Genomic DNA, 115,343 nt, shown 5'->3' with positions numbered 1-115,343 from the left:
GCCTCTTGCACCACATTGACGGCGGGCAGCACTTTAGCGCAGGCGGCCCGCAGGAGGATGCCATTGCCGGGCTGACCGCATTTGAAGGTGGTGCTCCAACCGTTGACGGTCGTTGTCATGGTTTTCACCACTGCGTTCATAATGATCTGTGCCGTGAGAAACGCCAACACGGCGCCGAGGATAATTCCTTGTATGACGTGTGAGCCTGCGAGCATTGTGAGAATAGTTGTCATACCTCGAGTATACCTGTTTGCTTCGCAAATAGCGAGGCTTTTTCGCGTAACTTTTTTGTTGAGTGAAAACAAGGTCAAAAGTTGATGGAAAGTCAAGAGGAAAGGCGGGAGGAAAAGTTACGCGAGAAAATAAGTCTGTTTTGCTTGTCTTCATCGTAAAATACTATACATGTGTATAGAGTAGAGAATCCTGTGCCTGTGTTCCCAATGCCTCAGCGAGATCTTGTTGGCGCCAGTTGCGTCGAACACGTGCTTGTCGTAACGCATTGTTGTGCTTCATAGCAGAGAGATGCATTCATAATTATACTCCTTGTTATATTTCGTGAGAATAAGGTATAAATGGCTTTAATAATATATTTTAAGTATATTCTAAAGAACAGGTGAGATGCCCCCTTTGGTACGGAAACGCCCCCTGAACGATCCCTGACGACCTCCCGCAAGAGAAGGAAAATCGGGTAGTATCGGGGTAGGGAGGAAGAGGCATACTGATACCTTTATGAGAATCTACACTTTTCTCCAATATGCACCGCAAAACAACGCATATTAAACTCTATACTGTGCAATGAGGTATGCAAACGAAAATTTATATGCGTCAGAAAAACAAATTTAATTTATTCGGGCGACAAAGCAGGCGCTCCTTGCCCGAAAACTGCCTTTGACTTTTGGTACTACCATGGACGAAGTAAAAAAGGTCACGAGAGATGAATAAGGAAGAGGAGAATTTAAATGCATGAAATAAAAAAGCATATCTGATTGAATCGTCTGCAAAGTTCATTGTTTCTTTCTCTCGAGGCAAAAAGGAGATGCAGATGCAGGAAAATAAAACGAAGACTCTTCTAATTCAGGCGTTTATTTTGGGCGTGATTCTTTATATTATTTATAAGGCGATTGAAAATATTAATCCTGGTTCAATCGCTTTTACCCCTCTGATTGAGGTAACCATAGGAAATCTCTCTCTGCTGTATGCGATCCAGTTAGCAATAATCGGCTTGTTTGCCTTTACCGCTGGATTGATAGCACCTGTACAGCAAAAAAGATACGTGTCGATCCTATCTCCGTTTTTGGTAGTTATGTGTAAATTTTGGAAATCCGTGGGTGAAAATGTGGTAATTCCGTGGGCGATTGGGTATACTCAGGAGGGAAGTGAAGCACAGGTTTCCAACCCATAGGAGATGGCTTGGCGTGACAAAACTCCCAGTTCCACCCTTGACAGCTCTTTCTGAGGAGCAACGAGCACAGGCACAAGGTCGCTTTGCCATCATCCGCCCGGCACTGGAAGATGGAGTGACACAGGCTTTTATTGCCCGAACCCACGAGATCCCTCCTAGTACTATTCAGCGCTGGGTCAAGCTGTACCGTGAGGGAGGACTGGCTGGCCTAGCCGATCAAGCCGTGCGAAGAGACAAAGGGAAGTCGCGCCGCCTCCCCGTAGAGGCTATCACCCTCATCGAAGGTTTAGCCCTCCAAACTCCTCCCCGCTCCATCGCTTCCATCCACCGACAAATCTGTATCATTGCGAAGGAACGCGGTTGGCCTGAACCTGGCTATGATAAGGTACGCCAGGTGATCAAAAACCTCGATCCCGCACTGACGACCCTTGCCCATCAGGGAGCTGCTGCCTATCGAGAAGAGTTTGATCTCCTCTACCGACGAGAGGCGACCCATGCGAATGCCATGTGGCAGGCTGATCATACCCCGTTGGATGTGATGCTTCTCGATGAAGAAGGCAAACCGGCCAAGCCGTATCTCACGGCGATTGAAGATGATTACAGTCGTTTGATTGTGGGATATCGACTCAGTTTCCAGGCTGCGACCGCGATGACCACGGCTCTCACTCTCCGCCAGGCCATCTGGAGCAAAGACGATCCCCGTTGGTCTGCGTGTGGCATCCCCACCGTTTTCTACACCGATCATGGCTCTGACTTCACGAGCAAGCATCTGGAGCAGGTGGCGGGAGATATTGGTATGGAATTAGTGTTTTCCAAAATTGGCGTTCCACGTGGACGAGGCAAGGTGGAACGCTTCTTCCGCAGCGTCGATCAACTCTTTTTGCAAGACGTGCCTGGCTATTCCCCAAAAGGCTATCCTGAAGCTAAAGCGGTGTTCACCTTACCAGCCTTTGAACAACGCTTCCGCAAGTGGCTACTGGAGGACTTTCATCACCGAGTCCATAGCGAAACAGGGTTCATCCCCAAGGATCGATGGGAAGCTGGCGGGTATGTCCCTCGGATGCCCACATCCCTAGAGCAACTGGACCTGCTCCTGCTCACTGTGGCCAAAACACGCCGTGTCCAGCAAGACGGGATTCATTTCCAGAACCACCGCTACATGGATATCACCCTGGCAGCCTTTGTCAAAGAGGAGGTTCTGATCAGGTATGACCCTGCTGATATGGGAGAGATCCATGTGTTCTATCAGGATCGGTTTCTTTGCCGGGCGATTTGTGCCGAACTCAGCGATCGAAAAGTCACCTTGAAAGAGATTGAGCAGGTCCGCACGGCCCGCCGCAAGCAGATTCGAGCAGAACTGAACCCGCGAGAAGCCATGGTCAATCGGTATGTGGAGATGCATCATGCTCCACCGCCTGTACCCAAAACGGTCGTGACAGAGCCCGCGCCAGTCGAAGCGCGGACAAAACTCAAGAGGTACATCAATGACTGAGCAGGATGGGGGGACTCCTCAACACTTTGTCGCGACGAAAAACTCCCGTCGTTTTGGAGAGATGTGCGATGCCTGTCGGCAGGCTCGTGTCGTCGGCATCGGCTATGGTCCTCCAGGTACGGGCAAAACAGAGTCAGCCAAACAGTACGCACAATGGAACCTGTTTAAGCCGTATTTACCAGAATCCTTGATCGCCTTTACTGGACGGAGTGCGATGGACGGGATGTACCCCTACAGGCCATTTACTTTTGCCTTTGTGCCACTGGAAGGTGCCCTTCAGGAGTGTCGAACGGTGTTCTACACTCCGCCGGTCTCAGCCTCGGTGTCACGCATCGAAAAGGAGGTGCTGACCTTGTTCGCCGCCTTTTCGTATCTGGTTGAAGCCGCCAATCAGCGCCATCAAGGCACGGAAGACTTTCTCGTGACGCGCCGCTTCTCCCATCTGATAGAGTTGTTGATTGTTGATGAAGCCAACCGGCTTCGGGATGCTGGGCTTGAGCTCATCCGCGATCTGGCAGATCGGGGAGAGTTTGGTCTGGTGCTCCTCGGCATGCCTGGCCTGGAAAAACGTCTCATGCGCGCCCCGCAACTCTATTCACGAGTTGGTTTCGCACATGAGATGGAGCCGTTATCCGAGGAGGAAATGCACGATTTCTTGGGCAAGCGCTGGGGCCATCGGGTCAAGCCGCATTCTGACGATTTTACCGACAAAGAGGCGGTTGCTACGATTGTGCGGATAACCCGTGGGAACCTCCGTTTGATTGATCGCCTTATGCTCCAGGTAGAGCATGTGTTGCTGGCGAACAAACTCCAGGTGGTCACGAAAGAAGTAGTCGAGACAGCTCGCCAGAACCTCATCATTGGGCCGGATTGAACCAGAGCGTAATGATGAGCTGTCTCACAACCGTTCGTTTCTTGAGATAGCTACCCCTTGCCAGGCGGACCAATCATACCAAAGCAAGCGTGAAATAGACCTGAACCCCTGAGCAGGAAATAAAAGGAATAGAGATCTTGATGGAGCTTCCAACCCAAACTACCCTGGTACTTGCCGCCCAAGAGGGCGACCAGAAGGCGTTCGAGACCCTAGTGGGATTGTATCAACGTGAATTACTCGTCCATTGCTATCGCATGCTGGGATCACTTCAGGACGCCGAAGACCTGGTACAAGAGACTCTGCTGCGCGCATGGGAGAAACGCACAACTCTCACCAGTCCAGGATCGTATCGAGCTTGGTTGTATCGCATCGCCACCAATCTCTGTCTCAATACACTTACTCGTATCCCTCGCCGATCCTTGCCACCAAGCATGCAGCCACAGAGCGATCCCGAGAGCTCCTTGCCTAAACGAGTGCGGGAGCCAATCTGGCTGGAGCCATTTCCAGATGATCTGCTCCCCGATCAAACAACTGATCCTGAAGACTATGCGCTCAGCCGCGAACATATCTCCCTGGCTTTTCTGGTGGCACTTCAGGAAATAACGCCAGAGCAGCGAGCCATCCTGCTCTTACGCGAGGTGTTGGATTGGCCTGCTCGCGAAGTGGCCGAATGGCTCAATCTCTCTGTTGCCGCCGTCAATTCTGGTTTGCAGCGCGCCAAACGCGCGTTGCACCAGTGCCAGGCACTCCCAGCAACCTCGACCGCTCTGCTCGATGGCCAATTACAATCCTTGCTTGACCGTTACGTGACTCTCTGGGAGCAAGCGGACATTCCTGGATTCGTGGCGCTCCTACGCGAGGATGCCTGGTTCACCATGCCGCCGTTCCCCATCTGGTTCCAGGGACGTGCGGCCATCACCACAGTACTCTCGACGAGGATCTTCACTCCTGGAAGGCAAAGACACCTGCTTCCGACTCGCGCCAATGGCAGTCCAGCTTTTGGACTCTATCAGCGGGAGCCGGAGGCAGACACTTATCAGCTTCTTGGCCTGATGGTTCTGGGGCTCGAGGACGAGCAGATTGCAAGTCTTGTCGCATTCCTGGAGCCATCTCTCCTCTCGTTCTTTGCTCTGCCACCTACCCTTACTTGACGTTGGGAGGGGTTCCAGGAGTCCCCTTCCCTGTCTCCAGGTAGGACTTCAGGCTGTCCAGGAAGTAACGCCAATTTTCCCGAATCCGTTCGTAATCCTCATCGACCTGGAGAAACCCATCATGCGTGAAGACGACATTTGTCCCGCTTTGAACAGGCTCAAGCTGCCAGGTAACGCTGGTCCCGGCCCAATACGGGGGGACTTTCCTGCTCATCCAGCGCATGCGCCTTCCCGGCTCCAGTTCGACCACCTCAAATTGAAGAGTCCCAGCAGGCGGCCTGAAACGGAATTCCGCCAGCGTGCCCATCTCTGGTGTGAAGTGAGCTTCGTTTGACCACCAGCGGGTTATTTCCCCATCGTTCGTCAGGGCAGCCCAGACGCGCCCTGGTTCTACAGCAATAGTGCGCCCTTCTATCAGAGCTGACGTTGTCCCGTCTCGACTAAAAGCGAAGGCTCCAGGCGTCCCTTTCCCTGTCTCTAGGTACGACTTCAAGCTGCTCAGAAAGTATTCCCACCATGCGCGGGTGAATTCATATCGGCCATCAGCCAGGGAAAACTTGTCATGGTTGAAAACAATCTTGGTTCCGTTGCCAGCAGGCTCAAGGCTCCAGGTGACGCTGGTCCCCGCCCAATGCCCAGTCGAAGGACCTTTCCTGCTGATCCAATACACATGCTTGTTCTGCTCCAGTTCGGCCACCTCAAACTGAATGATAAACGTTTTCTGACTGAAGCGAAATTCTGCCAGTGTGCCCACCTCTGGTGTGACATGTAGATCGTCGGTCCACCAGCAAGCGATTTCGTCGGGTTGTGTCAGGGCGGCCCAAACGCGTTGCGGACTAGCCTCTACAGTGAATTTTTTGACAATAGCTACCATTGTTGTTCCTTTCTCCTTCTAGATCGCTCTGTGACTCTCTACTCTCGTAGATTACCTGCAAGCCGTTGATGAGTTATATACAACCTCACATCTCCTCATGGCTGCGGTTCATAGGTGAGCTTTACAACACCTTTCAAGAAGCTCTTAACCGCAACAAGCCGAAAGTGGGCACTCTCATCTTGCCGGAAAAGGAGCCTCCCTTGACCGAGAACAAGTGGATGGATCGAAAGATCAAGCACATCGAGCAAGCGGTGTTTGAGTAATGTCTGTCCAAGAAGGCCATGTCCGTAGATGAGCAGATCCCCGCCCTCTTGCTGCTTGAGCCTCGTCACTTCCTCTACTACATCGCCTCGAATAATGGTCGAGTTGTTCCATTCGGCTCGCTCCAACATCGATGAGAAGACATACTTTGGCATGGTATTGATCCTCTCAGCCCACATATGATTCCTTCCGGGCCATATTCTGGCAAAGTTCTCGTAAGTTGTCCGGCCCATCAACATTGCATCGCAGGCTAATAATTGGCCCAATCCATCCCGCAGATATGCCTCGTCACGATACGAAAAAAAGCCCGAAGTGTCTGTTCCTGCGAAGACCCCGTCTATTGAGATGAGGGTATATTCGATAACATTCCGCATAAGATAGTGTCCTTTCTCGTTTCAGGAGAAACGCTCACATGAACCATCATCCACTAATGGTTCACCTTCACCAATAGGACACCAATATGGTCTAAAACTCATCGCACACAGAAGACAGCGTCGGCTGTTATGTGAGGCTGATGAATGAGTTGCAAAAACGGTGGTTAAATATATCTCGAAAACATCTGTTTCCTGCGACATATGGCTCTGCTTTTCTAGGAATGTGTCGCATCAGCTCCGCACGTACAAAACGTCCCCTTGACGAATCTCAAAATTCATCTCATAATCAAAATCTCAAAACATCAGGCCGTTGACGGAAACCTGAGACATATGGAGGAGCTTATGAAAATCGGCTATGTGCGCGTCTCCAAACAGGAGCAAAACGAGGCGCTCCAGATTGATGCGCTGAAAGCAGCAGGATGTGAGAAATGGTTTGTGGACAAGATGACCGGGTCGAAGGCGGAGCGCAAAGGTCTCGACGAGGCGCTGGCCTATGTGCGCCCTGGAGACACGTTTGTTGTCTGGAAGCTGGATCGAGCAGGGCGTTCTTTGACCCATCTGATCGAGTTGCTCAAGGGCCTCCAGGGGAGAAACATCGAGTTTGTAAGCATTACTGAGCAAATCGACACCACTACTCCAGGAGGCAAGCTCATCTTTCCCCTCATGGGGGCGTTAGCGGAATTTGAGCGTGATCTCATTCGCGAGCGGGCAAAGGCAGGACTCGCCGCCGCCAGAGCGAGAGGACGTGTTGGCGGACGGCCCCGAAAGCTCAAGACCAATGGCAAAGTAGCACTAGCTCGCCAGATGTTCGCCGATCAGAGTCATTCTATCCCAGAAATTTGCGCAGCATTGGGCATCTCTCGTGCTACGCTGTACCGCTATGTCAAAGAGGTTGAATCACCCACTTAATTACCGAATTTTCGCCCACAGAATCCCAAAATTTACAAGTTATGGGTGTTTTCTTTGTGGATGAAATGCTAAACTTTATTGCGAATGTATCCTATGACTCTGTGATTTACCACGACACATCGACAGAAATAGGAGACTTTATGGTAATAGCGGGAAATCTCTTTTTAAAATACTTGATTATTGCGCTTGTACTTGGAGCGTTGGGAATAGTGGTCAGGTGGCTTAGTGGCAGGCGACCGACCTGACCACTACAGGCAGTAGAGGAAATCCCAAGCCCAAAGGCCACGACAGGAGGTATGTGAAAAGCGTATCAAGGTGTAGAAGTACATAAGAGATTGAGCAAACTATAAAGGCCACGTCGCGGTGAATGGCATACGGGAGATACTCTGCGCATTTATTTAGGAATCGATCATAGCAATGAGGAGCTCCACGAAAAACTTCGGGCCTGACTCTATGAACTTGCGCTTGCGCTTCTCAGGCAAGGATACGCCTGGGAAAGATACGAAGCAGTGTTGGACTGAGGGCGAGATCAAGGCCTAACCGCCCCGGGCTAAGCCTGGCCACGGAAAAAGAACAGCAGAGAGAGCAGCACCACTCCTATTTGGACGATGAGTATAAACCGCAGCCGTGTGATGAAGGGGCGTTTGATCGTCTTATGTCTGAAGTATGCCCGTGCAGCATAGGCGGCAGGGGTCCCACCAGCAAACGCAAGGAACAATAAGACGTTCTCTGGAACTCTGCGTCCTCCCATTTTAGCTGAATGCTTATCCAGGCCATAGACGACAAAAGTCAGGATGTTTAATACAAGCAAGTACCCAAGAAAGAAATACACGTATGCCCTCGTCTCTGTTTGTAACAGACAAACACAGTTGTACTTGTCTACCAGGTAGTATATAACATCCTGCGCGTTTATGCGCGAAGCCCACATTTGGTCCAGGGCTGTTTCATGTTTCTCTTTGGTGCCTGACCAGACGCCAATTCTGCGAACAAAGCCCATAGGTGCCTTAGCGAGAAAATTGGCATGAAAAATGTTATCACTCTTCGTTGGTAAGCCCGTACCGCCCTTGTTCTCACATCACCTGGCCGACCTGTTCGCTCCGCTGGTGGATGACCCTTTGGTATCAGACCGGGTATCTGTTCTAAAACTTTACTTTGGGTCATGTATGGTAAATCTGGCTCCTGTTCAGGGGAACGCTGATGATAATGAGAAGCAACGCTTCAGCAACGGCGCATATTTTACACTCTTCTCATGATCAATTATATAAGCGTGCGGATACACGAACGCGCTGCTCTGCACGAGAAGCAGGGAGGATAAGCATGAGTGAGGAGAGGTCAGAACGTCTGTCGCGCTCCCATTTGTTCACCGTACGTGTTTGGGAAGAGGAAATAGGCTTGAATCAGCACGCTTGCAAGCGGCAGGTGTGCCTGTGACGCTGATTCTGATTCAGCATGACGGTCACGGTCTGGACCAGCCCACCACTAGACAGGCTGTGCAGCCCGATCCCACGACACTCGTTCACATGATCACAGCTTTCTTTGCCCGCACGCTTGCTCCACACGAAAAACAGCCTCCATCCCTTTCTCCCCACAAAGTCGAGAATGCGCTCTTTGGGAGCTAATTTCTTACGCACATGCATCATGTTTCCGCGCGACCCATTGTAGGCACAAACTTGGTGAAGGATGAGTTTATCTGACGGTTGCTCCCCTTTCGTCTTTATATGGTAAAGAAGAGCAAAATAGCTGCTCTTCCTGAACTTTCACTAAGAGTGGACCGGTTCCGCAGAATCACGCGGATTGACGAAAGGAGTGGTTATGTACCAGCGACGACGTCCTTGAGTTGGTCGAGGGACTCTCGGATAAGTCGCGACAGATCTTGCTCATCAGGTCCGCTGACCCAGCGGTTATACGCTGTTTTGAACGCGATGACTCCGACTTCTGCGGCAAGGCTCGCGGCAGGGTCAGTCACGCCGCGTCTTCGCAACGCCTCGGTCATAGCCGAGGTGAGTAATGCACCCTTCAGCAGTTCGCGTTCCTGGAGCCCTGGGTTTGCGGTAATCACCGCCTGACGCTGCCGGACGAGTTTATGACGCTCCTGGAACACAGGTACGACTGCCTGCAGGGCTGCGGCGACTGCATCGAGCGGCGTGGTGGAAGCAGGCGCAGCTTCGATGGCACTCACGTAAATATTGCGCAGCATGTCCTGGCCCCCGAACAGCACCTCGCGCTTATCGGCGAAGTAGCGGAAGAATGTCCGCTCGGTGAGGCCAGCCCGTTCAGCGATCTCCGTCACCATCGTCTGCTCAAACCCGCGTTCCTGGTACAGGTCCAGAGCGGCCTGCTCCAGTCGGCCTCTGGCATTGGGTTCCCATCGGCTCATACTTTCAACACCCCCTTCATGACAGCTATTGACATCACTTCCATTATACTGTAACATAGTCATGTCAGCAACTGACATTGTTGTTTCGCCTTACCTAGAGGGATCTGTGGCGTAGCGGAACAGAAAAGGGGAGAAGGCCGATTCTCGCGTGAGAGAGATCTGGAGAAGCTGCAATATATGCGAGAGCAAAGCACCGATGGAACGCACATCAGTGATCCCACTCTTTTTTGTGCTTTTTGTTCACCTGCGACGACGGAGCTAGTCCAGTGCTTCAACCCTTTTGCTGTTCCATGGTATCACAGACCCCATCCTCAATGAAGGAGTACCTTATGAGTCGAGCGATTATGTATACATCATTTGGCGAACCCGACGTTTTAGAGCTGCAAGACATTCCAGAACCACATGCTGGTGCAGATGAAGTACGAGTACGAGTGGCTGCCGCCGGCTTGAACCCGATGGATTGGATGGTAGCTTCAATGCCCGATGTGGCTGCAATGTTTAACATTACGCTGCCATCAGGATTCGGTACTGATTTCGCAGGTATCATTGATGAGGTTGGCCTAAATGTCAAAGATTTTCATATTGGAGACCGTGTATTTGGCGGAGCGCTTGGTCGCGCCGTCGCTGACTATATTGTATTGAAAGTTCCATCAATAGAACCATTGCACCATACTCCCAGTGGCATTACAGATGTAATCGCAAGCGCTCTTCCGATTGCTGGTCTTACCGCCGACGCGGCACTGAGCGTTATTGGTGTAACGTCAGGTGATACCGTGCTCATAGGCGGTGCTGCGGGTGGCGTCGGCACATTCGCCGTACAGCTCGCAAAGCTGACTGGCGCAACCGTTATCGGTACTGGGTCAGAGGATTCATTCGACTACCTGCATAAGCTTGGTGCTATTCCAGTAACCTACGGAAAAGGATTGGCAGACCGAGTTCGTAAGCTCGCCCCAAATGGCGTCGACGCGGCTACAGTGCTCGTGGGGACAGAGACAATCGCCGTAGTCCTTGCGCTTGGTATTTCGCCTGCTCGAATTTCTGCGATCGCTGCAGGACCGAATCCGCCGGGTGGTGTACACCCAACAGGCGGGGCACAAGCTAGTCCTGGTGCACTCGATAGAATTACCAATGCCATAAGCAGTGGTAAATTCATCGTCCCCATCGCCGCAACTTTTCCAATAGAACGTACCCGCGAGGCTGTAACGCTTCAGCGCGGGGGGCATGTTCACGGCAAAGTTGTCATTTTAAATGAGATCCATTGACAAGCTTCCGGCAGGAACCTCACGATTTGTGTGGAATTGGGCGCTCGCTGAATGGAAGCGGCAATATGAAGCTGGTGAGAAGCCAACCGCATTGGCGTTAAAGAAATAATTTAATGCCATCCGGCGGCAACAGTTTCCCTGGACCTGGGACGTCACCAAAAACGCCTCTGATCAGCCCTTTCTTGATCTGGGAAAGGCCTTTGTCAACTGCCAGCCCCGACCGCTTACGACGGATGGGGGCTGGTGGTTGGCAGAGACGGATCACCTTCTTCACTGCGCAGTTGTACCGGTTGGAGGGGCGAGGGTTGTGCGCGCCGTTTGATCAAGAGGACCAGAACGGCGGCCATGCCTGCCAGCAGTCCACAGAGCGGCCAGAAGAGGGTGGGGTTCCAGGAATAGAGGATGGTGCCGAGCAGCGGAGCCAGAATCAGGCCAATACTCCAGGTCATTCCCGAGGCGCCTTGATAGCGTCCACGCAGGTGCGCGGGCGAGAGGTCCGCCACATAGGCGGCTGCGATAGGCCCCTGCACCATCTCTCCAAGCGTCCAGAGTATGACTGTGAACGCGAGGAGGGGAACAGTAGACGCAACTCCGGTCAGGCCGAAGCCCAGCGCAATCAGCAGAAAACCGACCGCGATCATCCGTTGCTTGGAGAAGCGCTGCGTGATGGAGCTAATCGGCAATTCAAGGAACACCACGGCAAGACCATTGAGGGAGATGAGCAGGCCATAGACTGCACTCGATAGGCCCAGTGCCTTGACCTGGATGGCAAGTGTCGAAAGTTGCTGCAGATAGACAAAGGCGAGAACAGTACCGGCCAGCAAAAAGAGCAGGAAGCCGTAGTCCGACCATATCGATCCGCCGGGTGCATGGTCTTTGTGCTGCTGGATCGTGTACTTTGAGGTGTGCGCAGGGAGCGCGAAGAGGGCCAGCAGGCCAAAGACGACCGATGTGGAGGCATCGCCCACGAAGAGCAGGAAGAACGACCGACTGGCAATGACGCCCGCGACGGCCGCGCCCGCGGTTACCCCCAGGTTGATGGACAGCCGATAGAACGCAAAAGCGCTTACCCGCTGCTGCGTCCCCACCAGGTCGGCGATCAGCGCGCTTGATGCTGGCCGATACAGCTCTGTCGTCAGGCCCGCCAGAGCAACCAGCGCCACAATTAGAGGCAGGGGCGTCACCTGCGAAAGCGCCAGCATCGTTGCTGCCGAAGAGAACATCGAAAGCACAATCGTGTTGCGTCGTCCCAGTCGATCGGCCAGATAGCCTCCTAGCGCGGCGGCCCCGATACTGCCAATACCATAGGCGCTAGCCGCCGCCCCGGTCTGAACGACTGTGTAGCCCCTGGCCAGCATATAAAATACCAGGAACTCAATCGCAAAGCCGCCAAAGCGATTGACGAAGGTACCGGCAAAGACGACCCAGAGCGACCGAGGAAAATGGAATGCTTTTAGCATTTGAGTAGAAGCCCTTATCTAAATAGTGTGCATAGAATTTAATCACGTAATATTGACGTTGCTCGCAGATAAAATTGTCAGAAATACCATAAATGCGTCACCTCCGACTCATAAATGCGCCAGTGTAATGTTGCTTTCTCCATGATATTCTCCTAACTGTTCTCGTTCAGCCCTCAAATGGACTTTCTCTCCAGACTATATTATGAAAATAGGACGGTTCGCGTCCGGTTCTGCCCAAAACGCGGGGTCAATCAACAAATAGCTCATGGGTACATACGGGCATTGGCGGGGCGCATCCAGTCCTCGTTGAGCCATGCGACCCGCCATGCGACGACAGAGGTGGCATTGCGTCGCAGCCAACTCATACCGCGCCGTTTCATACGCCGATTGATGCCCACGGCCCTCCTGCTGCCAGCGTTGCAAGAGCTCTTGTGCTGGCTCGATCGGTCCTTTCCACCGCCAGCTACGCAGTTGCTCGGGTTGGTCTGTGACCCACTTCGTGTCCTCCTCGCGTTGCAGCCCAACGGCTCGCACTGCTGTTGTAGAGAAAAGCTAGTCCGATCATACCCTTGCCTTTTGATGAGTTTGAGCTTATTCACATGCCCTTCAACCATCCCATTATTGATTGACCAGGTGAGACCAGCCCTCACCGCATCTTTGTCTTTTTCGATTCCCGAAGCAAATGATTGGAGTTCTGAAATGCCGCTTTTTGTTACCGTTTCTAGCCACTCGTCTAAACGTTCTCCTTCTCGTTTCTGGACCATATCCAGAAAGTCTTGAACAAGGCGATACGCTTGTTTCAGCGTGGCACTGACCTGACAAAAGGCGGCGAGATCTTCTTGTTCGACTTCGTCCAAAGATTTCGGATCGTGTACAAACAACCAAACGGCAGTCGTGGCAGAAAACTGCTTGAGCCGATGGAGGTTGGTAGAAATCGTTACCTCGGTCTGCTGGAGAACTTCAAGATAGCGGTAGAGAGTCCGTTCTGAGCCAGTATACCCCTGTTCTCTGAGATCACGCAGAAGTGCCACGCCTCGACGCTCTCCTTCTTGCCATTGTTTGAGCATGTAAGATGCAAACGCGTCAAAGCAACTCTGCCTCTTCCGGCGTTTTCTTGCCTCGGGGAAACTTCCATTGGCGAGCCATCGTTGGACCGTCCGATCCGAGAGATCAAGGAGCCTGGCAATCTCCTTTGGCTTCATCCCTTGCTCATGCAACGATACTCCTTGCTGATAGCGTGCATGACGCCCAGCTCGTCGAGCGAGCTGCGCTTTCTCCACATACGCAGGTTCGAGAGGCCGCCATTCTCGGGTGGGAAGCATGTGTTTCTCCTGATCAAAAGGAGACGTTTCTGCCATTCTGCTTGCTTCCATGATTTCTGCTTGACAACGGGCTAGGAGGAGTTGTGTGGCTTCGGTCAAATTTTTGACGATGTGAAAACGATCCGCACACTGCGTTGCTTGCAGCAAGCTTACAGGACACTCGTCTCACACATAAAGGCTATTTTCTCCTGCCCCACTTGATGAACCGTCAATGTGTAATTTCACGCTGCGTAAATTCGGCGGCATGCAGCTTTACAAAGTCGTGCACATTCGTTGGTCTCTCGCCAGTGAGCTTGAAAAAATCGTCCGTCATGCGGTCGTAACGTCCCTGTTCGTGCAGTTCTGCCATTACCCCAAGATGGTTGACGAGATATGGAGGCAACCCTGCCTCACGAAGTTGATCGGTCCATGTGGCGAGGGGTACATTGCGATAGCGAATCGTCCGACCGAGTGCCCTGGAGAAGAGGTACGTTACACCGTATGCGTTTTTCCTACCGGGAATTGCCGAATGGTCCAGCCAAGAAAATCAAATCCCACCTGTCCTTATCACAAGAAAAGCATGCCGTGCAACGCATCATTTTTCAAGCCTCCTTTTCTCTTTCACCGTTTAGTGTTGCTGTACCAGACGGGCCTATAGACCGAATATTATGGCAAACTGAAAAATAGGCGTTTCTGCCTACAGTGGCGTGCTCAAAGGTTGAGCCCTTTGATGTACTGAGGGCGCAGGATATCCACAATGGAGGAACCAACCGAGCGCATCCTGTGCGGTAATGCAGGGCAACGCATCAATGATCGCCTCCTGTAGGGCCTCGCGTGTCCGAGCTCCAACTCGTCGCAAGATGGTGTTCAACTTGGAAAAAGCACCTTCAATCGGCGAGAAATCGGGGGAATAGGCCGGCAGGAAGAGGAGTTGACAGCCTTTGGCTTCGATGGCCTCTTTCACGCGAGGACCCAGGTGGATCGAGAGATTGTCCAGGATCACGATTTGTCCAGGATGCAGGCTGGGAGCCAGGATTTGTTCGACATACGTCTCAAAGACAACCAGGGAAATCTCTACGACGAGGTGAAAGCCACCTTTGCTCTGGCCGAAAAAGACGGTTTTGCGAATCCGCCGTGGGAGTCAGATCGACAGGTAGAGAAAGGACACGGGCGGCTAGAAATTCACGAGTATTGGACACAGAGTGATCCTGACATCTTGGTGTATCTGGATCCCGAACAGAAGTGGAAAGGCTTGCAGGCAATTGGGGTCGTTCGGGCTGAGCGGCGCATGGAGCAAAAGATCACGAAAGAAACGCGCTACTTTTTGCTCAGTTTCTCGTCCGTTAAAAACTTTGCCACCGCAGTCCGAAGCCACTGGGGAATTGAGAACAGTCTGCATTGGGTCTTGGATATTGCTTTCCGTGAAGAGGAATCGCGCATGCGTCTTGGTCATGCTAACGAAAATTTGGCGGTGTTACGCCATATCAACTTCAACCTCTTGCGCCAGGAAACCTCGTCACGGGTTGGCGTCCATGCCAAGCGTCTCAAAGCAGGCTGGCATACCTCCTATCTCTTGCGCGTTCTTGATGGGGTTAATTAGAGGCGATTGCTCTGGGACAAAATGCACATTTGACGGCAGACTGATGCCTGGGTTATAATCACTAACGGGCTGTTCCGATTGCGAGAAAATACAGCCCAATAGAACAAGAAAGAGGTACCTCGTCATGAATATAGGCGTGAGATATGCCGGGTTACGCTCTTTTGATCAGTTTTTCACACCATACGATCTTCCTGACAATTCACCTCTCCTTATACTCTCCGGCAGTCCAGATTGAGTGAGATGCTCCCATTTTCACTTCTCCAGGGGCACTCATGGTACAGAGGCGCAAAGTAAGCCGCGTCTAACTCGCAAATGCTCTTCCTTTTGTCCATGAGCCAGACCCCCATTTCTCCGTAGAACTTTTTTCGTTGAAACAAGGGAGTTTTTGTCATGTTTTTGCGACATTCCGGACTGTGGCGGCACGCCGACTTTCTTAAACTTTGGGCTGGCGAGACTATTTCCCTTATGGGAAGCCAGGTGACCTTGCTAGCTTTGCCTCTTACCGCGATCCTGACGCTGCATGCGACCCCCATGCAGGTGGGCATCCTTGGGGCAACTGGATATATCCCGATGCTCCTGGTAAGCCTCTTTGTAGGGGTATGGGTTGATCGGTTTCCTCGACGCACGCTGCTGCTCATCAGCGACATTGGGCAGGCGCTCCTGCTCAGTGTTGTTCCGCTCATGGCACTACTTGGGATCTTGCAGATCGAGTACCTCTACGTGATCAATTTTCTGGTAGGCATCCTGACCGTCTTCTTTGGTGTGGCCTACCAATCTTACCTGCCAACGCTGATAGAAACAGAGGAGGTGGTGGAGGGGAATAGTAAGCTAGAAGCCAGCGGGGCCTTCGCGGAAGTGGCAGGTCCTGGGATCGCGGGTACGCTGGTTCAGGTAATGACTGCCCCTCTCGCGATCGTTGCCGACGTTGTTTCTTTCCTGGTTTCAGCCCTGTGTTTGGGGCTCATTCGGCGAGGCGAACCAGCGCAGTCCGCTGGAAAGGGGCAGGCGAGCATCTGGTCACAAATCGGGGAAGGGCTACAGGTTGTTGGGCGCAATCCAGTCCTGCGTGCCATCGCAAGCTGCAATGCAAGCCTGAACTTCTTCAATATTCTGTCATACACGGTCTTTACCCTCTATGCTATTAGCGAACTGCATATGAGTCCAGCACTCCTGGGACTGACAATAGCAGGGGGGAGCGTCGGAGCGCTGGTTGGCTCGTTCGCGGCCACTCCAGCAGCCAAATGGTTCGGCATCGGGCGCGCGATAGTGGGAGCCGTCTGCCTGGAAGGACTGGGCGCTCTGCTGATCCCGCTGGCTAATGGTTCGCTGTGGCTCGTCATCCCCATGTTCATCGCCGGACGCTTTCTGATGGGGGGAATGGATCTCATCTACCATATTAACCAGCTGAGTCTGCGTCAGATCAGGACTCCTAACCATTTACAAGGACGGGTCAATGCCACAATACGCTTTATTGCTGGCGGTGTCGTCGCCTTTTCCTCCCTGCTTGGTGGTTTTCTCGGCACAGTAATTGGTCTGCGCGCAACACTCTTTCTTGGAGCTGGGGGCGTTTGCCTCTCCTGTTTGTGGCTAATCTGTTCTCCCATCTGGAAAATAGCAGACCTTCAGCCAGCAAGTAAGAGCGAATAGCACGGTCGGAATCTGATCGTTAGTGTCTTTCCAGAGAAAATGAGAGGCCAGTGAGCGTAGTAGTTGCCTGGCCTCTTTTTAGATGCGATTGCCCTGTAAATACGCCACCGCCATCTACTTCTAAGCCTCCAACTGCTGCCAGTTCATCCACTACACAGGAAAAAATGTCAAACTTGGTTCCCACTCGCCAGCAATTTAAAGGAAATGGCCAGCAAACCTCTCCTCAATTTACTCTTTCAGGTGGACTAGCCATTTTTCGGCAGCGGATCCCTTGGTTCTGCAGTTCCACATACAACCGCGGGCTCCCATAGACTTCCCGATGCGCTACATAGGCTGTCTGGATCTGTTCAGCCAGAGAGTGATCTTCCTGCTGATGCCGCCTCATCGGACGTTTCTTCCAAGCATAATATCCACTCACCGAGACCTCCAGAGTTTCACAGAGCGCGCTGATGAGGTATACTGAGAGAAATAGTATAGTTCGTGCTTTCCATGAGTGAGGGAACGGATGTATGGCGCAAGCAGCGTTACCACTTACGGCTCTCTCAGAGGCCCAAAGAACACAAGCGCTTGAACGTTTGAAGATCATCCGTCCAGCTTTAGAGAAACATGTCTCTCAAGCACAAGTGGCTCGTACCCATCAGATTCCACCGAGTACCACCCAACTCTGGATCAAGCGTTATCGAGAGAAGGGGCTGGCTGGGCTCACGACTACCACGCGCTCAGATAAGGGCAAATCTCGGAAGCTCCCAGATCAAGCAATTGTCCTGGTCGAAGGATTGGCTTTGCAGACTCCTCCACGTTCAGCGGCTGCTATTCGTCGCCAGGTGAGAGAGATTGCCCAGACCCAGGGATGGAAACCACCGAGCTACGAGCGAGTTCGCCAGATTATCAAAAGTATTGATCCAGCCCTTCTGATCCTTGCCCATCAAGGCGCTGCTGCTTACCGAGAAGCGTTTGATTTGCTCTATCGACGAGAGGCCACACACGCCAATGCGATGTGGCAGGCAGACCATACTCCACTGGACGTGTGGCTTTTGAACGAAGCAGGCAACCCGGCCAAACCCTACCTGACGGATCGTGTCAAGGTACCTTCCGATGACTTTACTGATAAAGATGCTGTTGCGACCATTCTGCGTATTACGAGAGGAAATATTCGTTTGATTGAACGCCTGATGCTTCAGGTGGAACATATCCTGGTGGCGAACCAGACACAGGTGGTAACCAAAGATGTCGTCGAGACAGCACAACAGAATCTGATCATTGGACCAGGTTGAGGAGTGCTCTCCTGATGAGGTGTCTCAAAATCGTTCGGTTCTTACGACAAACTGATGAATAGCAAAATGTTCGTTGCCTGTGACAACGGTGAGAGAGAAAATGAGTGGGAGAACAGATATGTTTGACCTGCCCTGGGATAAGGCGAAACAAAGAGATTGGATAGCTTTGAATAAACGGCTTGAACAGGAGAGTTTTCTACAGAGCCTCCCATATCTCCTGCCATTCCCATTCGGCATTGTTCTTGGCCTTGCAATTATCTTTGAAGTTATCTTCCTCCCTTTCACACTTCAACCTTACATCCTTACAGCAACCTTCATCGTGTCGTTTATTGGTGTTCCGATATTTATTTATGTTATAAAGAGGCGCGATTTCACCGCTGTCCTGCAGCCTGGCTTTCATGCCTGGTTCACACAGTATGGAGTGGAGGCAACCGCAACAGTGATAGACTGTGAGGCCAGGATAGACAAAGATGGCGATTTGATGCACTGGCTTGAATTCGTATGGCATCATCCAGAGACCCAACAACGTTATACCAGGAGGGTATCTACGAGCAAGGCAAATTACGTTGCCTGTCCATTAAAGAGTACGCATCCAGTGCTTTTTGATCCCGTTCATCCCACTATCTGCCAATTCTATAGATCGCAGGTGAAAGTGACTGAGATCATAGCGGGATACTTGGAATAGGGCCAGGATTTCTGGACAATTCTTTGTGGGAGAAAATTTCGCGGAAATCCTGGTCCGCTTCTTGGTCTTTGCAATACTGTTGGGAAAGGATGGAACCACGCGATGCTACCGTTACAGGAGAGATGGGACAAAGTGATCTGCGAACAGGAGCGAATGCTCTTTCTGCTAGCCTCGTTTTACCCGGAAGGGACCACCATTCCGCTCTGGTTGCTAGGATTAGCTGTGGGAATGGGCGAGCCAGAGGGAACATCCGAGCTGCTCAAGCGAGCTTGCCATCAATTGCAAGCGCTAGAGTTGTTTGAAGAGATGACAGGCGAGAGGGTGCAGCTCAGTTCAACGTCTCGTCAGTTTGGTCAGCAGCTCGTCCAGGCGGCAGGCATTCAGAGCAAGGTCCTGGTAGCTGAGGCAGCACAACGCCTGTTCTCTGCTTGTTGGACACTGGATACGCTTTCGCAACGCACCTTGCGAATAGGTTACCACGAATGTCGAGAGCAGGTACAAAGCATTCGCCACTATCTGGGCTGGCTCGGTTTTCAAGAGTACAGCGAGTTGCTCGAGCAACTCGACCACTGGATGAGCCTGGAAAGTTCCCTGCTTACCACCCCCATCATAGGCACAGATATGAGCCAAAAGAAACCCTCTGCATGCTCTTCTCTTCGGTCCCTGCGGCTACAGCAGGAAAGAAAAAGGGTCTATGGAGACCGCGACACCCTTGCCAGAGGACTACCAGCATCTCAATCCCAGCGTACGCCTAAGGACGTCACCTGGTGGCCAGAGATCCTGCCAGACCTCTTTTATCAACAACTCTACAATCGCTCAGTCGAAGCTGGCTCTCTTCTGACCATCCAGGAGGAACCTACCAGGTGGCTACGGCTGACCTGCAAAGTGGGGGTCGAAGATCTCTTGGGTTTACGTCTCTATCTTCTCGGTCCAGAATGGGAGCATGAGTGGCAACCGCCAGTAGGTGAATCTTTGCTCGTGCATGTGGCATTTTCCCCCAATGGACAACTGATGCTCACAAGCTCCTACTCATCTGGGGTTCAGTTCTGGGACGTAGAGAGCGGGCGCGAGCTGCCGCGACTACAAGGCGATACAATAAGGGTTACGAGCGCAGCGTTTTCCCCTGATGGGCAACTGATGCTCACAGGCACAGATTCAGGAATAGTCAGACTCTGGGCCATGGAGAGCAGGTGCAAAGTGCGTCAATGGGACACGTCAGGTCGTGTTACCAGTGTAGCGTTTTCTCCCGATGGACGACTGGCCCTTATCGGCACACAGTACCAGGGAGCCCAACTATGGGAGGTTGAGAACGGAAGCGAACGGAGGCGGTGGCTTGCTTTAGGTTGCGTCATCAGTGTAGCGTTTTCTCCTGATGGACGGCTGGCCCTTATCGGCACACAGTATCAGGGAGCCCAACTATGGGAGGTCGAGAGCGGGCGAGAAGTAGGAAAACTGCAAAGCCACACGATAGGAGGGATCATCAGTGTGGCGTTTTCTCCCGATGGACGGTTGGCGCTCACTGGCTCCTACCTTGCCGTCCACCTCTGGGAAGTCGAGAGTGGGCGGCAACTGGTAGGTCTTAAATATACTGGAAAGAGTGTGGCGTTTTCTCCCGATGGGCGACTGGCGCTCACCGGCTCCTCTAAGGCTGCCCATCTCTGGGAGGTCGAGCGTGGAGAGGAGATCCGACGCTTCGGTCCCATGACGAGCGTGTCCAGTGTGGCCTTCTCTCCTGATGGGAAACAGGTGCTCACAGGTTCAGATGATAATGTGGCCCGGCTCTGGGAGGTGAGTAGAGGGGGCGAATGCTCGTGGGATGAGGAATATCCAAGCCTTATTACATCTGTGGCCTTTTCTCCTGATGGACAAATAGCCCTTACCGGTTCAGAGAATGGGTCCGTCCACCTCTGGGAAGTCAGCAGTGGGCGCAAACTTCGGAAGCTGCAAGGGAGCGGGTCGTCTAAGATAACAAGTGTGGCGTTTTCTCCTGATGGGCAACGGGTTCTCGCTGGTTCCTATAAGGTAGCCTACCTCTGGGAAGTCGAGCATGGACAGCCGGTCCTGCTGGACCGCAAAAAATCGTGGATCACGAATGTGGCGTTCTCTCCTGATGGACAATTGATCCTCACTGGAGACACAAGTGATGGGATCCGGCTGTGGAATGTGGAGAGCGGACAGATGATTTGGCAGCGACTATGGGAAGAGCAGGTTAGGAGCATAGCGTTTTCCCCCGATGGACGCCAGATCCTCATCGGTTCAAATTTTGGAGCTCGGCTCCGAAAGGTCAGCAATGGACGACTGCAGCGGACCCTGCGGCACAGATGGCCGGTCGGGAGTGTAGCCTTCTCTCCTGATGGGCGTTTGGCTCTCACGAGCGCAGAGGATTTCATGTACAATGAGGAGGGTGGAACAGTCCAACTGTGGGAGGTCAGGAGCGGGCGCAAACTTCGGCAACTGCTTTACGTCCAGGAAGCCACGAGCATGGCCTTCTCTCCTGATGGGCGTCTGGCAATCGTTGGAGATCGATACGGACGAGTTTACTTCTATCGAGGGCAAGGTTCAGACGTGGGTAACTTGCTCGGCATCTACGTCGCAACCTACGAAGTGGGAGCGATCTATTGGCAACAGTCAAATCAGGTCGTGTTAGCGGACAAAGGGGGACCAACCTGGGGGCCTCATTTCTCTCACGTGATGCTTGAGGGCAAGTGGGAATAAGTAAATAGGGCTCTCTCGGCCCAACAATTGCCAGGTGTCAAGGCCGGTGTCATGACGAGCCGATTTGGAATTGGTCGCCCCAATCAAACGAACGGTAAAAAACAAACGTTGAGAACGTCAGCGATGAAAACGCCGACCAAACCGCGCCGGAATCCAGGCGATCCCAACGCCGACATCGTGAACGCCGGTTGACTACACGCCGGTGGGCAAATCGCCGGCGGCATGTCGTGCTGTGTCTGACAAGGTTGAGGGGGTTCGGCTCTCTGTTCGGCGCTCCTTCATGCGGTAACTGCTCCCATTGATGGCGATGACCTCTGCATGATGCAGGAGCCGGTCAAGCAAAGCCGTCGCCAGTACCTCATCCCCCAGTAACGCTCCCCAGCCAGTAAAGCTGGTATTGGACGTCAGGATAATGGAGCCGTGCTCATAGCGGGCTGCCACCAACTCAAAGAAGTGATGAGCCTGTTCGGCGGTGAGCCTGGTGTAGCCCACCTCATCAATGATGAGCAAACTGGGCGCAATGTAGCGCCGCAGGCGCTGACGCATGAGACCAGGATGCGAGGCACTCTCCAGGGACTGAGCCAGTTCCGCCAGCGTCGTAAACAGGACGCTGTGTCCCTCTGCCAGTGCCCGATTGGCTAGAGCCAGGCTCAAATGCGTCTTGCCCGTTCCCGGAGGGCCGAGAAAGATCACATTGGTGCAGGTCCGCACAAAGGACAGATCGGCCAACTCCCGGATGCGCCGCTCGGAGAGCGAGGGTTGGAACGAAAAATCGAAACCCTCCACCGTTTTTTTGCTGGGAATGCGTGCAGCCTTGAGACGGCGAGCTGTGGCTTTTTGCTCGCGGCCATCCAGCTCTGCGCCCAAGGCTCGCTCCACCATGGTTTCATACGTCCATTGTTCTCGCCGGGCCGTTTCCAGTAACTGGGGTAACGCCGTTTGCAGGTGGGTCAAGTTCAGTTGCTTGTACGCGGTGATTGACTTCATGCTCCCACCTCCGCTCCGGCCGACACGCCACAATACTGGTCATACTCGGCCAGGGCCCGGCTTTGCACCTGTGGTGCCTGCTGTTGGTGGCCTAAGGGTGCTCCTGCTCGTCGGATCGCCGAGGCTGAGGGAATACCCGTCCATTGCTCTGGATGCGGCACACTCTCTTGTGAGCGAGGACGCTTCTCGATGGCGAACACCTCTTGGCCCTGCGACCAAACCGTGAGCACACCCTTGCGTTCACGAACCTGCACTGTGGTTCCGGCCAGATGCAGCGTGCCTGGCAACCCGTAGAGCACGCCATCGTAGGAGACATAGCCATCCCAGGTGACTTTGCGTTCTTCGGTGGCAAAGCGCTCCCAGGCAAAGGCTTGAGGCAAGGGCTGGAGCTTCTCCACCTCCAAACGATCGACCGGGCGAGCATGAGTCGTGCGGTGCACGCGGGAATTGATGCGCTCACACCAGCGATGGGCCTGGCGATTGAGATCATCGAGATCGGTGAAAGTCACCCCGGCCCAAAAGCTCTGCTTCACATAACTCACGGTGCGCTCGACCTTGCCTTTCGTCTGTGGGGTGTAAGGCTTGCAGACGCGGGCGGTGACCCCAATGGAGACCATGAAGTCAGCAAAGCGAGGATTCCAACGAGGTTTGTTCTCCTGCATTTCGAGCAACACGCTTTTCATGCGGTCAGTCAGCGCAGACCGGGTCAGGCCTCCGAAGTATTCAAACGCCTCCATCAAGCAGCGAATGAGCGTTGGAGTATCGCAGCGCTTCACAAAGGTCACAAAGCGCATGCGCGAATAGCCCAACACCGCGGTAAAGCCATAGAATTTATGGATGATGCCTTCCTGTTCATACGTGAACTCGCCCCAATCAAATTGGACCTGGTGGCCTGGCTCGGTTTCATAGCGTTGCACGGGCGCATGTCCTGCCACCACCGGGCGGAGGGGATGGACGAACTCCTTCAAGATGCTGATCCCGCCGGTGTACCCCATCGGCTGTAATCGTGCGTAGATCACTTCACAATTGATGCAATGATCTTCCATCACCCAACGCGTAATCTGTTCTTTGAATGGATCAAGCTTTGAAGGCCGAGGCGGGCGTGGTTTCGGGATCACCGCTTCTGGATGGGCAAGATATTTGCGCACAGTGGTCCGCGAAATCTCCAATTTCTGGGCAATTTCCTGAACCGTCTTCCCTTGTTGATGTAAATCGTGTATTGTATTCACGGTCTGACTCCTGAGCATGTCGGTCTCCTGAGGTTGTGTTTTTGATTTTCCTCAGAATACCGCCTTCTTGGGGGTCGGTCAATTCTATTCCGGCTCGAGTATACACCGTCTTTAATACCAGGGCGCAGAGAACGAAAGGATGGTTCAAAACCGTCCGTTTGATGAGACAATCCGGTGAGCCTTTTTACATGCTGTCGCACTCCTTCCGCATGCGTAGAATGTTTCTTGACAAATCTCAAAACCTCCCCCGTTTGACGGGAAATGTGAGACAAAAGGAAGAGTTTATGAAGATTGGATATGTACGTGTCTCGAAACAGGAACAGCATGAGATGTTGCAAATCGATGCTCTGAAAGAAGCTGGCTGCGAGAAATGGTTTCTGGACAAAATGACTGGCTCGAAAGCCGAGCGCCAAGGATTGGATGAAGCTCTGGCATATGTGCGGCCAGGAGATACGTTCGTGGTATGGAAACTGGATCGGGCGGGGCGTTCATTGACCCATTTGATTGAGTTGCTCAAAGGTCTCACCGAGCGCGGCATCGAGTTCATCAGCCTCACCGAGCAGATTGATACGACCACACCTGGCGGAAAACTTATCTTCCATCTGATGGGTGCTCTTGCTGAATTTGAGCGTGATCTCATTCGTGAGCGAACCAACGCAGGGTTAGCAGCGGCTAAGGCGAGAGGGCGTGTCGGTGGGAGGCCCAGAAAGCCCAAGACCAACGGGAAAATTGCACTGGCTCGACAGATGTTTACTGATCACAGCCATTCAATCCCCGAAATCTGTGCTGCGCTTGGGATCTCCCGTGCCACTCTGTATCGATACGTCAAAGAGGCTGAACCGCTCACCTAATTGCCAAAATTCCCGCTCACGGAATTCCAAAATTTACAGAACTCTCTCTGGCACGAGAGAGCCCAGAGGATGCGAGAGCGCAGGTTGATCCCTGGCGTGAAAACGGAAACGGAGCCATAGATGCGCCTGGTGGTGGCTATCCATGCCACCACCTCCTCACCCCCGCCGTTGGGGTTGAGTGAGACGATAATGCTTTGTGCTAGTCACAGCTCATAACAAAATGCCCGCGTCAGCGGGCATTTTGTTTACGACAAGAACCGTGTAGTACGCTTGCTTTGTCAACCTAAAACAAAGAAAGAAGGTATCAGTATGCTCTGTAAAGCAACGGTTCTTTGTCCCATTTTTACCATTGTCGACGACGCAATGAAAGCTTCGCCGGAAATACAACGGGCTTTGAAACGTCCCGGCACGAAGCCTCGACTCAGTGACAGCGAAGTAGTAACCCTCGCGTTATACCAAGAACTCATCGGTGAGCCAAGGGAAGACCACTTCTTCCGGCTGCACAAGGATGTTCTCTTGCCATTCTTTCCTGGGCTCACCGAGCGGTCTCGGTACAACCGCCGGAAACGGGATTTGTGGGCGGTCATCCTCGCTGTTCGGTTAATGTTGCAATTAGTCCTGGGCTCCCTGAAGTTTGAAGGAACTGGTGTAGTCGATAGGGCAGCTTTATGGTTGGCAGAGCTAGCGGTGTGAGATTAGTAGCCCCTATGCTTTGATGACTGGTTGCCGCAATATGGTTCGTAATTTATCGGGCGCTACCTTGCGAAAATCACTGAAGTAAATTTCGTGATGTTTGCCAACCATTGTGAGATCGTTGGCCGGTATAAAATCGCGGTGCATTTGGGCAAGTATATCCGCCTCATCATCAAAGGAGCCGACGTGCAACGTCTGGACACTCTTACCCTCGTCGAGTGTTTCTAGACGCACTTGAGCAAGGCTAGCCGGCGGCTCTTTGTCGGCAACTTTTTCAACCACCGCTTTGAACATGTCCCGTGTAATCCAGTCAGGTTGCATAATCATTAGGGTAAAATCCCATTGTGATTTATCTCGTGCGGTAGTAAAGGTAGACATGTCATCTGCCCACCATAAAGCCTCCAATGGCATGACAGTATAGTCTTTGCCTAATTCCAGCTTGCTTGCAAATTTGAGTTTGTACGCCACGGGATAGAGCGCAACGATAGCAGCCTTGAATTCTTGGCTGGTGTTCGGATCGCCGTGTCCGTCAATCATCAGGTATTGCAGTCTAGGTACGTCTACCATACGAAACTCGTGATACTTCGCTTGGTAGCTGTTGAGTGTTTTCTTGAAGTCTATTTTGTTCATACTCTCTACGATACCAAATTACGCTCGTTAGTTACCACGCTCCACCCGAAAATATCTCGACAGCTACTAGGGCATTTTGATTCGGATGGGAACTAGTACAAAGCGTGATATAGTTTCCGAACTGTTTGGAAATCACGCTTTCCTCTCGGCTTCGTTCTCATACAAGATCAAAGATGGTCCTCTGTACCCTTCATTGCTTGAGCTTACCTCGTTGCGCAATTCGTGGGTTAGGCTATCAGGTGTCCTTAGAGCCTGCTGCCCAGGTTGCCTGATTTGCTAGCTCTTGGCACCTCTTTTTCAGAGGAGAGGAGATGACGCAGATCCATTTAAATTCTGGGATTTACACCACCACTACCTCCAGCGGCCACCTCTGGATTATGGACGGGGGAGGCCGGGGCCGAGGACGGCGACCTGGATGATGGCTGCTAGCAGGCCAGCGGATGATCCAGGGCCAGCTACGTATAGGCGTCAGCGGCTCCTCTTTCGTGATGGTGGTAGCTCTGGGCTTGTTCCCTATGGAGAACAAGAGCATGATGGGAGCCATACCGCCAAAGTAGGCAAAGGCCGCATTCGGTCCCAGTCCTGTTGGGTTAAACAGAGCCGAGACGGTGTTGATCAGGGCAGTGCTCAAGTAGACTGAGTAGAGCACTCTGGCGTGGCGGCGCCAACGTGCGTTGGAACCCCGCATTTCCCAGCCAGCAAACTCATTCAAAGCACGCGAGCAGAGCAGGAAAGTGAGCACGTACAGAACGACGCCCAGGGCGATCAACGCGATGATGAGGACGTCAGATCCTGGCATCCCCTGGGCAAAGATTACCCAGTCACCATAGCCGAGCAGCGTAGGTACAGTCAGGTAACTGGCAACCATAAGGAGTGGAATTCCCCCGGATTTGGAGGGTCAGAGAAGAGAAATCTGCTATACTTCAAATGGGAGGATTCAATGGGCAAATCGCAACCACATTACACGAAAGAATTTAAGCAGCAGGCTGTACAACTCTTCAAAACCAGTGGAAAAGCTAAAACACAAATAGCGAGAGATCTGGGTATTTCTGACAGCGTATGATGGTACCGGAATCCTGGACAGGCAAATAAGATAAAATAGCTGTATCAGAATGAGTGCAAAAGGAGAAAGATTATGGCAGGACCACGCAAACGATACAGCGCAGAATTGAAAGCAAAAATAGCACTCGAAGCCATTCGCGGCAACAAAACCGCCAACGAAATAGCGGCTGAGTATGGGGTTCATCCAACACAAATTGCTCAATGGAAAAAACAAGCGCTTGACGGATTACCTGCCGTGTTCTCGACACGCGGTCCTGGCCAGGAAAAAAGTGAGGAAGACCTCACAGCGCCCTTGTATCAACAAATCGGTCAGTTGAAAGTGGAACTGGACTGGTTGAAAAAAAATCAGGCCAGCTCCGTTGAGCACAAGCGCCAACTCATCGATCCTAACGATCCGCAGCTTTCCATTGGACGCCAGTGTGAACTGCTGGGGCTTGCGCGTTCGAGCTACTACTATCAACCCGTTGCAGTCAGTGAGGAAGATCTCATGTTGATGCGCTTATTAGATGAGCAATACACGCGGACGCCGTTTTATGGCACACGAAAAATGACAAACTGGCTCAACCAACAAGGCTATGGAGTCGAACGCAAACGGGTCCGTCGCCTGCTTCGCACGATGGGTTTAGAAACGATCTATCCTCATCCGCGCCTGAGCCAGCCTGGAGCTGTGGAGCAACGATTTCCCTACCTGCTGCGCAATGTGGAGATCACCACTGTGAACCAAGTGTGGAGCACGGATATCACCTATATCCGCCTGGCACGCGGGTTTGTCTACCTGGTCGCTGTGCTGGATTGGTGGAGCCGCTACGTGCTTTCCTGGGAACTCTCCATCACCTTAGATACGAGTTTTTGCCTGGAAGCCTTGGAGCGAGCTTTGAACCAAGCGACGCCAACCATTTTCAATAGCGATCAGGGGGTCCAATTTACGAGCACAGAGTTTGTGCAGCGATTGCAAGCCAATCATATTCGCATCAGCTGGGATGGGAGAGGAAGAGCCTTAGACAACATTTTTGTGGAGCGGCTCTGGCGCTCTCTGAAATATGAAGACATTTATCTCAGGGAGTATCAAAACGTTAAGGACGTAAGGAACGGAATACAAGCGTACTTTGAATTTTATAATCACCAGCGTTTGCATCAGTCACTTGACTATCAAACGCCAGCTCAAATCTATCGGCAACGTTGATAAGCGTAACGTAAAATACTCATTCTCATGTTGCTGAGTTTTATCTTATTTGGGCCCGTTTTTTGTCTTGACAAACGGTACCGCTATATTCTATCCCAGTGCTATGGGGATCACAACATTCCTCACTATTGATTTGCAAGAGGTCGATATAGTGCTAGCAGGTAGGCAGTGTAAGCCGGATTTCATCTTCTTGAAGCAAAGAGCGGTTGATTACTTGATCAGCCGCTCTTTGTGTTGCAGGCAATATATCTTCTTTACGCGAGTGGCTTAGCCATACAGCGTTTCTGGTTGATCTGGGTCTGGGGTAGTGAACGTGGGGTCAGTGGAAAGTTCGGAACGGAGGTGGGTGGCCAGGAGCACCAGCGTCGCATAGCCAAAGGAGAGAAGTCCGACGAGAAGGCTCAGGGTGAGAAAGATGATGCCGGCCACGTCCCAGAGATGCCAGATATACGCATCGGTCGCAATGAATGCTCCTACAACAGACAGAAAAGAAAGATAGAGATGGATCACCCCATACCTGTTTTTTGAGGTGGGAGGTCGTACAAAGCAGAAGGCCAGGAATCCGGCCGTGCAGGGCAGTGAGCAGACAAACGCGAGCCAGGCGATATGGAGTGGTATGTCGGCCAGTCCTGAAGAGGCCAGAATCTGGAAGAGGACGAGATCCAGGACGGCACAGCCCCCGCCGAGGTAGCGATCAAACCGATAGGCGTGTTCCTGGTCGGCCAGAACCTTGGCGACCGTTCCGATTAGAATGATAAGAAGCCGAATATGATCCTCTGGAAGGTTATGGGCGCGCATTCGGGCCGCAAACTGATCTTGTTGCTCTGTTGAGAATCCTCCACGGCGGTACCGGATAAACAAGGGAATGGTGATTGCAATGATCTGGAAACGTTGCTGGGGTGAAAGATGCAGACGTATTCCTTGGTGGGTGAATAAGGATGAGTGAGGCATAGGCGGTTTTGCTCCTTCGGATAGAATCTATTCTATGGGAAAGAACGCGAAAAGGAAGTGGATATGAAAGAGGCTACAGTTATAAAGACATTGGAGCGTGTAGCGCCTGGAGTATCGTTTGCAGAAGAAGGAAAGGGGTAACATTACAATGTGATTCCCTAAGCCTATTATTTAAATGAGCGAACAGAGAATGCCCACCCCTTGAAATACACATCCCCACGCCGGGTGGTGACGTTGAGCTTATCCGAAAGCGGAGCGTGAATGGTCCCCTGCGTTTCGCGGTCAAAAGAGGCGGAGAAAGATGTTATACCAGTCAGTACGTGCGTTCCACCAGGTAAAGAAGGCGGCGCCTCCAGCGAGGATAGCAGGGGCAACCAAGAGCTGAGGCCAATTCCACAACGTCTTGCCTTGTGGTAGTTCTATATCTTGAGTGGCTCCATGAATGGTTGTTTTGCTGTAGCCGCCGTTGAACCCGGTCCAAGTTCCCCCAGAAGTGCCAGATAGCCCAGATCAGAAGACCCATGCAGGCCAACAGCGCCGAAGTGTCAGACTGCCAAGGATCCATGGCCACCGAAAACATGGCTGCATGAGTACCCTTCTTCAGCTTATCTTTTCTGCTACGAGAAGAAATAAGCCTGGTTGTTATGGATGTACTGAACCGTCTGGCATTGTCGCACCTTTCTTGCTAACGATTGTTAATAGTGTGCATTTAATCTCTTACAATCTTCGAGAAATCCGCTTATGATAGGATCCCATATTGGATCATCTAAAAAGGTGGTTGTAATTCCTATGAGAGGGTGAGTGTGTAACGCTGTAATCATATGCCGATAGCTACCCTCAGCATTTACGAGCCGTTCATTGTTCTGGAAACCTGCAAAAATTCTTCTTCGTTCTCTCTCTAATACGTAGTCTCGTTGGGTCGAGAGATATGGCATGTACTTATCAAATAAGTCGTCTATTACCTCCAATGGATCCATGCCATCAATCGCTTGTGGCTTGATTGGAAGTGTTTCCCAACTGGTTATGGAGAAGCAGTCCGAGTGTTGTAATGATGCACCAATAATTTTTCTCCTGGCCTTCTTGGCTGCCCAAGGGGTCCTGTTTGCTGATTCATATTCTGCGTAGATGTCTTCAATTGTTTGGCCAGTGTGTAATGCAGAATTGCGGTGTTCAGTGAACCTCTGGGTGAGGTTACTTGTATATCCGATATAAAAGATATTGTGTTCTTGTGGGAGTAAACAGGTGTGAAGTTCGTAAATGACTAATTCCGTACAGCCATCGCCGATTTCAGGTTTCTTATATGGATAGTCTTCTGGAAAATCATTATTTTCATCCATATAGTCCTTTAGGCTCTGGGGATAATCTTGCCGCATAAATGTAATAAAGCGGTGCCGCTGCTCTTCTGTGATATGCATACTGGAAATCCCTTTCGGTGTCCGCTGAAATTATTCCTGGGAGGCGTTGATCCAGGAGACGATGTGTTTATACGCGTTATCGACCTGGATGAAGTGTTGTGCGTCGCCCCCTGTATCGGGGTGAGATTGTTTGGCGAGTTCGCGGTAGCGCTGGCGCACCTGGTCAAATGGCGCGTCAACAGAGAGACCAAGGACAGCAAATGCAGCCTGAACGTGCTCTGGGATGAGGTGAAGCTGTTGGCGAAGCCGTTTCAGGATTTCTGCATGGGCGTGCCGTAATCGTTCCAGTTCCTCCTGAGCGAGCCTTGCCTGTTCCTGGGCGTTTCGATTTTTTTCAGCCTGTTCAGCTGCGGCGCTCTCCGCCATATGCCGAAGGGTTGCAGCGTTCTCTTCCTGGAGTTGCAAGAGTTCTTGATACTGGGCATAGGCTGTTCTGACTTCATCAAGGTTGAGGGTACGGGGGCCAGTGATCACATATTTGCGCCGATAGGAAACAAAGTGTCGTTGAATCAACCCATGGACCTCGGATGCTGGATACTGCGTTTCTTGGAGCACCTCGTCAAGTGTACACCGGGATCGATTGCTGAGATAGACGAATGGAACTCCTATGATACTTACGATCAATAGCCCTATAAGGCACCCTATCAGTTCAGGCATAATGTCCCCTCCATTGAATGGTTATGTATTTTCCCTGATGTTTCCTCGATGAATATCTATTTCGGAAGAGAGTATACCATGCTTTTGGTTCTGTAAGGAGTATTTCAGCATTGATTGTGTTCATACATGGAACAGAGGTTGGTAGAAGAGTTGAGGTGAGATGCTGCTGGTTAGTGCGGGTTCCGGAGAGCTGTTGTGTAAGGGAGAAAACTCTGCTCGAATGAAGTCATGAAACCCCCGATGTATGTTCGAGCCTTGGGTCCAGCAGAGCAGGCAGGGTTGGAAGCTGGACTGCGCTCATCCGACGCATTTACCCTGCGCCGCAGTCAGATCTTGCTCGCCTCCAATCGAAAGCAGCGTCCCAAAGTCATTGCTCAGAATCTGGGTTGTGCCACGCAAACGGTGCGCAACGCCATCCATGCCTTTGAGGAGAAAGGCGTCGATTGCCTCAAGCAGGAATCTTCTCGACCAAAAACGGTGCAAGCCCAATTTGATCAAGCCAAATGTGAAGCGTTACGTGCCACCTTGCATCAATCGCCGCGCATCTATGGGAAAAAGACCAGCGTGTGGACGCTGGCTTTAGCAGCGGAGGTCTGCTTCGAGCAAGGGCTCACGGAAAGCCTGGTGAGCATCGAGACGATCCGCCAGGCGCTCCTGCGGCTGGGGGTGGGATGGCAACGCGCGAAGCACTGGATTACCAGCCCCGACCCAGATTATCTGAAGAAAAAAAACGACGTGACGCCCTCATTGCGCTGGCCGAGCGCCAGGGATGGGTTGTCGGCTATCAGGATGAGGTGTGGTGGAGTCGCGTGAGCCAGCCCAATCTGCACAGTTGGACTGAGCAAGGTGGGTCGTTGCGCTTGCAGGAACTGAAGAAAGAGAAAACCGATCCCGACCCCAAAGCGCTCGCTTGTTATGGGATGCTTTCCGCCAACACTGGTCGCATGTACTTACGCTTTGTCGAGGGGCGCCCGGTCAGCCAGGTGACCACTGATTTTCTGGAGTGGCTGTGTGAGCAGGCCCAGGCGCAAAGCAAGCGTGTCCTGGTGCTCATTTGGGATAACGCGTCCTGGCATGTAAGTAAACAGGTCAAGACCTGGCTGCGCGAGCACAATCAGACAGTGTTGCAAGAAGCTCAAACTGGCAAAACAGGAGTACGCATCATTCCGTGCTGGTTGCCCATCAAGAGTCCTTGGCTCAACCGGATTGAGCCAAAGTGGGTGCATGGTAAACGTGCGATTGTCGAACCTGCTCGACTGCTGACGGCAAGTGAGCTCAGACAGCGCGTATCTGATTATTTTGGCTGTGAACAAGTCGAGCTGCTGCAACAAAAGTCGCGTCATTCCGTATAAAGGGAGAAGAGCACCTTCCTGAAAAGCCAGCTGGGCCTCTCGAACGAGAAGGATGCTGGCAAAAGCAGGATACCTTTTCCCGCAGCACACGTGATGATCGGATATTCTTTCCCAGAAGGAGGTTCAAGGACATGAGGATAGAAGGATTATCCAGAGTGCCACACGGCGCACGCCTGCTCCTCTCTGAAGAGCGGATGCTGCTCTCCTCTTTGCTGATGAGCCTGCTTATCTGCTGGAATCTCTCGGCCTGCTCTCCCGCCAGCCCCTCTGTCACTGCTCAAACAGCAGCCCCCACACCCACATGCACCGGGCAGCCCGCTGTCTCTGCTCCTCTGATCGCGCGAGCCGGTTTGCAGACCATGTTCGCTCTGCCCGGTTCCCCGTTTGCCAGCATCGCGACCAACAACGGACGCTGGATTTTTGTGTCGCTGCAGAGTTCTGTGGCGCAGGACAACGGCATTGCGGTGCTCCTCCAGGAGGGGCCATCTCTCAAACTCGCCCAGATCATTCCTCTTCCCGGTACTCCTGCGGGCCTGGCTCTCACAAGCGACGAGCAGCAGCTCATCGTTGCCGATGGCAAAGGAGTGGCGGTGCTCGATGCAGCCAGGGTCGAAGCGGGCACTTCTGGTGCGCTCCTGCACCTGATCTCCGATGGGAACAATCCGGGAACGGTCGAAGTGGCTCTCTCACGAGATGACCACTATGTCTTTGCCACGGATGAGACGGGACAAACACTGAGCATCATCGATTTTCAACAGGTGCAAACAAGGGGGGTCTCTTCTCATGCCTCCATTGGACGGGTTCCTCTCGACCTGGCCCCAGTCGGCCTGGCGCTCTCACCAGATAATCACTTTCTCTATGTGACCACCGAATTCAGTACCCAGAACCTGTCGGAATCGAGGACTGCCTCTCAGTTTCCCGGAACCCTGACCGTCGTGGATGTCGCTCGCGCAGAGCATGATCCCTCTCATGCGGTCGTTGGACGCGTTCTGGCGGGATGTAGCCCGGTTCGGGTGGCGCTCTCCGCCTCGGGAGATGTGGCCTGGGTTACTGCCAGAGGCAGCAACGCGCTCCTTGCTTTCAACACCTCCCTCCTCAGATCAGACCCAGCACATGCCTTCATTGCTTCCCTGGCCGTCGGCCCTGCTCCGGTGGGGCTAGCCTTGATTCGCCAGGATACGGAGCTCATCGTGGCGGACTCCAACCGCTTCGCCGGAAACCGCTCTCCTCAAACGCTGACCCTTATCAATGTGAAGCAAGCGCTCGCAGGGCATCCTGCTTTGCTCGGGACGATCGCAGTCGGAAGTTTCCCCAGAGAGTTGGCTCTGGATGGACAGACCCTTTTGCTGACCAACTATACCTCGGCAACGCTCTCACTGATCGATCTTTCCAAGCTCCCGTGAGTGCGTCTGGAGAGGAGTGGCAACACGAGAAAATGCTTTGGCAAGCCTCGAAAACCAGGAGCCTCTTTTGTTGCTCTTTTCCCTTCTAGCTCGGGCTGGAATGAAGGTGCAACGGTCTGTCCTTCCTGCACAAGTGGTTTCTTGAACCTGCATTAGGTAGTTGTTGTTCTGGGATAAAGCTTGATCTGTATGATGTGTAGCAACAGGCGGACCAGGTTCTTCTATGAGACAGCAGGGCGCCTGAGAGAATGGAAGGTGCCCTGTTACCTACGAGATCAGCGATGGACAGTTGGGGGGTGTTCGAACGTCTGAACACTGGTGACGGTATCGCCCAGGCTCTCAACGAGGTACCAGCGTTCATCGTTCGGTGTCACTTTGCTGATACGGATGGCGTTGCGCATCCAGGCAGGGACCGAGCGATGGAAGCGCTGCTCTGGTGGACGTGGAAAGGGTTTCTGGTTCGCGTCGGCAATCCATGTCTGGAGCGCCTGGTGAATGAGGGGGAGAGTGTCCTGGCGCAACTGGAGATTCTGGTGATAGAAGACGTAGTTGTAGGCCGCGTTATGGCATGCGGTACACAGGGTTACGTTCCCCAACCAGTCATCGCGAGAAAAGGTGCCATACCACATCAAAAGGCAATGGGCACATTGGAGGGGACTCCTGGTGCCTTTGTGGTGGATCGGTTTCTCTTGTGTTTGGTTGCTGTTCATTACTATACGCCTCTCTTTTTTTTATTTTTGTGTATCGGTACAGTATGATCTCTCCCAACAGCAGTATACCTGAGAGATGGCTGATTTGACCTGTAAAAAAGACGATGAACCCCTCATTTTGTGGGAGGTGCGCTTCATTTCTTGCTTCTTTGCCAGGGTTGTGGTATGCGCGTCAGTGTGGGGTTTTTGGGTTTTGCTCTGCTTGTGACCTGGCCTGTATCCTCCCTTGCTTCTCTGGTATCTACTCCCTTTTCTGGTAGTCCACCTGTAAGGAAACCTGTAAAAAAGCCTGCACAGAGGCTTTTTTACAGGTTTCCTTACAGGTGGACTACCAGGATGTTTCAGGCGGGAAGCAGGAGTGATAGATACACTCAGGAAAGATGAACTAACGCGACGACCATACGTTGGCAGCGTAGCGATTGAAGTGTGTACTTCTCCTTTGATGTATCAGTCGGTGGTAAGACGATCCAGCGAGTGAATGGTCTTGCTGGTGGATAAGGAGACAAGACACTAATAATGAACCATTTCCTCTTTTAATGGGCGTGTCCCATTAAAATACGTTGATGCGCATTGTACAGAAATGAGGGTGTGAGATGCCGAAGCGGTTTTCATTTCGATGGTTGCTGGCAGTAGTTCCCCTGATGGCGATTCTGGTCAGTGTTGATTTTCCTAGCGGTGCCTGGGCGGCGGTACGGCAAAGTGAGCCGCCGGCGACCACCAGTGTGACGGGTCAGGATCCGTCGGGGGTGGCGGACTGTTGGGATGATGCGGGAGGCTGGAATTGGGTGTACGATATCAGGTGGATCAGGTGGATTTACGAGGGACCCGTTGCCATTCCCATCCCTGATCGTAAGCCTGTTCTGGGCGCGGGAGTGGCGCAGACACCGATTACCGATGATCAGGGGAAGGTGCTTGGCACGCTGACGTTGTTCCATTCGAAAAAGTGTGCTGGCTACTTCGGGGTTGTTCAGGCGTCGGGGAATGCGAAGGCGCACATGCAGGCGATTGCGCTCACGGGGACCCAGGCCTATGCAGGCCTGTCGGCCTATCAACGCTTGGGGGTCTCTCCCATGGTGGCCGATGGACCGCAGGTGTGCGTACAGGGCAATATCGATGAAGAGTCCACGACGTATAGCGCCTCGGTTTGTAATACGGATCATTAAAGGCGCATATTACCGCAGCCTCTCCACGCGCGTGGAGAGGCTGCGGTAATATGCGCCTGCTGGGTAGAGCGTTCGTACGCACTCTGTGGGATGAGTGAGACGTATCAGGGGGGTATGACAAGCATAGCCCGGAGAAGAGATGCCTCCTGTTGACTGGCCATGAAGGAGTCGCCGTACGGCGGCGAGCGTGACTGTGAGCATACGAGCGAGAAGAAGAACGAGAATGAAAGGAGCGCGCGATGAGCGAGCGATGTGTGCCTATTTCCCGACCGATGTGGGAATCGTTGCTGAAGAGTTGTGGATTGCGTCGCCAGGAATGGGAGCAACTGCGGGGTGTAAAGTACCCAGAAAAAGACGGTTTTTACCATACAGATGGGTGAGGAGCAGATGAGGAAGGTGAATAAGAAGCAGAGGTATTTCATTGCACTGTGTATGCAGCATGCATGTAAAGGCTAAGGAGTGTTTTCAGGTTGTCATGATGGGTTCCAGTCTCAGCATGACCCAAAGCAAAGTTTTAGAACGGATATCCGAGTCGATGCCACAGAGTCATCCACCACCGCATAGTACAAGGATGCCAGGTGATGTGGTGGTGAGCCCGATAGGGCTGGAATGCCGCGAATGACGGGGGATAACGCCCCCAGAGCTGGCTGAGCGCCCAGCGCAGGCGATAGAGCGAAAGCTTCGCCTGCCACTGGCGCCAGTCAGCTCGCTGTTGCCAGCGAACCAGCAATCGGCTCCGCTCGAGGATCAGCGAAGGCCTCAGGATCCACAGCAGAAATCCATAGGCCAGGGTCACCAGCAAGAGCAATTTGCGACGTGGCTCCCAGTCACGCACGCGCAGCGATTCCATGAGCAGTTCCGTTTTTTGAAATCTGAAGCATTCCTCAATTTTCCAGCGACGAACATATGAAAACATGATGTCCCAGGCCTGCTCTTGGGTCTCCACGGGCTCATTGGTTAACAGATACCACGGTTCACGTCCTTTGCCTTGTCGGACCACGACCAACCACAGTGGCCCTCGATACTGCCGATGTCGGACCGTAATCGCCAGCACACGCGTGCTTCGATGGACGCGTGTATGTGTATCCCAGAGCAACTTGGTGTCCTTCCATGATCGTTTGCCGCGCGCGATTTCCCAGGCTTTGCGTTCTTGTCCCTGTTCGTCGATCAGTTTGTTGCCTTTTTTCCAGCGCATCACGAAGCGCGCTCCATAGAAATCCAGATCCCATAACCAGCGACCGCCGTTGTAGCCACGATCAAAGACCTGGCGTACCTGACGCCCCCAATGGGCTGAGACCTGGCGTAACAAGGCATGTTGCCGCTGGCGTTGTTGCCCACTGACTCCTTTGACGCGTCCCCACCATTCCATCGCTGCCACCTGAGGAATGCCATCACGACCTACCAGGATGAGGCTTTCCCATTCAAATCCACGCACGCTCACGGGCTTGCCGGCCGAAGGGTTAAAGACGCCTTGGCGACTGCGGGCCAGACGTTTGACCCGACTGGAGCGGACCGAGCCTAAGCCTTCCAACTTCTCGCTCTCTGGCTTTTCGAGCACACTGCTGTCCCAGATACAGACGGGCGTCTCCCCTTGGCGACCAAACGCTGACAGTGCTGATCGGCCTGCTGCCAGATGCTCTCTGCCAGCACCTCGGGGCTCCAGCGCTTCTGCTGAAGCAGACGATGAATGCGCTGGGTGCCTGCATCAGCGTGATCGGGCCCGCAGAGGTCACTGCCCAATGCTGTCAGTGTCAAGGGGACGCGGGCTTGAATGATGGTTGCAATGAGGGTTGCAATGAGGGTGGAGACCGTGCCAACCAGACGTCGATCCAGATACGCATCAAGCCGCTCGCAATGAGGAGCAAGAAACGTTTCTAAGGACTGAGCCCACTGCTGACTTTCTTGCTGCTCTGAAACATTTCCTTGAGACCATGTGGCATACTGAGAGTACATAAAGACAACCTCCTGATGGAACTGAGTCGTGGTTTTTGATTTTTTCTCAGTCTACCTCACGAGGTTGCTTTTTGTCTCTTGTTGGCTCTCAGATCAGATGTTCCAAAACTTTGCTTCGGGTCATGGCTAAGGATGTTGTTGTGGGACAATACGATGAGAGGTTCCCTTATCTTGTGTGCATTCCTGACGGTCCACATTTGCGTCAGTGACCGTATAGCCAAGAGGGAGCGGAGAATCTGCGCACATGACCAGTGCCTTACCCGTAACATGCGTCAGGATTTTTTGGACAGTTGCATCCCGATGAAGGTACGATGAAAGAGGACAGGAAAGAGCAGCCTCGGGATGTTGGGACAGGGTAATGTCGCTGGTGACAACCCATCCAACCGGGATAGGGGACTCAGAACAGACGGTAATGTTCGGCGGGGCGTCAGACCCCTGGATGGGGGTAAGTAAGAGGGCATTTATTTTTGGTAGTACTTGTATATTTGGTAGTCCTTGTATGGTAATAGCACTTAGATTAAAAAGATCCTCGCCGCATGTGAATGGAATGAGATTTTTCCTGTCATCAGAGAAGAAGCGGTGTGCTTCTTGGGTGACAACAGTAGAATCTGGAATATGGGAGAAGGAGCACACCCAGGTGGGCGGGTTGGTGGTGGCGCAACAGTCATAACATTATTGGTGGTAAAGGGGCCACCCGAACAACTCCCCCAATTGGTGAACACATTCGTAATGACCCAGCCTCGGGGAGGGTCATTACTGGAGCAGATGTTGCGTGGGACGGGCGAGATAGCATCTTGGATTGCGGCAAAAGTGGCTGGCGACGTACAAAAGATCAGTGTTCCTATCAGAGGGAATGCAAGCAGAAAGAGTCGCAGCTGTTTCCGCATCCATGCGCTGGTGGCAGAGGTCCCTTTGTGGTGGATTGGGGTGTGTGGTGTGTGGTCGCGGTTGATCTCAGATAGCATAGGTTGATTTCTCCTTCACGTGTATTTTTTGTGGGTAAAAAGAGTGTGCGCATATTTTTTCTCCTGGTAGGTCGAGAAAAAGGGACCTACCTGTGCAGGAGTATAGCTGAGGGGTGTGTGTGTTGACCTGTCTTGGACCTGTCTTGGACCTGTCTTGGACCTGTAAAAAGTGGAGATGGGGGTGAACAGGGTGACCTGAAAATGGTACGGATGAGCCTGCCATGTTTCAGCATTGCCCCATCCGCCCTCAACTCGTTTTCAATTTGACGCGTCGCTGCCTTTTTCAGGAATACGTGATGTCATCGGGAGGAGGCGTCAGGGGCAGGGGGAGCAGATGAAGGGGGAGCAGGGTGATGGTGAGGTTCAGGCAGAACTGCTCGGTATCGTGGGTAAGGCGTTTGTGGATGGAGGTGACGCGGCATTGTTGATAGGCGTGGGCGGGCCGAGGGCGGGTATGGTGCTGCGTGGTGTCATATTGTGTGCTGAGCGTTTAGCCAGTCGGAAGGGATCTCCAGATCGCGAGCGGCCCAGCAACCATACGGTGTATTACCATTATCATACTGAGGACAGAAGAGTACATTTTGCATCCAATCGCCATGCTGGTAGAAACAGTGACCCGCAGTATCGACAACGCTGCTGTTAGGGCTGGTGACGGCAGTACCACTGCAAGACATGTTTTGGCCGGCGGCGTTAGTAAAAAAGACCTTTCCTACTGTCGAGAGGGGATAAGAAAGACTCTCATCGCTGGGAGGTTGTCCCTGTTGTAGCGATGCTTTGCCCTGGCCTGTGACTGTACCTCTTTCCCGGGTCAGGCTGGAGACGTCGCCGTTTTGTTGATTATCGTCAATGGCATTGCGCATGTTCGCCACCGTCCAATACTGAATAGCGATATTAGAGGTCATATCTATTTGATGTTCTGTGATGGGATTTGAGGGTGCGAACATCCAGAGATAGAGAACATGTCCAAATGCCATCAGATACACTACGTAGGCACAGGCCAGTGTGCTCAGAAAGATCCTATCAACCAGAAATGGATGGATGCGTCCAGGTCGTTGTGACATGCTATCATTTACCCGCTTTCATCAAGTCCGCTATGGACGAGGCGTAGGTGGATGTTGTTTACCTCGCTCAAGAGCATCGGTCTTTGGTAGGTTGGTGGCTTTCGCATGGCGCATTTTGTCGGCGGTCCAATACTGAAGGACATCATTAGCCGGAGTAGCCACAGGATGCTTTATGATAGTGCCTGCCGCCCTTGATTTGGCAGAGCGTCTCCAGGCGGCCAGGAAGCAAAGAAAAACTGTGCCAATCAGGGATACCTGGATGAATCTACGGAATTGGGACATAATGCTTCCTTCTTTCGTGAAGATGGATACTTGTGGGTAGAATGCGTATGCAGACTATCCCGACAGTTGCGTCCAAGAACAGCTTTTTGTTCGAAGACAGAAATATACTTCATTCTAGCTAATTATATCAGCAATTACTGATTTTAAGAAGCCTATTTTTGTTACTTCGCAGGTTTTTTTTATGTTCCTCTTTGGGGCCTGCGGCGCCGGGTTGGGAGTGTGTGGAGTGTGTATGGTGGGTGGCCGCGGCCGCCCACCATACACACTCCATACCTGAAAGAATGGACATCGTATCGCTTGTTCGTGATCTCCATCCGAATCCCCCACACAGGGGATGGTGATTCGCGAGCACTTATACTACGTTACATATGATTGTGCCATGAAGGATGATCGAACTTTGTATTACCAGCTAGCTTCTTTTCATTACTATAAAACGATAGCCAGGCAGTGTTTATGGATCCCTGGTGCAACAGCTATATGCGCCTACTCCTGATGCGCATAGTACTGCGCAAGATATGGACTCAGCGGTGATGGAACTGCTAACAGCGTATTACCATCGTATCCGGGCGTCCCGCATACTCACCATATGACCGGTAGCTCAAACAGCCCGCCGGTCAACACGTGGTTGCGGAACCGGATGTCCTCCAGGGGGATCGCGAGGCGGAGGGTGGGAAAGCGGGACAGGAGGCGGGCGAACACGGCCTGGAGTTCGATGCGGGCCAGTGGGGCTCCGATGCAAAAATGGGAGCCGTAGCCAAAGGTGAGGTGTGGATTGGACTGCCGCTTGATGGCAAAGCTGTCGGGTTCGCCAAAGACGCGCTCGTCGCGGTTTGCCGCGCCTGCGCTTAGCAACACGGCCTCACCAGGCTGGATGGTCACGTTGCTGATCTCAATGGCCTCACGCGCGTATCGTGGCAGCGCGCTGGAGCCGGTATTGGAGAGGCGCAGGATTTCCTCGACGGCGGTAGTGACCAGCTCGGGATCGCTCAGCAGAGCCTGGCGCTGGTCCGGGTGCGTCAGAAAGAGGAGCGTGCCGATGTCGATGCGCACGACCGTCGTCTCGTGTCCGGCGAAGAGCAGTCCGGCACCCAACCCGGCGATCTGTTCATTGGAGAGGGTGCCATTCCCGACGGCACACAGGCCAGAGAGTACGTCGTCTTCCGGCTGTGCTCGCTTGCGCTCCACCAGTTCCCTCATATAGGTGTTGAGGCTGTTCATAGAAGCAGTGGCACGAGCGCGGTCGTGCAGGTCGGCCATATCGGTGGACCAGAGGTGGAACTGCTCGCGGTCAGCAAAGGGGACGCCCAGCAGTTCACAAATGACCAGCACCGGCAGGGGAAACGACAGCGCCTCGTGCAGGTCCGCTGGCGGTGTCCTGGTGGCGAGCGCGTCCAGGAACTGGTCCACCATCTCCTCGACGCGCGGGCGCAGGGCTGCCATCCTTTTCGCGGAGAAGAAGGGCGTCAACAGGGCGCGCATCTGGGCGTGATCGGCTGGCTCTGTGTCGTAATTGCCCATCGGGCCGCCTAGAAGGATGGCATTGCTGATCCGTGGCGCGTGCTCGGGGTCCGGGTGCGACCGTCCCAGCCGCCGATCAGAGAAGAGCGCTTTTACCTCGGCATGCCGGGTGACCAACCACGCCTCATCGCCAGCCGGCGTGCGAACTCTGGTAATTGGACGCTCAGCCTGCAGTGCTCGCAGTAGAGGAGCAATGGCCAACGGCGCTGGCTGTGCAAAGGGCATCGTAGGGAGGGAGGGAGTATCTGTCATCTGCTTCTCTCTTTCATTCCATGTTGACTATCTCACATGTTCTCCTGGCTTTGTTATGCGAGCGCCTGTTTCTCAGCTCTCGCATCTTCTCATAGAGAGTGTAACAGAGGATGGGCGTAAAGTCACCCACCCCAGGGATGATTTCAGGTTGGATAGGTACTCACTGTTCTTCTCACTCCTGAGGTGGATGATGGACGCCAGGAGGGACCACCCAATCGCCATTGCGTAACAGTAGTGACAATGTGTTTCTGGTATGGTATCATGGTGGGAAACGCAGCCTGCCTGTAATGAGAAACATCGCTAGCAGGCTCTTGATACGCTATCGTCAATCTGGCTGTAATGCGGCTAGCGCTGCCAGCACGTTTACACCACGTGCATGGCCTTGCTAGCGGTAGTGCCTGGACGGATAGCAAGGCAGGGGATGCCGAAAATTCCGACCCTGTAGGACCTCAGTAATGTACCTGTCTCCTTGCGCGAGACAGCGTGGCTATAAACGTCGCATTAATCCTGACCCATTACCCCCATTGCCCTTCAACGGGGAACAAATTGCATATCCTCATCTTCTACACATCTCTATTGAGATGTGAAAGAGTTCGCTACAGGCGAACCGGTGAGATTGTGCTTGTACCCCTGTATTGAGGGTAACGAATATCTGCGCCCTCATTGTAAAGCGAAACAAGTAGTAGAGGTAGAGATAAAGACCATGATTTCCGGAGACGAAAGGCTTCCTTTATGATGTATCCTTCTCCATTAGAGCATAACCAACAGCAATCAGGGGTTCCAGGTAGCGGCTTAAAGCGTATCCTGTTCAGGGCCATGTTTCTGGTCCTTGCGGTATACATCGCCTGCATTTTTGCGATTGGGCAGACATGGCGTATCTCAAATACGTCCGAGCAGCCAATGTCTCCTGCTGTGGGCGCTGTTCATGCTCATCAATCAGCTTCTACGCAATCACCGCAACCCTCATCATCGACATATGCTCCCCTGGCCAATCAGGTTAGCGGGCAGAACCAGAGTATCAATGCGTATATCGACCACATGACACAGACGCAAAAGATTGGTCAGTTGCTCATGCTGCCCGTCTATACCAACGGCTATAATTCCGCGTTGAATCAGCCGTTGCAACAATGGGATATCGCCAACGTTATTATCTTTACCCAGTACGGTGGGGCACTCATGCCGAGTACCCAGAGCGGATTGGCTCAACTGGGTCATGATCTTCAGGCACACGCCAACCAGCGGTTGATTGTAGCGACAGACGATGAGGGGGGAACCGTTGATCGGCTTGCCCCGTATTACGGCTCCACGCCTTCGCCCGGCAGCCTGGCTGCGACAGGTAATACACAACAAGTGTATGCCCAGGCGCGTCAAGATGCCCAGCGCTTGCTGGCCAATGGCATCAACGCCAATTTCGCCCCCCTGGTTGATGTCTATCAAGGTGGCGCCATAGGCCAGAGCCGGATGTTTGGTTCGACACCAGGCGACGTCATTAAGTATGCCGGAGCATTTCTGGATGGCTTACAGCAGAACGGCGTACAGGGAACGCTGAAGCACTGGCCCGGCCTCGGCTCGGCTTCGGCCAATCCCGACAATAGTTTGGCGACCATCACGCACAGCCAGTCTCAGCTCAATTCCACTGACTTCGCACCGTTTCGCGCCCTGTTGTCGCATCAACCTGGAATGATCATGACAACGCACGTCATGGTCCCCGCGTATGACTCAAGCAAACCGGCTTCTCTCTCTCCGGTACTGATAAACCAGGTGCTGCGCGGCCAGCTGGGCTATCAGGGTGTCGTCGTTACTGACCAGATGGAGGCAGGAGGGCTGCTCCAGTCCATGCAAAAGCAGGGATATAGCGATCCCTCGCAGGCGATCGCCGAGGCAACTGTCCAGGCTATTCTCGCGGGTAATGACATCGTTGAATGTCCGATGGCACCTGATCGCCTGGCGGCAGTCGTCAATGCCGTTACCTCGGCCGTGCAATCGGGGCGTATCTCGCAGGATCGCCTGAACCAGTCGGTGCAGCGCATCCTCGCCCTCAAAGCGAGAATGGGCCTTATCTCGCTGTCGTAGCGCCTCGATTATCCTCCTCTATGGTGATGCTCCCTTCCATGATAAATAGGGAGCATCGCTGTAGAGTCCATCCGCCAGGGCGTCTTAGACTCCCGCTTCCCACAAGGCTCGACGAGCCTCTTTGATACACAGGTCATCTATTTGTATGGAACTGGTATTCCGTCCGTCGATAAAACTGCCCTCCTTATTATTCGAAGTGAATGGTGAGCTGATCATCAAGTACAGCTGGTTTGCGAGCAATAACCAGTTGTAGAGTTCCGTGCCGCTCCACATCGTAATCGTGACCTGGAACAACGTTGCGCGGACCTGTGAAAGCGATGATGTCCTGGGGCTGCGTCAGGTGGACCTGGATGGTTTTCGTAGCGGTCGCTATCAGTTCGGCCGTGGAATAGGCGATGCGCGTATCGTCGAGGGACAGGTTCAACGGCAGCATCATGCCCTCCCTGCCGCGCAGGTGTAGCAAGCGACCCTCAAACAGTGGCTGCCCATGCTCGCTGATATGGAACTCCTTCTCAAAACCGTCAAGGTTCAGGATATGCAGGAGCCTCTCACCGCTTTCTGTAGCAGAGGTGGTCATGAAGAGGCCGTCATCTTCGCAATCATGAACCAGTCCGGCCCTGGCTCCAAGTTTCTCCAGAATCGTGCGGAACAGGGAGATATCGCTGGGATAGGCGCCCGAGATAATCACGGCGCGACCCGCTGCGAGTTGGATGTCGAAGCCACAGGACTCTCCGGTGGTTGCGGCCTTCAGGAGTATCTCGCCTCGGCTTGCATGCAAGAACTGGGCGTAGTGGGTGCTTACCTCGGCGTGCGGTGCTAACCAGCCCTCGGTGTTCAAGGCGAGGAAATAGGAGCCACTTGCATGGCGCTCGCCAGCCGGTGTCAGACCCAGCGCCTCGGCGAGTGTATTGTCTGGCTTCCCCTCCATATCGAACAGTGGCACCTCCATTCTCCCCAACGTGACCGGCTTCGCTATGTCACTCGGCGGCATTATGGGTGGTGTGGTCATTGTCGAAGAAATATTTGACTATCCTGGCATGGGGCGCCTCTTTTTCGAAGCGGTTGGCAATCGTGACTATCCATTGATGCAGACCATTCTTCTGTTTACTATTGTGGGCATGCTCCTGGCCAACCTGCTCGCCGATTTCGTGGTTGGTTGGCTTGATCCGCGGGTACGAAAGGGGGACGCTAAATGGATATGCAAAATCACAAACGCCCAGAGACGGTGGAGGAAGAAGGGCTTACTCCCACGCTGGGCTTCAATGCTGTAGATTCAGATGTAGCTATCGAAGAATCGGCGCAAGATGAAAACGCTACGGCGCAGAAAGCTCGGCAACGTCGCATGCCAGACTGGTTTGAGGTGTTATGGAGTAATTGTAAGGCACGCATCGGGCTGATGATGCTCGTCTTCTTTATCGTGGTGGCGATCTTCGCCCAACAGATTGCACCATATGATCCCCGGGATATCAGCTTTGGACCCTCCCAGGGCCGAGCGCGCAACACTGGCTGGGCACGACCCAGGCGGGACAGGACGTATACTCGCAGCTCATCTACGGCACACGCACATCCCTACTTGTGGGGGCTGTGGGTGGTGGTCTGGCCACGATCATTGCCCTGTTCATCGGCATGGTAGCCGGCTATGTAGGCGGCATCGTCGACGAGATCCTGTCGTTTGTCATCAACCTTGGCCTGGTAGTGCCAGCCCTGCCACTAATGGTTACCGTGGCCGCCTATTCACCTGTGAAAGGCCCAACGATCATCATCCTGGTCATCGGTTTTACTGGTTGGGCCTGGGGGCGCGCTTCAAGCGATCGCAGGTCTTGACGCTCCGCGTGCGTGACTACATTACCTCCGCCCAGTTTGCCGGTGATGGAACCCTGCGTATCGTCTTCCGTGAGATCATGCCAAACATGCTCTCGCTCACGGTACTGAGCTACATTGGCGCGGCGATCGGAGCGATCGGGGCCGAAGCCGGCCTGGAGTTCCTGGGCGTTGGCGATCCAAACACGATCAGCTGGGGCATGATGCTGTACTGGGCCAACAACGGTGGTGCCATGGTTACCGGACAGTGGGCCTGGCTTGTCGCCCCTGGCCTGGCACTGGCGGCCATCACCAGCTGCCTGATGTTGATCAACTTCGGCGTCGACGCGCTGAGCAATCCGCAGTTACGAGAGGAGTAAGATTATGGCCCTGCTTGAAGTCGAAAATCTCGACGTTACCTATGCCACCAAGCAGCGACCGCCTCTGTTCGCGGTGCGCAACGTCAGTTTTGAGCTCAAAGCTGGCGAGTTTGTGGGACTGGTTGGCGAATCGGGTAGTGGCAAGTCCACCCTGGGCAACGCCATCTTGCAGTTGCTGTTGCCGCCGGGACGTATCACGGCCGGCAACGTGCGCTTCGAAGGGAAGGATCTGACCAGCATATCCGAGGAGGAACTGCGCCAGATGCGCTGGCGAGACTTCTCTACTGTGTTCCAGAGCAGCATGAACTCCTTGAATCCTGTAACGAGGATCGAGGCACAGTTCCGGGACGTTATGAAAGAAAAATCTGACCTGAGCAACGAGCAGATCCGCGAACGTACGGCCGAGCTGCTGCAGATGGTCAAGATTGACCCTTCGTTTATGCGCTTCTATCCGCACGAATTATCAGGTGGTATGAAGCAGAGGGTTGCTCTGGCCCTCAAACCCAGGTTCGTGCTGCTCGATGAACCAACCACTGGTCTGGACGTGCTGGTGCAGAAGGAGATTATCCAGAACCTGCGCGAGCTGCAGCGCCAGCAGGGTTTCGCGGTCCTGTTTATCAGTCATGACCTGGGGACCGTGCTGGAGGTATCCGATCGGATACTGGTAATGTACGCGGGAGAAGTGGTCGAGGACGCGCCGAAGAGCGGCATGTTAAAGCATCCTATTCACCCATATACCCATGGTCTGCTCGGTTCATACGCCGACCCGGCAGCCGAAGATGTGGCGATCAGCTACATCCCGGGCCGTCCACCCGACCTGACCAGGCCACCCAAAGCCTGTCCTTACGCCCCTCGCTGCCCCGAAGCGATCCAGATCTGCAGGCAGAGCGCGCCAAAGCTGGTGCAGATGTGGGACGGTAAGGCCGCCTGTCATGTTGCTCAGATGCAGTGGGAGTCGCGAGAAGAGGTGCGTGATCGAGGTCTGGCGGATGGACCAAAGTTGAAGGATGCCGCCTTTTCCGAGGCCACATCGCATAAGGCGCTCAAGCTAGAGGGAGACGAGGTGCTGCGCGTCGAGAATATCGGTAAAGTATACCAGCGAAGGATAGGCTTCAAGAAGTCCTCTGTGGTCGCGGTCGACGATGTCTCATTCAATCTGCGCGCGGGCCATGTGACTGGATTGGTGGGCCAGAGCGGTAGCGGCAAAACGACCATCGCTCGCCTGATTACCGGCACCGAGCATCCGAGCAGCGGCAGCATCTGGTTTGGCAAGACGCAGGTGAACAATGTACGTGGTAGAGCGCTGCATGATTATCGCAAGCACGTGCAGTATGTGTTTCAGGACCCATTTTCCGCCCTGAATCCAGCCCACACGATCCAATATCTCTTGATGCGTCCCCTGTTGAACTATGGGAGGGTCAACGCTGCGCGGGCGCGCCAGCAGGTACGCGACCTGCTAGAGACGGTGGGGCTGTCACCGGCGGAGCAGTTTGAGAACAAGCGTCCCCACCAGCTATCGGGTGGACAGCGACAGCGTGTCGTCGTGGCGCGAGCCCTGGCCCCTGATCCCGATATCATTATCGCGGACGAACCGATCTCGATGCTGGATGTATCGATACGAGCGGAGATCCTGCAATTGCTCGACAAGCTGGTGCGTGAGCGCCGGATTGCCATGCTCTATATCACCCACGACCTCTTGAGCGCCCGTCTCCTCTCGGATGAGATACTGGTGCTTCATCATGGTAAGGTGGTGGAACAGGGAACGGCCCAGAACGTCATTCGCCATCCATCTGATGAATACACGCGGCTCCTGCTGGAGGCCATCCCCAAACTTGAGAGCCTGGCTGACAGCCAATCCCTGTAGCTTACGACCTTCACGGTTGTTTCCGCCGCGCGGCGGAAACAACCGCGAGGATCATACGTACATGCTTGCCGTTCTTGTTCAGGAAGGTGAGATCCAAGTTTGCCACCGACCAGAAGAGCAAAAACATCCGCCAAAGTTTTGCCGTCAAATTCAACTCTACCGACCTGCGAAAAACTACCTTTGAACGCTGTACCTTTCTCGGCGTGGATTTCCACTCACATTGCCATTCTCCATGAGGCAAGATAGCAGTTCGGGCTACTGTGCATGGCATACTTTCACTTCCGATCAAACGTGTTCTTTATTAGAAGTCAGAAGATGTACAACCAAATTGTTGATCTTTTCTAACCTTTTCTACTTCATATATAGTGGAAAGGAAGGATATTGTGAAAGCTTCATCCGGGCGTGCATGGTATCACATACACCGGCATTGGATAGCCTATGCTGTTGCCACGCTCATACTGATAGGGATTATTGTATTACTCATGACCGGTTATCAACTTGATTGGACCGGATTTAAAGGCAAGACCCTTTGGGATTGGCTCAATGTCCTTGGAGTTCTGGCTATTCCTGTTGTTGTGGGTATTGGGACCGCGTGGATCAGTACCCAACAAGCCCAGGAATCTGCGCTTCATCAATACCTGGATACTATGGCGGCCCTCTTACTCAACAAGAACCTGCGTGAATCAAACGCGAATACAGAGGTGCGTGCCGTCGCGCGTGCTCGTACATGGACGGTATTACGGTTGTTAGATCCAGCCCGTAAAGAAATCATCTTCAAGTTTCTGCAAGAATCTGACCTTATTCATATCATCGATTTAAGTCAGGCCGATCTCAGTGGCATGAGTTTTCGTAATATTGATTTGCGGGGAGCTGATCTTAGTAATGCTGATCTTAGTAATGCTGACCTGTGGGGTGCCAATCTTGATGGGATCAACTTCATGGCAACGAATGTGACAACCAGGCAACTTCTAGAAGCCAGGTCTCTCAAAGGCACAATCATGCCTGATGGATCTATCCATCAATGAATTGTTAATAGCAAGGATTAACCTATCCCAGGTAGCGATGGATCAGCAGCACCGCCATGGAGCCTTCTCCAACACTGGCCGCGACGCGTTTGATTGAGCCATGTCGTACATCTCCGGCGGCAAAGATGCCTGGTACGCTGGTTTCCAGGTAGAAGGGATCGCGCTCAAGTTGCCAGTGTTCAGGTTTATGATGCTCTGCACTCATTAGATCGGGGCCAGTCAGGATGAAGCCTTTCTCATCGCATTTGATCGTCCTTTTCAACCAGTCTGTGTACGGTTCGGCGCCGATAAAAATGAACAAAGAAGTCGCGGGCAGCGTCTGTTCCTCTTGCGACTGATCATTGACAATGGTAATACTTTCCAGATGGTGCTTTCCATGTACCGCGACTACACGGGTGTTCGTCTTCACTATAATGTTTGGGGTGTGGTTGATCTGGTTGATCAGGTACCAGGACATATCCTTTGCTAGCGAATCGGCACGCACCAGCATGGTGACGCTGCGTGCATATTTTGAAAAATAAATAGCCGCCTGCCCGGCTGAATTTGCCCCGCCGACGATGTAGACATCTTCATTTTTACAAAGTATGGCCTCGGAAACGGAAGCGCCGTAATAGACGCCCGCGCCGACAAGAGAGGATATGCCAGGAACATCTAACTGGCGATAGGAGACGCCGCAGGCGAGCAGAAGCGTGTGGCAGTGTACTTCTGACTTGTCTTGCATGATAACGGAGCGATACTGCCCATTGACCTTGATTCTGCAAGCTTTTTGTGGGGTAACTATTTCCGCGCCAAAGCGCTCTGCCTGGACTACCGCGCGGCGCGCCAGTTCACCCCCGCTTAATCCGGTAGGAAAACCCAGATAATTTTCGATGCGTGAGCTCAAGCCCGCCTGACCGCCAGGGGCCTCGCGCTCTACCAGGAGCGCTGATAATCCTTCGGATGCACCATAGACAGCGGCCGCCAGCCCGGCTGGCCCTGAGCCGACGATAATAAGGTCATAAAAGGGTTTCTCCGCATGTGTTTTAAGCTTAAGCTTATCCGCAATCTGTAGTAGCTCGGGATTAACCAGATAGGACCCGTCGGGAAAGATCACGACCGGCAATTTTCTCTGATTCAAGTTCAGGTGCTCTAGCAGACGCAAAGCATCTGGCCTGTTTTCGATATCTAGCCATTGGTAAGGCACCTGGTTGCGTGCCAGAAAACGGCCGATTTCGTATAGTTTTGGAGACCAACGATGATCAATGACGCGCAGCGGTGTCAATGATGGATCGTAGGTGATCAACCAGCCGGTCAGGATATCGTCCAGGGCTGGATACAGGCACTGCTCCGGCGGGTCCCAGGGTTTGACAATATAATAATCGATGCGCCCCTCATTGATCTCGTGAATCGCCGCGTGTGTATCCGTATAGGAAATCAACAGGATGCGTTTGGCCTGCGGAAACAGCTCCCGCGACACCCTCAACAGATCCGATCCACTTAATTCGGGCATCTGTTCGTCTGCTATCAACAGGGCTACAGGTTCATTAAATACTCCCATTTTTTTTAAATGTCCAGCGCCTGTTGACTTGATTGCGCCGCGATGATGCGAAAACGGTCGCTATATTTCTGTTCCAGATCGTGCTTAAGTTGTTGCACAATTTCAGGTGTATCATCGACAATGACAATGGCGGGCTTCTCCATCATGGCCTCCGGCAGCGATAGTATGAAGATCTCGGGCCTCAGTAGAACGACGCATTAAAAAGCATTGCGAAATAAGTCGTTTCCTTTTTGGAGCTTTGCGCTATATTCGGAGCAAGCGCACTGGCACAATATGGCAGAGCTTGTACAAATGTCATCCCAATCTTACATTCACACTCGCTCTTTTGTCAAATATTTATGTGAATTTGATATTAACTCATGATGAAAAAATAAAAGCTCTTGTTTTATTATATATAGATGTGATAGTGTAAATACTTGACATAGTGGTAAATACGTTGTACCCTCGATAATAAAGAATTCAATTGTAACGTTCCAGGAGTCAAAACGCATTTGCTGGGAATGAGACGAACTGCCAGGTAGAGCAGTCGGTCTTAGTAGGTACACAATTGGATGTCTATTACAGAAGCTAAACACTGTAGATTTTTGTTACCGCTTCAAGGCATGCAGGATCAATCAGGCTCAACTACACAGAAAGCGCTTGATTATATGCATTCCTAGCAAAGGACAACCTTATGACTACTGTTAGCACTCGCACCGATGAAGATATCCAGGAAGATGTGCTGGCCGAATTACGATGGGACTCCAGGGTGCGTCCCAACGACATTGGTGTTATTGTCAAGAATGGTATCGTCACGTTGACTGGTTGGGTTGAGTCTTATTCGCAAAAAGTAGCCGCAGAATCTGCCGCCCATCGTGTGCGCGGGGTACTGGCGGTTGCCAATGATATCGAGGTACGCTTGCCGGCGTTTGCTGAACGTACAGATGCCGATCTGGCAGCCGCGGTTCTCAATGCCCTCAAGTGGGAAGCAGATATCCCGGCCGGTAAAATCAAAGTGACGGTGAATCAGGGCTGGGTAACACTTGATGGTGAGGTAGATAATATCCTGCAAAAGATAGACGCCGAACGTGCTGTAAGCCATATCTCCGGGTACGTGGCGTTTCCAATCGACTTATTGTTAAAGAGCAGCCTCTGCCAACAGATATCAAGAAGAAAATTGAGCAAGCGCTCATCCGTAACGCGGAGACCGATGCCAGGCAAATTACGGTTGAGGTTCAGGGGAGTAAGGTCATTTTGCGTGGGATCGTTCATGCTTACGCGGAAAAGAGAGCGGCAGAGGAGACGGCATGGTCATTGCCCGGGGTTACCGAGGTTGAAAATGATATCTCCGTTGTGTTCCCTCCTTAATTTGGTAAGTTTGCAAAAAAGGGACCATGGGATGGACACCCATGGTCCCTTTTTTTATTAGTGTGAGTAGGTGGCTTGCTGTGCTTGAGTTTTTATCGGCTCAATCACAATTTTACCGTCTTTGGCATCGATCTTAATGGTATCGCCATCGTGAATGGTGCCATTAAGGATATCGCTGGCAATACGATTTTCGATTTCGCGCTGGATTACCCGCTTGAGTGAACGAGCCCCAAATTGAGGATCGTAGCCTATCTCTGCTAATAGATCCAGAGCGGCGTCAGTAAGTTCTAGCGTGATGTTACGTTCAGCCAGCCGCGGACGTAAGCGATTGATCTGGATCATGACAATATCCTTCATTTGCTCACGCTTGATCGGATGGAAGACAACGATTTCATCGATACGATTGATGAACTCGGGGCGGAAGCCCTCTTCACGCAAGCGTTGACGCACTCGGCGTTGAACCTCATCTTCATCCAGTCCTTCGAGATCCTTGAGCCAGTCTGCCCCCACATTACTGGTCATAATAATGACTGTATTCTTGAAATCAACGGTGCGTCCCTGTCCATCGGTCAGCCGGCCGTCATCAAGCAGCTGCAGCAGTGTATTGAACACTTCTGGAGCCGCCTTCTCGATTTCATCGAACAGCACCACGCTATAGGGTCGACGGCGCACGGCTTCCGTGAGCTGACCGCCCTCCTCGTAGCCAACGTATCCCGGGGAGCTCCTATCAGGCGCGATACACTATGTTTCTCCATATACTCGGACATGTCGATGCGGATAATGGCGCGCTCATCGTCAAACAGGAATTCCGCCAGCGCGCGTGCCAGTTCTGTCTTACCTACACCCGTGGGGCCCAGGAAGAGGAAACTGGCGAGTGGACGATTGGGGTCTTGCAAGCCCGCGCGCGCGCGACGAATGGCATCTGAAACCGCTTTTATCGCTTGATCCTGTCCTACCACGCGTTGACGCAGGCGATCCTCCATATGCACCAGCTTCTCAATCTCACCCTCCATCAGTTTGGAGATTGGGATATGTGTCCACTTGGCGACCACCTCGGCGATATCTTCGGCATCAACCTCTTCTTTGAGTAGACGCTTATCCTTGATGTTGGCTAACAGGGCTTCGGTCTCGGCGATCTTTTGTTCCAGTTTCGGGATCGTGCTATGGCGAAGCTCGGCTGCCTTCTCAAAGTTATATTCACGTTCGGCTTTCTCCAGCTCAACCTGGGCCTGTTCCAGTTCTTTGGTCAGGCGTTGGATTGCCTCAACTGGAGCGCGTTCACGCTCAAAAGCCTGCTCCAGCGCATCCAGTTGCTCTTGCAGGGTCGCGATTTCCTGCTTGACGCCGGCCAGACGCTCCTTACTGGCCTCATCGGTCTCTTTCTTGAGCGCCTCGAGCTCCACCTGAAGCTGACGGATGCGGCGATCTAGCGCATCGATCTCGGTTGGCGTACTGTCCAGCTCCACGCGTAACCGACTGGCGGCCTCATCGATGAGATCGATCGCCTTATCTGGAAGGAAGCGATCGGTAATATAGCGATCTGAAAGCACGGCCGCCGCGACGATGGCGCTATCGGTAATGCGTACTCCGTGATGGATCTCATAGCGCTGTTTCAGTCCGCGCAAAATACTGATCGTATCTTCAACCGAAGGTGGCTCAACAATAATAGGCTGGAAGCGGCGCTCCAGAGCGGCGTCCTTTTCAATATATTTGCGATATTCATCCAGGGTGGTGGCACCGATGCAGTGTAGTTCTCCACGTGCCAGCATCGGTTTCAGCATATTTGAGGCGTCCATCGCGCCCTCTGCCGCGCCCGCCCCGACCAGGGTATGCAACTCGTCAATAAAGAGGATGATATTGCCCTCGGAGCTGGTTACCTCTTTGAGGACAGCCTTCAGACGATCCTCAAACTCGCCGCGATACTTGGCGCCGGCCACCAGAGCGCTCAGATCCAGTGCGATGATCTGCTTATTAGCCAGGGTCTTGGGCACGTCTCCACGCACGATGCGCAGAGCCAGACCTTCGACGATTGCCGTCTTGCCAACACCGGGTTCTCCAATGAGGACAGGATTATTTTTCGTACGCCGGCTGAGTACCTGGATGACGCGACGGATCTCTTCGTCGCGGCCAATGACCGGATCAAGCTTTCCCTGCTGGGCCAGCGCGGTCAGATTGCGGCCATATTTCTCCAGTGCTTCGTACTTGCCTTCAGGATTTTGATCGGTGACACGCTGCGCGCCTCTGATAGAAGTGAGGGCCTGGAGTACATTGTCTCGTGTCAGTCCCGCCGCCTGTAACACACGTGGCACTGCGCCATCTTTAATATTGAACATCGCCAGCAATAGATGCTCAACACTGAGATACTCGTCGTGGAAGGTGTTCATCTCATTCCAGGCATCTTCTAGCAGTTTGCGCAGGCGAGGAGAGATGCTTGGCTCACTGCCACCATACACCTTTGGCATACGTTCTAGCTCTTCATTGATGGCTTTCTGTGCAGCTGCCAGGTTACCGCCGGCTTTCTCGATGACCTGCTGTACGACACCGCCCTCTTGAGCCAGTAGCGCGGCCAGCATATGTTCTACTTCGACCTGATTATGATTATGCTCGCGCGCAATCTGTGCTGCCGAGCTCACCGCTTCCCGTGATTTTTCTGTAAAATGCTCGATATTCATCGCTTTTCTTATCTCCTTGGCCTACTTCGCCACTTAAACGGTCAGTGTGCCACCTGATGAAGGCACTGATTCAGCGCTGCTCGTTTCTATTTGTTTATTGAGTTGATCCATGACCATCAGAAGATCTAAACCAGCTTCAGTGATGGTGACATCTCCGATGTATTGGCCCATACGGGCGACGTGTCGCGCTTCCTTGAATTCTTGTGGTCCAAGGCCCGTCAGACGTTCTACCTCAGCCCAATTTTCAGGTACGATGCGGACCTTGCGTTCCTTTACGTAAAGTGTTCCTACCTGTCTGATCGCGGCCACCAGGCGCACAATGCTCGGCGTTACCGGGTGTCCAAGGTGCATTGCCCCGCTTATCGCTTTGGCCAGCAGCTGACCTATTGGTGTACGTACAATCTGTCCATCGACCAGGCATTCAATAAAGCCGCGTGCTTCAATTTTTTCCAGCGCCCAACGTTGTTTCTCCTCATCCTGCTGTGTTTTCTTTTCGGCAGGAGGAGCGATATCATTAATTATCTGGGGCAGATTTTTTAGCATTTCGGCTTCATCGCGGGTTAACGCAGGTAAACGTGTACAATGCTCTGCGAGGTCAGCAAACAAATGTCCCTCTTTCGTGATACCTCCTTTGGTGCCGATCAAGCCTTCGTCACGTGCCTGTTCAACCCATAAGTCAGCTGGACTATGCAGCCTGGTGATCGCGCTTGTTAAGACTTTGACGCCCGTCGCTGAGATATCATTTGTGCCTCGACCCACGGCCTCTACGATCCTCTGACCATTTGGTGTGATGATGTAGACAGTTTTTTGATCCATCCGTTCGGGACGTACAAGGTCAAAGGCCGCTAAACTCACCAGCAGCTCGTCCAGATCCCAAAAAGTATTGAACCATTTATCGTGATCTTTTAATTGCTCAAGCATCGCTACCGCCCGTTGTTTCTTAGCGAGTTTGCCCTTAAAATCCCGCCCGTAACGGCCAATAAATTGCTGGTAGTGTTGTACCATCCGATCGACAAAGATTTTATGCAGAGCTTGTTTATCGGGCGGAGGCTGAGGCCTGGTGGAAGAAGGATCACTAATAGAGTGCAGCGTGGCTAAGAGCTCGAGTTCGGGTTCGGTGATCGCGAAGGTCCGCGAGGGCTCTTCCACCTCCTGTTGGAGCAATGAATAGGCTCTCATGGCAGCCTGTCCGGCGGCTGTTATTTTTTCTTCCCCATCAACGTAGCCCAGCATCTGCAGGTTAAACAGCTGTTCTGGAGTAAGAGCGTCTCGCCCTTGATCGATAAACTGTGCCAGTACTGTCATAATTGCTTTATTCAGCACTTCATCCAGTACGGGATATCCTTCTTTGAGCACGGCCTCATATGCAGCCTGTCCTAGCGTTGTGAGCGCATATGTTGTCCTATCAGGAGACGACCAGGTAAGCAGATCCATTGCTTCAAGGAGAGAGAGATGCTCGGCTGATAGAGTCAGGTCTGGCCTGGCCGTATAACTGGGATGCATATGGCGCATACCATTAGCCAGATCTTGATTAATCTCTAGTAGTGGATGATGGCGCTGATCAAAATCTTCCCATGCTTCACCAAATGTGTTCAGGTTAGTAAATGTACGTTTTTCCAATGTGTCATGCTTTTTTTCGGTCATGCCACGGGTGTTCAATACATCTTCTGTCAGGGGACCGACGTGCATTTTGTTTTGCGCAGCGGCGTGGAGGGCGGCTTGAATGTCAGAACCGAGCAAGCGCCAATCTTTTTTTAACTGGTCAATTGGAGGGATGCTCGAGGATTTCTGCATGCCATCGAAAATGCCAAGAGCTTCATGGCCTGTAAATGTTATCTGGTAGGCCCGCGGTGGCACAAGTACTGCCAGTCCTTGCAACTCAAGTTCACGGTATATGTGGTTTTGGTCATCGGACTCTTCGGGAACATATGCAGTATGTCCGGCGATCTCACTGTCTGAAAGAGTACGCAGAGCAATGAGATGTGCGGTAGTTAAAAGCATATCGTTCCTCCTTTCTTGAACATCGGAATACACTTTTGTCTATTTGTGGTTAGTATCGCTAAAAAGAGATGTGCAGGAGGATCGGCATGCCTGCCTGGAATTTCCCAGCCATCAGTGTGCCGACCCTGACCCCTTGCACAGAGGTCCTCTGCATATAAAAAAAGTGTGTTGATCGAGTCACCTACGTTGTTGTATGGCACTTCAATCGTGCCAACCAACAAGCTATGAAAAAGCAATCGTGAACACTGCATGTAGCTTTTGTCATTGAGGGTCTTATGAGAGGGAACTTGCATCACAACAATGCATTGAAAACAAGAGGGCAACAATGGTCGCCTTTATAGTTTCTCAGACTAAGACCTGCATCAATTGGCTGATCAATATTCGCTTATACTCTACTATTATCCAGTTCACGTCATCATATGAAAGATAGCATAAAAAAGTGAAATTTCTCTATAAATTATTGCCAGCAGTAACACAAATAAAACAATTAAGCGTTCTGGCCTGCAAACCCATAATTCCTTATAAATAGCATAGCTTCTAAACTATTTAATGTAGAACACTATGGGGAAACGACTTCTCACCACCAAGTACTCCTACCCTATACGAAGAAACGCAGAGATTGAGAAGAAACTCGACTATTTAGCGCAGAGACATCAACCTGGCAGGTGAATATGCGTTGGATGTAGTATGTGCTGCAAGGCATACAAGGAGTGGTCAGTGGAGCCGGTGTAGACAAGGTCTTTAAAAGGAGATGAAAAGTCATCCCCTCGTACGCAAGAGATGTCACATCTCCTTTTCTCCAAACGTGGTTCTTATGAAACGAAAAATATGAGAAAAAGCTCAACGTGAGGATTCAAAGATCGGTCAGAGATCCTCAGCTGTTCGAGCTTATCTCATCCGTTCTCACGATACAATGTGGAGTGCGGAAAGTTGAGAAAAAAAGGAAAGGGCTCTATCCTATGCTCACTCGTTTAGATCCATTACGCGAAGTGGCAAGTCTACGTCAGGCGATGGATAGTATGCTTGAGCAAAGTCTTGTTCGTCACGGATGGCCAGAAACCTTGCCACAAATGCTTCCTCCTATGGATGTGGAAGAAACCAGCCAGGGCTATCGAGTTCGCTTGTCCATTCCAGGCTTTGATGCCGAAGATCTTGAGGTCATTGCTCAGCAAAACACCTTGACGATTCGTGGACAGGTTAGTCAAGAAGAAACTGAACGACAACGAAGGAGGAATTTGCTGAGACGAGAAATTCGCACGGAAGCGTTTGAGCGAAGCATCGCTTTTGACCGCCCAATTGATCCTGATAGAATCGCTGTTTCCTATGAGAACGGCATCTTAACGCTGGACATTCCTGCAAGCGAAGAAGCGAAAGCTCGCCGCATCGGCATCGCTAGCTCCCAGCAAGCCAAATCCATGGGGACAGGGCAGATTGATCAAGGTAGACAGTCTGAGCAAACGGGGCAAGCAGGGCAGTTTGATCAAAGCAAGCAATCCGGACAAACGGGGCAAGCAGGGCAGATTGATCAAGGCAAGCAATCTGGACAAACGTAAGGTGTATTCAGGGAGAGGGTGTCACAAGAATAGCTTTGCTCCACCAATAGAGGTGGTTTAATAGACCTGGGGTTACCCTAATAATCATGGAGACCAGATTCCTGGGTAACCCCGGTTCTTTCGAGACGATATCATTTTGTATCTGTGGCCGCAATCTCTGTGTTCGCTGATATCTACGATACTTTTTCATAGATACTTTTTCATACTGTTGTCTGAATCAATTAGTGGGACTCCGTCAACTTTGGTGAATGATGAAGTTATCGGACAGAAACCTCGTTTCCTTTGAGCACAAAACAGAAATCTTGTTCTCGCCTTACGGCTGCGCTTTCACCAAAGTTGATAGAGTTCCGGCTGGGCCGAAGTGGTCCTCCATCCTACACATTAGCTCATGAGGAGATTCGTGATGGCTCCAACTGCTCTTCCCACGGTCCGACTTCCATCTGGTGACACCATTCCGGTACTCGGGCAGGGGACGTGGGGCATGGCCGAAGACGCACGGCGCCGCAAGGAGGAAATCGCGGCGCTGCGCCTCGGTCTCAACCTCGGGATGACCGTGATCGATACTGCCGAGATGTACGCGGATGGCGCCGCTGAAGAACTCGTCGGTGAGGCACTTGCCGGACGACGCGACGAGGCGTTCCTGGTGAGCAAGGTCTTGCCACAGAACGCGACCCGGCGCGGAACAATCGCCGCTTGTGAGCGCAGCCTGCACCGCCTCGGGACAGATCATCTCGACCTCTACCTCCTCCACTGGCGTGGGCAGATCCCGTTGGAGGAAACGCTCGACGCCTTCGAAATACTCGTCCGCATGGGGAAAATCCGCTTGTGGGGTGTGAGCAATTTCGCCATCTTGGATCTGGAGGAACTGCTGGCCCTTCCTGGTGGTGCCGCTGTCACCACTGACCAGGTTCTCTACAACCTCACGCGACGCGGGATCGAATATGATCTGCTGCCCTGGTGCCGCACACTAGGCCTCCCAATCATGGCCTATTCGCCCATCGAACAGGGGAGACTGCTCGGCCACCCTGTGCTTAGGGAAGTGGCGGCCAGGCATGGCGTGACACCGGCTCAGATAGCACTCGCCTGGGTCCTCCGGCACTCTGGTCTGAACACTATTCCCAGAGCAGGGACCACGGCGCACGTACGAGAGAACCATGCTGCGCTCGATGTGCACCTGACCGAACAGGATCTCGCTCAACTCGACCTCGCATTTCCCGCGCCGACTGGGCCGAGTCCGCTTGAGATGCTGTAACAGGAGATCTCTCTTTAAGAAGAAGGAGAAAACATATGGGAAACGAGCTTCAAGGAAAAAAGATTGCATTTCTGGCCACCGATGGGGTCGAGCAGGTAGAACTGGTGACCCCCTGGAACGCCATCAAAGAGGCAGGAGGACACCCGGAGTTGGTGTCCATCAAACCTGGGAAGATTCAGGCCACCAACCAGGACATCCACCCGGCGGATACCTTCCCGGTCGATACGACCGTTCCGCAGGCCAATGCTTCCGATTACGACGCGCTGGTCCTGCCTGGAGGGACGTGTAACCCGGATCGGCTGCGCATCAACTCCGACGCGATGCAGTTTGTGCGCGCGTTCTTTGCGGCGAACAAGCCCGTTGGCGCGATCTGTCATGGCCCGTGGTCCCTGGTAGAAACGGGCATCGTATCTGGTCGGACCGTGGCCTCCTGGCCCAGCCTGCGGACGGATATTCGCAACGCCGGTGGCACCTGGGTGGACGAGGAGGTCCACCAAGAAAAGGGGCTGGTGACCAGCCGCAAACCTGACGATCTGCCCGCCTTTTGTCGCGCGATCATTCAGGAGTTTGCGCGGACCAGCCTGCAGCACCAGTAACGAGACGCAAATCGCACCGCAACCATGGCATGAGAGGAGTTCGGAAGAGGAGCAGGGGGCAGTTCTCTTCCTGCTTCCATGATGTGAAAGATGCCTTCCCGGTTCATCACCGGGAGGGTTATCTACCATTTGGTGGTGAGAAATGTGGAATTGCCAGATATGACGTGCCAGAAGGTCCCTTTCCATATCTTTTTGATCAATTCTCCCTGAACAAAGCTCTGCAGTAGTCCTGCAATACGTAACTCTTTTGGCCCTATCCCCTCTAAAGGATTGAGGACACCATGTAAAATATGATTAAACACATATAATTCTTTGTTATTTGCCAGATAAAAAGCCTGGCTCAATGCTCGTTCCAACGCTTCCAAATACCCACCCAGAGACTCCCCTCCCGCTCATTCGACTGCAAAAATTGTTTTGCCCCTCGATGATAACGGGTCAAGACCACAGTGTGAAATCACACAGGCACGTAGCCTGTAACGCTCCCCCACATGCGCATAGACATCCATAGCATCTTTTTTGGCGCGCCTTCGTGATACATATATAATATATATCTAAACGACGATATATAGATGAGAAATTTACATAATAGCCTTCCTCTTGCAACAGAAATTTATTTTTATGCTGCTCATCGTTTATATGTGATGTATAAATAAAAAGAAGATAACCACTAAAAATAATTTCACTTTCGAAAATGGAAAGGGCGGGCAAGGAGAAAACAGTGGCATTTCAATGTGTTAGCGGCTTCGTCACCTTATCAGCATTCGACCTGGAAAAGATGACGCAATTTTATCGACAATTATTTCAACAAGAGCCAGTGGAGGTCGTTCCACATAGTTACGTCGAGTTCCACCTGGGCAACCTGCGCCTGGGCATTTTTCGTCCGCACGAGGACCATAAAGAAGAGTTCTCCACAGTGGGAAAAAATCCGATGAGCATCTGCCTTGAGGTAGATGACCTGGATGCGGCGATCGATCGCTTAAAGTCGCTGGGATACGCACCACCGGGAGCAATTATTGAGGCCGCGCACGGACGAGAAATTTACGCCTATGATCCTGAACAAAATCGCTTAATTATCCATCAGTCCTGGAGCTAAGCAAGGGAGTATCGATGCCATTATCTGCGGCGACAGCAGACAATGGCAACAGCAACGTTCACTCTTATCCAGCCCGGGAAAGCAGCACTTTGCGTGCGCGTGAGAAAGGAGAGACATCGTGGCTTCTTTGTATAGGTACGGACGTCTCGCTATAGCGGCCATTGATTTCGATACCATGAAACAATTCTATAGCAAGATCCTGCAACAGGAACCGACGCGGCACATCAAGGATGTGTATGTAGAATATCAACTGCCAGATCTGCGTATCGGCCTGTTCAAACCGCGCCCGGATAATCGCCCGGAATTTATGCACGATACACGCTCTACCGCCAGTATTGTCCTGGAAGTAACGGATATCGATGCCGCGATCAAACATTTTACCTCGGTGGGATGTACGCCGGGAAACGTCATTGACACCTTCCATGGCAAGGAGTTCTATGCCTACGATCCTGCACAGAATCGTTTGATTATACACCAGGAGAAAAAATAAACGTGCGTCAAAGTAGGACACGTGCGGTCACAGGAGCGATAATCAGCTTCGGGTATCGCATGTCTGCTTGTTGCCGCGATGCGCAGTTGCGGCTGCGATGCACTGAGGAGACAACCGTATGTGTGAGCGGAAGAAAAAACTGATTGTCGGCATTTCAGGAGCGAGCGGGGTCATTTACGGCATACGTCTGCTTGAGGTTTTGCAGACGGTCGACCTGATCGAAACGCATCTGATCATGAGCGCGGCCGCCAAACGGACCGTGCTACTGGAGACGGTGTATTCTATCGCACAGGTGGAAGAGCTGGCAGATCGCGTATACAAGATCAGCGACATCGCGGCAACGCTCTCTTCCGGCTCCTTCCAAACGCTCGGCATGGTCGTCGTGCCCTGCTCCATCAAAACGCTTTCGGGCATCGTCTATTCCTACTCCGACAATCTCCTGTTACGGGCTGCGGATGTCGTGTTGAAAGATCGCCGTCTCTTGGTGCTGGTCGTACGAGAAACGCCCCTCCATCTCGGGCATATCCGCATGATGGCACTGGCCACCGAAATAGGAGCGATCATCATGCCGCCCGATCCGGCCTTTTATCATCACCCAACCACCCTGGATGACATTATCAATCAAACAGTTAACCGCATCCTGGATCTGTTTGACATCCCTCTGGAGCATGACCTGTTTCAACGCTGGCAAATGAATAACGGGGAACAGAGCTTTCCCATGCACAAGGAGAGAAGGTAGAGGTACAAGCTTGGCCTACAAAGACTTACGAGCATTTATGCAACGCCTGCAGGACGAGGGGCAGCTTCTCAACATCGACGAGGAGGTCAACCTGGAGCCTGATCTGGGGGCAGCGGGTCGCGCCGTCAATTACCTGGGTGACCAGGCGCCGGCGCTGCACTTCAAAAAGATTCGCAGCTATCACAACGCGCAAATCGCGATGAATATACTTGGTTCCTGGGCGAATCATGCCTTGATGCTCAATATCCCCAAGACCACGGCGGTGAAAGAGCAGTTTTTCGAGTTTGTGCGCCGCTGGAACACGTATCCGATGGAGGTGGAATACGTCCAGGACGCGCCGTTCTACGAACATGAGATCACCAGTAACATCAACCTGTACGACACGCTGCCACTCTTTCGCTTAAATATGTATGATGCTGGATGCTATATCGACAAGGCCTGTACAGTGACGCGTGATCCAAATCATCCCGATGACTTTGATCTGCAAAATGTGGGGATCTATCGCATCCAGGTCAAGGGCAAGGATCACCTGGGCATTCAGGTCTTGCCGTTTCATGACGCGGCGGCACACCTGTACGCAGCAGAAGAACGTGGAGAGAATTTGCCGATTGCCATCACGATTGGCAATGAACCGGTGATTACGACCATTGCAGGCTCGCCCCTGCTCTACAACCAGTCTGAATATAAGATGGCGGGCGCGATGCAGGGAGAACCATACAAAGTGGTGAAGGGCAAGCGCACAGGATTGGATCTGCCATGGGGCGCGGAAATCGTTCTGGAAGGGGAGATGCTCGAGGGGGAACGGGAGATAGAAGGACCCTTTGGTGAGTTTACCGGTGCCTATTCAGGGATCAGGCGTCAGCCGGTAATCAAGATCAACGCGATCTACCATCGCACCAATCCAATCTATGAGCACGTCTATATCGGTATCCCCTGGACCGAGATCGATTACTTGATCGGCATTAATACCTGTGTCGCCATCTATACGCAACTGAAAGACGCCTATCCAGAGGTCGAGGCGGTCAACGCGACCTACCTCAATGGCCTGGTCGCCATCGTCTCGACAAGAACGGCGGGTCGCGTCGGTGGCTTTGCCAAAGCGGTCGGTTTACGCACCATCACCACCACACATGGCATCGGCTACTGTAAAATTGTGATCGTCGTGGATGATGATATTGATCCCTTCGACCTGAAACAGGTGATGTGGGCGCTCTCCACGCGCTTCACGCCGAACAAGGACCTGGTGGTCGTGCCAACGGCTTCCATCATTTCGCTCGACCCGAGTTCTGATCCACCGGGCATGAGCCATAAACTGATCCTTGATGCTACAATCCCACAGCCACCCGATATACGTGGGGAGAAAACGCTGCTGATCGATCCGCCGCCAACGACAGCGCATTGGCACCAGAAGATTCTTAACGACGTCAAGAAACAGAAAGGAGGAAAGACATAATGCCCACCTGTCCCCGTTGCGATGATCTCAATGGCTCGGTCCTGACCGAATCGCCCGTCAGGGGCGTCTGGGTTATGTATCGTTGCCCGCGTTGTTTGTTCACCTGGCGTTCAACCGAAGCAGAGGAGATTACCAATCCAGCGCTGTACAACAAAGATTTTAAATTGACGCCAGCAATGATTGAACAGGCGATGATTACGCCCGCCATTGGTGTGCCACGCAAGAAGAAATCGTAAAGCGCCAGGCAGAGCTCTGTGATGGCGCGGCGATAACTGGCGTGCTCCTGTGCGCCATCCATCACAGGCGATGAGCGCCTGAAAAAAGAGTCGCCTGTGATGGAGCCGAGAGATAGCCTCCGTCAGCCAGTTATCTGCCACAGGACATTACCGTTATGATGAGTCACATTGCAGCAAAAGCGATAATTGTAGAGCTAGTGGTAACATTTGATCGCTACAGGCACAAGTAACGCGAAGATCAGTTTCATTGAGCGCGTTGATAAGATCCACTGCCTTTTTTGCTCCTATGTTATCATCCAGTCAGCACCATTTTGACGCTAATAAGAAATGCGAGCCGTATAGCAGAGCATAGCAGATAGGTGAATGTATAGGAGCAGGCATGCTGAACCACAATTCCAACGTCTCCGTGGCCAAAGATACACGCTTTGTGTGTGTACGCGGCGCACGTGAGCACAATCTGAAGAATGTGAACCTTATCATTCCCCGTGATACCCTGGTGGTATTTACAGGTGTATCCGGCTCAGGGAAAACCTCTCTGGCATTTGGGACTTTGTATGCTGAAGCAGAGCGCCGTTATCTTGAATCCGTCTCTCCTTATGCGCGGCGTTTATTTCACCAGATGCCCGTGCCTAAAGTAGATGAAATTGAAGGACTTCCCCCGGCGGTGGCGCTGCAGCAGCAACGAGGGCTGCCTACCACACGTTCTACGGTAGGAAGTGTGACGACGTTGTCAAATTTGTTGCGCATGCTCTATTCACGTACAGGGGACTATCCACCTGACGTGAAGTTTATGGACTCGGAATACTTTTCCCCCAACACACCCATGGGGGCATGCCCTGTTTGCCATGGATTAGGCAGAATATACGATGTCACAGAACGTTCCATGGTTCCGGACGATTCCCTCACTATTCGCGAACGGGCAGTGGCGGCATGGCCAACCGCCTGGCAGGGACAAAATCTTCGCGACATCCTGGTGTCGCTGGGTCACGATGTAGATAAGCCGTGGCGCGAATTACCAAAGGCAGAACGTGACTGGATATTGTTTACGGATGAGCAACCAGTGGTACCTGTCTATGCGGGCTTTACGCCCGAAGAGGTCAGAGAAGCCCACAGACGGAGGATGGAACCGAGTTATCAGGGTACGTTCACCAGTGCAAAAAGGCATGTGATGCACACATTTGCGAATACAGAGAGTGCGTCGATGAAAAAAAGAGTCGCGCGCTACATGATCAGTAGAATATGCCCTGAATGCCATGGGAAGCGGCTGAGAAAAGAAGCACTGGCTGTCAAATTTGACGGGCGGGATATCGCTGAAATGGCCCGACTGCCACTGAAGCAACTGGCAGCCGTAATGGAGCGGTATGCCACTGGGAAGGCGTTTAAGAAGAAGGAGATAGAGTCCCATCCTGAGCGTGTCGCGGTTGCGCAGCAGATTGCGCAGAATCTATATGCGCGCCTGTCACTATTACTGGACCTTGGCTTAGGATATCTGCTGATGGAGCGGAGTTCACCAACGCTTTCCCCTGGCGAGCTACAACGGTTGCGCCTGGCCACGCAGATCTACTCCAATTTATTTGGTGTTGTCTATGTACTGGATGAGCCTTCCGCGGGACTGCATCCAGCCGATACCGCCGCACTGCTAAGAGCGCTGGATAAACTCAAAGCCGCAGGCAATTCCCTGTTTATTGTAGAACATGATCTTGATGTGATTCGCCATGCAGAATGGGTGATCGATGTCGGACCTGGCCCAGGGGACCAGGGGGGTCAGGTGCTCTATAGCGGCGAACTTCCCGGCCTTTCAAAGGTCTCCGCGTCCAGCACGCGCCGCTATCTTTTTTGCGAAGAGAGGATGCCATATCGCGAACCGCGCAAACCCCACGGATGGTTCATTCTGGAGGGCATCGCACGCAATAACCTCAATCAACTTGACGTTGCCTTTCCATTGGGGGTGTTCGTCACCGTCACGGGTGTCTCAGGATCGGGAAAGTCCAGTCTGGTGAGCCAGGCTGTGGTGGACCTGCTATCAGCACGCCTGGGTTACGAAGCGCCTGCGCCAGAAGAGGGTGAAGAACTGAGGCGGCCGGAACCAGTGAACGAAAGCGGTAAGATTACAGCAGGAATGGAAAACATCAAACGATTGGTCGTGGTGGACCAGAAACCGATTGGCCGCACGCCCCGCTCTAATCTTGCCACGTATACCGGCTTATTTGACCACGTGCGTCAGCTGTTTGCAGCTACGAAGATGGCAAAGGCACGTCGTTATGACGCGGGGCGCTTCTCCTTTAACGTGCCGAAGGGGCGTTGCGCAACCTGCCAGGGAGAGGGTTCAGTAATGATAGAACTCCTTTTCCTCCCAAGTGTGTATGCGCCGTGTCCTACCTGCCACGGTGCGCGCTATAATGCGAAAACGCTGGAGATCGTCTATCGCGATAAAAACATAGCAGATGTGCTGGCGATGACGGTGGATGAAGCAAAGGCCTTTTTTCAGGAGGAGCCACCTTTACAGCGTTCCCTGGATGTATTGCGTGAAGTCGGGGTGGGATACCTGCGCCTGGGGCAACCAGCGCCAGAGCTCTCTGGCGGCGAGGCGCAACGTATCAAGCTCGCGACGGAGTTGCAGCGTGCGGGAAAGGGATATACACTGTACATATTGGATGAGCCTACGACCGGCCTGCATCCCGCAGATGTAGATAAACTGATGATACAGCTCAACAGCCTTGTGGATGCCGGAAATACTGTGATCGTGGTCGAGCAAGATATGCGTATGGTGGCCAGTAGCGATTGGGTCATAGACATCGGTCCGGGCGCGGGAGACGAGGGAGGGAAAATCGTAGCGGCAGGCCCGCCGAGCAAGGTGGCAACTATAAAAGAAAGTAAGACAGCACCCTACCTGGCGGCGTTTATAGGAAATTGACATCGTAGGCTTGCACCTCAACCCGCCATAACGCATCAAGAACTGATGTTGTCAGCTTGCGCTTTGCCTGGCATCCAGTCATGACATTATCACCGGTGGGAACGTGTGTTACAAAGCAAAGATTGGCACCACCAGTGCACGGCACGCGCATGATATTTGTTCGCGGACTCCTGCTCCGGATCCGACCTCTTCCTTTGTGAAAAACACGATCTCGCCCAAAGGGAGTAAAGCTCACACTTACTGATTGGTCAGGCCGTGGCTGGTGAACCAATCGGCTTCGTGCCCTGGCTCAGGCAAGATCGCACCCAGTTCCATTGCGTTGCTCGCGGGAACCTCTATAACCGCTAAGAAGAGTTGCTCGTCCGTCAGACCAGTGACGTTTTTGTACATGGTCCAAAGATCGTTTTGCAACTGTGCCCTGACTTCTGTGCTGCGGCCCGCCCGAATGATGCCTAGTATAAAGGCGTTGACGGCAGGCCTGCCGCTTGCAAAGATACTCTCGGGCGCTACGGTCTCGAAAATGACCCGCACAAAGCTCGCGGGAGCCCCGGTGTATGTTGTATGGATACGAGTGATCTCTGTGGCGATAAAGGCCCGCTGTTCAGTGGAGAGGGTTCCTTCCTGCGTTATACATGTATAGAGTGGCATGATAGCCTCCTTCATATGGTAACTCGTCAAGAATGTGCCTATCCGAAAAACTTTACGGCGTTCCATTGCCAAAACACGCTTTGGCGAATCACAAAGTTACGGGTCGTATGGGCGAAATTGACGAAACCAACGCCAATTGCGACGCCCCACATCTATTGCTGATTCTTACCCACATTTACAATCTGACTCTTGGGTACAAAGTGGGCAGCAGGCCGATCTCTGTTCTGAAAGCACTTCGATGACGAACACATTTTCCTCCTGGAGGCATCGTGTGATACGCAATCTCTTTGAAAGAGTGAGAAGCGTAGTCCCTTCCATCATCAACTCCTCGTGAAAACGTTGTGGGCTTCTATTCCGCGAAGAGTTTCTCATTTTATCTCTATCAATGAAAAGCAAGTGAACGCTGTTTCAGCAAAGCTGTGTATGACCCGAGATCTGTATCTTTCGTCTTCGGAAAAAAGGAAAACTGATCGTCTGAACGAGCGAACAGGCTCGTTCAGACGATCAGTTTCTGATATCGGTAATCTCGTTGCGCCACCCGTAGGAATAGGGGGACCTACGTATGCTTCAATGCCGCTTCAGCGACAAGTTACCTGTACCGAAAAAAGACCTTGATCACGTCAAAGCATCATATTACTGCTGACGTTTATCCGTGTTGGCGAAGACACCCTGCCCCGTTTGCTTTGTAGGATAGACGGTCAACTCCGCGATATCGACATGTGCTGGCTGCTCAAGCGCCTGAATGATGACACGTGCAATATCACTGGCTTGTAGCGGCTCCATTTGTTTGATAGCCTCGATGACCTCAGATGAATAGCCTGCGACCTCGGCGAACTCGGTAACGACTGCTCCTGGTTCGACCGTGGTGACACGCACACCTTGCTGTCCGACCTCCTGGCGAAGTGCCTCGGCGATGGCGTTGACCGCGAATTTACTGCCACTATAGACTGCTCCTCCCGCTGTCACCTGGCGACCAGCAATAGATGATGTGACAATGACATGGCCGCTACCGTTCTCCAACAATTTTTGTACACCATACTTTAATGTCAGGAGCAAGCCGTAGACGTTGGTATTGAGCAGATTCTTCCAGCGTTGGATATCACCATCGACAATATGTGCACGGTAGCCAAAGCCAGCATTTGCAACGACTATATCGAGTTTTCCCCAGCGCTGTACCGTTTGATTCACCAGCTGCTGTACGTCCTCTGGTTTACTCACATCGCCAGGTACGGTGAGTATTTCAGCATTGCCAATGCCTCTCAGTCGTTGTTCAAGTTCTTGCAAGCGATCCTCGCGTCGTGCTGTGAGTGCGACATATGCATTACGTTTTACCAATTCCTCGGCGATAGCTTCACCAATACCGCTACTTGCGCCTGTGACAATCGCGACTTTTCCTTGCAGATCGGTTCTTGGCTGTTGTGTATTTTGCATGTATCCTCCAAAAGTGATAGCTATTCTCGTCTGTTTGCACAGACGCCCACCCGCGATTTTTCCTGCATAGTGCAGTTTCCGGTATATGCAGGAATGGGAAGATTTCAGACGCGGTGGACTCCAAGTAACACGATTCTCTTATGGAGAATGTTGCGACTAATCTGATGTTTGTGATTAGCCAGTTTCTTTGTAATCTTTCGTAGTATGCTTGCTATGCTATAGATCTGTAAATGCGAAAATTAAATGATCACTTTTTTCGTGGTGACCTGGGGAGAAGTAGGGAGGAGGAGAAAAAGCGCGTGGGGGAGGACGGAGGCAGGTTGACGCAGGAGAAGGAGCGCTCAAAAAGCGAAGAAAATATCAAACCAAATACACATGGAATTGACTGTGTCTGCCCCCTTGTGGAGTTATTTGATCGATAGATGAGATGAAACTATGAACGGAAAGTGGGAGGGGAACAAGGTGAGCAGGCTCGGTCAATGTGCTGGACCTGCCCGCCTTGCTGTGTGTGAGGATGCTGTCCGCTATGGCTCCACTCCTCTCCCAGGCCGATGAGGCATCGTAGTGGACTCGTTCACCTTCCTGGGCGTAGATGAAGGAGAGCTTCTGCATACTTAGGGGCTCCGTTGTTCATGAGTATCGCTATCGCACACGTGCACACTATGCGGTCCAGGTACCTGGTTTACACCGTTTGCTGTACATGTTGATCGTTCTGTGGCATCTCCTCTGCGGACGATGTCTGTGTGGAAGCGAACTGAGCCGTGTACAACTGCTGGTAGACTCCCGATTGCTGCAGCAGGGAGGCATGTGTGCCCCGCTCGACGATGCGTCCTTGCTGCACGACCAGGATCTGGTCGGCGCGCTGGATCGTCGAGAGTCGATGCGCGATCGCGATGACAGTGCGACCCTCGACGAGTTTCTCTAGGGCGGCCTGGATGCGTCGTTCCGCCTGGGAATCGAGCGAGCTGGTGGCTTCATCCAGCAGCAGGTACGGAGCCTGGCACAGCAGTGCGCGCGCGATGGCGACGCGCTGCTTTTCGCCACCCGAGAGCCGGTATCCCCGTTCGCCAACGATCGTCTCCAGCCCCTCGGGCAGGCGATTGATCAGGTCCTGTAGTTGTGCCGCCTCTACAACCCGCGCTACTGCCTCGTCCAAGGCATCCGAAACCCCATAGCAGATATTTTCGCGCAGACTGGCATGGAAGAGAAACAGTTCCTGTGTGACCACCGCCAGGTGCTGGCGCAGATCGCGCTGCGCTACGTCGGTGAGCGGAATGCCGTCCAGCAGAACGTGTCCACTGGTGGGATCGTAAAAGCGCGCGGCAAGCGACAGCAGTGTTGATTTCCCGGCGCCGCTGGGTCCTACCAGCGCGGTGAGCTGGCCAGGGGGCGCGACGAATGAGACATCGTGCAGCACCTCCTGGGCCTGGGCCTTGCCAGGATAGCGAAAGTTCACATGCTCGAAGGCAATACCCTCGCTCGGTTCGGCCGGCAGAGGACAAGGGATGTCCGGTTCCGGAATACTGGCTGGTATCTCAAGATACTGGAAGACGCGGTCGAAGAGTGCCAGGCCACCCAGGAGCGTTGCATTGGCACCCACCAATGAAGAGGCCGGCGCGTAGAGCTGCGCCATGTATGCGGCAAAGGCCACAATGGTCCCCAGCGCGACCTGATGCGTAATCACCAGGTACGCGCCATAGGTGTAGAGCAGAGCAGGTCCGAGCGCGGCCAGTCCCTGTACAACCACCGAGAGCCACTGTCCGATGGCCAGCTGCTTGACCTGCTCCTGGCGTGCCCGCGTGTTCACCGCCTCAAAACGGCTCGCCTCGCGTTCTTCGGTGCCAAAGCTCTTGACCACTATTGCGCCAGAAAGGCTCAGCGTCTCTTCCAGCACCACCGAGAGGTCGCCGAGCGCGGCCTGAGCTCGTTCCATCGCCGCGTAGCGCCGCTGCCCAAAGTGCAGGATCGGGAAGGCGAATGCCGGCAGCACCACTGCTGTAATCAAGGCCAGCTGCCAGTTGATGCACGCCATCACCACCAGGGTCCCGATCAGCGTGAACACATTGGCAACGGTCCCCAGAAAGGATTGTGTCAGCACATTTTGTAGACCACCCGCGTCATTGAGAAAACGCGTATGGATCTCACCGGCCCGCGTCCAGGTAAAGAACTCCAGCCCCTGCGCCTGCACATGCCGGTAGAGGCGCCGGCGCAGATCGGCAATCATCCCCTGCGCGATCACAATGCTCAGGTAGTTTTGTCCCAGCCCCAGCAGCGCGCTCCCTACAGGGAAGAGCACCAGTCCCCCGCCAAGCAAAAAGACCAGGCGGTACTCGTGGTGTGGGATCGCTGTATCGATCAGCGTGCGAATCAACAATGGCGGGATCAACCCTACTCCAACCCCCAGGATCATCACCAGCGTCCCCAGCGCGAGCTGCCAGCTATAGACGCGCAATGCCTGCCAGACGAGTCCCAACGTGTGTTTGATATCAGGCTTGCCATCTCTGAGATAGCGCAACGAACGTTGCTGATTCCAGAGCGTCGCCATCCCTCCACCCATCCCGCCGAAACGGCTGCCACCAGACATTCCCATACTTTGTATCTCCTTGATCGATTGGTGAAGCGTCTTCTCTCCTTGAAGCAGTATGGTATGGGAGCGGCGGCGTTCCCTTCCCTGCATCGTGATAAGGCGAGGTTATGATTGTGTGCCGAGTATTTGTAGCAGATCAGCGAGTGTGCCCCGCTCCTCAGCGCTAAGACGTCGCAGATATGTGTGCATGCGTGCCAGGAACACCTGGTCCGCCTCCTGCAGGGCTGATGCGCCCTGTGGCGTCAGCGTCACGTAGACCTGGCGTTGATCATGCTGTTCGCTGCGCGAACGCAGCGCGTAGCCCAGTCCCTCAAGTTTGTCGAGCATGCGTGTCGTACCCGCCGTTGTCAGGCCGAGCTGTTCTCCCAGGTCGCCGACGCGCACAGGCGTATCCGTACTCAGCAGGCGCAGCATACGTCGCTGTGGTCGTGAGAGCGGACCAAATTGTCGTCCCATATCCGCGTACCAGCGATCGAGGGCCGCAGCGATCAACGCGATCTGCACCTCCTCAGCTGGTGTTTCCCCCTCCTGCCTGGGTGACTGATTCTCATGCATAAAGCATGCTCCCTCCGAGTAACGACTGATAGATTTGTGTCTACACTATTCATTAGCTAACTTAGTCAACGATTAATGTAAGTATAGCAGGAAGAATGAAGCTGGTCAATGGCGTGATGAAGTCACATTATACACAGAGGCGTCCATGCAACGCCTCTGTGTATGTGTGCATATCTCTTAGCTGGCAATGCTGCGGCGCATCGCCAGGATGCCGCGTTTTGCTCTAATCCGATTTTCAAGTACGCATAATTTTGATGAGCTTAAAATTTTTTGCAACGCTACCAGTTGAAGAGCGCCAGTGCCGACAGAAAAACGTGTTTCGGTCCCTTGTGTATAGTGAAAGAGGGATTCTAAATGAGACCTCCCCTCGATTTCTATAAAAGGAGGATGATGTATGGCACAATGCGAATTATGTGGCAATGAATACGACAAAATCTTTGAGGTGGTTATGGGCGGGAAGAGGCATATCTTCGACAGCTTTGAATGTGCGATTACCACTCTGGCACCTCCCTGTCACCACTGTGGTTGCCGGATTATTGGGCATGGTGTAGAAGCGGATGGCGTCTTCTATTGCTGTGCGAATTGTGCGATGAAAGAAGGAGTGCAGGGAGTACGGGATCGAAAGTGATTAGAAGAGTCCTTGATACGTTCTGGTCGTGGGAGTGAGTTTACCAGCCAGGGCTATCGCGCTCTCTTGAGGCAAGTTGGCATCCGGGTAAGCATGAGCCGAAAAGCCAATTGTTATGACACGCCCTCATGGAAAGCTTCTTCGGGACCGTGAAGGAAGAATGTGTCTATCGTGTGACCTTTCCCAGCCGAGCAGTAGCACGATCTACGCTTTTTGCGTACCTGGAGGCCTTTTACAATCGGGTCCGTCGTCACTCATCGTTTGGCTATCTGAGTCCAATTGACTCTGAGGAGCACGCACAAAAAGACATTCCAAGGAACTCTTAGCACTCCTATCAACATTTTGATGGTTTTCAACAGTTCAGCTTTCACAGCTGAACACTCTACCAAACCGGGGCAAGGTCAATTTTGGTTCATTGTCCAGGCTAGCAAGGGAAAATTTATTCGTCCACGTTGTTGGTATTGATGAGCGCAAATATTCTTTCGTCAACGAACTGGTTGTTGACATATTGACGATCGCGGAGGCGTCCTTCTTCCTGAAAGCCGAGCTTTTCGAGCAGGCGTGCGGAAGCGAGATTGGGATACGCAACCTGAGCTTCAATGCGATGCAAGTGAATGTGTTCGAAGCCAAACTGAATAATCGCGGTCAGGGCCTCTGTCATGATCCCTTTATTCCAATAGTGTTTTGAGAGAATATAGCTCAGGACTGCAAGTCGATTATCGGCATCCCATGAATATCCACCGTTGCCGATGACCCTGTTCTCTCCCTTCAATATGATGCCCCAGCGTAGTGCTTCATGTTGAGCAAAACGCCTTCGATGACGTTCAATACTCTTTTCCGCCTGTTCGAGCCGTGTCATCGGAGCTGGATCGTAGTAGCGTATATTCTCTTCATCGGACAGAAAGAGGAAGGAATCCTGCGCATCCGTTGCTGCGAGTTGCCGTAAGATCAGGCGTTCTGTTTCTAAGGTCGGAAAGGTGTGCAGGTGGATATTTAAGCCCATGATGATTATACTCTCCTCAAGTGTATTTTCGATGTAAGCATGCGAATATTATATACTATTCTTTTTGATTCATTTGATAATTATTCGTTGAAAGAAGGTCTATGTGCGATGGAGGAACGCTATGAACCTCGACGCATTTCATGAACAAAGGAGCCATGCCCCTGAAGGGTCGGAATCGGGGGGAACGGTGGGGAAAAAGCCAGACGACCTTGTCTTTGTGGTACAGAAGCACCAGGCATCCCATCTTCATTACGATTTTCGGCTGGAACTCGATGGCGTCTTGAAAAGCTGGGCTGTGCCGAAGGGCCCCTCACTCAATCCGAATGAGAAGCGCCTGGCCATCATGGTAGGAGATCATCCCTTCGAGTATCGCACCTTCGAAGGGATGATCGCGGAGGGTGGATATGGCGCGGGAGAAGTCATCATCTGGGATCAGGGCACATACCGACCATTGGCAGGCCAGACCAGAGATGCCATGCAGGAGCAGGTAAGAAAGCAACTTGACCAGGGGAATCTCCGTTTTCTGCTGTTCGGGGAAAAATTGCAAGGGGAATTCGCGCTCATCAGACAAAAACGCATGGGCGAAAAGAGCTGGCTACTAATCAAGAAACGGGATCAATACGCCTCTGAGGCCGACATCCTCCAGCAAGATCGATCAGTCATCACAGGAAAACGACTGGGAGAAGCGTAAACTCTCTTCTCAAGCCAACCTCTCGTCTCACAACGACAAAGAACTCGGCCGTTGCTCATAACCGAGTTCTTTGCCTCCATGCCAGAAGGGCTATAGAGGTGATTAACTGGTCTGTCCTGCTGGTGGGACAGCACCAGGCTGTCGCCATGAGCCTCATGGTGTTCATCAAAAGCCGGCTTTCTTTGAGTTTGCCATCCACAAAGTAATCAAACACCATGCAATGAATATCTGAAACATTTCCTTCTTTTGTTGCGTGCTTTGCAGTAATCCTATATCCGGGGCAGGTCGTCTCTCGCTCCTGAAGATTATACCTTTCAAAGGAGGTTGGGATGGTGCAGCATACTCATCACAGCACAATCATCTATGCCGCAAATGTATCTCGTTTGAAGAGAATATGGACGTATACAACCGGGGGGCGATCGAGTCCGCGCCAGTAGTAGTCGGTGCGCTCGCGTATGTCGGCTCACGGGATCATAACGTGTACGCGCTGGACGCCCGAACCGGGAAGCCGCGCTGGAACTTCGCGACGCAGAACGACATCGTCGCGGCACCAACTGTAACTGATGACACCGTGTATATTGGCTCGACTGATCACGCGCTCTACGCGCTTGAAGCCGAAACAGGAGCCCTTTTGTGGAGCTACTCGACGGGCGACGCGATCGAAGCCTCCCCCGCATTCGCTGCTGACACAGTATATGTTGGCTCGACCGATCATGCGCTCTACGTCTTTGCCGACACGGGAGATCTGCTCTGGAGCTATCGCACTGGTGGAGAGATCAAGTCCGCGCCAGTCGTTGCCGAAGGGGTTGTGTATATCGGCTCATGGGACCACACGCTCTATGCTATTGATGCCTTAACAGGTGCCACGTCCTGGCGCTATAACACGAAGGACAAAATTAGCGCCTCGCCAGCTATTGCTGATGGCGTCGTCTACATTGGTTCACATGATCACATGCTCTATGCGCTTGAAGCCGACACAGGCAAGAAGTTATGGAGCTATCAAACTGAGGATATCATACTTTCTTCACCGGTTGTTGCCAATGGCACCGTTTATATTGGTTCACATAGCGGCACCCTACACGCCCTGGATACCCGCACAGGGCGCGAACGCTGGCACTTCAGCTCCAGTGGCGCCATTGATGCACCACCACTGGTAGTCGAAGACGTGGTCTACATCGGCTCGCATGACCATACGCTATACGCTCTGGACGCCTCAACGGGCAAGAAGCTCTGGAGCTATTGCACTGGTGGCGCGCTTGTCTCCGCGCCAACTATTACCAGGGGCATGCTCTATGTTAGCTCGGAGGATAAAAGCGTTTACGCGTTCGCCAGCGACATGCTGTGGATCTATACAACACGTGGGAAGGTGCAATCCTCGCCACTTGCAGCGGATCAGGTGGTCTATGTTGGTTCATATGATCATCACGTCTATGCCCTGGATGCGCTCACCGGAGAAGAAATATGGGACTACCTCACCGGGAGCTTCGTCCACTCATCGCCCGCCGTCTTCGAAGAGATAATCTATGTTGGTTCGATGGATCGTAAGCTCTATGCGCTTTCAGCCAGCACAGGCGGAAAACTGTGGAGTTATGCCACGCACGGGGCTATCCTCTCTTCGCCAACGGTAGCTCGTGGGATGGTCTTCGTTGGCTCAGAGGACCAGCGAATCTATGCATTTGACGTGTATACCGGGGAGAAATTCTGGAACTTTACTACCGGAGGTCATATCCACGCCTCGCCAGCGGTGGCTGGAGATACCGTCTATGTCGGTTCCCATGATCACTCGCTCTACGCGCTAGCAGTTCTCGATGGGGCTGTACGCTGGCTCTACGAGACCGGAGATGGCATCCAATCCTCAGCCACGATCGTCAATGGCGTCCTCTATGTTGGTTCGCATGATCATAGCCTCTATGCCCTGGATGCCAATACGGGCCAGAAACTGTGGAGCTACCAGGCCGGAGATATGATCGACTCGACACCGACTGTGGCGGAGGGCATCGTCTATGTTGGTTCCCATGACCATCATCTGTACGCCCTTGATGCCCGCACGGGTAACGAGCACTGGCGCTATGCCACTGGCGGGATTATAAATTCGTCGCCAGCAGTAGCGGAAGGCGTTATCTACATTGGTTCCCATGATCACTCGCTCTATGCGTTGAATAGCCGGACCGGCGAGAAGCTCTGGAAGTATACCACAGGAGATAACATTGTCTCCTCACCAACCGTGGTCAATGGACTGGTCTATGTCGGCTCCAATGATCACAACCTGTACGCATTCAACCAGCTATACATCTCCTCAGAAGAAAAAAGGCCAGTCACACCAGTATAGACAAGGTCATCGTAGGTGCCGGGCTTGCCCCCATAGGCGCGAACTTAAGGAATATGGGCCAGCCCTTCTGGGCTGGCCAGGCGCTTTGTGCATTTTTATGCATGCCTTTTACGTGTCATAAACGTATGCTACACACACTGACGAAAGAGGTAAATAGATATATGAAAGCAGTAGGAGTAACATCATTCGGTGGACCCGAGGCACTGCAGGTGGTGGAGTTGCCAGAGCCACATGCGGGGAATGGCGAGGTGCGTATTCGCGTGTATGCCGCGGCGGTGAATCCGACCGATACGGCGTTCCGCGCGGGTCTACAGGCGACGCGACTGGAAGGACGCCCGGGACCTTATATTCCCGGCATGGATGCAGCGGGCGTAATCGATGAGTTGGGTCCCGGCGCCGATGGTCGTCTGAAGATCGGTGATCGCGTGGTGGCGCTGATAGTACCGAGCGGGCCGCATGGAGGTGCGTACGCCGAGCAAGTCGTTGTGCCCGCCGCCTCGGTCGTGCACGCACCAGCCGGCGTAGACTTCCCGGCTGCCTCGACGCTGCTGATGAACGCGATGACCGCGCGCCTGGCGCTCGATGCACTGGCGCTGCAGCCGGGACAACTGCTGGCGGTTACGGGGGCGGCGGGTGCCTTCGGCGGCTACGTTATTCAGTTGGGCAAGGCTGATGGTCTGAAGGTGATCGCGGACACCGCGCCGTCTGACGAGCAACTGGTGCGCTCACTGGGCGCGGACTACGTGCTTGAACGCGGCGATACATTCGCGTCACTTGTGCGTTCAATGGTTCCTGAGGGTGTGCCCGGCCTGGCCGACGGCGCCGTGCTCAACGGACGCGCGCTACCCGCGATCGCCGATGGCGGTGGACTGGCAGTGATCCGCGGCTGGGAGGGTCCGAGCGAGCGCAATATCACGATCCACAGGATCATGGTGATGAGTGCCGCGACCAATACCGCGGCGCTCGAAAAGCTGGTGCGCCAGGTCGAGGATCACACGCTGACACTGCGCGTGGCCGATGTGTTGCCTGCCGAGCAGGCCCCGGAGGCGCATCGCCGCTTCGAGGCCGGTGGCGTACGGGGACGCCTGGTGCTAGAATTCCGTTCCTGAGGATCTCCGAAGGATCTCCGACACAAATCTGTCGGAGATCAATAAGAAGCAGAGGTGCATGATCATGTGATGTCGCGCCATTTTATGAGCGAGAGGTTTGGCTTAAAAATCGCCTCGACGCGCTTTTCAAGCTGATGATGGGCAATTTATCAGATACAAAAGCGCCATGATATCGAAGAAATGATAACCCTATGTGTTTTCCTTCACGCTGGAGAGCGTGATCGTCGGTTGTTTGCTGGGAGCTGAGGAGTCGAGAATACTCAGTGTCGGTGTTAGAATAATCTCCTGTTGTGTTTGCTCGCTCGGATTCTGCAAACGCTGGAAAAGCCGCAACGCCGCCGTTGCACCAAGTTCGTAGACAGGTTGGGTCACCATTGTAAGTGAAATAGAGCGGAGAGCTGTCCAGGGCATGGCATCATAGCCGATGAGTGCTATATCATCCGGTACCCGCAGACCGTGATGATGGAGTGCATCTAATGCTCCGATCGTCATCGTGTTGTTGCCTACAAAGAGTGCATCGATACGAGGATGTAATGCCAGCAATTCATTTGTTGCTTGTCTTCCACTCTCCTCCTTAAAGGAACCAAACTTTTCAAGTGCGGGATCGTGAGCAATCCCAGCCTCTTCCAGTGCCTGCCGATATCCTACCAGGCGTTCATATCCTGTAGAGAGCGTCTTTGGCCCTAAGATCGTGCCGATTCGCTGGTATCCATTAGTGATCAGGTGTGTCACCGCTTCGCGCGCCCCTCGTACATTATCGACCAGCACTGCATCAATATTCTTGCTTTTGATGCGCCTGTCTACTGCTACTATGGGGATGTTGCGTTCACGAAAGAGCTCTAGACCATTCAGTTTTTCACGTGTCGGTACAACAATAAGTCCGGCCACGCGCTCGTCATAGAGAATCTCCAGGTAGCGCTGTTCTCGTTGAGAGTCCTCGTCCGAGTTGCACAATAGCACACTATAGCCGTTGCGCAATGCCACATCCTCAACACCCTTAATGAGATCCATAAAAAAGATGTTCTGGATATCAGATATGAGTAGTCCAATGATAGTTGAATAATTGGCACGCAGCGAACGCGCGGCTCGGCTTGGTCGATACCCTAGTTCTTCGATAGCTAGCAGGACCCGCTCTGTCAGCTTGTTATTCACACGTGCTGTACCATTCAGCACACGTGATACCGTCGAAATAGAGACGCCTGCCCGTCTCGCTACTTCCTGAATGTTCGCCATAATCTTCGGCCATCTCTTCTTTCTTGGCGCATCTCACCGACTGCTCTCTATAATTTGAAAATATTTTTGAAAATAATTTCAAAGGGTAATTACATAAATTTATACAGATTGTGGCATCCTTTTAAGTATACGGTTGTGGAAGTTATTTGTCAATTTGCCTTGTGTTAGCAGGCATTTTTATATTCAACAGTGTTAGAAGTGTTACGGGGTTTGGTAATACTTAATCTCTTGACAAGTGCATTTTTACCGGGTAGACTTGCATTTATGAAAATGATTTCATAGATGTCAAAACATTCACTGCACGGATTGATAATCCACGACGTTCAATCATCGGTAACTTTAGTTCACAGTTGACTAAGGAGGCACGATATGTTGTCGCGAGAATCCGTTAAAAGTGTCCTTGTTAGTGTTTTTCTCATTATGGGTGTATTGCTTGTAGGATGTGGTGGTACTGCTCAGCAACCTGGTTCTACGAGTAACGGACCGGTGACGCTGACCTGGTCCATGTGGACTGCGTCAAACCCGGAGGTCCAGGCCTGGGAGTATGACGCAGCATTGGTAACCAAAAAGTATCCCAACATCCACATCAAGTTCCAGACAACCACGTTTGCGAACTACTGGACAAAGCTTGAGAGTGAAGCTGCCAGCGGTACCATGCCGGACATTATCTCCTTGCAAAGCCAGCACACGCCTGGTTTTGCCTCTAACTTCCTTCCTCTGGGTTCGTACATCAAGCAGAACAACTTTGATATTTCTGCGTTCGACTCGACGATCATCAAAGGCCTTACCTTCCAGAACGAAGTACGCGCACTTCCTTACGACTTCGGGCCACTTGTCATCTTCTACAACAGAGACATGTTTAAGAAGTACAATATCCCTGAGCCAACCAATGGCTGGACATACGCGCAGTTCTTCGCTGATGCTCAGAAGATGTCGCATGGCAATGATCATGGCTTTATCGCTAATCCCTCCCTTGATAGTGTGTTACCATTCGTCCTTTCCGATGGTGGGCAATATCTCACATCCGATGGCAAATTGACCCTGGATAATCCGCAATTCGCGCGTACATATCAGGAGTATGCGAAGCTCGCATACCAATATCATGCCTCACCCACCCTCTCAGTAACGGAATCCAACAACGCAGCTTTCCTCTGGGCGGCTGGCAACATTGGTATGACCGTGGATGGACCCTGGGACCTCATCAACTTTAAGTCATCGGCCAAGTTTTCTATCGGTATCGCTCCCATGCCTGCCCTGAGCAAGGGCCAGATCACGGTTACAGCCGGTTCCGGTTTCGGCATCTCGAACACAACCAAAAATGCTGATGCCGCCTGGAAGGCTATCAGCGTCCTGACCGGTCCTGATGCTGAGCAGTACCTGGCAAGCTCCGGCCGCGCTTTTTCCGCCCGCACTGCTGAGCAGCAATACTGGTACAAAAACGCGGTTCCTGGAGCAGAATCGACGTTGACCTATGCAAACGCACACGCTGTACCGGAAGTGACGACGGCCAGCTGGAACCAGGCTCAAACGCTCTTTCAACAGTATGGTGTGAAAGTCATCGCAGGTCAGCAAACGGCTGCCTCTGCTCTCTCAACTATTCAACAACAGGTTGGCAACTCATAATGCTCAATGGAGGCCCTTGCTGCCTACTGGTAGTCGGGGCCTTCACGCGTTCGGACCCCCATTATTTCATTGGTGCGCCCTGTGAGATGTTTTCCATCGGTGGGTCTGTGCGCGTCAATCAACATCATCTACACCACCACGTCGCGAGGGAAAAATGAGCATCAAAAAAACTGATCATGTCCAGGTTGCTCTCGAAGAGGTAGAGTCCCTCGGGCAGCATATTCCTTCTCGAAACCAGCAGCTTGTCCGTCGTGCGCAGTGGAGAAATACGGGTATCGCTTACCTCTTTCTCGCTCCTAATATTGTCGGTTTCCTGGTCTTTACCCTGTTTTCCCTGGTTGCTGCTTTTGGGCTCAGTTTCTTCAGATGGACCCTACTTACTCCTCCTGAGTTTACTGGCTTGAGTAACTATGTGGAGTTATTCACAGTCGATCCTGTGTTCCACCAGTTGCTCATCAATACGCTCTACTTTGTGTTCGGCTATGTGCCTTTGAACATGATTGTTTCATTAGGGATGGCCGTCTGGCTAGCGGGACCGATTCACTTTAAAAACGTGTTCCGTATCATCATGTTTATGCCTGTTCTGACTCCGGCTGTCGGCGTTGCGCTAGTCTGGTTGCTGATGTACGATCAGTCTGGCATCATCAACCAGACCCTGCTCGCTGTCTTCCACGTTCATGGTCCGAACTGGTTGGCTTCCAGTGCATGGGCAATGCCTGCCGTGATTATTATGTCGCTGTGGTACAATTTTGGCTATAATATGCTCGTCTTCTCTGCTGGCATACAGAATATTCCGCAGCATTTCTATGAAGCGGCCGCTATCGATGGCGCGACACGTTGGAACCTCTTCCGGCACATCACCATACCCCTGCTCTCTCCTTCTCTGTTCTTTGGCCTGGTTCTGACGCTTATCAGCTCATTTCAGGTTTTTGACCAGGTTTACATCTTAACCGGGGGGGGGCCAGGGATCGATACAACGACGCTCGTTCTTTATGCGTATCAGAATGGCTTTCAATACTACAAAATGGGGTATGCCGCGACAGTTTCGACGATGATCTTTTTGCTTATCCTGGTAGTCACATTATTTCAGTTCACTCTACAGAGGAAGTGGGTGCATTATGAAGTATGAGCCGTTAGCAAAGAGGCCAACTGCACGTTTCCCGCTAGGGAGTATCATTTCTCACACCCTGTTGATCATTGTCTCACTCGTGGTATTGTTCCCTTTCATATGGATGTTGGATACAGCCCTCAAGCCCAATGCTCAGGTGTATCAGTTTCCACCGACACTGTTACCGAACCCCATCCAGTTGGGCAACTTCGTGGCCGTGTGGACCTACCTCCCTTTTGGACATTTTATTCTCAACTCTCTGTTCGTAGCGATAACGGGCACGATTCTGGTTATGATTACCTCTAGTCTGGCCGCGTATGCCTTCGCCCGTCTCACGTTTCCTGGTCGTGATGGCATCTTCTTCGTCTATGTGGGTACGCTGCTGATCCCCCAGGCAGTTCTGGTCATTCCTGAATTCCTGATCATGCGCTATCTCGGTTGGATCAATTCGTACCAGGCGCTGATAGTTCCGGGGGCGTTCACCGCATTTGGAACCTTCCTGATGCGCCAGTTCTTCAAAACGATCCCCCTCGAATTGGAGGAGTCTGCCTTAATCGATGGTGCCTCGCGCTTCCGCATTCTCTGGAATATCATTCTGCCCTTATCCAGATCCGCCCTGGGTGTTTTAGGCCTCTTTACCTTCATCTCTTTCTGGAATAACTTCCTCTGGCCTCTCATTGTCATTAATACCGAAGATGTCATCACCATTCCTCTCGGCCTACAGATGTTTCAGGGCCAGCATGGCACAGAGTGGAGCTATATGATGGCTGGCGCGACAATCTCAGTCTTGCCTGGCATTATTCTCGTGCTCTTCCTCCAGCGCTATCTGGTGCAAGGCATTACGTTGACAGGTATCGGTGGTCGATAAAGCACCCTGTTTTTTCATTATTTGTAGGGCGATCCCTTGTGGTTGCCCGTAAAAAGGAGTGTTCAATGACTATTGCAAAGGCGAAGGAAACAATTCAACAGGTAATTGCTGCTGGTCCCTTTGACAGAACCTGGGAGTCACTGAAAGGGTATACCACCCCGGCGTGGTACGAAGATGCCAAGTTTGGCATCTTTATCCACTGGGGAGTTTACTCGGTGCCCGCCTTCCATAACGAATGGTATCCTCGCAATATGTATATTCAGGGTTCTCCCGACTTCAAGCATCACGTGGAGACCTATGGTCCGCAGGCTACATCTGGCTATAAAGATTTCATACCTTTGTTTACGGCTGAACATTTCGATCCTCAGCACTGGGCCAATCTATTTAAGCGCGCTGGCGCGCAGTTCGTGATGCCCGTGGCTGAGCATCATGATGGTTTTGCTATGTACGACTGCTCTTTTTCTGAGTGGAAGGCTACAAATATGGGGCCAAGCGCGATATCATTGGTGAACTAGCGGCTGCTGTGCGTGAGCAGTTTATGATCTTTGGTCTCTCCAGCCATCGTGCGGAGCACTGGTGGTTCTTCAATGGTGGCATGGCCTTCGATTCCGATGTCCAGGATCCTCGCTATGCGGGACTCTACGCGCCAGCGCAGCCCGAAACGCTTCCGCCTAACGAAGAGTTCCTCGATGACTGGCTGGCGCGCACCTGCGAACTGGTTGATGCCTATCAACCTCAGATCGTCTGGTTTGACTGGTGGATCGAGCAGCCCATCTTTGAGCCGTACCGCCAGCGTTTTGCGGCGTACTACTATAACCGGGGCGCACAGTGGGATCGTGGTGTCGCCATCAACTATAAACATGATGCCTTTCCCCTGGGCAGCGCGATTTTCGATATCGAGCGTGGTCAGGCTGCGGCTATACGCCCCTATTTCTGGCAGACCGATACTTCAGTGGCAAAGACGTCCTGGGGGTATGTGCAGAATCAGGATTACAAGACGGTGAATAACCTGGTTGGTGATCTGGTAGATATCGTGAGTAAGAATGGTGCGCTCTTGCTCAATATCGGTCCCCGGCCCGACGGTACTATTCCCGAGGCCGAAGAAGAACTTCTGCTAGGCATTGGACGATGGCTGAACGTCAATGGCGAGGCCATATATGGTACCCGACCCTGGAAGGTCTTTGGTGAAGGTCCCACGCAGGTTGTCGAAGGGAGCTTCAACGATACGAAGCGCCAATCTTTCACCAGCCAGGATTTGCGTTTCACAACCCACGGTGATACGTTGTACGCCATCGCACTGGCGTGGCCCGAGGACGGGCGAGTAACGATCAAATCACTTGCCAGTGATATTCCACTCTTCCCCCAGACCGTTGCGAGGGTTGAATTGCTGGGTGTGGGCGAGCCGCTCCAGTGGTCCCGTGACACCAACGGTTTAACCATCACGTTGCCGTCGTCTAAACCTGGTGAGCATGCCTTCGCATTTCGCATCACACCTGAGAAGGAAGCGTAGATCAAACCTCATCTGACGGAAGCAAGTGCTCGTTGCCAGCAAGGAGTTCCCATGGATCCCTCTTATTCTACCAAAGCGGGCACGATGCATCCGCATCTCACATTTGACCTTCCAGATATGCAGATCTTCGAATAACATCGCTCGCAAGGAGAATACTCTATGCAACGTTATGGACAAGTTATCAAGGTCAAACCAGAAGCTGTCACTGAATATGAACACCTGCATGCCAATGTATGGTCCGGTGTGCTCTCCACCATCTACGACTGCAATATCCGCAACTACTCCATTTTCCGCTATGACACCTGGCTCTTCTCCTATTTCGAATATGTTGGGAACGACTTCGCCGCCGACATGCAGAAGATGGCGGCTGACCCCATCACTCAGAAATGGTGGACCTACACCGATGCAATGCAGGAACCCGTCCCCTTACATAAGGAAGGTGACTGGTGGACCATGATGAAAGAAGTCTTCCACACTGAATAATGGAACATCAATGGTGTCTATGGAATCAGACTCCCGGCGGGTCCCCGTCGTTTTGATGCCGAGAGGCAGGTTGCTCCAATACGAGACCTGCCTCTCTTTTTTGCGGAGAGAAACGCGCCAAGAAAAAGGGGCATGTTCACGTAGGTGCTGGGCTTGCCCCAGCTTTGCCGCGAAGCGGCTCCGTGCCCGGGCGCGTGTGTTCATTTCCAAACATCACCTTCACAACGAGCGTTGCATCACCAGACAGGCTCATCAATGTCTTAGCGTCCGTTTTTTGGGAAAAGGAAAACGCCTTTGGGCAACGTGGGCGCCCGGGAGCGGGCCGCTTCGCGGCAAAGCTGGGGCAAGCCCAGCACCTACGCGAGCCTTTTCGCTTTTCTTCCTCGATGCACAAATGTCAATGACACCCGGAAACGCCTATTGACTAGTATTTGACCTATTAAATAGTGTATACTCCTTATGGAAACGCCTATTGATTAGTATCTGACCTATTAGATAGTGTTATACTCCTTCTATGGGAATTACATCTCAGCCCAAAGAGGGAAAATGTCCCTATCACTCACGAGCGCGTCAACGGCAGGCCGAGGAAACGCGCCGACGCATCCTCGCAGCAGCAGTTTCGCTATTCGAGTGCCGTGGCTATGCAGCGACAACGCTGGAAGCCATCGCCGAGATCGCTGAAGTCTCGCCAAAAACGATTGCAGCCGTGTTTGGCTCCAAGCGCGTGCTTCTGGCTGAAGTGATCAACCCCGATGCTTTTAGCATACGTGTCCAGCAACTTATCGAAGAACTTCGCGCTACGCCGGACCCATCATGGCAGCTTTCGCTCGTGACTCAGATCACTCGCCAGGTCTACGAGCCGCTTGTCAGCGAACTGGAATTGCCTGGCTGGCGCAGCTCTTGATCCAAAATCTGCTTGCGTCCCGATGATGGATGAAACCGTGCTCAAGCCGAATGCGTAATCGTGCCTCCCGGTGGATCGGGTAGTTCTTTTCGGAAATCTTCCCGCCGCTCTGGTAATCCTGAAAGAAAGAGGCGAGGAAACCACTAACGAGTCCAGAAAGGGATTTTCTCATGGATCTATCTAACACCCAGTCCAATGCTGATCCCGTCTATCGCAAGCTCCACCGCGCGTGCTTGGCTGCATGCATTGTTCTGGCGCCACTAATTGTATTTCTGGGATTTGCTTTCGATCCTACAGGTGGCGTGCCACCTGCGCCTGGTGGAATCTTTGCTGCCTATCAGGTGGCAAGTCCTCTCAAGATCCAGTTATTTCTTTTCTTTAATGCCATAACTCCGTACTTTTTCCCTCTGAGCTTCCTTGGCCTGGGGCTACTCGCCGTGAGGCGCTCACCCTGGCTCGCAACCATTGGCATGGTATGCGGGTTAGTGGGGACACTCACCTGGGGCGTTTTCGTGTGGCCGGAAGCTTTGGGCGACGCTATGACGAAGATAGGCAGTCGCACCACCTTCATAGAGGTGTGGAATGGCGTCTCCTCCGAAGGGGTGATCGTCTTCCTTCAATATAGTTGGGTCGTCGGCCATCTGCTTGGGTATGTGCTTCTCGGCATCGCGCTCGGTCGCGCTCGGGTTGTTCCTCTCTGGGCAGCCTGTCTCATCGTTGCTGCGATCCCCTTCCAGGCGGTCGCCTACACTGCGAATCAAGGTATTTTTCAGCTTCTCAGCTATGCCCTGATCTTCATTGGCAGTGTGCCCGCCGCCCTCGCCATGCTGAAGTTGAGAGACAGGCAAGTGTTGATGCCTCTGGGTGAGGAACCAGCACCAACAACCTGAGTTCCCCGTGCAAACACTCATGCATCGTGCTCTTCTGGGTGCTCCTCCACCATTTTTTCTTTCGTTTTTCTATTTCTTTCTTTCTTTATCGTCAAATGCTTGGGGTCTTGCCAGTGGCATCGAGAGTGGGTAAGACCCAAGACATTCGACAAATGACACTTATTAATGTAAATCCTCAACAGACCCACTGCCGTAGAGAAAGAGATACGAAAAGTGGCAAGAAAACTGGTGCTCATCTGTTTTCTTGCCACTTTTCGCCGTTCCTGTTCTGCAACACGTACGAGACAATCTGGATCACTGTGGTAGCCCACAGTCGTTGAGCCTGCCTGGATGGCTGTCAACGAACTGGAGGTGATCTCCTACCTCAATTGCTGTCGAGATTTCCTGAGGAAGTCATGTAACACTCTCTGAGGAATATGCTGCCAGCCAGAGGAGATCCAGATGGGTTTGCCATGCCTCCAATGCTTACCCCACGACAAAATCATCTCCATAGCCAGGTGCCGAAGCGGAAAACATAAAGAGATAGATTGTGGCACTCGTGGAATTTGGTCCGGTGGTAAACGAAACAGTGGCTTGCGTATACGTAGTACTCGTAATCCCCTGTTTGTTTTCGGTCCCGTTAGAGTCAAAGCCTTTCACCCCGATGTAGATTGTATCGCCTGGATTGGTAACTTTTGCCCATCCCGTGAGTGTGTAGGTGGTATTTGGGCTCAACCCATTGATAACCTGTTCAGTACCCTCAATGGCAGAACTGGTACCAAGCTGAGCCGCGTAGGTACCACTGTGCGCATTCGTTGCTACAACCGAAGATGAGCCATAGTTGGTCCAGGAACTGAACGAACCGCTTTCAAACCCCGGGTTACTGACCCGGTTGTTGTTATATGCTTCCACGACACTATCAAAGATGTTGGTTGAGTTGGACCAGGTGCGGAAGCCGATCTGTCCCGCGTTAGTTGGCAAGGCAGGAATAGACCCGCTATATTTTTGCACATAGTCAATCGTAATTGTTATGTTCGATCCGTTGAAGCCTATCTCGAATGTATGCCAGGTTCCTGAGGACAGTGAAAGGTTAAAGAGAGGAGCATACGTATTCGCATTTTGATATCCAACGACGCCATTATCGTAGTAGATCATCGCGAAATTACTGTTCGAGGTATAACGGAAGATTGCCCCCAAACGTGACCCTGAAACAGGGTTGACGGTAAAGCTCAAGTCTCCATCCGCAACGTTGGGAGCATTGGTATCGATCCCCCGTATTTCTGAACCATCATTCACCGTCCCGACGAGGGTATCGCCACTTTGAGACCAGCTTGAATTGCCAGGTTGGTAAACGGTTTGCCAGCCTGCTAAACCTCCATCGAAATTATTGGTATAGGTACTATTGTATGCGCCTGTCGGAAAGTTTCTCTGCCAGCCTGGATTCGCATCGTTAACCGAAACCGGCGCATAATAAGGAGTAAATCCAGAGAAGGTGGTCGAGCCACTACCAAAGGTGACAGTCATATACTTTGTCTGACCGTCAGCATCATTAGAGGCTGAGTACAGCCTGAAACTCTGACCGATGGTATAGCGATCCCATGTCGTAGGATCGATAGGCCAGTTATACCATTGCAGGCGCCCGGTGGCAAAAGCTTCGCGTGGAGTCCAGTTCTGGGTGTTTAAGTCCGTCGCCGTGGATATGAAGGCACCGAAGTTTCCAATGGCAACGTATTTGTGGAGATAGGTGTCGTAAAACACAGTTGAACTGTCCTCATTGGTAAACACATCGCTATCACGCCCGCCCAGACCGGGTTGAGTCCAGCTATTGTTGTACCATTTTTCCCAACACCCCGGAGCCATTTTGGCACTGATCGGACAGCGAGCAACACGCATTGATTGATAACGGACATCCTGGGTAGTATCTACCCAGGCATGCATGTAGTAGATATAAAAGTATCCACTCGCGGTATCCACAAAGAGCTTCTGATCGCCGTCACCAAAGTCGATATATCCATTGGGATAATCGCTCTGGTTATAGGAGTTATCACTGGTCAGGATATCTCCCTGATCGTGCCAGGTTGCTCCATGGTCAGTCGAGGTTGCCATGTCTATTCTACGAAAATGGTTGAAGTTTCCCGAACCGTAGTGAAATTCGATGTGAACGGTTGCATACCAGGTAGAGCCATCGCTCCACATGCCACCGAACCAGTAACGGTCATCGCCATAGGGCTTGTTAAACGAGGAGTCCAGGACACCATTTGACTGCTCAACCAGGTTGTCCATCGTCGTACCTTCAAGACGATGGACAATATTTTCACCGCTGCTATAAATCACCCAGAGATTTGAGCCATCGTGGAGAACGCCCGGATCGAGATCCTCATTGTTCATCTGGGTAAAGGGCGTATCGGATCCCAGAGACCAGGTAAAGTTGGCCGCGTGAGCAGTATGCTGCTCAGGTAAAAAGACAGCAATTGCACCGACGGTCATGCATACAAGTGCGACAAGTAAAAAGTGACGACAAATGCGGCTGCGCTTGTGCGTAGTCATAAGAAACCTCCATGTTCCTAATGCGGCTAAAACGCTGGGGCACAACAATCCCAAAATTCTCGAAAAACGAGGAGAGATCAGCCATAATTTCTCCTCGCGGAAAGATTCATCCTTTGAGTCCAGAGGTCACGATTGCGCTTACAAAGTAGCGTTGAGCAAAGAAGAACAGAATGATCACCGGGATGACGTAGAGAACGGCCCCTGCTGCAATCACATTATTGAGTGGAAAGCCGTTGATATTGGTGTAGCCCTGGCTCATCGCAACGGCCAGCGTCGTGTTGTTTTGACTCAAAAACAGCGAGGGAGTGATATAGTCTCCCCAGACTGAGGTGAAGGAGAGAATCGCAGCGGTGGCAATCGATGGAAGAGAAAGGGGCAGAAAAATCTGCAAAAAGATCCGAAAATAGCCACAGCCATCGAGAATCGCCGCCTCTTCCAGTTCAACAGGGATACTGGAAAAAAACTGGCGAAATAAAAAAGAAAGGAAGGGCGAACTTCCCAAACCCCAGAGAATCCAGGGCCAGTAGGTGTTAATCAAGCCGATATGAGCGAAAAGGACATATGTGGGGATGACAGTCAGGATTTGTGGCAACATCAGAGTTGAGAGCATAACTAGAAAAAGATGGCGCACCACGGGCGTCGTCTTGGGCGATCGGAACTACTGGCTTCCAGACCTGCAAGCGTTTTTGCGTAGCAAAGGGATTCTCTTGCAAGCCCCGTTCCGCAAAGCGCATTCTCCCAAGGCCGTACCCTATCAAAGCTTGGTGCTGGGACGGGTTCGGTATTGCATTGACACGGTCTTTGGGCAACTGACCGATCGGTGCAAGATCAAACAGGTCTGGGCACGAGATCTGTGGCATTTGCGCAATCGCTTGTCGCGATGCATTTTGATGCACAGCATGTGCTTTTTGCTCAATCAGCAACAGGAGGTTCCTCCTCTTCACTTCGATCAATTGGCCGCTTAAGAAAACTTGCACATGGCGTTACTTAATGCTCGTAGACGGGCTCTTCGGGGTAGCCATCAGAAAGCCGCCTTCGCACAGATGGTGAGCGCAGCCGGTTTCACTGTTCTGCGTTCGCAACCGCGCAGCATCGGCTGGTGTCAGCACCTACCAGCCGCGCTCAGACATTTGTTTAGATGCTCTCTGAGCAGAATCTGCTCCGGCATCTCCCCTGGTGACAACGCCATGTGCGTCCGCCCTCCTCCACCCACGCCGTCTCTGTGATTCTCAAACGGAATCAGTGCATCGTCCCGCGTCCAGGGCGCCCAGCATCATCGAACTTGCTGCGTGTGCTCAGGCGCATGCTGAACAGGAAGATCACGAGTGCCAGCAGGCACGAGGCAGCGCCAATCCAGCCAAGGTGCGTGACCGGGACTGCTCGCAATGCAAGACCACCGATGGCAGCCCCTCCGGCAATGCCTAAGTAGAGAGCCGAGTTGTTGAGCGCGAGGATGACGTTGGCGTGTTCGGGCGCGATGCTCAGCAGGCGATGTTGCTGCGGGATAAAGATAAGCCCAATCAAGGCACCCCACAGAAAAAGGATCAGGAAGCTTCCGATGAATGTGGTCGTGATCAGTGCCAGCACTGTCTCGATAATGATCAGTGCAATCAGGCTGATCAGCAGTGGGCGTTGCGCACCGAAGCGGTCGGCCAGGTGTCCCCCCGACCAGCTACCAGCGACGACGCCGAGGCCGTAGGCAACGAACAGGCTACTGGTATCGCTGATGTGCAGGTTGTGCTGCAAGATCACGGCGACATAAGTATAGATGACATAGGCTCCTATGTTCCAGAACAGCGCTGCCAGGAGAGCCATCATGATGACAGGCTGACCTATGGGCGCCAGGCGTGCACGTAGTGAGAGCTGTGCAGTAGCCGCTATCTGCGGCAGTTTAAAGACGAGCAGTGTGAGAAACGCTATCCCCGATAGCAGCACGATCAGCCCGAAGGAGAAGCGCCAGCCCAGATGGTTCCCGACCCATGTTCCCAGCGGGACGCCGAACGCCGTAGCTACTGTTATCCCCATGACGACCAACGCCAACGCCTGCCCACGCTTCTCTGGTGGTGCCAGAGCGATACCCACCGTATAGGCAAGCGGGGCATAGCTCGCAGCGAAGCATCCTGTCAGGATACGCGTGATCAGGAGCAGGGGGAAATTCGGGGCAATGGCTGAGCCCAGATTCGACAGGCAAAAGAGGCCGAGCGCGACGATCAGCACGCGTGTTGGTGACCAGCGAGCGGTCAGCACAGCCAGCAGTGGTGCTCCCAGGCCATAGACCAGCGAGAAGGCCGTGACCAATTGTCCAGCCAGCGCCTCCTGCACTCCAGTTTCGTGTGCGATGACGGGAAGCACGCCTGCGATGACAAAGGCATCGGTCCCCAACGCAAACATCCCGAGCGCCAGGAGAAAGATACGCGGATTGATCCTGTCTGCAGGCGCTTCCACAGGGGATTTGGTATGTATCGACATCGTAAGAAAGAGTTCCTTTCATGAAAAGCATAGATAATTCACCTTAAATTTCGCTATCGTTGCAAGGCCCTTGTGCGCAGAACTGGTGGTCCTGAAAGGCATCATACAAAAGCCGCCGTGAGCTACCAAAGGAGTCATTGAATCAGGCCGAAGGTCCTTTGAATTCAAAACGGGCCTTGTGAACGTTCACGAACGTTCGATCACATTGCAAGCTTTGCAACGCATTATCCTCCCTGTGTGAACCACCGCAGAGGTCGTGGCGTGCGGACCGTTTGGTTTTCCAAAGGTAACATAGCTCAGGGTGACGCGTCGTAAGGATGACTGTATTTCATATCATAAGTAGTTTTCCTTTTGTTTCGGAGTGACTGGCGCTCCGCCTTGTGAGTGAGAGGCTCATAGGGGCCTCCCGATCATTTTTTATACCGGTCAGGTATGTGCTCTCTTGAATGAATCACGAGATATTGTGAATGCTGCGGCTGACGGAGGGTGGAACGCCAAAGGTGCGCTGCCAGAGGCGGCGGAAGTGGCGTGCGTCCTCGAAGCCGCATTTGTGCGCAACCTCTTCGATGCTCAGACCAGGGTCGTGCAGAAACGTGGTGGCCAGTTCGAGCTGCAGGCGCTGATGATATTGTACCGGGGTCAGACCGGTGGCCTCTTTAAAGCTACGTGTAAGGCTGCGTACACTGAGATGGACAGTGTCGGCGAGCGTTTGCAGCGAGATCGATCCTGTGATGTGGTTGATCAGGTAGTCCTGGGCTTGATGCACGGCGGGGTCCAGATGGGTGCGGTACTGCAGATAGATGCTGTCCTGCGATTGTGAGCCGTTGCGCCGCACATAAACCACGAGATAACGTGCGACCTGGGCGGTGAAGAGGGGACCGTGTCGCTGCTCCAGAAGTGAGAGCGCCATGTCGATGCCCGAAGCGATACCGGCACTGGTAGTGACGCGCCTGTCCTGCACGAAGAGGGCACTGTCGAGGACACGTGCGCGCGGATAGTGTTCCTGCAGGGCAGCGAGAGATGCCCAATGCGTGGTACAACGACGACCGTCGAGCAGGCCAGCCTCGCCAAGGGCGAAGGCGCCGGTGCAGACGGAGGCGATGGGGCTGCCGCCATCATAGGCCTGGCGCAGCCAGTGGATGATCGACGGATCCCAAAACCCTCTCCTCGATTTCTCGCTACCGAGCTTCAGACCTGGCACGATCACCAGATCGTCTGGCTGGATGGGTTCGAGCGGCTGGAGATGGGCAAAGCTCAGTCCTTGCGCGCTGCACACCTCTGGTCGATGGGCGCAGAAGATCAGCCTGTAGGGCATGCCCAGCCGCGCTGCGGCGTCAAAAACCTGTGCTGGTCCCGCCAGGTCCAGCAGGTTGACCTGTGGCAGCACCAGGAAAAGCACGCGCTGCTCCCGCGTCTTTAACACGCCCGCGTGCTGGATAGTCGTCAGAAACGAATCGAAGACCGGCATGGCTCTCTTTCTCCTTTGCACTTGTGGATCTCCTTCCATGGTTGGATGGGGTTGGACCAGGATCAATCAACCACCTGTTGATACTATAGCCCGCTGCGAAGGTAGTGCCAATGGTCGATGAAGCCAGAAAGCGGACGGATCTGGCCATCTGGTGATTGCGCTGCATCTTCGAACTCATTTCGGATGGGGCCTTTCGACGCTTCCTCATTCTAGCCTTTGTCTGATTGATTTCTTTTGACGGAATCAATGTGATACGTCACGCCACGGCGCCGGGTGAGCTGTTGAAAATTTAGGCATTGTCCAGCCGGCGCTGAATCATACGATTGCTCGCCTGGAGGAGGAGCTAGGTGTGCCTTTGTTTGATCGTGTAGGAAGAAATATTCGCCTGAATCACTTTGGTCGTGCGTATATTCAGCATGTCGACCGTATCTTTGAGGAACTTGTGCAGGGGAAACGTGAAATCAACGATCTTGCCCAGGGCAGACAAGGAGAGATTGAATTGGGGATGAGTGTGGCAACACATCTGCTTCCCGACTTGCTCAGTGCCTTTCTCAAAGATCACCAGGCCATTCATTTCCAACTCTCACAACATGAAGCCAGGACGGTTGCGAACATCGCGTTCCAACTCACGAAGGGAACGTGTGACTTATATATCTCATCTCCTCCTCTCCAACAACCAGGGGTCACCAGTGTCACGTTATTGACAGAGGACATTTTCCTGGCAGTTCCTCCAACACATCCATTGGCGAAGCGTTCCCATATTCATCTTCAAGAGGTTGCCGACGAAGCATTTATCAGCCTGAAGGCAGGTCATAGTTTGCGTGCCTTGACCGATACTTTCTGTCAACAGGCGGGTTTTCGTCCCAAGATTCTTTTTGAGAGTGATGAGCCTTCAACGATCAGAGGACTCATCAGGGCAGAACAAGGGGTTGCTTTTGCGCCTGCGATTTCCTGGCAAGGGTCGGTTGGTCCAGCAGTAATTCACGTGCCCATTTCGGAACCGAAATGTCAACGGCTGATTGGACTCTCCTGGAACACTGATCGTTCCCTTTCGCTGGCAGTTCGGCAGTTCCGCGAGTTTGTCATCGATTACTTTGCTTGCCTCCAATCCAGTTCCTCCAATGCTGGCAAAAAATGAGTCATTGAGCTTTCACCACTTTTTGAATACATTTTGCCCACGAGATGTGCAACGAGATGCGGGTTTGGCTTATGATCTCCCATCAAGAGGTTGCAGACAACGCCTGTTCTAACTTTGAAGCGGTTGCAGGGGAAGCGGCATAGACTTTCACACGGAGATCGGAAGAAAAAGAGGCCTGAAAGGTCACATGGTCAAATTCCAGGAGACCGAGCGCCGGGTGGATCATGGATCGGGGTCCATCGGGCAACCCTCGTACATCCTGTTGCTCCCACCATTCCCGAAATAATGGGCTCATGTCCTGCAAATCATGGAGTAATTCTTCAAACGAAGCATCGCCCGGATAGCGGGCGTAATCGGCACGAAATTGGGCCACCAGATTGCGCATCTGCACCTCCCAGTCAAGATCGAGCGGGCGTCCTTGCAGCTGCAAGTAGCGCCAGACTACATTGAGCGAGTGCGGTGGAAAGGGTTCATCAAAGCGAAAGAGCAGGCCAGCCGCCCGATTCCAGAAGAGAACGTCCCAGCGCCGCCCGATCACAAAGGCTGGATAAGGAGTCAGCGCGTCCACCGTGCGCCGTAATGCCAGTGGAACCTCTTCTTCCTCTGCTGGCGTTTTCGCTGGCAGGGTGTGACCTGAAAGCCTGAACAGATGCTGCTCCTCTGCAGGCGTGAGCCTGAGCGCCTGCGCTATGCTTTCCAGAACGGACATTGAGGGATGAACCTCCTGTCCCTGCTCCAGCAAGGTATACCAGGAGACCCCGATATTCGCCAATTCCGCCACGTCTTCGCGCCGCAGCCCTGGCGTTCGGCGCCTGCTGCGTGCTGGTAATCCTACCTCTGCTTGAGAGAGCCGGGCGCGGCGGGTGCGCAAGAAGGCCGCGAGCGCTTGTCGGCGTTCTCGTTCTGTCTCTTCCATCTGTTCCATCTCCTTATCCTACTACTCGCAATCATACGATCACGAGAGGTTGGTTATCTGCTTCTCTCTCAAGCATACTAAGCATGTCGTATCCAGGTCAAGTGAAACGTGCGAAGAGACCTGGCAATGCCTCTCTTTCGACAGTAAGAGAGAAGTTTTCATCCACAAGGAGTCAAATGATCATGAAAACCATTCTTGTCACTGGTGCAACTGGTAAGGTTGGGAGCCATTTTGTACCCGTCTGTTGCAACGCGAACATACCGTGCGTCTTCTCGTTCGCCGAGCGGAGCAGGCTGAGGCTTTCCGCAAGCTGGGAGCTGAGGTGATCGTGGGAGATCTCAGCCAGTCAGAGAGCCTCACTTCGGCTGTTACGGGAGTCCAGACCGTCGTTCATCTGGCGGCCTTCTTCCGGGGAACTGACCAGGAGCGAATCAGAACGACCAATGAGGAAGGTGCTCTGGCTCTGGCGAACGCCTCCCTTTCCGCAGGAGTTGAGCGTTTTGTCTTCACCAGCACGAACCTGGTCTATGGTCCGGGTCGTGGTCGGCCTGTGCGCGAAGATGACCTCCTCCAGCCAGCATCCACCTATCCGCAGACCAAGGCCGCAGCTGAACAGGCGCTACAGGAACTGTATCGCACGCGAGGGTTGGGAGTGCGTATCCTGCGTCTGGGTTTTGTCTATGGAGAAGGAGATCCGCATGTGGCCGAGTTCTTGCCACTCACGCAATCGTGGCATCCGGCAAAACGGCTGCATATGGTGCATCATGCCGATGTCTCGCAGGCATTACTGCGTGCTGTTGCCACCTCTGGGATCGATGGCCAGATCTACAATGTTGCTGATGATGCACCCATGAGTCTCGCAGAGTTGCGGCACCTGAATGGCCTGCCGGAAGGTGCAAGTGACGCAGCAGCTCCCCTCAACGATCCGTGGGAAGGGATCGTTGATATCCTTCGCATCCGAGATGAACTGGGTTTCCGCCCCTTCTATCCTTCGTATTATGCTGCTAGAGATGCAGGCGTGCTTTAATGCCGTTGCCAGTGAGAGACGGACTTGTCTCTTACTGGCAACAAGATGTTTCCACATCGCGTGGGAGGGACCCACGGGATGCGCACGAGATTTGTAACTGAGCCAGAGAGACGAGCGGAATGCACAAAGCACGCTTGCGTCGAAACTAGGATCAGACAACCCTAGCCCCATCACATATTTCCAGTCGATGCGACCACGGACAACATCGGCCGTTTGTCGGTTGGGAAGTTTTTCTATGAATTGGAGCACTGTAATCAATGCCAGCTGTCACGGAGCCTCAACCGTCCGACCGTTCTGAGGAAAGAGCGAGGCAAATGACTGATCCTGATAAATGATTCCAAGCGCATCGCGCATGCTCATGAGCGTGTTTCCGTGCGGATAGGCAGCGCAAGCGACACGGATGGTTTCTTCTGGGATAGTACAGTTGGTTTGAGGGTGTCATGTCATCTTCTGGCTCCTGTTCTCGTGAACATGCTTTCCGTGGGCCATGTGCCCTTTCTATCCTAACAAGCTCAGACAATACTGGACCCAGAAGTTTGCCAGCAGTGTCAAAAGTGGTTCAAGCTCACAGATAATTTGCCGACGATTGGCTCCAAGGTAATTGGTGGCGAACTGCAGTTTCCATTCAATTGGAGAAAGAATATCGATGAATAACGTGCACTGCACCCTCCGTCCAGATGTACCGCTCCTCCATACCGATGCCGGCCTGCAGGATGACGTGAATGAACCGATGTACGTTGAGCAGTCACTCCTGCAGATGTTCTCACAAAATGGCCAGATCCGTCCGCTTCCTGGCTTGATCGACCATTGGTGTTCCCTGCGCAGTGGGCTATCGTATCAACAGGTGGTTGATTGATCCTGGTCCAACCATCCAAGCATGGGAAGAGATCCGCACGTAGACTATTGTCCTCCCCATGAATTTGAGCAGTGCTACTATCAAGGCCTGCTTTGTTGAAAGCTCTGCTGGAGTGCTCTTTTGGGTTCAGTCCACACAGAGAAAGGATACAAGCCTGCAATGACTACCTATACCGTACCAACTCGCACTATCTTCTCATTTCCGATCGGTTATCATCACTTGTATTCAGATGAAAGCGTCAACTTTCAACTGAACCGCTTCTATAACTGGGTCGGTGATCCTGCTATGCTTGACGAAATGCGTGCCGTCTCGGCTGGCATCAGCGACTACCCAACGTTCCAGCGCATCTTTATCAACCTGGGCGAAAAATACCTGGCTCTGGGTGAAACGCTCAAAGGCGCTAACTATCTTCGCCTGGCCGAGTTCTTTCTTTCTGTTCATGATGAGCGGAAACAGCCAATTCGACGGCGCTTTATTCAACTTGTACGGGACCACTATGGAGTGACACCTGAGAATCATAGCCAGATCCCCTTCGCAGATGGCTGGCTCTCGGCCTATCGCTTTACCCCCGCACATCCTAAAGGAACGATTGTGGTCTTCGGCGGCTTTGATAGTTACATCGAAGAGTGGTTCCTGGCCAGCTTTGCCTTTGAGCAGGCTGGCTACGATGTGGTCCTCTTCGAGGGTCCTGGTCAGGGCACCCCACTGGAAGATGCCGGGCTCACCTTTACGCCCGCCTGGGATACCGTTGTCAAAGCAGTACTGGATTATTACCAGCTCTCTGACGTGACGTTGATGGGTTTCTCCATGGGGGGTGGCCTGGTTGTGCGTTCTGCTGCCTATGAAAAACGCGTTCAGCGCATCATCTCCTACGGCATCATGACCAGCTTTCTAGACGTTCAGTTGCGCGTCTTTTTAGAGCCTGTGCGTGCGCAGATCCTAAATTGGTTAAACAGTGGCAACGCTGATGCCCTCAACTCCTTTATCCAGGAAGCCCAGAAAAAGAGCCTCCTGCTGGAGTGGGCGATGGAGCAAGCCATGCACACATTCGGCCAGCAGACTCCCTATGGTGTCTTTGCGGCGCTTCAAGCCTATGAGACCGCCTCGGTTTCTCCACTGGTCACGCAAGATGTTCTGCTTCTCCATGGAACCAAAGACCACTTCATTCCAACGCATCAGTTCGTTGATCAGATTGCTCTGTTGACCAATGCTCGCTCCTTGACTGCTCGCGCATTTACTGAGTATGAACAGGCGCAGAACCACTGTCAGGCCGGCAACTATGGGCTGGCTCTCCGCGAAATCCTGACCTGGCTTGACGCTTTGCAGAAACGCGATGCAGAGCTTGCGGAAACACGCTAGATATGCTCTTTCGGACAACATGCTCTGGCGAGGCCTGAATATCTCAGGCCTCATCATGAAACACTTGCGGGTCCCAGTTTGCCACCGTTGGGGTAAAATTGCATACCATTATGCACATTTAGCGCGGCGTTGGTTTTCGGATAAGATGTTAGTCAGAAATTCAAAGTCTAGAAAGGAACACAATGGCGACACCACCTTTGAGGTTTTTCAAGAAAGGGGCTTGAGATGAGAGCCAGGATCCCATCAACCGGAGGCACTTCCAACCTTTCTCGTAGAGTAAAGTCTGTGCACAGGCTTTGGAACCATATTCAAGGAGAATATCATGATATCTGACACTATGCCACACGTGAAGCTGACCACGATCGCCGAGTTTCCTCAGGGATTCATGCTGGAGAACATCGCTGTACGGAGGGACAACTCGATGCTTGTCACCGTTCCGAGTCACCGTGGACTCTGGTTTATTCCTTCACTCGCTACGGCCATCCCGGTTGAACCTCTGAAACTGTCTACCTTTGCCACACTCCCAACCGGCATCGTCGAGACAGAACCCGACGTCTTCTACATTTCGACGGGCAAGTTTTACAACACGGACGAAGCGTTTCTGGAGCGACTGGATCTGCGCGGCTGGACGCCCGGCATGGCGGTGCAGTTGGAGCAGGTGTTGCAATTCCCTAAGAACGTGCGTGGCCTCAACGGCAGTTGCCTCTTCGCGCCCAACGTCATTCTGCTGGCGGACTCGTTCGCCGGACTGATCTGGAGAGTCGATCTGCCCAGCGATGGTGGAACTCCAGTCGCACGTGTCTGGTTGCAGCATGAGAGCATGGGATACTATCGGGGTCAGATGAAGCCTGAGCAGCCCGGCATCAACGGCATCCGCTACGCAGCAAAGTTGGGCTATATCTACTACACGGCGACCGCCAAGAAGCTATTCATGCGCGTGCGGGTCAACTCTGAGACGCTGGAGGCGATCGGCGAGCCTGAGCATGTTTCGGTGGGACGCATGGCAGACGACTTCTGGATCGACGAAGAGGCCGGAGTGGCCTATCTGACCACGCACCGGGAAAACACCCTCGACCGCGTCTCGCTGGAGCCGTCCAAAAACGACGCACGTATCATCATTGCAGGTGAGCCGTTCAATACAGAACTGGTGGGACCCACCAGCGGCGCGTGGGGTCGGCAGGTCGGTGAGACTGGCCACATCGCCTATGTCGCCACCGATGGCGGCACCGTCTCGCCGCCGGCCGACGGAGTGCGCCGTTCGGCAAAGGTGCTGCGTATAGAGGTGCCGCAGGTTCTGCAGTAGTAACGCCATGAGAAGTGTGCTACGACGCTAGATCCAATGGAAGAAATATATGATACAAAAAAAACGGAGCGAATGTATCCGGGGAACTGGCGTGACGCTTGAAGTCCTTGTCGACGGCAGTGGTCCCGCCCTGGTTGTTCTGCCATCCTATGGGCGCGGAAGTGGAGAGGACTTCGACGCCTTCGCACAGATGGTGAGCGCGGCTGGCTTCACCGTTCTGCGTCCGCAACCGCGCGGCATCGGATGTTCACAGGGCACGATGAGTGGATTGACCGTGCACGACCTTGCCGCCGATATTGCGCTGGTGATTCGTTCGCTTGGGTCTGGTCAGGCGATCGTGCTGGGTCATGCGTTCGGCCAGGGGGTCGCGCGTATGCTGGCGGTGGATCATCCCTCCCTTGTCCAGGGCATCATTCTGGCGGCCGCGCAATGTAGTTCGGTGTCGCCCGAGATCAGCAAAACCCCACACCAGGCGTGCGACCTCACTGCACCGGTCGAAGAGAGACTTGCCGCCCTCAGGAAGGGATTCTTCGCGCCTGGCCATGACCCTGCTGTCTGGATCCAGGGCTGGTATCCTGAGACCATGCAGATGGAGGTACACTGTGCCAGCACAGTACCACAGTCGGAGTACTGGTCTTCTGGATCGGCCCCGATACTGGAGATCATTCCGGATTCCGATCCCTTCAAGCCACGCGCGTACTGGGGAGAACTTCGTCAGCAACTGGGCAACTGGGTGACTACCGAAATTGTCACCGACGCCAGCCACGCGCTCTTCCCCGAACAGCCGGAGCAGGTTGCCAATGTCGTCATTGCCTGGTGTCAACGTCTGCTCACTGATGGAGAGTAGGCGAAAGCAGGCGATCGGACCCCTGCTGTATCATAGAACGCAGCACACTCTCACAGCCGTTTCACATTCGACTGCAGGATATATAAAGCTTATACAGCTTACACAGAAGGAAGGCAAACGCTTATGCTTCAAAAAGCAAGCGACAAGCATCTACGCACAATCATGCTGGAGGAACATTACGCCTCGCCAGCGTTTATCAACGGTCCAGGTAGCACGCTCAAGTCGCAAACGCCGATACCAGGAGCGGATATGCCTCATTTGCTCGATCGGCTGCTCGATCTCGATCAACTGCGGCTTTCAGAGATGGACGCCGCCGGCATCGATATGCAGGTGCTCTCGTTGACCACGCCCGGCACAGAGCAGCTTGAAGCGGGCGAGGCGGTGCCCTTTGCGCGCGATACCAATGATTACCTCGCTGCTGCGGTGCGACGCTATCCAGAGCGCTTCGCCGCCTTCGCCACACTGCCAACCGCAGCCCCCGAGGCGGCCGCCGACGAACTGGAGCGCACCGTACAAACCTACGGCTTCAAAGGCGCGCTCATCAACGGTCACAGTCACGGACGCTACCTCGACGATCCACACTTCTGGCCGATCTTTGAACGCGCCGCCCACCTGCAGGTTCCGCTCTACATCCATCCCACACCGCCGCCACAGGCGGTAATCGACGCATCCTATACCGGCCACTTCTCGGCGGAGATCAGCGATGGACTGGCCACCTCGGGCTGGGGCTGGCATATCGAGACCGCCATTCATGTGCTGCGCATCATTCTCGGCGGCGCGTTCGATCGCTACCCGAATCTGCAACTGATCATCTGCCACCTGGGCGAGGCACTGCCATTTATGCTGCCCCAGCTCAATCTACGCTTCTCGCAGCAGCTGACAAAACTGCAGCGCCCCGTCAGCTCCTACCTGCGCGAGAACGTCTACTACACGATCAGCGGATTCAACTTCCTGCCGTCCTTCCTGACTATGCTGCTTGAGATCGGGGCCGAGTGCATCATGTTCTCGGCCGACTATCCCTTCGTTTCAATGGAGCAGGCGCAGACCTTTCTTGCACAGTTGCCGCTCAGTCCAGCTGATAAAGCACGCATCGCCCACGCCAATGCTGAGCGCGTGCTCCATCTCTAGAGCATGTATGCTTCGCATGGGGTCCACGCTTGCAGCGGTCGGCAGCTCCTTATTCCGAGCACCAACGCGCTTTCGCGCTACTTCCGGTCAGGTGCTCGGAGAGGAAGTACTCTCGTTCTGGCTTTGCCCAGCAGCGATGCAAGGACATCGGCGCGAGGAGCGCCGTTACGACAGGCCACGTGATGGTGGCCGAATCCGTCCGCAATCAGACTCAATTTGCCCTCGTCTTCAGGCGCGTTCTCTGTGATACTAGTAGTGGATGAAAAAGTCATAGGCTTCATCACTGAGAGGAGAACCATACTATGAAGCAACAATGGAACGTTGGTATTTTACTGTACGATCATGTCGATCTGACTGACGTTTCTGGTCCTTATGAGGTGTTTCATGTTGCCGCACGTGCTGCGGACGATGCTCCAAAGCTGCTCTCGACGCGAGCTGCTTCCGATGAGCACCCCTTTCTTATCAGGACCGTTTCTTCCAATGGTCAACTACTTCGAGCCAACAATGGACTTCGCCTCCAGCCGGATTATGCGTTTGAGCAGGCGCCTGCGTTTGATATCGTGGTTATCCCTGGGAGCAGCCTTATCGTCCTTGACCAGATATGCACTCAGGAGAAGGAAGTGATCCGTTGGATCGCCCGGGCTTCCACTCACTGTCAACTCATGACATCCGTGTGTACAGGAGCCTTTTTGCTCGCCGAGGCTGGTCTGCTCGATGGGAAGCGGGCCACCACCCATTGGTCTGCGTTCGATCGGTTTGAGCAACGCTTTCCTCAGATCCAGCTTCAGCGGACAGGCAAGTTTGTCGATGAGGGCACGATTGTCACCGCGGGAGGGGTCACATCGGGTTTCAACATGGCGCTGCATGTTGTCGAACGCCTCCTTGGAGAAGATGCGGCTCAGTTAACCGCCAGAGGCATCGATTTTCAAGTGGCATCGCGCGCATAAAGCAGCGCGCCAGATGCCTGTGATCGTCTCGATGTGCCGATCGGCATGCGCAGCGGGGGTCGGGTCGCCTCAAAGATGATGAGCGGTCATTTCTTTCTATGCAAACAAAAGGAGTTTATAGTATGAATTCTCAGCAGGTCGTCCTGGTGACAGGAAGTAAAAGCGGGTTTGGTCGCAGAATTGTTGAAACCCTGGCAACGCAAGGTCATCGGGTGTTTGCTTCTCTGCGTGACGTCAATGGACGCAACGCAGAGCATGCTAACGCATTACGTGACTTCGCGCAACGCGAGCGGCTTGATCTTTCCGTTCTTGAACTCGACATAAATGACGAACAATCAGTCAAGCAGGCCGTTGAGACAGTGATTGAGCAGGCTGGCCATATTGATGTCTTAGTGAACAATGCAGGTATCATGTATAGAGGAATCACTGAGGGATTTACGGTTGAGCAGGCGCGCACGATTATGGAGACCAACTTTTTCGGACCCCTGCACCTGGATCGCATGGTCCTTCCGTACATGCGCCAGCAGCGCAATGGATTCCTGATCCATATCACCTCGATTGCCGGTGGCATAGTTCTTCCCTACTTAACACTGTTGTCATCCAGCAAAATGGCTCTTGAAGCGCTGGCCGAGGCCTATCATTATGAACTGGCCCCGTTAGGCATCGAATCGGTCATTATAGAGCCAGGAGCGTTTGCAACAGATTTGAGTAAGAGCCAACAAGAGCCGCGTGATCAGGAGTGCCTGCTCGGTTATGGAGTCCTCAAGGACATTCCCGGAAGAGCGCCATCCGCCAACAACGGACCTGCCGCACAAGATCCCCAGATCGTTGCTGACATGGTTGCTGATCTTATTGCCCGGCCACGAGGGACACGCCCTCTCAGAGTGACTGCTGGTAACGACCTGGGCTTAGCATCCTTGAATGCCACCAAAGAGCAAATGAAACGCGCACTGCTTGATGCGCGAGACTTAACTGAACCTCTTGCATTTAAGATACCTGAGGCCTGATATGGCTGAACCTGACCTTGATCTGTTTTCGTAGAGCCTCCAGGGGTCGGAACTGAGGAAAGCAGAAGGTGGATTATTGAAGCAGTTCACCAATTCCATCCTCGAATGGGCCTGGAGCAAAAGCTGACAGAGCCCATACACCTGCTTGCGGTAGCGAGATAGAGAACAGAGCAAACTCGTGAAGAGGTTTGTGTTTGAAAGAAAAGGGGAATATGTGATGCAGAACGTGACGGTAAGTGAGCACACCAATATACCTGGCTGGATCCGCAACTTCTACGCCGACCTTGATGATCTCAAGTTTGGCAATGGATTTGATATCTTTCTTCCCGAGGCGCAGATGATCTTTGGAACTGCCAGGATACAGGGAATCGCGGCGATAAAGGACTTCTTTCGCACCATTGATAGTCCGTTAAATACCAAACACGTAGTAGAGCATTTCTGGGATGAGGGAAGCACCAAATTGATCCAGGGAAAGGCGATACTGGCGCCCGAAACCGATCCAGACAACGCCACCACGATACCATTTTTCCATGTGTTCTCGCTGGCGAATGGCCAGATGGAAAAGGTAGCGCACCTGTTCATTGTTGCTGGCCCCGTTGATCCCGAAAAAAGCATTCCCAAGATCAATCAGGAAGGGCGCTAATGTAGAGAAAAGAGTTCCAATTCTGGTGAGTGACCCACCCATGTCTTTATTGCATGGACAGGGGGCATCACGCCTTCGGTACCGAAACGTATTCGGGGAGCAGCTTGGAAGGCCACGCTCGGCGATGGTTTCCGCTTGTGGTGATGAGCCAGATAGAGAGAGGATGAGCAGGTGAGGATGGTGCTTTCCTCCTTCCACCTAACCCCACCTGCTTCAACCTTTTCTTGCCTTCCGATGCCTCGCCACGACGAGTGGTGACTCGTTCTGTCTGGTGGTGAAAAGAGGGGGAAATTTGAGCTCAAGATGCAGTTGGTAAATTAACTCAAGGATGGTCAGGTTTTGAATTGAAGGGTAGGAAATTGACGTGAATTATGGAAGCATATGTTCTATTATTTGGGAGTCCCTCTTCTGATTTGCTATGCTTCCACTAATATATTATAAATGGGATTCTATGGAAGACTTGCCGTTGGAACACTCCGCATTTCGCGCGAAGATCAAGGAGCCATCAATGCAGGCTAATCCTGAAACGGTCGTCGCAAAAATCTTGCTCAAATGAACCAGGCAAGTTAGGAAGGAGCCAAAGCCCAAACGGAATCCTGTCGGTGAACCAGAGACTGAGCGGGGCTACTGCTGAAGAAAGAATGCCAGACGGCACGCAATTACTCGATCTCAGGAAACGGGATTGTAACAGCAGGTAGTAAAGGGGAACTATCAGAACTGCTCCAGCGTCCTTCTGAGAAGAAACTATATTGTGAGTAAGGTATCAAAGGAGCCTGCCTATGTCGCGCCCGCATCATTTCCTCAAGAGTTCTTACTCTAAGATCACCATTCACCAGACTGGCGGAAGGATTGGCAACACTCAATGAGGTTCCTCTCCTGAAGATGGGGTCATACCAACCTGACAAAAGTCTGATTTACAAGGCGTCGATGGAAGGAAACCAGATATGCAGTGTGATGCAGTTTCGCGCCATGGAGTGCAGGGATGTGCCAGGTGATGCCTTCTCGCGACTCGTCGCGACTACTCACGCCTCGTGGGGACGAGTGAAGACGAGTACATGTGATGGTGCGTCCACATAGGTACTCTGATACCGGAGAGGTGGGGAAGCAGAAGAGGAGGAATGTGTTGCTGGAGTGAGTGTGAGAGGCGTGTTGTCGGAGTAGGAGCGGAGGAAAAAGGCACAAAAAAAGAGCTGCGCGTGACGGTCGCTCAAAAAAGCTTACCCCTCAAGTAAAGCTGATGTTGGCCCAAAAATCAAGGGAGCGTAATTTATCTCAACATCAACGAATAGCTGTGAGTTAACGCTGGTACTCAATACCAATGGCGATACGATTGTTTCAAAGTGCAGAAAACTAAGCGCATCCCATACATCCATCAAGGTTGTCACGCCACTTTTGCTTTGAAATTGCTGCTGTACTTTTTTGGTGAACTTGCCATGGTTTTCCTCCTTAGAAAAACACCTCTCCTTCCTGCTATTTTATCTCATGGACCTGTCCAGTTTTCTTGGTACCAGTATACATATCTCCGGTCCAAATGATGCCGCGTGAACCACAGATAGTCTCGAGGGTCCCACCCCTCGAGACTATCTGTGGTTCACGCGGCAAGCAATTCAGCCACCCATTGGAGGATCCTCTCCAATTCAAAAGGCTTCCGCAAGGTTCTCAGGTGCACCTCGCTGTGAGCGGCTGCAGGCACATCTGCACTCATGAGAATAATAGGGGTATGGCGAGATGCCTCTCTCTTGCGCATCCAATGGGCAAGTTCCAGACCATTCATGCCTGGAAGATGGTAATCCAGGAGCACTAACATTGGAGTTTCTGTTTGCAACACATCCTGCGCCCTTTCTCCACTCAGTACGTGCGATACCTGATAGGATTCATCCTGGAAGATATCCACAAGAAGGCCACCTAGGATAGGATCATCGTCGACGATGAGAATATGGTTGCCGCTGGTCTGTTGAGAGCGTATTTGTTGCTCCTTCTCCATTGCTCTTGCTCCTTTCTCCTACAGGAAGGTATTCCGGAGTGGGCAGGGGGAACGTGATATGAAAGGTTGCACCTTTTCCCAGTTCGCTTTCAACGCGAATGGTTCCCCCATGATGCTTGATAATTTCTGCGACAATATACAAACCCAGCCCGAGACCTGGAAAGGCGTGCTGCTGTAAGGGAGCCGCCCGGTAGAAGCGGTCAAAAATTTTCTCCTGTAGCTCCTGTGGAATGCCAATCCCCTGATCACGGATACTGACGGTGACGCTCTCCTCCGAGGTCGTCAATAGCACATCGATCAACGGAGCGGAGGGCGCGTATTTAATGGCGTTGCTCAGAATATTCAAAAAGATGCGCTCGATGCGGTCGCGATCTCCGATGATAAAAACGGGTGCCGGGGTGCGATGAAGGGCAATGGTATGGGTTGTTTGCATCCGCTGAAAAAGGCTAATGACCTCTCTGAGCACCATATCCAGATCGACCAGGTCTCTGGCATATGCCAGCTTTCCCGCTTGCATACGTGAGATATCAAGTAACTCGTCGACCATGCGTGCAATCGCATTCAGTTGCACGTCCATGCGATCAGACGCGATCTCGAGATCAGAAATGCCCTGCTTCTTGAGTTGCTTCCGTAAAACTTGATTTTGCAGTTTTAAAGAGGTGATGGGCGTTTTCAGTTCATGACTCACGATGCTTACAAAAGAGTCCTTCCGCTGCTGCAACTCGTGACGAGCAGCATTATCCATGACAATGCCAATGCCTTGTAGCATCTGGCCATGAACAGCGATGCCCCCCAATAAAACAGGGAGCTTGCTACCATCTTTACACACCAATTCTGTTTCGAACGGGGTCTTGTAGTGTTGCACCACTACTTCCTGATGGACCTGTTCCGGAAATGAAGAGGCGAGTGCCGGCGTCGTTGTTGTCCACTGAATATTTCGCTGATCCAGGTCTTTCTGGCTATATCCTGTCATGCGGAGAAAGGTGGTATTCGCATCCACAATCTCATTATCCTCAGCGACAAAGATGCCAATCAAGCTGGAGCGCATCAGCAGGTCCACACGCTCCTGGCTCTGACGCAATGTATCTTCGGTTTGTTTCTGGTCATCGATGTCGGTGCAGCTAACCATCCATCGTACAATCTTTCCCGCTTCATTATAGTATGGGACAACCTGTGCGAGAAACCAGCGATAGGCACCTGTATGTCCCTCTCTCAGACGATATCTCACGGTAAGCGGTACACCGGTCTCAAAAGCCTGTTGCTGCAGTGCCAGAACGTATGCTCGGTCCTCAGGATGAAGGTTCTCAGGCCATATTTCTTGCTGCAAGAACAGGTTAGCACGGGAAGGCAATTGTTGTTCACCGCTATAGTCACGCCAGCGTTGGTTAGTATAGGCAACGCAACCATCCGGTTGAACGATCCAGATCAATTGAGGCAGCGCATCAATAAACGCATACTGCTCGTTGCTCTTCTCTTCCCATTTTCTTTCTTCGGTTATAGATTTCATGTCGTCATGTCCCCTTTCACATACCTCATCCTTGATACACAGTCTCTCCCGCTTGCTAGATAGTCGCCAGGAACGAGTCGAAGCCCGTCATGGCTCTCTTTCCATGGTTGGATGGTTGGATCAGGACCAATCAACCACCTATTGATACGATAGCCCACGACGGAGGGAGAGCCAATGGTCAATAGAGCCAGGAAACGGACGGATCTGGCCATTTGATAATTGCGCGGAATCTTCGAACTCATTTCAGATGAGAGGCTTTCGACGCTTCCTCATTCCAGCCTTTGTGTTGTTTGTCGAATAAAAGGGTTCTCCCGCACAAATAGTGCTCAGTAATAACAGGAACTGCAGCCGTCGTTCGTAAAAGGAATCAGGTACGATATTGAACAGGCTTGCATGTATGCGTGTGCGAGAGGGAAGGATGAGCCTCTAGCCGGTGTGTGCAGTGTCCTGCATGTTCATAGGGGAAGAGGGAGCCCTTTGGTGATGTGAGAGGAGTGTGCTTTTTTGTGGTATATATGGTGGTGCGCCGTCACATATAGCAGCGTTGGGTGACGGCTTGTGTGGGAGCATGGAGTGAACATACGCTCATCATGTGCTCATCACTCTGTAATCACTTTGCCTGTTATTGTTCTGATGCGCGTTTTGTCAGGTGGCCTGGCACGGTGGGGAGATGCGGTTGTATGCCATATTGTGCATATTTGTGTAGGAACGCGCTGCGAGGAGAGGAGGAAGGGCGACGGGTTACCAGGAGTTGACAAGAATTGACGTTTGTTGCCCTGTGTTGCCATAAATTGACAAACATGAGTTTGCGGTGCGCAGGGAGTGTGGTTTTTGTGTGCGGCAAATATGTCGCTGCACCGTCATAAATGAAGAGCGAGGGCAGAGAGGGATGCGGTCTTGGATGAGATGGCGCAGATCAGTCAGGAAGCGGGAGAATATGAGGCCCAGAAAGGATGGCATGATGGGGAAAGAGGTGTTCTACGAGGAGATTGTGATTTTTCACCAGTGGCTGTAAACCCCTGGTGATATTCCATTCCCACGGAATTTGTGTTTGTGGCAGGATGCCAATTCTTACAAGCAGCCAAAGCCGGAGATGTGGGGACGCAGACCTGTTCTTGTCTCTGTTGTTTACGAAGCTGCGTGATAAAGAGCCGAAGTAAAGGCTCCGAGCCAGTATATCCGGCCAGTGTGATCTCGTGGTAGATCTGGGTTCCGTTATGGCACCCTTGTGCCCAGCGTTCCAAAATCAAGGTTTGTAGGGATCAAGAATGCTCGGCTTGGGCACAGAAGGGACCCGTTCAGGGAAACCCTCAGCCTGAATGAATTGCATCACCTTGTGGCGAGAGAGTTGCAAACGACGGGCAATTTCACGTCCGGAAAAGTCTTGTTGGTGGAGTTCTCGAACCGCTTCATAGCACGCATACCGTCGTGCTCGGCTCGCTTGTTTGCGTTCTTGCGCCAATGTCACCTGCGTTTGAGAGGTAGTTCGATCTTCATACTCTCGCAAGCTTGCTGACATCTTGCGAAAAAGAGGCTTCTCTTGATCGGCAGGAGGAGTAACAGAGGAGGCATTCTTTGGTCTTCCTCGCGCTTTTTGTGGAATGGCATCCGAAACAACTTCCTCGGCTTCTGGCAGCAGGGTATGTTTGCGAAGCAGAAAATCACGGAGATGTTCGCGGAGATTTTTTAACAGGTGAAATCGATCCGCAACTTCGAGTGCCTGTGGTGCTCCTTTTCGTACCGCCTCAGCGTAGGCACCTGCACGATCCCGGCTGACGACCTCAATTTCTGGATGAAGCCGTAACCAAGCCTCCACTGTTTCGGCCTTGCGGTCGGGGAGGATCTCGATGGGGCATCGCCGCTCAAGATCGACGAGAATACTTCCGTATGTCATACCTTTTCGCCAGGCCCAATCGTCCACGCCAAGAATTCGAACGGCATCGGGAGTTGGGACAGACCGCTCGCGCATGCGACGAAGCAGCGTCGTTGCGGTGACTGACATTCCCAACTTCGGAGCCAAACGCACTCCTGCCTCTGCACAGGTAGCAACCCCCACGTCCTGGAGAGCTTGGAGCAAACGGTTGGTCAGGCGCGCATACGGGCGCACGAAATCTGGCATACGCTCAGTAAAAATTTTGTGAGAGCACGCTGGGACGCCGCAGATAAATTTCCGCACAGTGAGAGCCAGGGTCACCTGACGGCCGCTGCTTGGAACATCGGCGACCAATCTTCGATATGAACTATGTATTCGTTCTGAACGCTGCTGGCATCCTGGGCAGAGGGCGAAAGAAAGATGGCAGGTAATGCTCACCACCAGGCCAGTGTCTGAGGCTTCAAATCCCAAAATGCTGATCCCGTCGGGGAGAGGAAAAAATGGAGAAGAGATTGTGTCTGAATTACTCATCGAACTGCACTCCTTGCCACATGTGTCTCACAGCCATGTATCGATGACAGTCTATCAAATCTCTGCAGCTTTGTTCAAGCAATCAAGCTCACTTTTTGTGGCGGAGAGCCAGAAAAGGGAGCCACCAGGCCCCCAGTGATAAAGAAAAGGTTGCCAGAAGAGGAGCTGCAGGCTCTTTGTGTGGTGGGAAGAAGGGAAGTGATAAAAGAGTGATATTGATTGATACATAGAGAAGAGGTGAATGAACATATAGGAGGATATGGAAATAGGGAAGTGATAACGAAAAGGTTGCCAGGGAGCGGGGGAGGCATGTATGATAGGGAGAAAACAGGCAAAAGAGAACTGATGATAAATGTGAGGAGGAAGAGGCAGTGGCGATACGAGAGGAAGAAAGGGAACAGATTCGACGGGCGTATTATGTGGAGCGCAAGAGCCAGCGGCAGATTGCGCGCGAGGGGGATGGAGTCGGAAGGTGATCAAGGAGGCGGTGGGGAGTGAGGGCAGGAAGGTGAAGGGGAAGAACGAGCCAGGCAGGCGGCAGGGAAGGTTGGTGTATGAGCCGTATCGGCGGCGTGTGGAGGAGATGTTGGAGGAGCAGGAGCGTTTGCGGTGAAGCAGAGATATACGGCAGCGCGGATCTATGAGGTGATTCGAGAGGAGGGATATGGCGGGTGTGAGTCGCGGGTGCGGATGGAGGTGGGGAAGTGGAAGCGGCGTCGGGAGTCTGGGGAGGTGTATGTGCCGCTGAGCTATGAGCCCGGGGAGGATGCGCAATGTGACTGGGTGCGCCGTGTCGGTGCATATGCAATACCCGTGTAACACGGGAGAGGAAGGGGTAATGAACCTCTAGGACATCCAACGACCTGGAGCGGAAACGCAAAGGGGAAAACAGCATGTTGGAAACGCGGAGAACCCTTGAAGGCATGTAAAGAGTTGCTCTGCAAGTCCTGTGTGCATGGTGAAGCTGGCCAATTGCTAAACCTGAGTTCTCGCATGATGATCACTTGCATCCGTTAAAACCATGCCTGAAAGAACGACATCAGAAAAGCATGAGACCCCAGTCCTCATGATAACACCCCCTCTGATGAATGGCGGGTAATGAACCGAAAGAGAACAAACGGGCACCTAAACACACTACACGTTGCATATGCGCAAAAGCGGGATCGCCTAAAAGTTGCGAAACTCATGGCGACGGAACCCCCATACGAGACTTCAATGGAACAACGCTGATCCAACGAAATCAAAGGGGCAGCCTGCGAAGGCAGGCCAGAGTGCGTGAAAGATACCCACGCAGAGGGAAGGTATCAAGAAGTTACTAATGCATGGAGGTATGCGAAATTGCAGACAACCGAAACGTATTTAGGGCTTCTCCGTGAACGCGGCAAGCGGGGCTTGCATTAAAGCGCGTCTACAGACAACTGTACAACACAAATCTGTACTTAACTGCCTACGGTCGAGTCTACGAAATGCTGGCGCGATGACGCCCGGCGTGACGGAAGAAACGGCTGACGGCCACTCTCTGGAAACCTTTGAAGCCATCATTGCTGCACTGAAGAGGAACGATATCAGTGGCAACCAGCGCGAAGAACTACATCTTGAAAAAGAACGGGAAAAAGAGACCGCTCGGCATACCTGTTTTGGAGTGACAAACTCTTGGCTGAGGTTATGAGAATGATCCTAGATGCCTACTTCGATGGGACATTCAGCGAACACTCTCACGGCTTCGTGAAGGACGAGGATGCCATACGGCTCTCCGAGAAGTCTACCGAATTGGCAAGGCACAGTTTGGATCATCGAGGGCGACATAGCTGACTGTTTTGGCTCCCTTGACCATAATCTCATCATTTCGGCACTCGCGAACACATCCAGGATGGGCGATTTCTCAATCTCGTCAAAAAGCTTCTCGATGCAGGCTACATGGAAGACTGGAAGCTCAACAACTAGTGGAAGTTCCACAGGAAGCTTGATCGGTCTCTCCAATATCCTGCTTCAGAAACTGGATAGATTTTGTGGAGACGAACTTATCCGAATACACAGAAGGGAGTAAAAAAGGCCAAATCAGTGAATTACCATCGCCTGATTAACCGCGCCCCCGGAACAACAGCGGACAGAAGAGAGCTGCCACAAGATCAAAGCAACCAGGCCCAATAAGCTTCCCTCCATCGGTCCCAAGCCCCGGCTTTCGACCTACTGAGATACGTAGGTATCAAAGATTTTCGCCCTGTCGTTTGTTGGCTCCAAGGAATGAAGCAGAGGTTATTAGCAACGGCTCCGAAAGTTTCTGCTTGAAGAACTCAGCTCAATCTCTCGACGAGAAGATCGTTTGATTACCCACACACGGGACAGCGCTGCCAAATTCTCAATTAAACGAAATACGATTCACTGGGACACAAACCGACGCGACAAAAACGGGCCGAAGAGGCCGAACATCAATGGAGGCCGGTCGAAAGTACCAGAAAGGTCGGTCGAAACAAATGCAAGCAGTAATCGCAAAGGAAAGCCTCTCACGAGCAGAGTTGCTCCAACGAGAGACTTCACATCATGCATTACAGCTTGAATATTCGGGGGTTGTAAATTACGTCCGGATGGCCCTTAACCTTTAACGCTCCCGCAAATCAAGTGGGTGATGAACAATCGCTCACGAAACGTTTAGCGAGCAAACCAAAATATATAAAGAAGGTTACCGAGTAACAAAGGGAAATAGATAGTCAGAGGGGTAAGAAAATAACGAAAGCGTTGCAGAGTCACGGTCTCGCGTGAAGGGAACAAGACTTGTAGCCACTTGGGGAGGCATCTCTACCTGGATGCACCGCACCATTTGAGGACGAAATGAAGCAATAGCCTGGATTACGGTCAGAAATAGAACGGCGACCCTGGCCCAAACATGTGAAATGCGGGGCCGCATGACCACTTAAGATAGAAGGTGCATCACATCGGGATTGAAAAACTGAACAAGTAACAGGTCGAGAGAAGCCGCAATGGGTCCCACTATGGCCGCTCGGAGAAAACGCTCGTCCCTGCCAACACTGCCTTGGACAATCAAACAGGACGCCACACAGACGCAACAAGTATCAACGCTCAGGACAGGAGAACTATGAATGCTGGAAAGCCGGTGCGTTGAAAGGCGCCGCGGGTTTGGAGGGAGCCGGTCAGAAAAGGAAAAACAATGTCACCTTCGCTGCTGGCTACCTACGGGGACGGTGGTGGACTGGGGGGAACGAGCCGGTGAAGGTGCAGTATTTGTGTTGGGATGTTATTTCGACGGGCAACTGATGTAGGAGGCGTTCCCGACGCAGCGGCTGGATGTTTTTTGCAAGGGCATCGGGATGCCTTTGCGTACTTTGGGGGGGTGCCGCAGCGGATTATTTCATGATAATGTGGCGCTGCGTGATGTAGCGGAGGGAGGAGAGCGGACGCGAGAGGAGAAGGAGTTTTGTGGGATGCGGAGCCACTATCTCTTTGAGTCAGCGTTTTTGTACGCCCTACTGCGCGAGAAGGAGTCGGAAACTGGGGTGGGATTAAGAACGCATAGTCTTGTGCCCGTGACGCGGGTGAAAGCTATAAGATTTGAATGAGGTGTTTTTGCGGGAAGCCTATCAATGCGAATAAAGGAGAATGGGAAGGTAGGTTAGAGGGGAGAAGAAACCACGATCGGAGAGATACTGGGAGAAAACGTGGGCATCTGCGAGGGTGCGGCAGGGAAAAAATAATGAAGTGCGGAGATTCGGGAAGCGAAGAAGTGACGGTATAAGTAAAAATTGAAAAATATTGGACGAATCGGTATATAATAATGCCACTAGTGACTGAAGCGAGCAGGTAAAGAATAAGTCGGCGTTTCATGCTGGAGATGTGGCGGAAAGACGTGAAGTGGTCGGCAGCGGCACGACGAGACAAACTATGAGCGAAGAGGGGAGTGTAGACAAACCGCGCATTAGTGTGGATTGATCAATGCAAGAAGCCAGGATCGTTCGAGCATGCCGTTGCTTAAAAAGAAAAACTGGCGAGTTTTTCGAAGTGGCTCAAAAGAGTGCAGGTGAAGAAGTGGCCGGAGAAAGAGGGAAGGGTGAAAGAGTTCATAGGAACTGGGCGTGTTGAAATCAAGAGATAATACGAGAGCGAGGTGATTGAACTGGCGATCAAGCAGGCGTTGGCCTATGGGTGTGTGCATGTGGATGGGGTGGAGTATTGCGTCTCGGAGTTGTTGGGAGCAGAAAGGAGTGGAGGCAAGAGGAGAAGGGGAAGCCAGGAGTCTGAGGATTGATCTGGCGAGGTATGAGCGATCGTGACAAGCCGGTGGTAGAGGAGGGATGTATGACCCAGAAAGCGTTACGGAAGAGTATTTGGGGCAGCTGAGGCTGTCAACGTTTGTGCAGAACTATGAACAATATGCGCAAGATGCGCGCGTGGAGACTCGACGCCTGAGCAATATTTGTTGGCGTTATGTGAAGCGGAGATGGCGCAGCGGAAGGTGAATCGGATTGAGCGAGCGATTGGGGCGGCGAATTTCGATCATCAAGGATGTATCGAGCTTTGATTTAGCCAGGTAGGAGGGGTAAATAAGGTCGAGTGTTGAAGCTGGCGCAAGGAGGATATATTGAGCAGGCGGAACGATTATTCTGATGGGCAATCCTGGATTGGGAAAGACGCATATTGCGACGGGATTGGGGATGGCGGCGTGTCGGCAGGGGAGACGGGTGCGGTTTTATAGTGCGGCGGGAGTGGTGAATGAGTTGTTGGTGGAGCAAAAGGAACTGCGTTTAACGAGGGTGTTGGGCAACTGAGGAAGGTAGAAGTGTTAATCCTGGATGATTGGGATTATAATCATTTAACCAGAAGATGTGCCGGTCATCAGTGTTATTTCAGCTGTGTTAGACTCTTATGAAAGTGTCACTTGTTAGCAATACCGATCGATTTGCGGTTCTGCCGATTGGAATAGCGTGTTTTTGGAGATAGCGGATGAGGCGGCGCTGTTAGATGGTTACGGCAATCGCGCGCACATGTTGAGTTTGTCGGAGAGATCGATGTTTCGAGAGGGCTTGCAGAAAGATTGGAGCAAGATGACGTACGGAGCAGGGGTGGAGCTGCGCTCATGAGAAGCTGAGAAAGGCGGGGGTGAGCCAAGGGGCGAGTGCCTGGTTGATCGTGGAACGGCCTCTAGAAAGGAAAAGGGTGGAGAAGCCGGGGAAGGCTTGAACGAGCGCTTTTTTTTTGGTT

102 protein-coding genes and 7 pseudogenes (1 of these 109 running past the window's edge) are annotated in these 115,343 nt (G+C 52.7%); 65 read left to right on the top strand and 44 right to left on the bottom strand.

Going from position 1 to position 115,343, the window contains the following annotated elements; genetic code table 11:
* Positions 1–233 carry the 5' end (the start) of a DUF1214 domain-containing protein gene (locus EL645_RS27410; RefSeq protein ID WP_126554569.1) on the bottom strand. Its footprint begins 370 nt before the window's first position, so 233 of the gene's 603 nt are visible here — the first part of the coding sequence; its start codon is at positions 231–233; its stop codon lies beyond the left edge, outside the window.
* 163 nt (positions 234–396) lie between these two features.
* Positions 397–528, bottom strand: coding sequence for a helix-turn-helix domain-containing protein (locus EL645_RS27405; protein WP_126554567.1), 132 nt, complete (start codon positions 526–528; stop codon positions 397–399).
* Positions 529–1,042: 514 nt separating this feature from the next.
* On the opposite strand from EL645_RS27405, the gene EL645_RS27400 reads away from it, so the two are divergent.
* From EL645_RS27400 to EL645_RS27385, 4 genes are all read left to right on the top strand, one after another.
* Positions 1,043–1,402: a hypothetical protein gene (locus EL645_RS27400; RefSeq protein WP_126554565.1), complete on the top strand. Its 360-nt coding sequence runs from the start codon at positions 1,043–1,045 to the stop codon at positions 1,400–1,402.
* A 13-nt stretch (positions 1,403–1,415) separates the two neighbouring features.
* Complete coding sequence (locus tag EL645_RS27395; RefSeq protein ID WP_126554563.1) at positions 1,416–2,894, top strand: TnsB C-terminal domain-containing protein; 1,479 nt, start codon at positions 1,416–1,418, stop codon at positions 2,892–2,894.
* Positions 2,887–3,768, top strand: a complete 882-nt coding sequence (locus EL645_RS27390) for an AAA family ATPase (protein WP_126554562.1) — start codon at positions 2,887–2,889, stop codon at positions 3,766–3,768. Before EL645_RS27395 ends, EL645_RS27390 begins: the two co-directional genes overlap by 8 nt.
* 140 nt (positions 3,769–3,908) lie before the next feature.
* Positions 3,909–4,919, top strand: a complete 1,011-nt coding sequence (locus EL645_RS27385; RefSeq protein ID WP_126554560.1) for an RNA polymerase subunit sigma-70 — start codon at positions 3,909–3,911, stop codon at positions 4,917–4,919.
* On the opposite strand, the gene EL645_RS27380 is transcribed toward EL645_RS27385, so the two are convergent.
* Entirely contained in the window at positions 4,912–5,793 is an 882-nt protein-coding gene (locus EL645_RS27380; RefSeq protein WP_126554558.1) for an SRPBCC family protein, read from the bottom strand. The two genes, EL645_RS27385 and EL645_RS27380, sit on opposite strands and share 8 nt — an antisense overlap.
* A gap of 95 nt (positions 5,794–5,888) precedes the next feature.
* A complete protein-coding gene (locus EL645_RS27375) occupies positions 5,889–6,428 on the bottom strand; it encodes a dihydrofolate reductase family protein (protein WP_126554556.1) in 540 nt (179 codons plus the stop codon).
* Between the two features lie 342 nt (positions 6,429–6,770).
* Here EL645_RS27375 and EL645_RS27370 point away from each other — a divergent pair, with 342 nt between their 5' ends.
* Positions 6,771–7,337, top strand: a complete 567-nt coding sequence (locus tag EL645_RS27370; protein ID WP_126554554.1) for a recombinase family protein — start codon at positions 6,771–6,773, stop codon at positions 7,335–7,337.
* A 550-nt stretch (positions 7,338–7,887) separates the two neighbouring features.
* On the opposite strand, the gene EL645_RS45840 is transcribed toward EL645_RS27370, so the two are convergent.
* Entirely contained in the window at positions 7,888–8,265 is a 378-nt protein-coding gene (locus EL645_RS45840) for a DUF1294 domain-containing protein (RefSeq protein ID WP_126557703.1), read from the bottom strand.
* 499 nt (positions 8,266–8,764) lie between these two features.
* Between EL645_RS45840 and EL645_RS27360 the strand changes: the two genes are divergently transcribed.
* A complete protein-coding gene (locus EL645_RS27360; RefSeq protein WP_126554552.1) occupies positions 8,765–8,956 on the top strand; it encodes a hypothetical protein in 192 nt (63 codons plus the stop codon).
* Between the two features lie 191 nt (positions 8,957–9,147).
* Here the strand turns inward: EL645_RS27360 and EL645_RS27355 are convergent, their stop codons facing one another.
* On the bottom strand, positions 9,148–9,714 hold the full coding sequence (locus tag EL645_RS27355; RefSeq protein ID WP_126557702.1) for a TetR family transcriptional regulator: 567 nt from the start codon (positions 9,712–9,714) through the stop codon (positions 9,148–9,150).
* A gap of 329 nt (positions 9,715–10,043) precedes the next feature.
* Between EL645_RS27355 and EL645_RS27350 the strand changes: the two genes are divergently transcribed.
* Positions 10,044–10,976 (top strand): NADP-dependent oxidoreductase, encoded by a 933-nt coding sequence (locus EL645_RS27350; protein ID WP_126554550.1) that lies wholly within the window; start codon positions 10,044–10,046, stop codon positions 10,974–10,976.
* A 10-nt stretch (positions 10,977–10,986) separates the two neighbouring features.
* Positions 10,987–11,178: pseudogene (locus EL645_RS27345) on the top strand (helix-turn-helix domain-containing protein); the annotation flags it as partial.
* Between the two features lie 22 nt (positions 11,179–11,200).
* Here the strand turns inward: EL645_RS27345 and EL645_RS27340 are convergent.
* The 4 genes from EL645_RS27340 to EL645_RS45835 all read right to left on the bottom strand — a co-directional run bounded on the left by EL645_RS27340 (position 11,201) and on the right by EL645_RS45835 (position 14,740).
* Complete coding sequence (locus EL645_RS27340) at positions 11,201–12,436, bottom strand: MDR family MFS transporter (RefSeq protein WP_126554548.1); 1,236 nt, start codon at positions 12,434–12,436, stop codon at positions 11,201–11,203.
* Positions 12,437–12,699: 263 nt separating this feature from the next.
* A complete protein-coding gene (locus EL645_RS27335) occupies positions 12,700–13,794 on the bottom strand; it encodes a transposase (protein ID WP_161977748.1) in 1,095 nt (364 codons plus the stop codon).
* Positions 13,795–13,966: 172 nt separating this feature from the next.
* Positions 13,967–14,140, bottom strand: a complete 174-nt coding sequence (locus tag EL645_RS27330) for a hypothetical protein (RefSeq protein ID WP_174845323.1) — start codon at positions 14,138–14,140, stop codon at positions 13,967–13,969.
* 294 nt (positions 14,141–14,434) lie between these two features.
* On the bottom strand, positions 14,435–14,740 hold the full coding sequence (locus EL645_RS45835; RefSeq protein WP_371865771.1) for a transposase: 306 nt from the start codon (positions 14,738–14,740) through the stop codon (positions 14,435–14,437).
* 33 nt (positions 14,741–14,773) lie between these two features.
* On the opposite strand from EL645_RS45835, the gene EL645_RS27320 reads away from it, so the two are divergent.
* Positions 14,774–15,337, top strand: coding sequence for an ISAs1 family transposase (locus EL645_RS27320; protein ID WP_161977747.1), 564 nt, complete (start codon positions 14,774–14,776; stop codon positions 15,335–15,337).
* Positions 15,338–15,727: 390 nt separating this feature from the next.
* Positions 15,728–16,984, top strand: a complete 1,257-nt coding sequence (locus EL645_RS27315) for an MFS transporter (RefSeq protein WP_126554542.1) — start codon at positions 15,728–15,730, stop codon at positions 16,982–16,984.
* Positions 16,985–17,207: 223 nt separating this feature from the next.
* Here the strand turns inward: EL645_RS27315 and EL645_RS45830 are convergent, their stop codons facing one another.
* On the bottom strand, positions 17,208–17,369 hold the full coding sequence (locus tag EL645_RS45830; RefSeq protein WP_371865770.1) for an IS3 family transposase: 162 nt from the start codon (positions 17,367–17,369) through the stop codon (positions 17,208–17,210).
* A gap of 124 nt (positions 17,370–17,493) precedes the next feature.
* Here EL645_RS45830 and EL645_RS27310 point away from each other — a divergent pair, with 124 nt between their 5' ends.
* The 3 genes from EL645_RS27310 (at position 17,494) to EL645_RS27300 (ending at position 21,658) form a co-directional block, all read left to right on the top strand.
* Entirely contained in the window at positions 17,494–18,258 is a 765-nt protein-coding gene (locus EL645_RS27310; protein WP_126554540.1) for a helix-turn-helix domain-containing protein, read from the top strand.
* A gap of 118 nt (positions 18,259–18,376) precedes the next feature.
* Positions 18,377–18,943 (top strand): hypothetical protein, encoded by a 567-nt coding sequence (locus EL645_RS27305; RefSeq protein WP_136625303.1) that lies wholly within the window; start codon positions 18,377–18,379, stop codon positions 18,941–18,943.
* A gap of 102 nt (positions 18,944–19,045) precedes the next feature.
* Positions 19,046–21,658, top strand: coding sequence for a WD40 repeat domain-containing protein (locus EL645_RS27300; protein ID WP_126554536.1), 2,613 nt, complete (start codon positions 19,046–19,048; stop codon positions 21,656–21,658).
* Positions 21,659–21,850: 192 nt separating this feature from the next.
* Here EL645_RS27300 and istB read toward each other — a convergent pair whose 3' ends face one another.
* Both istB and istA read right to left on the bottom strand, forming a co-directional pair.
* Positions 21,851–22,645, bottom strand: a complete 795-nt coding sequence (gene istB, locus EL645_RS27295; protein WP_126548540.1) for an IS21-like element helper ATPase IstB — start codon at positions 22,643–22,645, stop codon at positions 21,851–21,853.
* Positions 22,642–23,892: an IS21 family transposase gene (gene istA, locus EL645_RS27290; protein WP_126550204.1), complete on the bottom strand. Its 1,251-nt coding sequence runs from the start codon at positions 23,890–23,892 to the stop codon at positions 22,642–22,644. Before istA ends, istB begins: the two co-directional genes overlap by 4 nt.
* A 266-nt stretch (positions 23,893–24,158) precedes the next feature.
* Between istA and EL645_RS27285 the strand changes: the two genes are divergently transcribed.
* Positions 24,159–24,725 (top strand): recombinase family protein, encoded by a 567-nt coding sequence (locus EL645_RS27285; protein WP_126554534.1) that lies wholly within the window; start codon positions 24,159–24,161, stop codon positions 24,723–24,725.
* 309 nt (positions 24,726–25,034) lie between these two features.
* Positions 25,035–25,388, top strand: a pseudogene (locus EL645_RS46265) (IS982 family transposase); the annotation flags it as partial.
* A gap of 42 nt (positions 25,389–25,430) precedes the next feature.
* Here the strand turns inward: EL645_RS46265 and EL645_RS27275 are convergent.
* Both EL645_RS27275 and EL645_RS27270 read right to left on the bottom strand, forming a co-directional pair.
* Positions 25,431–26,048: a GyrI-like domain-containing protein gene (locus EL645_RS27275; RefSeq protein WP_126554530.1), complete on the bottom strand. Its 618-nt coding sequence runs from the start codon at positions 26,046–26,048 to the stop codon at positions 25,431–25,433.
* A gap of 340 nt (positions 26,049–26,388) precedes the next feature.
* Positions 26,389–26,916 carry a hypothetical protein gene (locus EL645_RS27270; RefSeq protein ID WP_126554528.1) on the bottom strand — a complete coding sequence of 176 codons (528 nt, stop codon included), beginning with the start codon at positions 26,914–26,916 and terminating at the stop codon, positions 26,389–26,391.
* Between the two features lie 72 nt (positions 26,917–26,988).
* Between EL645_RS27270 and EL645_RS46260 the strand changes: the two are divergent.
* A pseudogene (locus EL645_RS46260) lies at positions 26,989–27,105 on the top strand (transposase); the annotation flags it as partial.
* 75 nt (positions 27,106–27,180) lie between these two features.
* On the top strand, positions 27,181–28,293 hold the full coding sequence (locus EL645_RS27265) for an IS3 family transposase (RefSeq protein ID WP_371865824.1): 1,113 nt from the start codon (positions 27,181–27,183) through the stop codon (positions 28,291–28,293).
* A 267-nt stretch (positions 28,294–28,560) separates the two neighbouring features.
* Here EL645_RS27265 and EL645_RS27260 read toward each other — a convergent pair whose 3' ends face one another.
* The 3 genes from EL645_RS27260 to EL645_RS41465 all read right to left on the bottom strand — a co-directional run bounded on the left by EL645_RS27260 (position 28,561) and on the right by EL645_RS41465 (position 31,316).
* Positions 28,561–29,244, bottom strand: coding sequence for a hypothetical protein (locus tag EL645_RS27260; RefSeq protein ID WP_126554524.1), 684 nt, complete (start codon positions 29,242–29,244; stop codon positions 28,561–28,563).
* 695 nt (positions 29,245–29,939) lie between these two features.
* The gene (locus EL645_RS27255) at positions 29,940–30,659 is read right to left on the bottom strand and encodes a hypothetical protein (RefSeq protein ID WP_126554522.1); all 720 of its coding nucleotides are present in this window, start codon (positions 30,657–30,659) and stop codon (positions 29,940–29,942) included.
* Between the two features lie 30 nt (positions 30,660–30,689).
* The gene (locus tag EL645_RS41465) at positions 30,690–31,316 is read right to left on the bottom strand and encodes a J domain-containing protein (protein WP_218032088.1); all 627 of its coding nucleotides are present in this window, start codon (positions 31,314–31,316) and stop codon (positions 30,690–30,692) included.
* Between the two features lie 240 nt (positions 31,317–31,556).
* Here EL645_RS41465 and EL645_RS27245 point away from each other — a divergent pair, with 240 nt between their 5' ends.
* From EL645_RS27245 to EL645_RS27235, 3 genes are all read left to right on the top strand, one after another.
* Positions 31,557–32,129, top strand: a complete 573-nt coding sequence (locus tag EL645_RS27245) for a helix-turn-helix domain-containing protein (RefSeq protein ID WP_246035600.1) — start codon at positions 31,557–31,559, stop codon at positions 32,127–32,129.
* Positions 32,111–32,668: a transposase gene (locus EL645_RS27240; protein WP_126554518.1), complete on the top strand. Its 558-nt coding sequence runs from the start codon at positions 32,111–32,113 to the stop codon at positions 32,666–32,668. Before EL645_RS27245 ends, EL645_RS27240 begins: the two co-directional genes overlap by 19 nt.
* A gap of 155 nt (positions 32,669–32,823) precedes the next feature.
* Positions 32,824–34,071: a YncE family protein gene (locus tag EL645_RS27235; protein WP_126554516.1), complete on the top strand. Its 1,248-nt coding sequence runs from the start codon at positions 32,824–32,826 to the stop codon at positions 34,069–34,071.
* A 275-nt stretch (positions 34,072–34,346) separates the two neighbouring features.
* Here EL645_RS27235 and EL645_RS27230 read toward each other — a convergent pair whose 3' ends face one another.
* The gene (locus tag EL645_RS27230; protein WP_126554514.1) at positions 34,347–34,781 is read right to left on the bottom strand and encodes a hypothetical protein; all 435 of its coding nucleotides are present in this window, start codon (positions 34,779–34,781) and stop codon (positions 34,347–34,349) included.
* Between the two features lie 593 nt (positions 34,782–35,374).
* Between EL645_RS27230 and EL645_RS27225 the strand changes: the two genes are divergently transcribed.
* Entirely contained in the window at positions 35,375–35,944 is a 570-nt protein-coding gene (locus EL645_RS27225; protein WP_126554512.1) for a hypothetical protein, read from the top strand.
* Between the two features lie 239 nt (positions 35,945–36,183).
* Positions 36,184–36,324 (top strand): hypothetical protein, encoded by a 141-nt coding sequence (locus EL645_RS39625; RefSeq protein WP_161977746.1) that lies wholly within the window; start codon positions 36,184–36,186, stop codon positions 36,322–36,324.
* Positions 36,325–36,458: 134 nt separating this feature from the next.
* Here the strand turns inward: EL645_RS39625 and EL645_RS27220 are convergent, their stop codons facing one another.
* Complete coding sequence (locus tag EL645_RS27220; RefSeq protein ID WP_136625302.1) at positions 36,459–37,502, bottom strand: transposase; 1,044 nt, start codon at positions 37,500–37,502, stop codon at positions 36,459–36,461.
* Positions 37,463–37,897: a hypothetical protein gene (locus EL645_RS27215; protein ID WP_126554508.1), complete on the bottom strand. Its 435-nt coding sequence runs from the start codon at positions 37,895–37,897 to the stop codon at positions 37,463–37,465. Before EL645_RS27215 ends, EL645_RS27220 begins: the two co-directional genes overlap by 40 nt.
* Before the next feature lie 615 nt (positions 37,898–38,512).
* Between EL645_RS27215 and EL645_RS27210 the strand changes: the two genes are divergently transcribed.
* The gene (locus EL645_RS27210) at positions 38,513–38,869 is read left to right on the top strand and encodes a hypothetical protein (protein ID WP_126554506.1); all 357 of its coding nucleotides are present in this window, start codon (positions 38,513–38,515) and stop codon (positions 38,867–38,869) included.
* Positions 38,870–39,332: 463 nt separating this feature from the next.
* Here EL645_RS27210 and EL645_RS27205 read toward each other — a convergent pair whose 3' ends face one another.
* The 3 genes from EL645_RS27205 to EL645_RS27195 all read right to left on the bottom strand — a co-directional run bounded on the left by EL645_RS27205 (position 39,333) and on the right by EL645_RS27195 (position 41,840).
* Positions 39,333–39,923: a trypsin-like serine peptidase gene (locus EL645_RS27205; RefSeq protein WP_126554504.1), complete on the bottom strand. Its 591-nt coding sequence runs from the start codon at positions 39,921–39,923 to the stop codon at positions 39,333–39,335.
* Between the two features lie 30 nt (positions 39,924–39,953).
* A complete protein-coding gene (locus tag EL645_RS27200) occupies positions 39,954–40,205 on the bottom strand; it encodes a hypothetical protein (RefSeq protein WP_126554502.1) in 252 nt (83 codons plus the stop codon).
* A gap of 579 nt (positions 40,206–40,784) precedes the next feature.
* Entirely contained in the window at positions 40,785–41,840 is a 1,056-nt protein-coding gene (locus EL645_RS27195; protein ID WP_218032087.1) for a cytochrome P450, read from the bottom strand.
* A gap of 867 nt (positions 41,841–42,707) precedes the next feature.
* Here EL645_RS27195 and EL645_RS27190 point away from each other — a divergent pair.
* Entirely contained in the window at positions 42,708–44,048 is a 1,341-nt protein-coding gene (locus tag EL645_RS27190) for a glycoside hydrolase family 3 protein (RefSeq protein ID WP_126554499.1), read from the top strand.
* A 187-nt stretch (positions 44,049–44,235) separates the two neighbouring features.
* On the opposite strand, the gene EL645_RS27185 is transcribed toward EL645_RS27190, so the two are convergent.
* On the bottom strand, positions 44,236–44,991 hold the full coding sequence (locus tag EL645_RS27185; protein WP_170207741.1) for a hypothetical protein: 756 nt from the start codon (positions 44,989–44,991) through the stop codon (positions 44,236–44,238).
* 31 nt (positions 44,992–45,022) lie between these two features.
* Between EL645_RS27185 and EL645_RS27180 the strand changes: the two genes are divergently transcribed.
* From EL645_RS27180 to EL645_RS27165, 6 genes are all read left to right on the top strand, one after another.
* Positions 45,023–45,319 (top strand): ABC transporter permease subunit, encoded by a 297-nt coding sequence (locus tag EL645_RS27180; RefSeq protein WP_246035599.1) that lies wholly within the window; start codon positions 45,023–45,025, stop codon positions 45,317–45,319.
* Positions 45,241–45,681, top strand: a complete 441-nt coding sequence (locus EL645_RS41460; RefSeq protein WP_218032086.1) for a hypothetical protein — start codon at positions 45,241–45,243, stop codon at positions 45,679–45,681. Before EL645_RS27180 ends, EL645_RS41460 begins: the two co-directional genes overlap by 79 nt.
* On the top strand, positions 45,633–45,872 hold the full coding sequence (locus EL645_RS41455) for a hypothetical protein (RefSeq protein ID WP_218032085.1): 240 nt from the start codon (positions 45,633–45,635) through the stop codon (positions 45,870–45,872). Before EL645_RS41460 ends, EL645_RS41455 begins: the two co-directional genes overlap by 49 nt.
* A gap of 8 nt (positions 45,873–45,880) precedes the next feature.
* A complete protein-coding gene (locus tag EL645_RS41450) occupies positions 45,881–46,228 on the top strand; it encodes an ABC transporter permease subunit (RefSeq protein WP_218032084.1) in 348 nt (115 codons plus the stop codon).
* A gap of 4 nt (positions 46,229–46,232) precedes the next feature.
* Complete coding sequence (locus EL645_RS27170; RefSeq protein WP_126554495.1) at positions 46,233–48,092, top strand: ABC transporter ATP-binding protein; 1,860 nt, start codon at positions 46,233–46,235, stop codon at positions 48,090–48,092.
* A gap of 383 nt (positions 48,093–48,475) precedes the next feature.
* Entirely contained in the window at positions 48,476–49,117 is a 642-nt protein-coding gene (locus tag EL645_RS27165; RefSeq protein WP_246035598.1) for a pentapeptide repeat-containing protein, read from the top strand.
* Positions 49,118–49,139: 22 nt separating this feature from the next.
* Here the strand turns inward: EL645_RS27165 and EL645_RS27160 are convergent, their stop codons facing one another.
* Both EL645_RS27160 and EL645_RS43200 read right to left on the bottom strand, forming a co-directional pair.
* Positions 49,140–50,654, bottom strand: a complete 1,515-nt coding sequence (locus EL645_RS27160) for an FAD-dependent oxidoreductase (protein WP_246035597.1) — start codon at positions 50,652–50,654, stop codon at positions 49,140–49,142.
* Between the two features lie 5 nt (positions 50,655–50,659).
* On the bottom strand, positions 50,660–50,800 hold the full coding sequence (locus tag EL645_RS43200) for a response regulator (protein ID WP_246035596.1): 141 nt from the start codon (positions 50,798–50,800) through the stop codon (positions 50,660–50,662).
* Between the two features lie 527 nt (positions 50,801–51,327).
* On the opposite strand from EL645_RS43200, the gene EL645_RS46255 reads away from it, so the two are divergent.
* Positions 51,328–52,062: a BON domain-containing protein gene (locus tag EL645_RS46255; RefSeq protein WP_443090044.1), complete on the top strand. Its 735-nt coding sequence runs from the start codon at positions 51,328–51,330 to the stop codon at positions 52,060–52,062.
* Here the strand turns inward: EL645_RS46255 and clpB are convergent.
* Both clpB and EL645_RS27145 read right to left on the bottom strand, forming a co-directional pair.
* Positions 52,059–54,673: pseudogene (gene clpB, locus EL645_RS44585) on the bottom strand (ATP-dependent chaperone ClpB). The gene EL645_RS46255 and the pseudogene clpB overlap by 4 nt on opposite strands.
* Positions 54,674–54,706: 33 nt before the next feature.
* Positions 54,707–56,674: a DUF505 domain-containing protein gene (locus EL645_RS27145; RefSeq protein ID WP_126554493.1), complete on the bottom strand. Its 1,968-nt coding sequence runs from the start codon at positions 56,672–56,674 to the stop codon at positions 54,707–54,709.
* Between the two features lie 959 nt (positions 56,675–57,633).
* On the opposite strand from EL645_RS27145, the gene EL645_RS27140 reads away from it, so the two are divergent.
* The 9 genes from EL645_RS27140 (at position 57,634) to EL645_RS27095 (ending at position 67,000) form a co-directional block, all read left to right on the top strand.
* The gene (locus EL645_RS27140) at positions 57,634–58,227 is read left to right on the top strand and encodes an Hsp20/alpha crystallin family protein (RefSeq protein WP_126554491.1); all 594 of its coding nucleotides are present in this window, start codon (positions 57,634–57,636) and stop codon (positions 58,225–58,227) included.
* Positions 58,228–58,630: 403 nt separating this feature from the next.
* A complete protein-coding gene (locus tag EL645_RS27135; RefSeq protein ID WP_126554489.1) occupies positions 58,631–59,479 on the top strand; it encodes an aldo/keto reductase in 849 nt (282 codons plus the stop codon).
* 35 nt (positions 59,480–59,514) lie between these two features.
* Positions 59,515–60,075, top strand: a complete 561-nt coding sequence (locus tag EL645_RS27130; protein ID WP_126554487.1) for a type 1 glutamine amidotransferase domain-containing protein — start codon at positions 59,515–59,517, stop codon at positions 60,073–60,075.
* Between the two features lie 718 nt (positions 60,076–60,793).
* Entirely contained in the window at positions 60,794–61,168 is a 375-nt protein-coding gene (locus tag EL645_RS27120; protein ID WP_126554483.1) for a VOC family protein, read from the top strand.
* A gap of 118 nt (positions 61,169–61,286) precedes the next feature.
* Positions 61,287–61,658 (top strand): VOC family protein, encoded by a 372-nt coding sequence (locus EL645_RS27115; RefSeq protein ID WP_126554480.1) that lies wholly within the window; start codon positions 61,287–61,289, stop codon positions 61,656–61,658.
* Between the two features lie 118 nt (positions 61,659–61,776).
* Entirely contained in the window at positions 61,777–62,397 is a 621-nt protein-coding gene (locus EL645_RS27110) for a UbiX family flavin prenyltransferase (RefSeq protein WP_126554478.1), read from the top strand.
* Positions 62,398–62,407: 10 nt separating this feature from the next.
* Positions 62,408–63,850, top strand: coding sequence for a non-oxidative hydroxyarylic acid decarboxylases subunit C (locus EL645_RS27105; protein WP_126554476.1), 1,443 nt, complete (start codon positions 62,408–62,410; stop codon positions 63,848–63,850).
* Positions 63,850–64,086, top strand: coding sequence for a non-oxidative hydroxyarylic acid decarboxylases subunit D (locus EL645_RS27100; protein WP_126554474.1), 237 nt, complete (start codon positions 63,850–63,852; stop codon positions 64,084–64,086). Before EL645_RS27105 ends, EL645_RS27100 begins: the two co-directional genes overlap by 1 nt.
* Positions 64,087–64,465: 379 nt before the next feature.
* Entirely contained in the window at positions 64,466–67,000 is a 2,535-nt protein-coding gene (locus EL645_RS27095) for an excinuclease ABC subunit UvrA (protein ID WP_126554472.1), read from the top strand.
* 237 nt (positions 67,001–67,237) lie between these two features.
* Here EL645_RS27095 and EL645_RS27090 read toward each other — a convergent pair whose 3' ends face one another.
* From EL645_RS27090 to EL645_RS27075, 4 genes are all read right to left on the bottom strand, one after another.
* Complete coding sequence (locus EL645_RS27090; protein ID WP_161977745.1) at positions 67,238–67,648, bottom strand: tautomerase family protein; 411 nt, start codon at positions 67,646–67,648, stop codon at positions 67,238–67,240.
* A gap of 633 nt (positions 67,649–68,281) precedes the next feature.
* A complete protein-coding gene (locus EL645_RS27085) occupies positions 68,282–69,079 on the bottom strand; it encodes an SDR family oxidoreductase (protein WP_218032083.1) in 798 nt (265 codons plus the stop codon).
* 682 nt (positions 69,080–69,761) lie between these two features.
* Positions 69,762–71,669, bottom strand: a complete 1,908-nt coding sequence (locus EL645_RS27080) for an ABC transporter ATP-binding protein (RefSeq protein WP_126554466.1) — start codon at positions 71,667–71,669, stop codon at positions 69,762–69,764.
* A 102-nt stretch (positions 71,670–71,771) separates the two neighbouring features.
* Positions 71,772–72,221 (bottom strand): MarR family winged helix-turn-helix transcriptional regulator, encoded by a 450-nt coding sequence (locus EL645_RS27075; protein WP_126554464.1) that lies wholly within the window; start codon positions 72,219–72,221, stop codon positions 71,772–71,774.
* Between the two features lie 394 nt (positions 72,222–72,615).
* Here EL645_RS27075 and EL645_RS27070 point away from each other — a divergent pair, with 394 nt between their 5' ends.
* A complete protein-coding gene (locus EL645_RS27070; RefSeq protein WP_126554462.1) occupies positions 72,616–72,849 on the top strand; it encodes a metallothionein in 234 nt (77 codons plus the stop codon).
* Between the two features lie 128 nt (positions 72,850–72,977).
* Positions 72,978–73,175: an IS3 family transposase gene (locus tag EL645_RS45825; protein ID WP_126554460.1), complete on the top strand. Its 198-nt coding sequence runs from the start codon at positions 72,978–72,980 to the stop codon at positions 73,173–73,175.
* Between the two features lie 113 nt (positions 73,176–73,288).
* Here EL645_RS45825 and EL645_RS27060 read toward each other — a convergent pair whose 3' ends face one another.
* Positions 73,289–73,852, bottom strand: coding sequence for a GNAT family N-acetyltransferase (locus tag EL645_RS27060; protein WP_126554458.1), 564 nt, complete (start codon positions 73,850–73,852; stop codon positions 73,289–73,291).
* 121 nt (positions 73,853–73,973) lie between these two features.
* Here EL645_RS27060 and EL645_RS27055 point away from each other — a divergent pair, with 121 nt between their 5' ends.
* The 3 genes from EL645_RS27055 to EL645_RS27045 all read left to right on the top strand — a co-directional run bounded on the left by EL645_RS27055 (position 73,974) and on the right by EL645_RS27045 (position 77,981).
* A complete protein-coding gene (locus EL645_RS27055; RefSeq protein WP_126554456.1) occupies positions 73,974–74,543 on the top strand; it encodes a DNA polymerase ligase N-terminal domain-containing protein in 570 nt (189 codons plus the stop codon).
* Between the two features lie 394 nt (positions 74,544–74,937).
* Positions 74,938–76,872: a beta-alanine-activating enzyme beta-propeller domain-containing protein gene (locus EL645_RS27050; protein ID WP_126554454.1), complete on the top strand. Its 1,935-nt coding sequence runs from the start codon at positions 74,938–74,940 to the stop codon at positions 76,870–76,872.
* A gap of 161 nt (positions 76,873–77,033) precedes the next feature.
* The gene (locus tag EL645_RS27045; protein ID WP_126554452.1) at positions 77,034–77,981 is read left to right on the top strand and encodes an NADP-dependent oxidoreductase; all 948 of its coding nucleotides are present in this window, start codon (positions 77,034–77,036) and stop codon (positions 77,979–77,981) included.
* Between the two features lie 189 nt (positions 77,982–78,170).
* Here EL645_RS27045 and EL645_RS27040 read toward each other — a convergent pair whose 3' ends face one another.
* Complete coding sequence (locus EL645_RS27040) at positions 78,171–79,214, bottom strand: LacI family DNA-binding transcriptional regulator (protein WP_126554450.1); 1,044 nt, start codon at positions 79,212–79,214, stop codon at positions 78,171–78,173.
* A gap of 369 nt (positions 79,215–79,583) precedes the next feature.
* Here EL645_RS27040 and EL645_RS27035 point away from each other — a divergent pair, with 369 nt between their 5' ends.
* The 8 genes and pseudogenes from EL645_RS27035 (at position 79,584) to EL645_RS27005 (ending at position 86,600) form a co-directional block, all read left to right on the top strand.
* A complete protein-coding gene (locus tag EL645_RS27035; RefSeq protein ID WP_126554448.1) occupies positions 79,584–80,837 on the top strand; it encodes an ABC transporter substrate-binding protein in 1,254 nt (417 codons plus the stop codon).
* Between the two features lie 154 nt (positions 80,838–80,991).
* Positions 80,992–81,966, top strand: a complete 975-nt coding sequence (locus tag EL645_RS27030) for a carbohydrate ABC transporter permease (protein WP_126554446.1) — start codon at positions 80,992–80,994, stop codon at positions 81,964–81,966.
* On the top strand, positions 81,956–82,813 hold the full coding sequence (locus tag EL645_RS27025; protein WP_126554444.1) for a carbohydrate ABC transporter permease: 858 nt from the start codon (positions 81,956–81,958) through the stop codon (positions 82,811–82,813). Before EL645_RS27030 ends, EL645_RS27025 begins: the two co-directional genes overlap by 11 nt.
* A 65-nt stretch (positions 82,814–82,878) precedes the next feature.
* Positions 82,879–83,903 (top strand): annotated as a pseudogene (locus EL645_RS45820) (alpha-L-fucosidase); the annotation flags it as partial.
* Positions 83,904–84,068: 165 nt separating this feature from the next.
* Entirely contained in the window at positions 84,069–84,323 is a 255-nt protein-coding gene (locus EL645_RS45815; RefSeq protein ID WP_371865823.1) for an alpha-L-fucosidase C-terminal domain-containing protein, read from the top strand.
* 159 nt (positions 84,324–84,482) lie between these two features.
* Entirely contained in the window at positions 84,483–84,806 is a 324-nt protein-coding gene (locus EL645_RS27015; RefSeq protein ID WP_126554442.1) for an L-rhamnose mutarotase, read from the top strand.
* 514 nt (positions 84,807–85,320) lie between these two features.
* Positions 85,321–85,710 carry a TetR/AcrR family transcriptional regulator gene (locus EL645_RS27010; RefSeq protein ID WP_126554440.1) on the top strand — a complete coding sequence of 130 codons (390 nt, stop codon included), beginning with the start codon at positions 85,321–85,323 and terminating at the stop codon, positions 85,708–85,710.
* A 170-nt stretch (positions 85,711–85,880) separates the two neighbouring features.
* Positions 85,881–86,600: a hypothetical protein gene (locus EL645_RS27005; protein WP_126554439.1), complete on the top strand. Its 720-nt coding sequence runs from the start codon at positions 85,881–85,883 to the stop codon at positions 86,598–86,600.
* A 465-nt stretch (positions 86,601–87,065) separates the two neighbouring features.
* Here the strand turns inward: EL645_RS27005 and EL645_RS27000 are convergent, their stop codons facing one another.
* Complete coding sequence (locus EL645_RS27000; protein ID WP_126554437.1) at positions 87,066–89,126, bottom strand: carbohydrate binding domain-containing protein; 2,061 nt, start codon at positions 89,124–89,126, stop codon at positions 87,066–87,068.
* A gap of 106 nt (positions 89,127–89,232) precedes the next feature.
* A complete protein-coding gene (locus tag EL645_RS26995) occupies positions 89,233–89,736 on the bottom strand; it encodes a carbohydrate ABC transporter permease (RefSeq protein WP_126554435.1) in 504 nt (167 codons plus the stop codon).
* A 19-nt stretch (positions 89,737–89,755) separates the two neighbouring features.
* Between EL645_RS26995 and EL645_RS26990 the strand changes: the two are divergent.
* A pseudogene (locus EL645_RS26990) lies at positions 89,756–90,091 on the top strand (IS982 family transposase); the annotation flags it as partial.
* 274 nt (positions 90,092–90,365) lie between these two features.
* Here EL645_RS26990 and EL645_RS26985 read toward each other — a convergent pair.
* Both EL645_RS26985 and EL645_RS26980 read right to left on the bottom strand, forming a co-directional pair.
* On the bottom strand, positions 90,366–91,595 hold the full coding sequence (locus EL645_RS26985) for an MFS transporter (protein ID WP_126554431.1): 1,230 nt from the start codon (positions 91,593–91,595) through the stop codon (positions 90,366–90,368).
* A 451-nt stretch (positions 91,596–92,046) separates the two neighbouring features.
* Positions 92,047–93,063: a GlxA family transcriptional regulator gene (locus EL645_RS26980; protein ID WP_126554429.1), complete on the bottom strand. Its 1,017-nt coding sequence runs from the start codon at positions 93,061–93,063 to the stop codon at positions 92,047–92,049.
* Positions 93,064–93,358: 295 nt separating this feature from the next.
* Between EL645_RS26980 and EL645_RS26975 the strand changes: the two genes are divergently transcribed.
* On the top strand, positions 93,359–94,201 hold the full coding sequence (locus tag EL645_RS26975; RefSeq protein WP_126554427.1) for a LysR substrate-binding domain-containing protein: 843 nt from the start codon (positions 93,359–93,361) through the stop codon (positions 94,199–94,201).
* Positions 94,202–94,283: 82 nt separating this feature from the next.
* Here the strand turns inward: EL645_RS26975 and EL645_RS26970 are convergent, their stop codons facing one another.
* A complete protein-coding gene (locus tag EL645_RS26970; RefSeq protein WP_126554424.1) occupies positions 94,284–95,117 on the bottom strand; it encodes a helix-turn-helix transcriptional regulator in 834 nt (277 codons plus the stop codon).
* A 262-nt stretch (positions 95,118–95,379) separates the two neighbouring features.
* On the opposite strand from EL645_RS26970, the gene EL645_RS26965 reads away from it, so the two are divergent.
* Positions 95,380–96,144, top strand: coding sequence for an NAD-dependent epimerase/dehydratase family protein (locus tag EL645_RS26965; RefSeq protein WP_218032078.1), 765 nt, complete (start codon positions 95,380–95,382; stop codon positions 96,142–96,144).
* Positions 96,145–96,249: 105 nt separating this feature from the next.
* Here the strand turns inward: EL645_RS26965 and EL645_RS45810 are convergent.
* A pseudogene (locus EL645_RS45810) lies at positions 96,250–96,414 on the bottom strand (transposase); the annotation flags it as partial.
* Positions 96,415–96,790: 376 nt separating this feature from the next.
* On the opposite strand from EL645_RS45810, the gene EL645_RS26955 reads away from it, so the two are divergent.
* From EL645_RS26955 to EL645_RS26920, 8 genes are all read left to right on the top strand, one after another.
* Positions 96,791–97,000 carry a hypothetical protein gene (locus tag EL645_RS26955; protein ID WP_126554422.1) on the top strand — a complete coding sequence of 70 codons (210 nt, stop codon included), beginning with the start codon at positions 96,791–96,793 and terminating at the stop codon, positions 96,998–97,000.
* Positions 97,001–97,159: 159 nt separating this feature from the next.
* The gene (locus tag EL645_RS26950) at positions 97,160–98,359 is read left to right on the top strand and encodes an alpha/beta fold hydrolase (RefSeq protein ID WP_126554420.1); all 1,200 of its coding nucleotides are present in this window, start codon (positions 97,160–97,162) and stop codon (positions 98,357–98,359) included.
* A gap of 322 nt (positions 98,360–98,681) precedes the next feature.
* Positions 98,682–99,662, top strand: coding sequence for a hypothetical protein (locus EL645_RS26945; protein ID WP_218032077.1), 981 nt, complete (start codon positions 98,682–98,684; stop codon positions 99,660–99,662).
* Between the two features lie 49 nt (positions 99,663–99,711).
* Complete coding sequence (locus EL645_RS26940) at positions 99,712–100,509, top strand: alpha/beta fold hydrolase (protein ID WP_126554418.1); 798 nt, start codon at positions 99,712–99,714, stop codon at positions 100,507–100,509.
* A 123-nt stretch (positions 100,510–100,632) separates the two neighbouring features.
* Positions 100,633–101,637, top strand: coding sequence for an amidohydrolase family protein (locus tag EL645_RS26935; protein WP_126554416.1), 1,005 nt, complete (start codon positions 100,633–100,635; stop codon positions 101,635–101,637).
* 302 nt (positions 101,638–101,939) lie between these two features.
* Complete coding sequence (locus tag EL645_RS26930; protein ID WP_126554414.1) at positions 101,940–102,584, top strand: DJ-1/PfpI family protein; 645 nt, start codon at positions 101,940–101,942, stop codon at positions 102,582–102,584.
* 122 nt (positions 102,585–102,706) lie between these two features.
* Complete coding sequence (locus EL645_RS26925) at positions 102,707–103,591, top strand: SDR family oxidoreductase (protein WP_126554412.1); 885 nt, start codon at positions 102,707–102,709, stop codon at positions 103,589–103,591.
* A 217-nt stretch (positions 103,592–103,808) separates the two neighbouring features.
* Positions 103,809–104,234: a nuclear transport factor 2 family protein gene (locus EL645_RS26920; RefSeq protein WP_126554410.1), complete on the top strand. Its 426-nt coding sequence runs from the start codon at positions 103,809–103,811 to the stop codon at positions 104,232–104,234.
* A 1,591-nt stretch (positions 104,235–105,825) separates the two neighbouring features.
* Here the strand turns inward: EL645_RS26920 and EL645_RS26915 are convergent.
* The 3 genes from EL645_RS26915 to EL645_RS26900 form a co-directional block, all read right to left on the bottom strand.
* Positions 105,826–106,218: a response regulator gene (locus tag EL645_RS26915; RefSeq protein ID WP_126554408.1), complete on the bottom strand. Its 393-nt coding sequence runs from the start codon at positions 106,216–106,218 to the stop codon at positions 105,826–105,828.
* Positions 106,151–107,725: a sensor histidine kinase gene (locus EL645_RS26910; RefSeq protein ID WP_126554406.1), complete on the bottom strand. Its 1,575-nt coding sequence runs from the start codon at positions 107,723–107,725 to the stop codon at positions 106,151–106,153. The genes EL645_RS26915 and EL645_RS26910 overlap by 68 nt, the downstream gene beginning before the upstream one ends.
* A gap of 1,246 nt (positions 107,726–108,971) precedes the next feature.
* Complete coding sequence (locus EL645_RS26900) at positions 108,972–110,129, bottom strand: ISL3 family transposase (protein ID WP_126554402.1); 1,158 nt, start codon at positions 110,127–110,129, stop codon at positions 108,972–108,974.
* Positions 110,130–114,748: 4,619 nt separating this feature from the next.
* Between EL645_RS26900 and EL645_RS45805 the strand changes: the two genes are divergently transcribed.
* Positions 114,749–114,910 carry an ATP-binding protein gene (locus EL645_RS45805; protein ID WP_126554400.1) on the top strand — a complete coding sequence of 54 codons (162 nt, stop codon included), beginning with the start codon at positions 114,749–114,751 and terminating at the stop codon, positions 114,908–114,910.
* The last annotated feature ends 433 nt before the right edge of the window (positions 114,911–115,343 follow it).

It is taken from the genome of Dictyobacter kobayashii, assembly GCF_003967555.1.
In the GTDB taxonomy this organism is placed as follows: Bacteria; Chloroflexota; Ktedonobacteria; order Ktedonobacterales; family Ktedonobacteraceae; genus Dictyobacter; species Dictyobacter kobayashii.
The sequence above is the reverse complement of the archived record's forward strand: the minus strand, read 5'-3'. Positions and strand labels throughout refer to the sequence as shown.

What these genes read in the sequence shown, in the direction of transcription:
- EL645_RS27130 (WP_126554487.1), top strand. Translation starts at nt 59,515, where the DNA reads ATGGGAAACGAGCTTCAAGGAAAAAAGATTGCATTTCTGGCCACCGAT.
- EL645_RS26940 (WP_126554418.1), top strand. Translation starts at nt 99,712, where the DNA reads ATGATACAAAAAAAACGGAGCGAATGTATCCGGGGAACTGGCGTGACG.
- EL645_RS27090 (WP_161977745.1), bottom strand. Translation starts at nt 67,648, where the DNA reads ATGCCACTCTATACATGTATAACGCAGGAAGGAACCCTCTCCACTGAA.
- EL645_RS27180 (WP_246035599.1), top strand. Translation starts at nt 45,023, where the DNA reads ATGTCACTCGGCGGCATTATGGGTGGTGTGGTCATTGTCGAAGAAATA.
- EL645_RS26945 (WP_218032077.1), top strand. Translation starts at nt 98,682, where the DNA reads ATGATATCTGACACTATGCCACACGTGAAGCTGACCACGATCGCCGAG.
- EL645_RS43200 (WP_246035596.1), bottom strand. Translation starts at nt 50,800, where the DNA reads ATGATGGAGAAGCCCGCCATTGTCATTGTCGATGATACACCTGAAATT.
- EL645_RS27010 (WP_126554440.1), top strand. Translation starts at nt 85,321, where the DNA reads ATGGGAATTACATCTCAGCCCAAAGAGGGAAAATGTCCCTATCACTCA.
- EL645_RS45840 (WP_126557703.1), bottom strand. Translation starts at nt 8,265, where the DNA reads ATGTGGGCTTCGCGCATAAACGCGCAGGATGTTATATACTACCTGGTA.
- EL645_RS45825 (WP_126554460.1), top strand. Translation starts at nt 72,978, where the DNA reads ATGGAAAGCTTCTTCGGGACCGTGAAGGAAGAATGTGTCTATCGTGTG.
- EL645_RS27170 (WP_126554495.1), top strand. Translation starts at nt 46,233, where the DNA reads ATGGCCCTGCTTGAAGTCGAAAATCTCGACGTTACCTATGCCACCAAG.
- EL645_RS26955 (WP_126554422.1), top strand. Translation starts at nt 96,791, where the DNA reads ATGAATAACGTGCACTGCACCCTCCGTCCAGATGTACCGCTCCTCCAT.
- EL645_RS27355 (WP_126557702.1), bottom strand. Translation starts at nt 9,714, where the DNA reads ATGAGCCGATGGGAACCCAATGCCAGAGGCCGACTGGAGCAGGCCGCT.
- EL645_RS26915 (WP_126554408.1), bottom strand. Translation starts at nt 106,218, where the DNA reads ATGGAGAAGGAGCAACAAATACGCTCTCAACAGACCAGCGGCAACCAT.
- EL645_RS41460 (WP_218032086.1), top strand. Translation starts at nt 45,241, where the DNA reads ATGGATATGCAAAATCACAAACGCCCAGAGACGGTGGAGGAAGAAGGG.
- EL645_RS26910 (WP_126554406.1), bottom strand. Translation starts at nt 107,725, where the DNA reads ATGAAATCTATAACCGAAGAAAGAAAATGGGAAGAGAAGAGCAACGAG.
- EL645_RS27110 (WP_126554478.1), top strand. Translation starts at nt 61,777, where the DNA reads ATGTGTGAGCGGAAGAAAAAACTGATTGTCGGCATTTCAGGAGCGAGC.
- EL645_RS27040 (WP_126554450.1), bottom strand. Translation starts at nt 79,214, where the DNA reads ATGGCGAACATTCAGGAAGTAGCGAGACGGGCAGGCGTCTCTATTTCG.
- EL645_RS27000 (WP_126554437.1), bottom strand. Translation starts at nt 89,126, where the DNA reads ATGACTACGCACAAGCGCAGCCGCATTTGTCGTCACTTTTTACTTGTC.
- EL645_RS27035 (WP_126554448.1), top strand. Translation starts at nt 79,584, where the DNA reads ATGTTGTCGCGAGAATCCGTTAAAAGTGTCCTTGTTAGTGTTTTTCTC.
- EL645_RS27070 (WP_126554462.1), top strand. Translation starts at nt 72,616, where the DNA reads ATGGCACAATGCGAATTATGTGGCAATGAATACGACAAAATCTTTGAG.
- EL645_RS27335 (WP_161977748.1), bottom strand. Translation starts at nt 13,794, where the DNA reads ATGGCAGAAACGTCTCCTTTTGATCAGGAGAAACACATGCTTCCCACC.
- EL645_RS27080 (WP_126554466.1), bottom strand. Translation starts at nt 71,669, where the DNA reads ATGGGAATGTCTGGTGGCAGCCGTTTCGGCGGGATGGGTGGAGGGATG.
- istB (WP_126548540.1), bottom strand. Translation starts at nt 22,645, where the DNA reads ATGAAGTCAATCACCGCGTACAAGCAACTGAACTTGACCCACCTGCAA.
- EL645_RS26900 (WP_126554402.1), bottom strand. Translation starts at nt 110,129, where the DNA reads ATGAGTAATTCAGACACAATCTCTTCTCCATTTTTTCCTCTCCCCGAC.
- EL645_RS27145 (WP_126554493.1), bottom strand. Translation starts at nt 56,674, where the DNA reads ATGCTTTTAACTACCGCACATCTCATTGCTCTGCGTACTCTTTCAGAC.
- EL645_RS27350 (WP_126554550.1), top strand. Translation starts at nt 10,044, where the DNA reads ATGAGTCGAGCGATTATGTATACATCATTTGGCGAACCCGACGTTTTA.
- EL645_RS46255 (WP_443090044.1), top strand. Translation starts at nt 51,328, where the DNA reads ATGACTACTGTTAGCACTCGCACCGATGAAGATATCCAGGAAGATGTG.
- EL645_RS27140 (WP_126554491.1), top strand. Translation starts at nt 57,634, where the DNA reads ATGCTCACTCGTTTAGATCCATTACGCGAAGTGGCAAGTCTACGTCAG.
- EL645_RS27275 (WP_126554530.1), bottom strand. Translation starts at nt 26,048, where the DNA reads ATGAACAAAATAGACTTCAAGAAAACACTCAACAGCTACCAAGCGAAG.
- EL645_RS27255 (WP_126554522.1), bottom strand. Translation starts at nt 30,659, where the DNA reads ATGCATATCACAGAAGAGCAGCGGCACCGCTTTATTACATTTATGCGG.
- EL645_RS26935 (WP_126554416.1), top strand. Translation starts at nt 100,633, where the DNA reads ATGCTTCAAAAAGCAAGCGACAAGCATCTACGCACAATCATGCTGGAG.
- EL645_RS27245 (WP_246035600.1), top strand. Translation starts at nt 31,557, where the DNA reads ATGTATGTTCGAGCCTTGGGTCCAGCAGAGCAGGCAGGGTTGGAAGCT.
- EL645_RS26950 (WP_126554420.1), top strand. Translation starts at nt 97,160, where the DNA reads ATGACTACCTATACCGTACCAACTCGCACTATCTTCTCATTTCCGATC.
- EL645_RS26970 (WP_126554424.1), bottom strand. Translation starts at nt 95,117, where the DNA reads ATGGAAGAGACAGAACGAGAACGCCGACAAGCGCTCGCGGCCTTCTTG.
- EL645_RS27160 (WP_246035597.1), bottom strand. Translation starts at nt 50,654, where the DNA reads ATGGGAGTATTTAATGAACCTGTAGCCCTGTTGATAGCAGACGAACAG.
- EL645_RS27300 (WP_126554536.1), top strand. Translation starts at nt 19,046, where the DNA reads ATGCTACCGTTACAGGAGAGATGGGACAAAGTGATCTGCGAACAGGAG.
- EL645_RS45830 (WP_371865770.1), bottom strand. Translation starts at nt 17,369, where the DNA reads ATGAGGCGGCATCAGCAGGAAGATCACTCTCTGGCTGAACAGATCCAG.
- EL645_RS26930 (WP_126554414.1), top strand. Translation starts at nt 101,940, where the DNA reads ATGAAGCAACAATGGAACGTTGGTATTTTACTGTACGATCATGTCGAT.
- EL645_RS27225 (WP_126554512.1), top strand. Translation starts at nt 35,375, where the DNA reads ATGCCGAAGCGGTTTTCATTTCGATGGTTGCTGGCAGTAGTTCCCCTG.
- EL645_RS27205 (WP_126554504.1), bottom strand. Translation starts at nt 39,923, where the DNA reads ATGTCACAACGACCTGGACGCATCCATCCATTTCTGGTTGATAGGATC.
- EL645_RS27015 (WP_126554442.1), top strand. Translation starts at nt 84,483, where the DNA reads ATGCAACGTTATGGACAAGTTATCAAGGTCAAACCAGAAGCTGTCACT.
- EL645_RS27210 (WP_126554506.1), top strand. Translation starts at nt 38,513, where the DNA reads ATGGGAGAAGGAGCACACCCAGGTGGGCGGGTTGGTGGTGGCGCAACA.
- EL645_RS27285 (WP_126554534.1), top strand. Translation starts at nt 24,159, where the DNA reads ATGAAGATTGGATATGTACGTGTCTCGAAACAGGAACAGCATGAGATG.
- EL645_RS27405 (WP_126554567.1), bottom strand. Translation starts at nt 528, where the DNA reads ATGCATCTCTCTGCTATGAAGCACAACAATGCGTTACGACAAGCACGT.
- EL645_RS27385 (WP_126554560.1), top strand. Translation starts at nt 3,909, where the DNA reads ATGGAGCTTCCAACCCAAACTACCCTGGTACTTGCCGCCCAAGAGGGC.
- EL645_RS27060 (WP_126554458.1), bottom strand. Translation starts at nt 73,852, where the DNA reads ATGGGCTTAAATATCCACCTGCACACCTTTCCGACCTTAGAAACAGAA.
- EL645_RS27190 (WP_126554499.1), top strand. Translation starts at nt 42,708, where the DNA reads ATGATGTATCCTTCTCCATTAGAGCATAACCAACAGCAATCAGGGGTT.
- EL645_RS27340 (WP_126554548.1), bottom strand. Translation starts at nt 12,436, where the DNA reads ATGCTAAAAGCATTCCATTTTCCTCGGTCGCTCTGGGTCGTCTTTGCC.
- EL645_RS45805 (WP_126554400.1), top strand. Translation starts at nt 114,749, where the DNA reads ATGGGCAATCCTGGATTGGGAAAGACGCATATTGCGACGGGATTGGGG.
- EL645_RS27055 (WP_126554456.1), top strand. Translation starts at nt 73,974, where the DNA reads ATGAACCTCGACGCATTTCATGAACAAAGGAGCCATGCCCCTGAAGGG.
- EL645_RS27045 (WP_126554452.1), top strand. Translation starts at nt 77,034, where the DNA reads ATGAAAGCAGTAGGAGTAACATCATTCGGTGGACCCGAGGCACTGCAG.
- EL645_RS27135 (WP_126554489.1), top strand. Translation starts at nt 58,631, where the DNA reads ATGGCTCCAACTGCTCTTCCCACGGTCCGACTTCCATCTGGTGACACC.
- EL645_RS27005 (WP_126554439.1), top strand. Translation starts at nt 85,881, where the DNA reads ATGGATCTATCTAACACCCAGTCCAATGCTGATCCCGTCTATCGCAAG.
- EL645_RS27085 (WP_218032083.1), bottom strand. Translation starts at nt 69,079, where the DNA reads ATGCAAAATACACAACAGCCAAGAACCGATCTGCAAGGAAAAGTCGCG.
- EL645_RS27200 (WP_126554502.1), bottom strand. Translation starts at nt 40,205, where the DNA reads ATGTCCCAATTCCGTAGATTCATCCAGGTATCCCTGATTGGCACAGTT.
- EL645_RS27270 (WP_126554528.1), bottom strand. Translation starts at nt 26,916, where the DNA reads ATGGTTGCCAGTTACCTGACTGTACCTACGCTGCTCGGCTATGGTGAC.
- EL645_RS27390 (WP_126554562.1), top strand. Translation starts at nt 2,887, where the DNA reads ATGACTGAGCAGGATGGGGGGACTCCTCAACACTTTGTCGCGACGAAA.
- EL645_RS27260 (WP_126554524.1), bottom strand. Translation starts at nt 29,244, where the DNA reads ATGCCTCACTCATCCTTATTCACCCACCAAGGAATACGTCTGCATCTT.
- EL645_RS27050 (WP_126554454.1), top strand. Translation starts at nt 74,938, where the DNA reads ATGGACGTATACAACCGGGGGGCGATCGAGTCCGCGCCAGTAGTAGTC.
- EL645_RS27095 (WP_126554472.1), top strand. Translation starts at nt 64,466, where the DNA reads ATGCTGAACCACAATTCCAACGTCTCCGTGGCCAAAGATACACGCTTT.
- EL645_RS27025 (WP_126554444.1), top strand. Translation starts at nt 81,956, where the DNA reads ATGAAGTATGAGCCGTTAGCAAAGAGGCCAACTGCACGTTTCCCGCTA.
- EL645_RS27030 (WP_126554446.1), top strand. Translation starts at nt 80,992, where the DNA reads ATGAGCATCAAAAAAACTGATCATGTCCAGGTTGCTCTCGAAGAGGTA.
- EL645_RS27230 (WP_126554514.1), bottom strand. Translation starts at nt 34,781, where the DNA reads ATGAACAGCAACCAAACACAAGAGAAACCGATCCACCACAAAGGCACC.
- EL645_RS27100 (WP_126554474.1), top strand. Translation starts at nt 63,850, where the DNA reads ATGCCCACCTGTCCCCGTTGCGATGATCTCAATGGCTCGGTCCTGACC.
- EL645_RS27315 (WP_126554542.1), top strand. Translation starts at nt 15,728, where the DNA reads ATGTTTTTGCGACATTCCGGACTGTGGCGGCACGCCGACTTTCTTAAA.
- EL645_RS27380 (WP_126554558.1), bottom strand. Translation starts at nt 5,793, where the DNA reads ATGGTAGCTATTGTCAAAAAATTCACTGTAGAGGCTAGTCCGCAACGC.
- EL645_RS27370 (WP_126554554.1), top strand. Translation starts at nt 6,771, where the DNA reads ATGAAAATCGGCTATGTGCGCGTCTCCAAACAGGAGCAAAACGAGGCG.
- EL645_RS27400 (WP_126554565.1), top strand. Translation starts at nt 1,043, where the DNA reads ATGCAGGAAAATAAAACGAAGACTCTTCTAATTCAGGCGTTTATTTTG.
- EL645_RS26920 (WP_126554410.1), top strand. Translation starts at nt 103,809, where the DNA reads ATGCAGAACGTGACGGTAAGTGAGCACACCAATATACCTGGCTGGATC.
- istA (WP_126550204.1), bottom strand. Translation starts at nt 23,892, where the DNA reads ATGCTCAGGAGTCAGACCGTGAATACAATACACGATTTACATCAACAA.
- EL645_RS26925 (WP_126554412.1), top strand. Translation starts at nt 102,707, where the DNA reads ATGAATTCTCAGCAGGTCGTCCTGGTGACAGGAAGTAAAAGCGGGTTT.
- EL645_RS41465 (WP_218032088.1), bottom strand. Translation starts at nt 31,316, where the DNA reads ATGCCTGAACTGATAGGGTGCCTTATAGGGCTATTGATCGTAAGTATC.
- EL645_RS27075 (WP_126554464.1), bottom strand. Translation starts at nt 72,221, where the DNA reads ATGCATGAGAATCAGTCACCCAGGCAGGAGGGGGAAACACCAGCTGAG.
- EL645_RS26980 (WP_126554429.1), bottom strand. Translation starts at nt 93,063, where the DNA reads ATGCCGGTCTTCGATTCGTTTCTGACGACTATCCAGCACGCGGGCGTG.
- EL645_RS26995 (WP_126554435.1), bottom strand. Translation starts at nt 89,736, where the DNA reads ATGCTCTCAACTCTGATGTTGCCACAAATCCTGACTGTCATCCCCACA.
- EL645_RS27310 (WP_126554540.1), top strand. Translation starts at nt 17,494, where the DNA reads ATGGCGCAAGCAGCGTTACCACTTACGGCTCTCTCAGAGGCCCAAAGA.
- EL645_RS26985 (WP_126554431.1), bottom strand. Translation starts at nt 91,595, where the DNA reads ATGTCGATACATACCAAATCCCCTGTGGAAGCGCCTGCAGACAGGATC.
- EL645_RS27375 (WP_126554556.1), bottom strand. Translation starts at nt 6,428, where the DNA reads ATGCGGAATGTTATCGAATATACCCTCATCTCAATAGACGGGGTCTTC.
- EL645_RS39625 (WP_161977746.1), top strand. Translation starts at nt 36,184, where the DNA reads ATGAGCGAGCGATGTGTGCCTATTTCCCGACCGATGTGGGAATCGTTG.
- EL645_RS27305 (WP_136625303.1), top strand. Translation starts at nt 18,377, where the DNA reads ATGTTTGACCTGCCCTGGGATAAGGCGAAACAAAGAGATTGGATAGCT.
- EL645_RS27215 (WP_126554508.1), bottom strand. Translation starts at nt 37,897, where the DNA reads ATGTACTCTCAGTATGCCACATGGTCTCAAGGAAATGTTTCAGAGCAG.